The organism is Citrobacter sp. C348, from assembly GCF_047467975.1.
GTDB classification, from domain to species: Bacteria; Pseudomonadota; Gammaproteobacteria; order Enterobacterales; family Enterobacteriaceae; genus Citrobacter; species Citrobacter gillenii.
This window is the reverse complement of sequence record NZ_JASJUJ010000014.1, coordinates 1-115343: the sequence shown is the minus strand read 5'-3', so window position 1 is coordinate 115343 and position 115343 is coordinate 1. Positions and strand designations below refer to the sequence as shown.

Below are 115343 nucleotides of genomic sequence, written 5' to 3'. Positions count from 1 at the left end.
TGACCTTGATGGCCCGCTGCAGATGCAAATCTCTCAGCTGGACTACAACAACTACGTGGGTGTTATCGGCATCGGTCGCATCAAGCGCGGTAAAGTTAAACCGAACCAGCAGATCACTATCATTGATAGCGAAGGCAAAACTCGCAACGGTAAAGTCGGTAAAGTTCTGACCCATCTGGGTCTTGAGCGTATCGAGAGCGACGTTGCAGAAGCGGGCGACATCATCGCGATCACTGGTCTGGGCGAACTGAACATCTCCGACACCATCTGCGATCCGCAGAATGTTGAAGCGCTGCCGGCGCTGTCTGTTGATGAGCCGACCGTGACCATGTTCTTCAACGTAAACACCTCTCCGTTCTGCGGTAAAGAAGGTAAGTACGTTACTTCTCGTCAGATCCTTGACCGCCTGAAAAAAGAACTGGTACACAACGTTGCACTGCGTGTTGAAGAGACTCCGGATGCAGACGCATTCCGCGTGTCTGGTCGTGGTGAACTGCACCTGTCCGTTCTGATTGAAAACATGCGTCGTGAAGGTTTCGAGATGGCGGTTTCCCGTCCGAAAGTTATCTTCCGCGAAATCGATGGCCGTAAACAAGAGCCATTCGAAAACGTAACGCTGGACGTCGAAGAGCAGCACCAGGGTTCTGTTATGCAGGCACTGGGCGAGCGTAAAGGCGACCTGAAAAACATGAATCCAGATGGTAAAGGCCGCGTACGTCTCGACTACGTGATCCCAAGCCGTGGTCTGATCGGCTTCCGTTCAGAATTCATGACCATGACCTCCGGTACCGGTCTGCTGTACTCCACCTTCAGCCATTACGACGATGTTCGTCCGGGCGAAGTGGGCCAGCGTCAGAACGGCGTGCTGATCTCCAACGGCCAGGGTAAAGCAGTTGCGTTTGCACTGTTCAGCCTGCAGGACCGCGGTAAGCTGTTCCTTGGTCACGGCGCAGAAGTTTACGAAGGCCAGATCATCGGTATTCACAGTCGTTCTAACGACCTGACTGTAAACTGCCTGACCGGTAAGAAACTGACCAACATGCGTGCTTCCGGTACTGATGAAGCTACCACCCTGGTTCCAGCTCAGAAAATGACTCTGGAACAGGCTCTGGAATTCATCGATGACGACGAACTGGTAGAAGTTACTCCGACCTCTATCCGTATCCGTAAACGTCACTTGACTGAAAACGATCGTAAACGTGCGATGCGTGGTCCGAAAGAAGACTAATTAACGCGCTTTAATGACAAGACCCTGCCTTAAGAGGTGGGGTTTTTTTTTGCCCGCAATCCCTGGTCCCCGGCGGGATTACGTTGATTCCCTGCCGCAAGAAATACTCTCCCCTCAAGATGTCTGGCTTAAGAGAGCTTGGTCACAAATTTTTCTAAAGCTCAACGCGGGTGTTTGCTTTCTTTTTCATCGTCAGCGTATGATTAAACCATCTGGTTTAAACCAAGTGAATTAAACAATGACGAGTAATCAGTCGACCGTTGAGAATGCGAAAGAGAAGTTAGATCGTTGGTTAAAAGATGGGATCACCACTCCAGGCGGAAAACTGCCCTCGGAAAGGGAGTTGGGAGAGTTGCTGGGGATCAAGCGCATGACGTTACGTCAGGCGCTATTAAACCTGGAGTCTGAATCCAAAATCTTTCGTAAGGATCGCAAAGGGTGGTTCGTTACCCAGGCACGCTTTAACTACAGCCCGGAATTGTCAGCAAGCTTTCAGCGCGCCGCGCTTGAGCAGGGTAGAGAGCCTTCCTGGGGATTTATCGAGAAAAGTCGGGTTTCTCAGTACCCGGACGTTGCCGCGCCGCTGGTGTCAGCAACACCGTCTGATGAACTGTATCGGATAACAGGCTGGGGAGCGCTGGAAGGGCATAAAGTTTTCTACCACGAAACGTTTATCAACCCGAAAGTCGCTCCGGGATTTATTGAACAACTTGAAAGCCAGTCATTTTCCTCCGTATGGGAAAATGAATATAAAAAAGAAACGGTAATCAAAAAACTGGCTTTTAAACCCGTCAGGATGGCCGGTGACATTAGCAAGTTTATTGGCGGTTCTACCGGAATGCCCGCCATTCTAATTGAAAAACACCGGGCTGACAGCGATGGCAACATCGTACAAATAGATATTGAGTATTGGCGATTTGAAGCAGTTGATCTCTTCATTAACTTGTAGGTACGTTTATGGTCACTAAAGATAATGCACATAAAATTCTGGCGCGGGTAGATAATCTTCCTCTTTATCTTCACGCTTATGCTTATCATTTGAATATGCGCGTTGAGCGCATATTACCGAATGATTTATTAGATATTGCCAGTGAAAATAATCTGCGTGGGGTGAAAATCCACGTCCTTGATGGCGAGCGTTATTCTCTTGAAAATATGAATGATGAAGCACTGTCAGCATTTGGCGACAAAGCGCGTCAGTTACAGCTTGATCTGCATATTGAGACCAGTTCTTCTGATAAAAAGGCCATTGACCAGGCCGTTGCTATCGCATTAAAAACAGGCGCCTCTTCGGTGAGGTTTTACCCGCGCTATGAAGGTCATCTTCAGGCGGTTCTTGCGATAATTGCACAGGATATCAAATATTTGCGCGATCACTATCAGGATAGCGGGCTGACCTTTACCTTAGAGCAGCATGAAGATTTAAAGAGCCATGAACTGGTATCGTTGATTCAGAACGGTGACATGGAATCGCTCTCTTTACTGTTTGATTTTGCCAATATGATCAATGCCAATGAGCATCCGTTAACGGCGTTAGACACAATGTCTCCGCATATTACCCAGGTGCACATTAAAGATGCATTAATTGTAAATGAGAACGCGGGACTGGGTCATAAAGCCTGTACTTCGGGTCAGGGGGATATGCCGTTTAAAGATCTGCTGACCAAACTTATTTGTTTAGGTGATGAGAAGCCGCAGGTAACGGCTTACGGGCTGGAAGAAGAAGTGGATTATTACGCCCCGGCATTTCGTTTCGACAATGAAGGGGATAATCCCTGGATCCCATGGCGCCAGATGAGCGAAACGCCGCTACCGGAGCCAGAACTTCTCGAAGAACGTTTGATTAAAGAAAAAAATGATGCCATCCAACAAATACAATTTGTGCGTAGCGTGCTACAACAAATTAAAAATGAGGCGCATCACATTCTAACTTATTAATAATCGCTAACGCCTTTTTTTACAAATCATAATCCATTCCAGGGGAATGGGCTGACTTTTATTTTTTAAATGAAATGATTTAATTAATCATTTAGGGGATGCTATGCTCACAAAAAAGAAATGGGCGCTTTTTAGCCTGTTAACACTGTGTGGCGGTACAATTTACAAATTACCCTCACTGAAAGATGCGTTCTATATTCCGATGCAGGAATATTTCCATTTGACTAACGGTCAGATTGGTAACGCAATGTCGGTGAACTCATTTGTAACTACCGTGGGTTTTTTCTTATCGATTTATTTTGCAGATAAACTTCCACGTAAATACACTATGTCTCTTTCCCTTATTGCCACGGGGCTGCTGGGGGTTTATTTGACCACCATGCCTGGCTATTGGGGGATCCTCTTTGTCTGGGCGTTGTTTGGTGTTACCTGCGACATGATGAACTGGCCGGTGTTATTAAAATCCGTTAGCCGACTCGGCAACAGCGAACAACAAGGGCGTCTGTTCGGCTTTTTTGAAACGGGTCGCGGTATTGTGGACACGATTGTCGCGTTTTCTGCACTGGCCGTCTTTGCCTGGTTTGGCAGTGGTCTGTTGGGATTCAAGGCCGGAATCTGGTTCTACTCTGCAATTGTCATTATGGTCGGGATCATCATCTTCTTTGTTCTGAACGATAAAGAAGAAATTCCCGCGGCAAAAATCCATGATGCTGAAGATGCGCCGAAAAATCCAAGTATGTCGTCGGTTCTGAAAGATAAGACTATTTGGTTAATCGCGTTTAACGTCTTCTTTGTTTATGCCGTGTATTGTGGATTGACGTTCTTTATCCCATTCCTGAAAAACATTTATATGCTGCCCGTCGCGCTGGTGGGGGCTTATGGGATTATTAACCAATATTGCCTGAAAATGGTTGGTGGCCCGATTGGTGGACTGATCTCAGATAAAATCCTGAAATCACCGAGTAAATATTTATGCTACACATTTATGCTCAGCACAGTGGCACTGTTGCTGCTGATCGTTCTGCCGCATGAAAGTATGCCCGTTTATTTAGGCATGGTGTGTACGCTGGGCTTCGGCGCCATCGTATTTACTCAGCGCGCTGTATTCTTTGCCCCGATTGGTGAGGCCAAAATCGCAGAGAATCAAACGGGTGCGGCAATGGCGCTGGGTAGCTTTATCGGTTATGCCCCGGCGATGTTCTGCTTCAGCATGTACGGATATATTCTGGATTTAAACCCAGGGCTCATCGGCTACAAAATTGTGTTTGGTATTATGGCCTGCTTCGCTTTCTGCGGTGCGATAGTGTCTGTGCTGCTGGTTAAGCGAATCAGTGAAAGAAAGAAAATGCTACAAGCGGAACAGGCGTGATGCGCGTTTACGTCAGGTAGTATGAAAAAGCCGCTGACTTGGACTGTCAGCGGCTTTTTTATCAAAAGAGGAGCTTAGAAGAAATACTTTGCCCCGACACGAATCTGATTTTGTTCCCGGTGGTAGGGTTCCACATTACGATCTAACCAGCGTAATTCAAGATAGGGCAGCCAGTGCTCGTTGATGCGATATTTAAAGGTATTGGTAATTTCCCAATGATGGTCTTTACCATTACTACTATTAAAATCATTGACTCGCATAAAGTAGTGTGGCTCAAACGTATAAGAAAACTTATCCGTAATACTGAAGTTCCAATAGTTGCCAATCTCATAGGTATCGTTGTTATCCAGATCGCCGTTTAAATCGGTTGAGCTGTAGTTGTTATGATTATATCGATTACGTACTGTAAGGTTAAACCAGGGCGTAAACTTATAATTCACATCCAGATATACTGCGCCGCCGGAGCCAATACTCTTATCGTTAATCAGTCCACCGGGTTGAATAGTCAGTTTATCTGTCGGCTTGAATAATGGATACCAGCCTTCTATTTCGTTATAGCCATGCTTTAACTCATCTTTGCGTTGCATGGTGTAGGTATTAGTGAGCATGATACCCGCACCCATATCGGAGTTATAGCCAACGCGCAGCATGACTTCCATCTGATCGGATGCCAGATTATATGCCTCGCGGTTTTCCACATAGGCACCGGCAAAAACAGAGGTGGAGACGACAGAGGATAAAAGAATTATTGTATTCAACTTTTTCATAATAAATCCATTTTATAAGCGTAGGGAAGCCGCCATCCATAGAGATGGAGAAAGCGGCAATCATTTTTATACGTTTACAGCAGAGGTATTATTTTTATGACTCTCAGTATCAGGTTTGAAATTGTTTTTCTTCCGTTGACTGATTTCCTCGATAATAAAAGCAAAGCGAGTTTCATTGAGTTTATAAAATAAACCCATGGTGAAGGCTGCAATGATGGCAAGCCCACATGGCCAGAGAAAAATAAGCTGGCGCAAACCGAGCAAAGTGGTCTCGCTCTGGGCTATGTTGGGGACATAGCCGATTTGCGTCAGCATAATTCCCGGCAAAAACCCAGCCAGCGCGGCAGAAATTTTTCGTGAAAAGGTATAACCAGTATAAACCGACCCCTCGGCGCGAATCCCGGTTTTCCATTCACCATAGTCAACGGTATCCGGGACCAGCGCCCAGTTCAGGCTGTTAACAAAAGCGGTACCGAAGAAGGCCATGCATGAGAAAGTGACAAACAAGAACGACGTCCCGCCCCAGAAAAAGTTCAGCACATCGCCGAGAGCCCACAATGCCAGGCCGCCGAGATAAACCTGTTTTTTACCGAAACGTTTCACGGTTGTAGGGACCAGCAGTACGCCAATCAGAATGCATCCCATACTGAAAAAACCCATCCATGACAGCAGATGGATATCGTTGAGCACGTACTGGGTGTAATAGACCTGAATCGCCAGTTTGATGTTAAACGCCGCCAGCGTACACAGGTTAGCAATACACAGCACCAGCAGAGGAGGATTGTGGAAAATCGCGCGGAACGATTTGAGAATACTGGGCTTATGATGGTCCGGCATGATTTCGATATAGCGCTCTTTCACCCCGCTAAAGCACCACCACATACTGAACAAACCGCAAACCGAGAAGATCAGCGCAGCAATCAGATAGCCAAGCGAAGGTGTGCTGGTAAACAGCGCCTGAATCGGCATAAAGCCCACGGTACACAGCAGCAGTCCGACCGTGGCGCCACCCTGACGCCAGGCGGCAAGCTGGGCGCGCTCATGAGGGTTTTTGGTGATGGCGGGAACCATCGCCCCGTAAGAGCAGTTCATCAGGCTATAGAACAGGCCAAACAGCATAAACAGCACCGTTGCCAGTCCCGTTTTTACCGTTAGCGTAAAATCGGTGGCTAAAAACTGCGCGCTGGCAACCAGGGCGACAGGAAACGACGCATATAAAATAAAGGGTCTGAATTTCCCTTTTACGCCAATATTACGCCGTGAGTCCAGTAATACGCCGGTCAGCATATCGGTAAAGGCGGTGAAGAACTTCGCCACCAGAAAGATTATCCCGCCGTAATATGCAGGCATCCCAAGCTCATCGGTATAAAATTTAAGCAGATACAGCGTGCCGATACACAGCATCAAATTTGAGCCGAAGTCACCCACTCCGTAGGCGAGTTTTTCACGCAGGCTCAGTTTTAACGTTAGCGGATCATGGTCAGACATAATCGCTCCTTAATAACGCCCCGTAGGGCGCTATTCATTATTATTATCAAACGGGTTGTTTACGCGCTTCTATCTCTTCAACGATACGGACATACATCTTCTCGTTAAGGTTGTAGAAGCAGCCCATTGCCACGATGGTGATGACTGCCAGGGCGCACGGATAAATAAAAATCAGCTGGCGTAAACCTTCGACGGTACCCGCCGATTGCACCACGTTAGGCACGTAGCCAATCTGCGTCAGCATCCAACCGGGGAAGAACCCCGCCAGCGCCTGCGAGACTTTACGGAAGAAGGTGAATCCGGTGTATACCGTCCCTTCAGAGCGCACGCCGGTGCGCCATTCGCCATATTCCACCGTGTCAGAGACCAGCGCCCAGTTCAGGCTGTTAACAAACGCCGAACCAAAGAAGGCCAGACAGGAGAAGGCGACAAAGCTCACCGACCCGCCGCCAAAGAAGTAGTTGAGCAGATCGCCCGCCACCCAAATCAGCAGGCCACCGATATAGACCTTCTTCTTACCAAAGCGTCGGACCATTCCCGGCATCAGGAAGACGCCGATGAAGATACAGCCCATGCTGAAAAAGCCCATCCAGGAGAGCAGGATCGGGTCGTTCAATACGTACTGGGTGTAATACACCTGAATTGCCAGCTTGACGTTAAACGCACCGAGCGTGCACAGGTTGGCAATGCACAGAATAAACAGTGGGCGGTTGCCGGCGATGGCGCGGAAGGATTGCAGTAGTCCCGGTTTTTGCGTTGTATCTACCGGCTTTACTTCAACGTAGCGCTCTTTCACACCCGCATAGCACAGCCACATAAACAGCAGGCCGAACAGGGAGAACAGCGTGGCGGCGAAGATATAACCCAGCTGTGAGTTGCCTTCGATCAGGTTCATCACCGGCACGAAGCCGACGGTGCACAGCAGCAGGCCGAGCGTGGCACCGCCCTGGCGCCAGGCGGCAAGGGAAGCTCGTTCATCCGGGTTTTTCGTTATTGCGGGCACCATCGCGCCGTAAGAGCAGTTCATCATACTGAAGAACAGTCCGTACAGCATAAACAGCACCGTTGCCATCACCGTTTTTCCGGTGATTTCAAATGGCGTACCGACGAAGTTGGCGATAGCCAGGAGCGTAACTGGGAAGGCCGCGTAAAGCACGAACGGTCGGAATTTACCCTTCGGACCGATTTTGCGGCGTGAATCGAGCATAATCCCGGTGCCCATATCGGTAAATGCGGTAAAAAACTTGGCGATAAGGAAAATGATACCGCCATAAGTTCCTGGTAAACCAAGAACATCGGTATAAAACTTGAGTAAATAAAGCGTGCCAATATCCAGCAGGATATTGGAGCCTAAATCACCCATCCCATAGGCGAGTTTTTCTTTAAAAGGTAAGCGTAGGGTTGCCGGATTGGCTGTATTCTGACTCATGATTATCCCTCATTTGCCCGCGAGTTTCCGCGCGGGCGAGCCTGATTAGATGCTGCGTAAAGTGGCAAACAGTGATGCCCATTCACTCTTCGCGCGATAGAAGACCGGAGGCTTGCCAATAGGCGCATCGACGGTGACTTCTCCACCCTGATGCGTTTCGCCGGTCCAGACGTTGACCCAACTGTCTTCTGGCAGATACAGCGTCCAGTCGTGCTTACCCTGCTCGTGAACCGGCGCAACCAGCAGATCCTGACCCAGCAGATACTGGTATTTCAGGGTGTAGGTGGTGGCATCGTCTTCATAATGCAGGAACAGCGGGCGCATCACCGGCAGTCCGGTGGCGCTGTTTTGCGCGACGGCCTGCTTGAGATACGGTTTCAGGGTGGTGAACACGGTGGTCATGCGGGCAAAATGGGCGATGGTTTCTGCATCACCATCGAACTGCCAGTTATCGCCCGGGCGGTTGCCTTCGTGGGTGCGCATCATTGGCGTGAAGGCGCTGAAGTCGCACCAGCGCAGCAGCAGCTCTTTCGTGCGCTTCATCTCAAACAGGGTGGTGTAACCGCCGATATCGCTGTGGTGCAAGCCGTGGCCGGTCATTGCCAGTGAAAGTGCGGCAGGCACGACCGAAGCCAGGCCATCATCAAGACTCCAGTCCACGTTTTGGTCGCCTGCCCACATCATGGTGGAGTACTTCTGGCTGCCGGTGTAACCCGCACGCATAAAGAACAGGATCTCACCGAGCTTGCCGGTTTCCTGTAGCGCTTCGTAGTTACACTTCGCCCACAGTGCAGGCCAGGCGTTATGCATGATCTCGGCGCTGACGCCGTTGTGCAGATACGTATCGGTCGGCAGATATTCGCCAAAATCCGCCATCCAGCCTCCGCATCCCAGCTCAATCATGTTCTTTTTGATGACGTCTTTGAACCAGTCGTAGGCTTCCGGGTTGGTCAGATCGACCACGCCGCCGTAGAACTCGCCGAACTCAACCAGATAGTCACCGCCAGCGGCATCTTTTGCCAGATAGCCGCGAGCCGCCGCTTCCGCGCACAGGTCTTTATCGCTGGCAACGTACGGATTGATATACGAGAGGAACTGTACGCCTTCTTCTTTCCACTGTTTAATGCGGCTATCCAGCTGCGGATAGTTGTCGCTGTTCCACTTCCAGTTCCACATCACGCGTTTGCCAAAGGAGGTCATACGGATCCCGGACCAGTCCTGCGCCCAAATGCCGTTCACCTTCACGCCCGCATTACGCATGGTGTCCAGTTTGTTCTGGCAAACCTCGGTGCCGCCCTGAATACCCAGCGTAACGCCGTCGTAAATCCAGTCCGGCAGCTCTGGCTGGCGGCCTAACAGCGCGGTCAGTTTTTCCAGCAGGGAAATATAGGTGCCAGCGCACTCAAAGCGCAGGGTGGTTTTGTCTTCCCACAGCGCCAGCTCGTGATACTCCGGTGCGCTAAAGTCGAAATTCATGTAGCAGCTGTTATCAACGTGGCAGTAGTATTTTTGCGTGCTGACGAAGGTCGGCTGCGGGAAGAAAGTCCAGTAATAGTCGCCGCCCGCGTTCTCTTTGCAGTCTGCCTGCCAGGTCACATAGCTGTTTTTGTTGCGGCCCACCCCTTGTTCGCTGGTCCACAGCGGGAACGGCTTGCCGCGTAAATCAAAGTAAGAGAACTGTTCACCGCAGCCGTAGATATGGTCATCCACTCTGGCGGCCAGACGTAACCAGATGCGGTTATGGCTGAGATCCTCGTTATGCAGATCCAGCTTCAGGCGGCCCTGTTCATCAGTGGAGATATGCAGGGTTGCGTTAATGGTATTACCGCGGCTGAAATCTACCCGCCAGCCGTTCGGTGATTCGCTGACCGTGGCGTCGGTCAGGGCAATCTTCTCATTGAGCTTGTCTTTAATGCTGAAGTTGCCGCGGAACATGTCAATGTCGGCAACGCCTGCGCCGATCCACAGGCAAGGGGTTTGCGAGGTATGGCGCAGAATCAGGCGCTGCTGATACGTTAGCGTAAAGCCATCCTGTAACGCGGTGAGTTCTAATGCAGTTGACCGTTGTTGTAGCGAATTCATTATCGTCTCCGTAAACATAGGGTAATTCGGTAATTTGTCGGAAATCTGTTATTCACTGCCGATTAAAAAATTCAGTTGGTGTTTTTCTCCGGGCGCGAGATGAATCAGGCTAATCCCAGAATTGAAGGCGTCGGGCGGGCAGGTCATGGGTTCTACCGCCAGGCCACGCCTTGCTAACTTCTCGCCGGTATACACCTGCAGCCAGGGCTGGTGGCTACGTAAAAAGGTGGACATATTTTGCGAACGGCTGGTCATTCTGACTTCCCATCCCGCGTCGGGTGACAGGGTCCTGAACGTATGATCAATTACGGTTTGCGCGAGTAAATTCGGCGAAGTGAAATCCCGTTCATCATGCGTTTCTTCGCTCGCCGGCAGTGTTAATTCACAGCTGTCGATGTGTTGCAGATTGCAGGTCAAATAGGGGTGCGCCCCTGCACCATAAGGCGCCGTGTCCTCGCCCACGTTCTGCGTACAAATAGAAACGTGCAGCCCGTCGGCGGCATCCAGCCGGTAAATCACCTCTGATACCAGCGCAAACGGGTAGCCATATGAGGGCGGCAGAAAAATCGTCAGTGACACCTCGGATACCGACTGCTGATTAATCTGCCAATCCCGCCAGGCTAAAAGGCCATGAATTGCGCTCTGCGAAGCAGGGTCATTGACGGCAAGCTGCAATCTCTTGCCGTTATGCTGGTAGCAGCCGTTTGCTACGCGATTAGGCCAGGGAACCAGTATTTTCCCCAGATGCGCCAGCGGCATCTCTTCAGGTTTGTGTGGAATAACGACGTGACGCCCATGGTGCGTCAGTTCCGCCAGTCCCGCGCCAACCGTGACGATTTTTGCCTGATAGTGTCCGGCCTGAAGTTGAATGGTTTTTCCGCCGCTGTGCATGGCAGCTATCCTTATGACCTATTTTGCGTTGATATCCAGAAGACCAGCAGCAACCGCCGGAGCCAGCCCAGGTGCCAGGGGCAGGCGCGGGATCACCAGGCAGTGCAGCAGGTGGTAAATATCTTGCTTGCCGTCCCAGACTTTGGTCGTCACCTTGTTATCGGCATCCAGCTCCTGCCACCATGAACCGGTCTCGTAGTCCATCAGATAAGTGATGCAGTAATCCCACCACGTCTGGTACCAGGCTTCGTACTGGCTGTCGCCGGTGAGGGTATACAGGGCGTAGGCGGTGCCCATGGCTTCGACTATCGGCCAACGCACTCTTTCGCGGACGATCGGTTTGCCGTCCCAGTCCACTGAGTAAACAAAGCCGTCAGCGCCATCGGGAGCCCAGGCATCGCGGATGGTGGCGTGGAACAGACCTTTAGCATCTTCCAGCAGCCAGGCGGGTGGCGTTTCGAAGCGCGCTTCCAGCGCGGCATGCAGATGCAGCATCAGGCGGCCCCACTCAATCCAGTGGCCCGGTGTACCGCCGTAGGCGCGAAAGCGGTGAGCAGGGTTGTCTTTGTTGTAATCGCGAATCGGGTTCCACTGCGAATCGAAATGTTCGTTGACCCGATACTCGCCGCTGCGGGCCACGTCGTGAATAATCACCGACGCGATGCGCAGCGCCCGATCCAGCCATTTACGGTCGTGGGTGACGTCGTAAACGATAAGAAAGGCTTCAACTGCGTGCATGTTGGCGTTGCCGCCGCGATAATCTTCTGTCTGGCTGAAGGCTTCGTCCCAGGACTCCAGGCACATCTGCTCATCTTCACTCCAGAAGTATTTTTCAATCACTTCGATGGCGTCATCGAGCAGCTGTCGGGCCTGCGGATGACCGGTAGTGACGGCGCTTGCCGCGCCAAGCAACACAAAGAAATGCTGATAGCCCTGCTTGGAGGCATCCATCACGCCTTTGTCATTGACGCAGGCGTACCAGCCGCCGTAGCGTTTGTCGCGCAGTGCACCGTTCAGGGCGTTAATCCCGTGACTGACCAACTGATATGCGCCGGGACGACCCATGGACGCGGCAACAGAATAGACGTGCAGCATGCGGGCGGTGATCCACAAATGCGTTCCCATATCTGCTCTGACCTGGCCACTGTTTCCCAGCCAGCCAAATCCGGTCGGTACTGCCGCGTTCTTGCCAAAGTTAAAGATGCGGTCGGTTTCCTGCTCCAGCCAGCTGTTGTGGCTCAAGGTGTTAAACCATTTCATTCTTCTATCCTCGTATTAACGGCGGCGGGCCATCATTTCATCGACGATATCGCCAAGACGCTGCAATTTAGGCGCGGAAACATCGCGCAGCATCAGTTCGGTATCCGGTAATCCCACAACCGATGACCAGACCGCGCGCCCGGCCAGGAAGCCGGATGCGCCTGCGGTCATGGCCACGCTGACCGCGCGAGGGAACAGTTTTTCATCCACACCGGAGGAGAGAATGACCCACGGCATATTGATGTTTTCATTCAGGCGTTGGGAGGCGGTGAGTAGCTCTTGCGCAGAGCCCTTGCCGTACAGCGGCATTTCGACCTTGTAGAGATCGGCACCGCTGTCACCCAGTTCTTTAGCGGCATCGATAATGGCCTGCTCGCGATCGAACTTATCGCCGCGACGCGGTGGACGAACCACCGGTTCGATAATGCTCAGCAAGCCACTGGAGTGGCACATCTCATTAAATTCTTTCACCATATCCAGACGCTGCTGGGCATCTTCATCGCTACGCCACAGCACCAGCAGTTTTAACGCCTTGGCGCCGTCTTGCTTAACGGCCTGCGGATCGATACTTTTATCAATCACTACGCTATCAACAGGAATGCCGTTGCCCGGAATAAACGCATCGGCGGCAACAATCATGGCGCAGCTTTTGGCTACCGCGTTTTGCTCCACCACCTGGCGGTAACAGAATTGCTGATCGACCAGAATGGCCGAGGCATAAGGAGAAAGGATTTTTGCCGCATTCACTTTGAAATCGGTCAGCACGCTGTCGCTGACCGGGGATTTCGCACCCGCAGCGGCAAACATTAAGCGCATGGCTTCACGCTGATCGACTGCCAGCATGGCAAAACCGCCGGATGCACGCGTAATGTCTTTGATGGTGTAGTTGTTCATTCAATTTTCCTTTATACAGTCGTTACATTTTTACTTTGGCAGTCAGTCCGGCGCTGTTACGCACCTGCTCAAGAATGGCGGTCCAGTCTTCACGACCACGACCTGCGGCACGTGCCTGGTTATAAACCTCTCGAGAGGCGGCACCGAGCGGCATCGGTACATGCAACTGATTGGCAACATCCAGCGCGATGCCAAGATCTTTGTGGGCCAGATCGATCATGAAGGCCGGGGAAAGATCGCCTTTCAGCACTTTGTTAGGCCAGGAGGTGGTGAAGTGGCCTTTTCCGGCGGGGGTCCCGCTCATCACTTTCAAGGCCACATCGAAGGAGAGACCGAGTGCCTCGCACAGCACGGCGGCTTCGGCAGACAGCGCATTCAGCGCAATGCTCATATAGTTGTTGATAAGCTTCACGCGGATGCCCATGCCCGGCCCGCCTGCGTTAATCAGTTCGCTGCCCATCGCCATCAGCACTGGAGTGGCGCGTTCGACTTGTTCTGCCGTGCCACCCGCCAGCAGCAGCAATGTCCCCGCGACCGCGTGATCGGAAGTGCGTCCGACCGGACAATCCATCATGCACAAGCCCCTGGCACGCATATCGGTAATCAGCTTGTCGGTTTGCAGTGGATGAATGGTCGACATATCAATCACCAGCGCCTGCGGGGAAAGGCTTTCACAAACGCCTTGTTCACCGAATAAAACGCCGCGTACCAGATCGCCGTTTGGCAGCATGGTGATGACAAACTCTGCGTCTTTCGCCGCCTCAGCCGGACTGGTGGCAGAGCGAGCCCCTTTTTCAACCAGCTGCTGTACGGCATCTGGGTTAACGTCATAGACGCTGAGCTGATGGCCCTGCTTCAGCAGGTTGCCCGCCATGGGGGAACCCATCTGACCTAATCCGATAAATGCTATAACTGCCATAACCTTCTCCTGAGACGTGGATGTCATTTTTTGTCATTCAAAATCGGTCTTTTCTGTCTGTTTTTGATCGTATTTGTAATTTATGGTCAAAAAATTGACAGCCGTCACTTTTTAAACATTTTGTGAAATTAAAATGATCCCATCCAAAACATTTGAGGAATGACCATGATTCGTATTGCTTGTGTGGGTATTGCCGTGATGGATCGCATCTATTACGTAGAAGGCTTACCGACTGAAGGGGGGAAATATGTGGCGAAGCGCTATACGGAAGTGGGGGGAGGGCCTGCCGCAACGGCGGCAGTGGCTGCGGCGAAGTTGGGCGCGCAGGTGGACTTTATTGGCCGTGTGGGCGATGACGACACCGGAAATAGCCTGCTGGCGGAGCTTGAATCCCTGGGGGTAAATACCCGCTACACTCGGCGCTATACAGGAGCAAACTCTTCGCAATCGGCAATCATGGTTGATGCGAAAGGGGAGCGGATTATCGTCAACTACCCCAGCCCGGACTTACTGCCGAATGCCGACTGGTTGCATGCGATTGATTTTTCCCAGTGGGACGTGGTGCTGGCAGATGTTCGCTGGCACGAAGGCGCAAAGCAGGCATTTACTCTTGCGCGTCAGGCGGGCGTCATCACCGTTCTGGATGGTGACGTTACGCCTCAGGACATTAGCGAGTTGGTGGCGTTAAGCGATCATGCGGCATTCTCAGAACCGGGTCTGGCGCGTCTAACCGGGATAGAAGAACCTGAGGCTGGACTGAAAAAAGCACAAACGCTCACAAATGGACATGTCTATGTGACGCGAGGCGGGGAAGGCTGCGACTGGATAAAAAATAATGTGTTACAGCATCAGCCTGGATTCGCCGTGGATGTGGTTGATACTACCGGTGCTGGAGATGTTTTTCACGGCGCGCTGGCCTTCAGTCTGGCTTCCGGTAACGCTATGGAAGATGCCGTCAGGTTCGCCAGCGGAGTCGCAGCGCTGAAATGTACGCGCCCGGGTGGGCGTGCGGGTATTCCTGACTGTGATCAAACCCGATCTTTTCTGTCACTTTTTGTATAAAATGCCAGGGCAATGGTTTTTCGAGGAAATTTCATGAGTCTTACCGAACTGACCGGTAACCCGCGGCACGATCAGCTGCTGATGCTGATTAGCGAGCGCGGTTATATGAATATTGACGAGCTGGCCAGCCTGCTGGGTGTTTCCACGCAGACCGTGCGTCGCGATATTCGTAAACTCAGCGAACAGGGATTGATTACGCGTCACCACGGTGGGGCGGGCAGAGCGTCGAGCGTGGTTAATACGGCGTTCGAGCAGCGTGAAGTCTCCTGGACGGAAGAGAAAAAAGCCATCGCAGAAGCGGTGGCTGACTATATTCCAGATGGTTCAACGGTGTTTATTACCATCGGTACCACCGTTGAACAGGTGGCGCGGGCGCTGTTAAACCATAACCATTTGCGCATTATCACCAACAGTCTGCGGGTGGCGCATATTCTGTATAACAACCCGCGCTTCGAGGTGATGGTGCCCGGCGGGACGTTGCGCCCGCACAACAGCGGGATTATCGGCCCTTCCGCCACTGCGTTTGTGGCTGATTTTCGGGCAGATTATCTGGTGACCAGCGTCGGGGCGATAGAAAACGATGGCGCGCTGCTGGAATTTGATGTCAACGAAGCCAGCGTGGTGAAAACGATGATTGCCCATTCGCGGCATATTCTGCTGGCTGCCGATCATACGAAATACACGGCTTCCGCAGCGGTAGAGATTGGTAACGTGTCTCAGGTGACGGCGTTGTTTACCGATGAGTATCCCGGTCCGGCATTGCACAACCTGCTCCAGTCGCAGCAGGTGGAAATTGTACAGGTGAGTCCCTCCCAGGATGACGCTCTGGCAATGTAATCCCCTCTAGTGGTGACTCGGAAACGTCAAAGCCATCACGCACGCATAGTCAAACTTCTCCTTTCCCGCTACAGTTATTCATCCATGGCGAGTAAGGAGAAGGACATGCTCTATATCTTTGATTTGGGTAATGTGATTGTCGATATCGACTTCAATCGCGTGTTAGGCACATGGAGCGATCTGAGCCGTGTCCCGCTGGCTTCACTAAAGCAAAGTTTCACCATGGGGGAGGCTTTTCGCCAGCATGAGCGAGGTGAAATAACCGATGAAGCGTTTGCCGAGGCGCTATGCCACGACATGGCGCTGCCGTTGAGTTACGAACAGTTTTCCCATGGCTGGCAGGCCGTTTTTGTTGCGCTACGCCCCGACGTTATCGACATCATGCATAAACTGCGCGAGCAGGGGCATCGTGTCGTGGTGCTGTCGAATACCAACCGCCTGCATACGACATTCTGGCCGGACGAGTACCCAGAAGTTCGCCAGGCTGCGGACCATATCTATCTTTCTCAGGAACTCGGCATGCGTAAACCCGAAGCGCGGATTTACCAGCATGTTCTGCAGTCCGAAGGTTTTTCTGCCGCAGATACGGTCTTTTTTGATGATAACGCCGATAATATTGAAGGGGCTAACCAGTTAGGGATCACCAGCATCCTGGTCGTTGATAAAACGACCATACCTGACTATTTCGCGACGGTGTTATGCTAAAAAACGTGCATCAAAAAGCCAGGCACCATACGCGTCCTGTACGGGCCTGGCTGAAGTTACTATGGCAACGCATCGATGAGGACAATATGACGACGTTGGCGGGCAACCTGGCTTACGTCTCGTTGCTCTCGTTAGTGCCGCTTATTGCCGTTGTTTTTGCGCTTTTCGCTGCATTTCCCATGTTTTCTGACGTCAGCATCCAGCTGCGGCATTTCATTTTTGCTAATTTTATTCCGGCCACCGGCGACGTTATTCAGCGCTATATCGAACAGTTTGTCGCGAACTCGAACAAAATGACGGCGGTGGGCGCATGCGGGCTGATTGTGACGGCGCTTTTGCTGATGTATGCCATCGACAGCGCACTGAATACCATTTGGCGCAGCAAGCGCACCCGGCCCAAAGTATATTCGTTTGCGGTGTACTGGATGATTTTAACGCTGGGCCCGCTGTTGGCGGGTGCCAGTTTGGCGATCAGTTCTTATCTTTTGTCCCTGCGTTGGGCCAGCGATCTCAACACGGTTATTGATAACGTCCTGAGGGTCTTACCGCTGGTGCTCTCCTGGCTCTCGTTCTGGCTGCTGTACAGCATTGTACCCACCACGCGCGTACCCAATCGTGATGCGGTGATCGGCGCTTTTGTCGCCGCGGTGCTGTTCGAAGCCGGGAAGAAAGGATTTGCGCTCTATATCACGATGTTCCCGTCTTATCAGCTTATTTACGGCGTGCTGGCGGTGATCCCCATTTTATTCGTCTGGGTATACTGGACGTGGTGTATCGTCTTGCTAGGTGCGGAAATAACTGTCACTCTCGGGGAATACCGCAAACTCAAACAACTCGCAGAACAAGAAGAAGCAGAGCAACCATGATTGCATTAATTCAGCGCGTAACCCGTGCCAGCGTCACCGTGGAGGATGAGGTGACGGGTGAAATTGGCCCAGGACTTTTAGTCCTATTAGGTGTCGAAAGGGATGATGACGAACAGAAAGCGAACCGCCTGTGTGAACGCGTGCTTGGCTATCGAATTTTTAGCGATGCCGACGGTAAGATGAACCTGAACGTACAACAGGCTGGCGGCAGTGTGCTGGTGGTTTCACAGTTTACGCTGGCAGCGGATACCGAACGCGGTATGCGTCCGGGCTTTTCAAAAGGCGCTGCGCCTGAACGTGCTGAAGCGCTATATGAATACTTTGTTGAGCGTTGTCGCCAACAGGAAATGAATACGCAAACCGGACGATTTGCTGCGGATATGCAGGTTTCACTGGTTAACGATGGCCCCGTGACGTTCTGGTTGCAGGTATGAACCAACTTCCGGCGTGGCCGCGGGTAACAAGAGAGAATACAACTATGTATCACCTTCGAGTACCGCAAACAGAAGAAGAATTAGCGCGTTACTACCAGTTCCGCTGGGAGATGCTGCGTAAACCGCTGCATCAGCCAAAAGGCTCAGAGCGGGATGCCTGGGATGCGATGGCGCACCACCAGATGGTGGTGGATGAAGAGGGCAATCTGGTCGCGGTAGGGCGTTTGTATATCAATGCGGATAACGAAGCCTCTATACGCTTTATGGCCGTTGACCCGTCCGTGCAGGAGAAAGGCTTAGGAACGCTGATGGCGATGACCCTGGAATCTGTGGCGCGTCAGGAAGGGGTCAAGCGCGTAACCTGTAGCGCCCGTGAAGATGCGGTCGAATTTTTTGCCAAGCTGGGTTTTGTGAGCCAGGGTGAAATCACCACGCCGCAAACCACGCCGGTACGCCACTTTTTGATGATCAAGCCCATTGCTACGCTGGATGATATTCTTCATCGCGGCGACTGGTGTGGACAGCTCCAGCAGGCCTGGTACGAACATATTCCGCTGAGCGAGAAAATGGGCGTGCGTATTCAGCAGTATACCGGGCAAAAATTCATTACCACGATGCCCGAAACCGGCAATCAAAACCCGCACCACACCCTGTTTGCCGGGAGCCTGTTTTCACTGGCCACGTTAACCGGTTGGGGGCTTATCTGGTTAATGCTGCGCGAGCGCCATTTGGGCGGAACGATTATCCTCGCCGATGCGCATATCCGCTACAGCAGACCGATCACCGGGAAACCGACGGCCATTGCCGATCTGGGTTCGCTGAGTGGCGATCTTGACCGTCTGGCGAGAGGCCGTAAGGCGCGTGTCCAGATGCAGGTAGAGGTCTTTGGCGATGACACGGCGGGCGTGGTGTTTGAAGGCACCTACATTGTGCTACCTGCAAAGCCGTTTGGTGCCTACGAAGAAGGCGGGAACGAAGAGGAGTAGGGGCAAATCCCTGTTTTTCATTCTATCCCGTTCGCGTTTTATTCGCGTGTTGCAACACGCCAGGCCACGTCACGCATGGCGTTCCGTGCCGCCTGGCTCACACCTCCGAGCTGGAAAAATCCGTGAATAACGCCGAGGTAGCGCTGGCAGGAGCACGCCACGCTCTGCTCCTGCAGTCGTTGATATAACGCTTCACCCTCATCACACAGCGGGTCAAATTCAGCGGTAATAATATGGACCGGTGGTAAACCGGTGAAATCGTCCCGCCACAGCGGGCTGGCTTCCGGGTGCTGTGAGTCGGTGTGTGGCAAATACATCTCGTAGCCAGAAAGCAGCGTGTCGCGAGTGATAATGTAATCCTGACCATTGCTGGCGTAGCTGGCAAAACTGGCAGTGGCATCGAGCATGGGGTAAATCAGTATGAGCTGTGCAGGTTGCCACTGACGTGCCGTTTTCAGGCGTAGCGCAGTGACCAGTGCCAGGTGCCCCCCCGCACTGTCTCCAGCAAGGGTTATTCTGTTGCGGTCTACGCCCAGTTCCTCGGCATATTTCCAGATGATATTGGCCCCGCTTTCGGCATCGTCGTGAGCTGCCGGGAACGTATGCTCTGGCGCAAGACGGTACTGCACGGCAATCACCCGACAACCGCTGTAAAAGGCAAGCTGCCTTAACTGATTATCGTGTGTGGCAAACCCGCCGCTGACAAAGCAACCGCCGTGATAGTAAATAATACAGGGTAGATTTCCCGTGGCGTTAAGCGGCGAAACAACGCGAAATGTCATGGCATCAAGTTCAATGTCTTCAACCTGTACGCGGGTTTCTGTTTCTCCAGCCAGTACGGTACTGGCGATGTAGCCCGCTCTCCGATCATCAATACTCTGCTCGCGTGAAGAGGGGCGTCCTGCGGCGATAAATGCCTCAACCAGCTGTGTAATCCCGTTTTCCAGTGCCATTTATTATTCTCCTTATCTGTATATATATACAGGTTTATAACCTGGATACTCACGAATGAAAATGGGAAAAAAGGGGGCGTGTATGATTCTGGAAAGCGGCTCGCAGATTAAATACCGTCATTGGTTTCTGCGGTTTGAATTCGGTATTGTGAGAAAAATACACTATACGCCATTGACGTATAGTGTATTTCTATTAATATAGTCCAATGGCGTACTCAAAATGTTATTCATAGAAACGGAAATCTTTACTGAAGACGTCAAAAAATTACTGGATGATGATGAATACCGTAGACTACAGATATTCCTTACGATTCAGCCCGATTGTGGCGATCTGATACAAGATACAGGGGGCCTGAGAAAGGTTCGCTGGAGAGCGAGAGGGAAAGGAAAACGTGGCGGTGTAAGGATTATCTACTTTCATCAAATCAGGAAATCACAAATTCGTTTGTTGCTGATTTATCAGAAAGGGATCAAGGATGATCTGACTCCACAAGAAAAAGTACTGCTGCGTATGTTGAATGAGGGGTGGTAAATGGATAAGGCACTATTTGAGCGATTAACTCAAAGTATGATTCAGATGAATGAGATCGCTGAAGGAACGCGGCAGCCTTCTCGTACCTTTCATATTGACGCCATGAAAATAAAGGAAATCCGCCAGTCTTCAGGATTATCACAGACTCGTTTCGCAGATTTGATATCGGTAAGCGTGGATACGTTACGAAATTGGGAGCAGGGGCGTCGTTCACCGACCGGTCCAGCAAAAGCGTTGTTACGTGCCATTGCCAATGATCCAAAACATGTCATTCAGGCGCTAAGATAATCCCCGGCAGTCTGGTTCACTTGCCGGGGGAAGATCTTACAACTTACTCCCCTTCACCCGGGAACAGGAACGGGTTGATGGAGCTGCGGGCAAAGCCCTCTTGCTCCATGTGCGCGTCCAGCATCAGCGAGGCGAGGTCGTCGGCAACGGCTTCGACATTGGGGTCTTTTTCCTGATACAGAATCTTCAGGTAAGTCCCGCAGTCGCCGCAGCTTTCAGCTTTAATCGCAGACTGTTCGTTATCCAGTGACCAGTAGTTCAAATCACGGCTTTGCTCGCAGTTGCTGCACTTCACGCGCACCACGTGCCACTCGGTTTCACACAGGTTGCAGTGCAGATAGCGCAGCCCCTGAGTGGTACCGATTTGCACCATGCTGGAGACCGGCATCGAACCGCACACCGGGCAGAACTGGCGCTGTTCACCGTATTCCGCTCGGGCTTTGCCGGGGATCAGGCTTGCCATTTGTGCCCAGTAGAGCGACAGCGCGGCCCAGATGAACGGCGCTTTATCACTGCTGACGGACGCAAAATCAGAAGCGAACAGCGCGCTGGCCATCAGCTCCAGCTCTTGCTCGGAGGCTTTTTCCAGATTCTCGATCACCGCTAACGCAGGGCCGCTCATTTCCGGTTTCAGCTCAGCAATTAACGATTGCAGCAGTTTTTGCCAGTGCTTATCGCGCGGCAGAACGTGGATATCCAGCGGCGGTTTGCCCTGATCGTTCGCTTCTTTGATGCGTGCGGTCAGGTCCATCTGCAGCGGATGGTCGTACAACACCACTTCCTGCGCATGAGCGATCAGCGCAGCAAAGCGCAGATAATCACCCAGCGGGTTGTTTTCGGCCAGCTCGCGCAGACGCTCAGCACGGCGGTTATACAAATTTTTGAGTCTGGGGAACAATAACGGCGGAATCATATCCGCCGTGCGTTTCTCGCTCGAACCCAGCTCATCTTGCGGGATTATGCGAATACTCATTCAGATGACTTTTCCTGTTTCTGGCGGACTTCACGGTACCAGCGCGGGTGATGTTTCTTCGCCCATGAACTGGTTACCCATCCTTCCACCATCGCGGTAATGGTGCCTTTCACCCAAAGGGCGGCGTAAATGTGCACCATGATAACCACAATTAACGCTACTGCGGCAAATGAATGCAGCATTAACGCGAATCGGATCACCGGGATTGAGAAAGCAGGCGCAAAATACGGGCGCCAGATGATCACTCCGCTCACCAGCAACAGGACCAGGAAGATAATCGCCGCCCAGAATACGCATTTCTGGCCGAAGTTATAACGTCCCGTGTCACCTACTTCCTCGTTGACGACGATCTTACGAATATTCTTCGCCCAAAAGATATCATCCCGATTGATTAGATTGTGGTGCCAGTAACGGAAAAACATGATGATAAACGAGGCAAACATAATCACGCCGACAAACGGGTGCAGAATTCGCGCCAGCTGCGGGGTGCCCATGATTTGCATCAGCCAGTTGAAGGATGGGAAGAAAAAGCCCAGCCCGCTTATCGCCGCCAACATGAAGCAGAAGGCGGTGACCCAGTGGTTGATGCGTTCCGGCGCTGTATAGCGCACGATGGTGTCACGCCGTTTCATTTGCGCACCTCGTCTTTTTCTTCATGCAGATTGTCTTCTTCCTCTTCCGCACGGTTCGGACCTACGCCGACGTAGTGGAAGATGCTGGCCGCAAATGTCGCTGCAAAGCCGACCGCTGCGAGGGGTTTCCAGATGCCTTTCCAGAACTTCACGGTGGCGCTGATTTCCGGGTTTTCCGGCAGGCCATGGTACAGATTCGGCTTGTCGGCATGATGCAGTACGTACATAACGTGCGTACCGCCAACGCCTATCGGATCGTACAGTCCGGCGTTATCGTAGCCACGGGTTTTCAGCTCTGCCACGCGCTCGCCTGCCAGCGTTTTCATCGACTCTTTGGTGCCGAAATGAATCGCGCCGGTTGGGCAGGTTTTCACGCAGGCCGGTTCTTGTCCTACCACAACACGGTCAACGCACAGCGTACATTTATAGACGCGATTGTCTTCCGGGTTGAGGCGCGGCACGTCGAACGGACAGCCTGCAATGCAGTAGCCGCAGCCAATGCACTGCTCGGACTGGAAGTCGACAATGCCGTTGGCATACTGAATGATTGCCCCTTCCGCCGGACACGCCTTCAGGCAGCCCGGATCGGCACAGTGCATGCAGCCATCCTTGCGGATCAGCCACTCCAGTTTGTCGTCTTGTTCCACTTCCGAGAAGCGCATCACCGTCCAGGATTTGGCGGTCAAATCGGCGGGGTTGTCGTACACCCCAACGTTGCTGCCGATTTCATCGCGGATATCGTTCCACTCTGAGCAGGCCACCTGACAGGCTTTACAACCGATGCAGGTGGTGACGTCGATGAGCTTGGCCACTTCCTCCTGGTGATCCCGCGCCTGAGGCGCGGGGGTGAAACCGTTAGTGGCGGATCGACGAATGATGTCTTGCGATTGATAAGCCATAGGTCGTCTCCGTTACACCTTTTCCACGTTCACGAGGAAGGACTTAAATTCCGGCGTCTGCGTGTTCGCATCACCGACGAATGGTGTTAACGTGTTAGCGATAAAGCCTTTTTTCGCCACACCTTCGTAGCCCCAGTGGATCGGAATACCGATGGTGTCGATATCCTGACCGTTGGCCTTCAGCGTGCGAATACGTTTGGTCACCACCGCTTTGGCTTTGATGTAGCCGCGGTTAGAAGAGACCTTAACGGTATCGCCGTGGGAGATGCCGAGCTTGTTTGCCAGCTTCTCGCCAATTTCCACAAACTGTTCCGGCTGAGCGATGGCGTTTAGCAGCGCGTGCTTGGTCCAGTAGTGGAAGTGCTCGGTCAGACGGTAGGTCGTCCCGACGTACGGGAACTTATCCGCTTTGCCCAGTGCTTCTTCATCGCCTTTAAAGATACGGGCAGCCGGGTTAGAGATAACGTTTGGGTGCAGCGGGTTGGTGCCCAGCGGTGTTTCAAACGGCTCGTAGTGTTCCGGGAACGGCCCTTCCGCCATCTTATCGATAGCAAACAGGCGTCCCATCCCTTCGGGCTGCATGATAAACGGCCCGACGTTGCTGCCCGGTGCGGCGGCGCTGTAGTCCGGAATATCCATCCCGCTCCATTTCGCCCCATCCCATTTCAGGATCTGACGTTTTGGATCCCACGGATTCCCCTGCGGGTCAGCGGAGGCGCGGTTATACAGAATGCGACGGTTGAGCGGCCATGCCCATGCCCAGCCCAGCGTGTTGCCCAGGCCCGACGGGTCGGCGTTATCACGACGCGCCATCTGGTTGCCTTCCGGTGTCCAGCTACCGGCAAATATCCAGCAGCCGCTGGAGGTAGTGCCGTCATCGCGCAGTTGGGCAAATGAACTAAGCTGTTGGCCTTTCTTGACGATCACCGCACCGGTTGCCGGGTCGGTGATATCAGCCAGGGCTTTACCGTTGCTCTCCATCGCCACTTCTTCTGAAGCAGGTTCATGCGGCGTGGAGTAGTTCCAGGTCATGCTCAGCACCTGTTCCGGGTTCGCTCCCCCCTGTTCGGCGTACATCTTGCGCATGCGCAGGAAGATACCGGCGAGGATTTCACCGTCGGTGGCGGCAATCCCTGGGGCATCCGCGCCTTTCCAGTGCCACTGCAGCCAGCGTCCGGAGTTAACGATTGAGCCGTTTTCTTCGGCGAAGCAGGTGGACGGCAGACGGAACACTTCGGTCTGGATTTTTGACGGATCCACATCGTTCGACTCACCGTGGTTTTGCCAGAAGGTGGACGTTTCGGTGTTGAGTGGGTCGATAGTCACCAGGAACTTCAGTTTTGACAGTGAAGCCACGACCTTGTTTTTGTTCGGGAATGAGGCGACCGGGTTGAAGCCCTGGCAGATGTAGCCATTCACTTTGCCCTGGTTCATCATCTCGAAGTACTGCAGCACGTCGTACCCTTTATCCCACTTCGGCAGCCAGTCGAAGCCCCAGCTATTTTCCGCTGTCGCTTTATCACCAAAGAAGGCCTTCATCATCGAGACGAAGAATTTCGGGTAGTTGCCCCAGTAGTTTACCTGACCTTCCAGCAACGGTTTTGGCGTGTTGGCCGCAAGGTAAGTTTGCAGGTCGGTTTGCTTTTCGCTTGGCAGCGTCATGTAACCAGGCAGGCTCTGCGACAGCAGGCCTAAGTCAGTCAGACCCTGAATATTGGAGTGACCGCGCAGGGCGTTAACGCCACCGCCTGCCATCCCCATATTGCCGAGCAGAAGCTGGATCATCGCCATGGTGCGAATGTTCTGCGCGCCCACGGAGTGCTGCGTCCAGCCCAGCGCGTACAGGAACGACGCGGTTTTGTCTTTGGCGCTGGTTTCAGCGATGTATTCGCAGACTTTCAGGAAATCAGCCTTCGGCGTACCGCAAATGTTTTCGACAACATCCGGCGTGTAGCGGGAAACGTGCTGTTTCAGCAGATTCCACACGCAGCGCGGGTGTTGCAGCGTAACATCGCGTTTGGCGAAGCCTTTTTCATCCAGCTCGTAGTTCCAGCTGGTTTTATCGTACTTGCGTTTGTCCGCGTCATAGCCGGTGAAAAGGCCATCTTCGAAGCCATAATCTTCACGCACAATCAGACTGGCGTTGGTGTAGGCTTCGGTATATTCGCGGTTGAATTTTTCGTTATTCAGCAGGTACAGCAAGACGCCTGACAAGAAGGCAATGTCAGTACCGGAACGAATGGGTGCATAGAAATCTGCCACCGCTGCGGTTCGCGTAAAGCGAGGATCGACCACAATCAGCTTCGCGCCGTTGTGAATTTTGGCTTCCATCGCCCAGCGGAATCCGACCGGGTGAGCTTCAGCGGCGTTACCGCCCATCACCACAACGAGGTTGGCATTTTTAATGTCGACCCAGTGGTTGGTCATCGCACCGCGACCAAATGTTGGAGCAAGACTTGCTACCGTTGGTCCGTGTCAGACGCGCGCCTGGTTGTCGACCGCGAGCATACCCAGCGCGCGGGAGAATTTTTGCGTTAAATAGCCGGTTTCATTACTGGAGGCGGAAGCACACAGCATCCCGGTGGAAAGCCAGCGGTTAACGGTGACGCCTTCGGCGTTCTGCGCAACGTAGTTAGCGTCGCGGTCTTCTTTCATCAGCTTCGCGATGCGGTCAAATGCCTCATCCCAGCTAATTTGTTGCCACTTATCGGAGCCTGGTGCACGGTATTCCGGGAATTTCAGCCGGCTTTCGGAGTGGATGAAATCCACCAGACCAGCCCCTTTCGGGCACAGCGCGCCACGGTTCACCGGATGGTCCGGATCGCCCTCGATATGGAAGATGGATGCTTTGGCGTTTTTCGCACCGTCACCGAGACTGTACATTAACAGTCCACAGCCAACGGAACAGTAAGTGCAGGTGTTACGGGTTTCACGGGTACGCAGCAGTTTATATTGCCGTGTTTCCGCTAGCGCTACGCCGGGTGCAAAACCCAGTGCCGCTGCCGTGGTGCCTGCCATACCGCCAGCGCAGATCTTAAAGAACTGCCTTCTGCTGACCTGCATGGTTCGCTCCTTGTTTCGACATTGTCACGTTCCCTTCGCGTAGATGTATCGCGACCGCGAGGGAAGTGGTTGTTATTTTTCTTTGCGGACGGGACCGCAAAGGTCCAGAATTGGGTGAATTTCCCTCCGTCCAGGAGGGATTTGTAAAGAATACCACAATGTTGGTATGTGTGTTCCAATATGGTTAAAAGAAAGTGAATAAGATTATTCAAGAAAACATCGAAAATGTGACAACTTTGACGGGATCGCGCCAGTTGACCCTCTGGAAACGCGAGGATTTGCAACATCCTCAGCCGGATGTCGTCGCTGAAGAAGTGCCCGTGGCGCTGGTGTACAACGGGATTTCGCACGTGGTGATGATGGCGTCACCGAAAGATCTTGAGCATTTTGCGATGGGCTTTTCACTTTCTGAAGGCATTATTGAGTCCCCGCAGGATATCTACGGCATGGAAGTGGTACCTTCCTGTAACGGATTAGAAGTTCAGGTTGAACTGTCCAGCCGCCGTTTTATGGGGCTGAAAGAGCGTCGACGCGCGCTGGCCGGTCGTACCGGTTGTGGCGTTTGCGGCGTGGAACAGCTCAATGACATTGGCAAGCCGGTTCAGCCTTTGGCGTTTACTCAGACGTTTAACCTGGCGGACCTCGATCGCGCGTTAAAGCATCTGCACGACTTCCAGCCCGTGGGGCAACTGACGGGCTGTACGCACGCAGCGGCCTGGGTCCAGCCGTCGGGGAACCTGGCGGGAGGGCATGAAGATGTGGGCCGTCACGTGGCGCTGGATAAACTGCTCGGGCGGCGTGCAATTGAAGGCGAAACATGGCGGCAGGGAGCCGTTTTAGTCTCCAGTCGCGCCAGCTATGAGATGGTGCAAAAGTCGGCGATGTGCGGCGTGGAGATTCTGTTTGCTGTCTCTGCCGCGACGACACTGGCCGTAGAAGTAGCCGAACGCTGTAACCTGACGCTGGTGGGTTTTTGTAAACCGGGCAGGGCGACGATTTATACGCATCCGGAACGTCTGGTGGCGGAGTAACGCCACCAGGCTGCCACAATGCTGCCTGAGAATGCCAGCTCCATCATGACAGCAACGGGCGAGCCGACGATGGCATTGTTCAGTAGCCAGCACAGGCTGCCACACAATGTGTATCCACGTAATTTTCCACCCTGTGTCTGAAACGACGCATAGGTCATCAGCAGGCTTCCTGCGAGCGGCAGCAGGCCCCACATTCCCTGCCAGAGATAAGCACTACACAGCAGTGACCCAATCATAAATCCCCACATGGCCCAGCGGCGTTGCGTCACGATGGCTATCGCATAACGACAGGCGGCGATGAGCATTAATCCTGCGGCGGCGGGTTGATGCAAAAGATAAAAATGAATGGCCAGCAGGCTGGTTGAGCTGGTCAACAGCACTAACGTCATCGCCCGACGCCGGAAATGAAAGGCTGAAATATCCAGCACAAAGCTGATGCAGGCCAGCAGCTGAGAGAGAAAAAATGCGTTCATCATGCGCGCCATCTTGTGAAGAGTGGCGGGACAATAATCTATGCGAAAAGCGAATGCGTTAACCTTTGTTAAGGCGCTGGCGAATGCGGGACAGGCTAACGGGCGTAATGCCAATGTAGTGGGCGAGGTCCCGCTGAGTGAGCTGCAATTCCCAACTGGGAAAGTGTGTCTGAACATACTGGTAGCGTTGTTCTGGCGTATTAAGCAGCAGCATTTGTTCTTTTTTCTCTTTGTAGATCAACTGCTGGACTAGGAGCTGTGTGTTGATGTCCTGATGTTCCGGCGCATCCAGCAATGCCAGCGAGATTTCACTGATTTCGCCCGGGGTGATCATTTGCAGGCTGTAATCTGCCGAGGTGTGGGTTAGCCAGTTCAGGTACAGAAAACAATATTCACCCGGGAAGTAAAACTCTTTCACCCGTTCTGAACCGTTGTCTGCGTGATACACCGCACGGGCAACGCCATGATGTAAATAATAAATTTTGCTTTGCCTTTCACCTTGACGCAGTAACCAACTGCCCGCAGAGAGTGGTTTTTTTCGCGAGCCTGACAGCAATTTTTGATCGTATTCGGCTGACATATTATCTCTCAAATAATTTGAATAAGACTGGCAAATCCTTCCGCTTTTAGTTGTGCGGTGTGAGCGCTATTATTTATCACATCAAGGCACGGTGCCTTACTCAAACAACTAAATTAAAGGGTTTACATCATGAAAAGCATCAAAACTTTTGTCGCAGTTATCGCTCTTGCTACCTCTTTCGGTTCTTTCGCTGCTCAGTCTGTTACCGCTACCGGGTCAACTCTGGAAAGCACTGAAGCAAAAATTGCCGCTCAGGCGGAACGTGCTGGCGCAAGCGATTATAAAATCACTCAGGCCTACAGCGGTAACCGTGTGCATATGACCGCTGAATTGCTGAAATAAAATACCTCAGTACTGTCGAAAGAGCGCCCTTGAGGCGCTTTTTTAGTTTATTCCCGCCATCCTTAACAACGCCGTCACCACAGCAGCGGCGATAATCACCATAATCAACGGCACTTTGCGCCAGGCGAGGAACACTGCAAACCCCACGCCGAGAACGCGCGCCATACCAGCAAAGTGCTCACCTTCGTAAAAGGTGGTCGCCAGCGCGACGGAGAACAGTAATACCGTCGCGGCATCGGAAAGCAGCGCCTGCGAGCGCGTGGAAAATGCCAGACGGCTCCCCAACTTTGCTCCACCTAAACGCATTAAATAGGTTCCCAGAGAGAGTACGGCGATACCGACGATAAACAGCGTCATGTTGCCCATTATTTTTTCCTCGCCAGTAAGCCAAACAGTGAAAGCAGTACCGGCAGGCCCACCGGCGCAAACGGGACGGCGGCGAGCGACAGCGCAGCACCGCTGCAGGCGCGAACCAGCGTGGTACGGTTTTTAAATGCCGGGACCACTAAGGCCAGCAGAATGGCAGGGAAAACGGCATCCAGGCCGATGGTTTCTGGGGCGGGCAGTAGCTTGCCAACCATCGCCCCAAGCAGCGTGCCCAGCGGCCAGACAATGGCTACGCCCAGTCCGCACAGCCAGTAGGCGGCTTTGCGCTGCTCCGGCATTTTTTGCGACAGGCCAAACACCACGCTTTCATCGTTCATGATATGGCAGCCGAGGAAACTGGCGGCCCGCGTTCCCACCAGATCGCGTACCGTCACGCCAAACGGCACGTGGCGGGCATTCACCAGCAATCCTGCTGCTGCAGCAGCCAGAGGATTACCGCCGCTGGCGACAATCCCGATAAACATAAACTCAGACGCACCCGCCAGCACTGTAATCGAGAGCACAAACGGCACCCACAGCGGGAAGCCGTAAGCCATCGCCAGCGAGCCGTATGACATGCCGACTACGCCGACAGCCAGACAGACTAAAAATATTGCTTTTATCGTGTCGCCTTTGAGACTGGAAAAATAATGTTTCATCCTGCTTTAGCCATATCGAACGAATTTCCATTATAATGAACGCAACAAGTTTGCTTTACAAGTCGAACGATTCGTTCGATATAAAGAACATGGAGTCATGTATGACCCAACCCATCAGTATGATTGCGAAAAGCCTGGTGCGTGAACGTCAGCGTACCGGTCTGTCGCTGGCAGAAATCGCCCGCCGCGCGGGCATTGCGAAGTCGACGCTCTCGCAGCTGGAAGCGGGTAATGGCAATCCTAGCCTGGAAACGCTGTGGTCGCTGTGTGTGGCGCTGGATATCCCCTTTGCGCGACTGCTGGAGCCTGTGGTGCAAAAAACGCAGGTGATACGCCGGGGTGAAGGGACCAAAGTGGTAGCGGAGCAGGCCCATTATCAGGCTATTTTGCTGGCGGCCTGTCCACCGGGCGCACGGCGGGATATCTATCTGTTGTTGACGCAACCGGGTGCCGACCGCATCTCACACCCGCATCCGCCGGGGTCTGTTGAGCATATTATTGTGACGCAGGGGAAGGCGCTGGTGGGACTGACTGAAGCGCCGGAAGAGTTAGGCGAAGGGGATTACATTTGTTATCCCGCGGACCAGGCACATATCTTTAAAGCGCTGGAGCCGGATACCCAAGCGATTCTGGTTTCTGAGCAGAACTAACTGTTATGTTGCGTTGTGCCGGATGCGGCGCGTTAGCGCCTTATCCGGCCAACAATACTACTGCAGATAAAACACTTCTTTTAATTCCGCGCTCACCGGGCTGTTGTCCGGGTTGGTGGGCATCACGTCACGCATATGCTTCCACCAACGCTGACACACGTCGGTGCTGGCGACGGCATTCCAGCGCTCTTCGGATTCAATCTCAACGGTGGCAAACAACAGGCTGCGCTCCTGGTCGAGATAAATCGCGTAGTGATGCGCGCCGTGGGCTTTCAGTACGGCTTCCAGCTCTGGCCAGATGGGATTATGCCGACGCTGATACTCAACGTGCGCGTCGGCATTCACCTGCATCACAAAGGCTTTGCGGATCATAACGCCTCCAGATACAGCGAGCGGACGTCTTCGCGGCTGGCGGTGCGCGGATTGCATGGTGCGCACGGATCGGCGAGTGCTTTGTCCAGCCACCCCTCAATGTCCTCTTTGGTCACGCCTAGCTGGCTGAAGCCTGCCGGAATGCTCACGCGCTTGCTCAGGGCACGGATCGCGTTGATGGCTTCCATGCTTGCCACTTCATCGCTCATTTCACGGGTATCAACCCCCATCGCCTGCGCCACGCGAGCAAAGCGCGCCACGGCATTCGGGCGGTTAAAGTTTTCGATAATCGGCAGCAGGATGGCGTTGCAGACGCCGTGCGGCAGATTGTGCGTCGCACCCGGCTGGTGTGCCAGCGCATGTACCAGACCCAGGCCGGCGCTGTTGAACGCCATGCCCGCCAGATACTGACCAAACGCCATTTGCTCACGGGCTTCGAGGTTGTGACCCTCGTCGACCGCTTTGGGTAGCCACAGGTTGATCAGGCGAATCGCTTCTAACGCGTTGGCATCGGTCAATGGATGTGCACCGACGGAGACATAGGCTTCAATGGCGTGGGTCAGGGCATCCATACCGGTCGCGGCGGTCACGGAGGCCGGAATTTCCAGCATCACGCTGGCGTCATCGACGGCGATATCCGGAATAATGTTCGGATCGATGATGACTTCTTTCACCTTGCGTGCGGAATCAATGATCACCGCATTGCTGGTCATTTCTGCGGCCGTACCCGCGGTGGTGTTAATGGCAACCAGCGGAACACCGGCATTTTTCACTTTTCCCACCCCGGAGTACGCCGTGGAGGGGCCTGGGTTAGCGGTCAGGATCTTCACTGCCTTAGCGGTATCGATTGGGCTACCGCCGCCGAAAGCGATGATGTAATCGCATTCAGCGTCCTGGTATGCGGCAAAACCTTGCTGTACCAGTTCTTCCGTTGGGTTCGGGAATACGTCGTCGAACAGATGATACGACATTTTATGCGCATCAAGGGCAGTAAACAGGCTGTCCAGCAGGCCCAGTTTGACCAGTTGACCGTCGGTTACGATCAGCGCCTTACCCCATTGCTTGTTCGCCACGAGGTTGACCATATCACCAATCGCACCAGCGCCGTGCAGACTGATTTTTGGCAGTGCCAACATAAAGCTCATGAATATTCTCCTTAAAGGTAACGTCCTGTAGGCCGGATAAGGCGAAGCCGCATCCGGCGTTGAGTGAGGGAGGTATCAGTACAGCTCTAATGCGCTGGCCAGTGGGGTCACGCCAAAACGTTTACCGAGTGCAATCAGCTCTTCGCGCGTGATGGTTTGCTTCATACCGCCCATCGAATAAATTTTGACTAAAACTTCAGCAGATTTCTCTGCGGTATCTATCAAACCGAACGCTTCATCGAGTGTCGGGCCGCTGCCAAACACGCCGTGGAATGGCCACAAAACCAGAGAATGCTGCTGCATGGAAACTGCCGTTGCTTCGCCGATTTCGTCGGTTCCCGGCACCATCCACGGCAGAATGCCGACGCCGTCCGGGAACACCACCAGACATTCGGTGCTGCCTTCCCACAGCTTGCGGGTGATCAGCGCAGTGCTGTTTTCCAGCACGTAGGTCAGAGCAATCAGATTGGTGGCATGGCAGTGCATGATCACGCGGTCTTTGCCATCGGTGGCTTTCATGCGTTCGCAGTGGGAAAGGAAGTGTGCAGGCAGTTCGGAGGTCGGTACGGCTTCATGGGTCAGCCCCCAAAGAATGTGGTAGCCCGCACCGTCGCTGTCGATTTTCACTACGCCCAAATTGGCTGCCGGATCGAGCTGGACGTTGCGGAAGAACTTGCCGGAACCGGTGACGATAAACGGAGTATTGGCCAGCAGCGGCATCGGCTGACTCAGCGCGATATAGCGCGGTTTTTCATGGAAATCAGCGGTAAAGGGGGCGATATCGGCCTCATCCAGGCGCAGCGTCAGGTTGCCGCCGTTACGCTCATCCCAACCTTTCAGCCAGGCATCAGAAGTAGCTTTGATCATCCCCTGGACGAACCAGGAGGTAGTAATGTTTTGCATGGTCGGTGTTCCTGTTTATTGCCCGAACGTTATCGGGTCTTACGTAGGCCGGATAAGCGCAGCGCCATCCGGCAATCGTGTTTCATTCATTGCCGGATGGCGACGCAGGGCGTCTTATCCGGCCTACAAGGCAGATAACGCCTTTAGCTACGCTTGCTCAGCACGTCTTTTTCATACGCGCGGACGTTGTCCAGCCACTGGCTGCCGGTCGGGGCGTCGTGACGCTGGCAATACATCTCCCAGACCGCCTGCCATGGCAGTGATTTCTGTTCTTCCAGCAGGGCCAGGCGGGCGGTGTAGTCGCCGCTGGCTTCGAGTTGGCGCAGTTGCTCAGTGGGTTCTAACAGCGCACGCAGCAGGGCTTTCTTCATATTGCGGGTGCCGATCACCCACGCGGCAATGCGGTTGATGGAGGCGTCGAAGAAGTCGAGGCCAATGTGTACGCGGTCGAACAGGTTATGGCGTACGATCTCGCTGGCAATCGCCTGAGTTTCATCATCCAGCAATACCACGTGGTCGCTGTCCCAGCGCACCGGACGGCTGACGTGCAGCAGCAGGCGCGGCACGTACAGCATGGCGGCAGAGATCTTGTCGGAAATCACTTCAGTCGGATGGAAGTGACCTGCATCCAGGCACAGTGCGGTCTGGCGGCTGGTGGCGTAGCCCATGTAAAACTCGTTGGAGCCAACGGTGTAGCTTTCTGCGCCGATACCAAACAGTTTGCTCTCGACGGCATCAATATGATGCGCCGGGTCGAACTTCTCGCTGATGACGTCGTCCAGTGCTTCCAGCAGGCGCTGGCGTGGTGCCAGGCGGTCAATGGTGATGTCTTTCATGCCATCCGGGATCCAGATGTTCATCACCGACGGCGTACCCAGCTGTTCGCCAAAGTACGCGGAGACGCGACGGCTGGCTTTGCAGTGGTCAATCCAGAACTGGCGGATGCTGTCGTCAGCGTGTGCCAGCGTGAAACCGTCGGCACTCAACGGATGCGAGAAGCAGGACGGGTTGAAATCCAGCCCTAACTGGTTCGTTTTCGCCCATTCCACCCAGTTTTTAAAGTGTTCAGGTTTGATTTGGTCACGGGATACCGGGGTATCGGATTCCAGGTAGATAGCGTGCAGGTTCAGACGCTTAGGACCCGGGATCAGGCTCAGTGCCTGCTCCAGATCGGCGCGCAGTTCAACGGCGTTACGCGCTTTACCTGGATAATTACCGGTGGCCTGAATGCCGCCGGTGAGCGAACCTTCCGGGTTTTCGAATCCGGCGACATCATCGCCCTGCCAGCAGTGCATGGAGACCGGCAGACGATCGAGCTGGCGTAATGCCTCCTCGACATCGATACCTACCGCGGCGAAACGCAGTTTTGCCAGTTCCCAGGCTTGTTCAAGTTGAGTGGTCATGCGCAAAGCTCCTTTGTCTGTCGTGTTGATTGAAACTGCGCCTGGTAGCGGGCAATTTCACTGTCAGTATTTGGGATGAAGGTTGTCAGGTCGTAGTTAGCGGTCACCACCTGGCGGAAATCATCGACGTTGTTAAGTTCGTCCAGCGTCATCAGCTGAACGCCAATATTGCCGAGCGTAGAGGCCTCAACAGGCCCGGACATGACGCGGATACCGCATGCATCCGCGCACAGTTGGTTGAGCAGGGCGTTCTGGCAGCCGCCGCCAACAATGTGCAGTTGGTTGAAGGCGTGACCACGAAGGTGTGCCAGTTCCTGCAGGACGTCGGCATACAGCAGCGCCAGACTGTCGAAAATACAGCGCGCCAACTCAGCATCCTGAACCGGAACGGGTTGACCGGATTCGCGGCATGCGGCCTGAATTTCTGCGCTCATATCAACTGGGTTGATAAAGCGATCGTCGTTCGGGTTGACCAGGAATTGGCAGGCCGGTAGCGCTTCGGTTTTCGCGATAAGCGCAGGCAGGTCGGTAATCTGCCGCTCTTTTAATACGCGTTGCAGCAGCCACAATCCCATAATATTTTTCAGCACGCGGTAACGTCCTTCCGCGCCGCCTTCGTTGGTGATATTTGCCGCCAGCGCGGCCTCGTTGGCATACGGTGTTTTGCTCTCAAACCCCATCAGGGACCAGGTGCCGGAAGAGAGATAAGCGCTGTTGTTATCGGCCAGCGGTGAAGCGATGACCGCGCTGGCGGTGTCGTGGCTGGCGACGGCAACCACCGGGATCTGATTTTTCTGCGGGCAGATCCAGTGGCCAATTACGTTCCCCGGATGCGTTGGGCGGCCAAACCAGGCTTTGTCTGCGCCGGTCCATGCCAGCAGGGTGTCATCCCAGTCGTCGGTGTTGATATTGACCAACTGCGTAGTGGTGGCGTTGGTATATTCCCAGTTCATTTCGCCGGTCAGGCGGTAGCCGAAGTAGTCGGGGATCATCAGGGCATGCGCCACCTGCGGGACCAGCTCTGGCTGCTGTTCGACCAGCGCGCGGAGCTGATACAGGGTGTTAAAGGGCAGAAACTGAATGCCGCTCCGACGATAGATCTCGCTGTTACCCAGCTGCGCTAAAGCTTGCGACATCACGCCGGTAGTGCGGCTGTCGCGGTAAGAGACCGGCAGACCGACGCGCTGACCGTCTTTACCGATCAGGACGTAATCCACGCCCCAGGTATCAATCCCGATGCTGTCAATCAGGATGCCTTGATCGCAGACCTTCTTCAGCCCCAGGCGAATGTCGTTTTCCAGGCTGTCGATATCCCAGGTGTCAAAACCGTCTGTTTTTTGCAGACAGTTCACGAAGCGGTGGATTTCACGCAGCGTTAGGGTGCGGTGGTCACTGTCGTAACGTGCCAGCATTACGCGTCCGCTGGATGCGCCGAGATCGATAGCGACACAATGGCGAAGAGTCATAGCGAGGTCCTTCTGAGTTTTATTGCACTCAGTCTAAGAACCCCTGGAACGGCGTACCTTCTTGTTAGTGACAGTCACAATAAGCCGCTGGCAGCATGGCAAAGGTGAACGTGATGCTGTTCACAGTTTCGTGTAATGGGCGGGATTTTGTCTGATGTGACCCCTTCCGCATTTCCCGATCTTTCCTGCCGTTTCTTGAAGAATTAACCGTGTTTACGCACTTTGGCGTCAAAAATTTAAGGTGAGGGTCATAACCCTTAATTACTATGCAGCCATGTTCATTTGATCTGGAAGGAAGTCATCATGACCGTACTGCATTGCGTGGATTTTTTTCCGACAGGTAAAGCGCCTGTGGCGATCGAACCGCGACTGCCCCAGACTGCTTTTCCCGAGCATCATCATGATTTTCATGAAATTGTGATAGTTGAGCATGGGACAGGTATTCATGTTTTCAATGGACAGCCCTACACCATTAGCGGCGGGACGGTCTGTTTTGTCCGCGATCATGACAGACACTTATATGAACATACTGACAATCTGTGCCTGACAAATGTACTGTATCGTTCCCCTGATGCGTTTCAGTTTCTGGCCGGGTTAAACCAGTTGTTACCTCAGGAGCAGAACGGTCAGTATCCGTCCCACTGGCGCGTGAATCAGGGCGTATTGCAGCAGGTCCGTCACTTGGTGGGGCAAATAGAGCATCTTGGTGAGGAGATGGATACGCCGACGGCGGCCAATCGCGAGATCCTGTTTATGCAACTTCTGGTGCTGCTACGCAAAAGCAGTCTGATGGAAGCGGCAGCAGATAACGATGCGCGGCTAAACCGGCTGATGGCGTGGCTGGAAGATAATTTTGCCGACGAAGTCTGCTGGGACGCTGTGGCCGAGCAATTTTCGCTCTCTTTACGCACCTTGCACCGCCAGCTTAAGCAGCAAACCGGGCTGACGCCGCAGCGCTATCTCAATCGCCTGCGGTTGATCAAAGCACGGCACTTATTGCGCCATAGTGATGACAGCGTTACGGACATCGCTTACCGCTGCGGTTTTGGCGACAGTAACCACTTTTCGACGCTATTTCGCCGGGAATTTAACTGGTCGCCGCGCGATATTCGCCAGGGCCGCGACGTCGTGGCCAGAAGCAGCCTCCAGTAACGCGAAAGCTATCACCGTTTTTTACCGCCGAATCTCAGATAATTATGTTCCTTCACGCCGGATGGCGGCTACGCCTTATCCGGCCTACGAGTCACGTAATCTGTAGGCCGGATAAGGCGTAGCCGCCATCCGGCAGGGAATATTGTGGTGGTGAATCAGCTAATCCTTCTGAAATCAGACTTTTTTGCGAGCGAACAGCAGGCTGTTGCCGTCGCCGATCGCTATCCGCAGGATGTGTTTGCCGAGCATACTCATGAGTTTTGTGAACTGGTGATGGTCTGGCGCGGCAATGGCCTGCATGTCCTCAACGATCGACCGTACCGGATAACGCGTGGCGATCTGTTTTACATTCGCGCCGCAGACAAACATTCGTACACCTCCGTTAACGACCTCGTCCTGCAGAATATTATCTACTGCCCTGAGCGGTTGACGCTGAATCTGGGATGGGACGACGTGATCCCCGGTTTTAACGGCACACCGTGCCAGCCCCACTGGCGTCTGGGCAGTGCCGGTATGGCTCAGGCCCGACAGGTGATTAGCCAACTGGAACACGAAAGCCAGCAGCGTGATCCGTTATGTAATGATATGGCGGAGCTGTTGTTCGGACAGTTGGTGACGCTTCTCAAGCGCCATCGTTATGCCACGGATAGGCTCCCGGCAACCACCAGTGAGACACTGCTGGATAAGCTGATCACCGCGCTGGCCGGCAGCCATGAGCATACCTTTGAACTGGATAAATTTTGTCAACGGGAGCAGTGCAGCGAGCGCGTGCTGCGTCAGCAGTTTCGCAGCCAGACTGGAATGACCATCAACCAGTATCTTCGACAGGTGCGGGTCTGCCACGCTCAGTATTTGCTGCAACATAGCAAGTTGATGATTGGTGAGATTTCTATGCGTTGTGGCTTTGAGGACAGTAACTACTTTTCGGTGGTGTTTACGCGAGAAACCGGGATGACGCCGAGCCAGTGGCGTCATCTCAGTAATCCGCAGGACTAGCTGGCCATTCCCAGACCGACAATGTTTGCGGCAAGGATAATCACCACGCAGCCGAGGCTCAGCACACCCACGGGACGACGGCCCGCGTTCTTCCACTCTTTCAGCATCAGACCGACAATGCCGCCGCACAGGACGTAGAAACTCATGTGCAGCATCCAGCTGACGTAGTCATATTGCGCCGGAATACTGGCGTGGCCCCAGGCGTAGAAGAAAAATTGCAGATACCACATCAGGCCACCGAGCGCGGATAGCAGCACGTTGGTGATGATCAGCGATTTGGCGAGTGAGAAGTCAGCTTTGATCGACAAGTTTTTGACTTTTGCCAGGCGAATAAAGCAGAAGCCGAGGTTAACTAACGCGCCGCCGCCCATGATGACCACATAGCTTGGCAAGGCAACATACAGCGGGTCGACGCCCAACGCGGCAGCGGCGTCGTGCATCGGTTTAGCGGCGTTCATGGCAAAGGACATACCGGCAGAGAAAATGCCGCACATCACCGCCAGAACCAACCCTTTTTTCAGGTTGAACTCTTCAGCCTTGATGCCCATTTTGCGTTCTTTTAACTGTCCCGCTCGGGTAACAATGCCGACGCCAATCAGGGCGACCAGCACGCCGAGCAGGGTCATGCGGCCGCCATTAGTGTTGATCAACACATCAAAGTTACCGTTGATGATCGGGGTCATCAGCGTGCCGACAATCAACGTTATGCCAATTGCGATGCCGATCCCCATCGACATGCCGAGATAGCGCATGGTCAGACCATAGTTGATATTACCGATCCCCCACATGGCACCGAACAGGAATATCGGCAGCAGCGTGGAGAAGCTAAAAGAGCCGAAGTAAGCCCAGAAATCCGGGAGCAACATGGCGCTGATGGTCCACGGCAGGATAAGCCAGGAGACAATCCCGCCAACTGACCACATTGTTTCCCATGACCAATGTTTGACTTGTTTAAACGGGGCATAGAAACAGGCTGCACTGGCTGCGCCTATCAAATGCCAAAAGATACCCATCGTAATCGCGTTACTCATGACTTAATCCTCGTTATTTTTTATCGTCGGTGATGAACCCTCCGACACAACGAGTTTAAAAATTATGCAGGTGATTAACCTTTTGACGATTGCCGTCATTTGACGCTTGTTGGCAGCTATCACGTTAAGTGGGTGATTTGGCTCACATCTTCAACATGGGTGATGAATTATTAAGACCCTGTAAAAAGTACGGCATTGATAATCATTTTCAATATCATTTAATTAACTATAATGACCCAACTGCTTACGCGGCGTTAACACTGGCCGCCCGACAATACTGGAGATGATTATGAGTTATACACTGCCATCCCTGCCGTACGCTTATGATGCCCTTGAACCGCACTTCGATAAGCAGACGATGGAAATCCACCATACCAAGCACCACCAGGCCTATGTAAACAACGCGAACGCTGCGCTGGAAAGCCTGCCTGAATTCGCTAGCCTGCCTGTTGAAGAGCTGATCACTAAACTGGATCAGCTGCCAGCGGATAAGAAAACCGTACTGCGTAACAACGCAGGCGGCCACGCTAACCACAGCCTGTTCTGGAAAGGTCTGAAAACCGGTACTACGCTGCAGGGTGACCTGAAAGCGGCTATCGAACGCGACTTTGGCTCTGTTGATAACTTCAAAGCTGAATTTGAAAAAGCAGCGGCAACCCGTTTCGGTTCTGGCTGGGCATGGCTGGTACTGAAAGGTGACAAACTGGCTGTGGTTTCTACTGCCAACCAGGATTCCCCGCTGATGGGTGAGGCTATCTCTGGCGCTTCCGGCTTCCCGATCGTGGGCCTGGACGTTTGGGAACACGCTTACTACCTGAAATTCCAGAACCGTCGCCCGGACTACATCAAAGCATTCTGGGACGTGGTTAACTGGGACGAAGCTGCGGCGCGTTTCGCGGCGAAAAAATAAGCCCCTTACAGCCTGATGGCGTAGAGCGGTAACGCTGTATTGCCTGATGCACTTACCCGGCCCACATCATGATGCGGGCCGGGTAATATTAACGCCCAAACACCTCATCAATTATTCGGCATTGGTCCTCGTTTAACTTCCCACCTGCATTACGCGAAACGCCGGTGCAATAGCCAAACTTACGCGACACCACGGTTTTAATGGTGGTGACAAAATCCTCGCCAATAGCGTAGATGGACATGTACGTGCCAATCTTATCCTGAATATCACGCAACGCCGCCAGGTCGCCCTGTTTAAACGCCTCGCGTGCGTGGACAAACAGCTCAGGCATCACGTTATTTAGGCCAGAAATAATCCCCGCGCCGCCTGCCAGCAGGTTGGGGATGTAATATTCGTCGTAACCGGAGAGTACGGCAAAATCTTTGCGTACAGCGCGGGTGGTCTGAATCATACTGCGGGTATGGGACTGGCAGTCCACGGTGTCTTTGATACCGGCGAAGTTCGGGAATTCCCCGGCCAGGGTAGCAACCAGCTCAGGTGTTAAATCACAGCCGGTACGCGCCGGGAAGTTATAGGCAAACCATTGACCGCTGAGTTTCTGCCCTAACTGGCGGAAGTAGCTCAGCAACTGTGTTGCCGTTTGTCCGTAATAGTAAGGTGGCAGGATCATGACGGCATCGTATCCCGCGTGATACGCTTCCTGCGCCATCAGTAGCACATCACTCTGGCAGGTGGATGAGACGTTGGCGACCATCTTCAGCGAGCTCATGGCACGGGCCTCACGGATTAGCTGCAGCCTTTCGTCGAGCGTAAAGGAGGCAAATTCCCCAATGCTGCCCATCAACAAAATAACGTCGATCTGTGCCTCGGTAAGGCGTTTGAGATGCTGGCTCAGACCGTTGAAATCGATCTTGCCGTCATTGTCCATTGGCGTAATGGAAGGACACCAGACGCCAGCAAATTGCGATTGACCCGTCACGTTGTCGACTCCTTAATTGAAATGTTGTTTCAAAACCAACTTACATTGATAGCATGTGTCCCTACGTTTCACACCAACCGTGCTCTCATTTTGAGCGAATAGGGTAGAATAAATAGGGTGTAATGGGGAAAAGTTATCGGGAGAGGGAACAGATGCGATATCCGGTTGATGTATTTGCAGGCAAGATTCGGGATTACACGGGAAGCCGCCCCAGTGCGATTGCGAAAGTTCAGGTCGATGGCGAGCTGATGCTGACCGAATTAGGGTTGGCAGGGGATGAACAGGCAGAAACGAAAATTCACGGTGGGCCGGACCGCGCGCTGTGCCACTATCCGCGTGAACACTACCTATACTGGCAACAGGCTTTTCCTGAACAGGCAGAGTTGTTTGTTGCGCCCGCTTTTGGCGAGAATCTGTCAACGCAGGGCATGACGGAAGAGAATGTTTTTATTGGTGATATCTTCCAGTGGGGTGAGGCGCTGATTCAGGTCACACAGCCACGCTCGCCGTGCTTTAAGCTGAATTTTCATTTTGCTATTAGCGACATGGCAAGTCAGATGCAGGATGCGGGTAAGACCGGCTGGCTGTGCAGCGTTATCGCACCAGGCATGGTATCAGCAGATGCGCCGTTGGTGCTGGCGTCTCGCGTGAGCGACGTCAGCGTACAGGAGGCCATCGCCATAGCCTGGCATATGCCGTTTGACGACGACCAGTATCATCGTTTGCTGTCGGCGGCGGGACTGTCAAAGAGCTGGACCAGAACCATGCAAAAACGCCGCTTAAGCGGCAAGATCGAAGATAATTCGCGAAGATTGTGGGGAAAATAAGGCGATTATTGAACCTGTAGGCCGGATAAGATGCGTTAGCATCGTCATCCGGCGCAACAGGCACAATTACGCACGTTTATACAGCGGCAGCCAGAGCACCAGGCGCAGACCACCCAATGGGCTGTCTTCGGCCTTGACCCAGCCACGATGCTGCTGAATAGCGGTTTCAACAATTGCCAGACCCAGACCAGTACCGCCAGATTCGCGATCGCGCGCTTCATCGGTACGATAGAATGGACGGAAAATCTGTTCTCTGTCTTCGGGGCTCACGCCCGGACCATCATCGTCCACGGTGATGGTAATCCCGTCTTTATCTACCGCGAAGCCCACTTCAATCCTGGTGTGTGAGTAGCGCAGGGCGTTGCGAACAATGTTCTCCAGCGCACTTTCCAGCGTATTCGGGTTACCGTACAGCGGCCACGGCCCTGGCGGGAAGTTAACTGTGAACGATTTGCCCATCTGCTCGGCTTCAAAGGCGGCGTTATCCAGCACGTCACCCCACAGGTGATTCGCCTTCACGGTTTCACTGACCAGCGCGTTTTTCTGCTGATTGCGCGACATGACCAGCAGATCGTTGATCATGCTGTCCAGTCGATGCGCTTCCATTTCAATACGCTCCAGCTCTTTGCTCTCGCCGCTACGACGGCGCAGCAGAGCGGTCCCCAGTTGCAGACGCGTTAACGGCGTTCTCAACTCGTGAGAGATGTCCGACAGCAGGCGTTGCTGTGAGGTCATCATGCGTTCCAGCGCCGTCACCATCTGGTTAAAGCTGGCGCCTGCCGCCAGGAATTCTTGCGGACCGGCTTCCAGTTCAGGATGCTGACGCAGGTTACCCTGTGCCACTTCATCCGCCGCATTTTTCAGCTTACGTGCCGGTTTTGCCAGACTCCAGGCCAGCCAAAGCAGCAACGGAGAGCTGACTAACATGGTTACGATCAGCAGTAACAGCGGTCGGTCAAACAGCAGGTTGATGAAGTCAGATTGTGAACTGCTGGCAGGCCGAATGAGGTACAGCTGGTAGTTATCTTCGCCATCTCTGACGGAGAAAGGCCCAACCATTTCAACACGACCGTATTTTTTCTTTTGCGGATGATCGGCGTTATCGGCCTGACCAATAAAGTTACGAATGATCTGCATTTCGTTGCGTTCTGCGCCGATCACGCGTCCTTCCGTAGTAACAAGTAATAGCCGCTGTCCCGGCGGCGCCCACTTGTCTATCGCACGAAACAAGCGACGCCACCACATCAAATCGTTGGGCGGATCGTTCGCCAGTTCAGCTTCAACGTGCTGCTCAATCATCAACCCCTGGCGCTGTTCGCTATCCAGTAGCTCGGTCATCTGGCGTGAGTCGAGCTTGGGTAACATCAGCACCAGCATCAGTACCAGTGCCAGCGTTAACCAGAAGATGGCAAAGATGCGTGCGGTTAAACTTCCTATCATGAAGCGGAGACCATCAGATAGCCGCGACCGCGCAGGGTTTTAAACCACGGGTGCCCGTCTTTACGCTCCGGCAGCTTACGACGCAGGTTCGAGATATGCATGTCGATAGCACGATCGAACGGTGTCAGGCGTTTGCCCAGCACTTCCTGGCTTAAATGTTCACGAGAAACCACCTGGCCGAGATGCTGCGCCAGCAAATACAGCAGGGTGAATTCGGTACCGGTTAACTCCAGGGTTTGCCCGTCAAAGCTGGCTTCCTGGCGACCCGGATTGAGGCTTAACGCATCCACCTCCAGCGTCGGCGAGCCGTTATCGCTGTTCTGCTGCTGTTCGCTCCAGTGGGAGCGGCGCAGAATCGCGCGGATACGCGCGACCAGTTCGCGGTCGTTAAACGGTTTGGGTAAATAATCGTCCGCGCCCAGCTCAAGGCCGAGTACGCGATCCAGTTCGCTGCCGCGGGCGGTCAGCATGATTACGGGTGTCTGGTGTGTCTGGCGAAGTGCTTTCAGTGTATCAATGCCGTTTTTCTTCGGCATCATGACGTCGAGCAAAAGTAAATCGATGCTGTCATCCAGAAGCTCCAGTGCCTGCTCCCCATCATGGGCAACCAGCACATCGAAACCTTCCATTTCGAGCAGCTCCTTTAACAGGGATGTCAGCTCTCGGTCATCATCAACTAGCAGTATTTTATTCATTTTTTACGTACCTCCGAGGCAGAAATTACGACATCAGGCGGCGCTAATCTATGACTTTACGTTGTTTTACACCCCCTGACGCATGTTTGCAGCCCGAATCGTAAACTGTCTCTCGTTGAATCGCGACAGAAAAGATTTTGGGAGCAAGTGATGGGCAAAGTTACCGCTGCCGTCATGGCCTCAACGCTGGCACTCAGTACGTTTAGCCATGCAGCTGAAGTCGTCACAGGCGATCACTGGCACCTGGGTGAAAGCTCTTCGCAACGTAATGCGCAGAGCCACATGTTTGACGGTATCAGTTTAACCGAACATCAACGTCAACAGATGCGAGATTTAATGCAGCAGGCCAGACATGAGCAGCCTCCTGTTAATGTTAGCGAAATGGAGACAATGCATCGTCTTGTCACCGCAGAGAATTTTGATGAAAGCGCTGTGCGCGCTCAGGCAGAAAAGATGGCACAACAGCAGGTTGCCCGCCAGGTTGAAATAGCCAAGGTCCGCAACCAGATGTATCGCCTGTTAACGCCCGAGCAGCAAGCGGTTTTAAATGAGAAACATGAACAACGAATGGAGCAGCTGCGTGATGTAGCGCAATGGCAAAAAAGCTCATCGTTGAATTTATTGAGTAGTAGCAACTCACGTTCCCAGTAGTAACCCTGTTTTCCTTGCCATAGACACCATCCCTGTCTTCCCCCACATGATGTGGGGGTTTTTTTTGCCCAAAATTCCAGTGAACTACCAAAGATAAACAGCGACTTGCAGAAGGTATTTAGCGCTTATAAAAGCTTTTGTTATGTGTGGCTGACCTCAATGTAACTCACTGCCTTGATGTAGAACCATGTAAATTTATAATAATGCTCAGCTTTTTCCTAAATCCAACACAGTACCATCATGGGTAGTGATAAATGTGTAGTAGTGATTTTTTCCATTTAAGGTATAGCTTGCACCATACACAACCCCTTTCTCTAAATTGACCGTGAAGCAGGTACCGGGGTAGGAGAGATGTTTAAAATCGCCGACTAATAATTTTTTATACTCTCTACCATTAGTTGACAGAATATATCTGTTTAACACATCTTTTTTATCTATGGTAAAGCAAACACGATTGCCATCTACGTGGATCGCCCGTCGTTCACCGGACTCTGCACCCTCTCTGCCTTTCCCTGGGCATCCGGCCAGAAATAAAAGTAAAGGGAGAAAAAAGAGCGATTTCTTCATATCGGAAAGCTCCCGAGTACCTTTTCATATTTCTGCATTAACTTCAGCTCCGGTTCTTCTGGGTCATAATCACGGTAAACATACAGATCGCTATGCCCATCAAACCCATAATGCTTTAACAACCAGTAATCGCTGACTAAGGATGCTTGCTGCTCCAGTCCGTAATCAAGTAGATTTTTTTCATTAAGGCTGTATGTATAATCAGCTGCCCATGAGAACGCCCCGCGCGTCCGTACCCACATTCCAGATTGGTGCTGCCAAACATGCATCATTTCATGCAAAAAAAGATGCTGGGCATTTGGCGTTGGCTGTTTTGTTGGCATCGAGAAATCATCTTCGTATTTTATTGTTCTAAACCACATTTCGCCGTCAGGCGTCATCGCCTGACCTGGGTTTTGAGTATCAAAAGGAAGATAACTTTCCAGATGAACCCAAACCTGATGGTAAAGAATGCTGAAGCCAAAGAGCGAGTTTGCAAGATTTATCTCGCCAAGCCTTAACCTACGCAGACCTCCTTCTTGGATCGGTTTCCAGTCAATAGAATTAGGGTAATACGGCATCTTAATCCCTCAAGATATGTTGATTGAGTGTTTATCGTACACCTAAAGTAAATGAGGATTAGAAGTGTTACAGAGAGGCCTTAAAAATTCAGAATAAAACGTATTCAGGTGACGTATTGCTGCAACATTCCATCCCTGTCTTCCCCCACATGATGTGGTTTTTTTTTGCCCAAAATTTGACACTTTCTTATTGCCTGACTGTTTTAGTTCATCCGTTATACTAGCGGCATATCCTGACGGGAGTGTTTATGAATCAAACTTATGGGCGGCTGGTGAGCCGGGCGGCTATCGCGGCAACCGTGATGGCTTCGCTGTTACTTTTGATCAAAATTTTTGCGTGGTGGTACACCGGGTCGGTGAGTATTCTGGCGGCACTGGTGGACTCTTTGGTCGATATCGCCGCGTCGTTAACCAATTTGCTGGTGGTGCGCTATTCCTTACAGCCAGCCGATGATGAACATACGTTCGGGCACGGGAAAGCAGAATCGCTGGCGGCGCTGGCGCAAAGCATGTTTATTTCTGGCTCGGCGCTATTTTTATTCTTGACTGGTATTCAGCATCTCGTCCAACCGACGCCGATGAAAGATCCGGGCGTCGGGGTGATCGTCACCGTCATTGCGTTAATTTGTACTATCATACTGGTCACGTTTCAGCGCTGGGTGGTAAAGCGTACGCAAAGTCAGGCTGTCCGGGCAGATATGCTTCATTATCAGTCTGATGTTATGATGAACGGCGCTATTCTCGTCGCGCTTGGTCTGGCATGGTACGGTTGGCATCGTGCGGATGCCTTGTTTGCGCTCGGGATTGGCATCTATATTCTATATAGCGCATTGCGTATGGGCTACGAGGCGGTGCAATCCTTGCTGGATCGCGCCTTGCCCGATGAAGAACGTCAGGAAATTATTGATATAGTGACGTCATGGCCAGGAGTTAGCGGCGCTCACGATCTTCGCACGCGGCAGTCAGGGCCGACCCGCTTTATTCAGATTCATTTGGAAATGGAAGATAATCTGCCGCTGGTTCAGGCGCATTTAGTGGCTGAACAGGTTGAGCAGGCGATTTTGCGGCGTTTCCCGGGATCGGATGTGATTATTCATCAGGATCCCTGTTCAGTCGTACCCAAGGAAGGCAAGATGTTTGAGCTTTCATAATTCGTTGTAAAAAAGTGAGCAGGGCCAGCATTTTGTGTATAAATTACCACCGTTTGGCCTGACCTGAATCAATTCAGCAGGAAGTGATTGTTATACTATCTGCATATTCGTTGGATCGTTTCGATATGCGGAATCGACTTCCGGCAGCAGATTTCATTTTGCATTCCAAAGTTCAGAGGTAGTCATGATTAAGAAAATCGGTGTGTTGACAAGCGGCGGTGATGCGCCGGGCATGAACGCAGCAATCCGTGGTGTTGTACGTGCAGCGTTGACGGAAGGACTGGAAGTCATGGGGATCCATGATGGCTACCTGGGTTTGTATGAAGACCGTATGGTTCAGCTCGACCGTTATAGCGTGTCCGACATGATCAACCGTGGCGGTACTTTCCTCGGTTCTGCTCGCTTCCCGGAATTCCGCGACGAAAACGTGCGCGCTGTGGCTATCGAAAACCTGAAGAAGCGTGGGATTGACGCCCTGGTTGTTATCGGTGGTGACGGTTCCTACTTGGGTGCAAAACGTCTGACTGAAATGGGTTTCCCGTGCATTGGCCTGCCGGGTACTATCGACAACGATATTAAAGGCACCGACTACACTATCGGCTACTTCACCGCACTGGGTACCGTGGTAGAAGCGATTGACCGTCTGCGTGACACCTCTTCTTCTCACCAGCGTATCTCCATCGTTGAAGTGATGGGGCGCTACTGTGGTGACCTGACTCTGGCGGCAGCAATTGCCGGTGGCTGCGAATTCGTCGTCGTTCCGGAAGTTGAATTCAGCCGTGACGATCTGGTCGCTGAAATCAAAGCTGGCATCGCCAAAGGTAAGAAACACGCGATTGTGGCGATCACCGAGCACATGTGTGACGTTGATGAACTGGCGCATTACATCGAGAAAGAAACCGGCCGTGAAACGCGCTCAACCGTACTGGGTCACATCCAGCGTGGTGGTTCCCCGGTGCCTTACGACCGTATTCTGGCATCCCGTATGGGGGCGTATGCTATTGATCTGCTGCTTGAAGGTCATGGCGGTCGCTGCGTCGGTATTCAGAACGAACAGTTGGTTCACCACGACATCATCGATGCTATCGAGAATATGAAGCGTCCGTTCAAAGGTGACTGGCTGGACTGCGCGAAAAAACTGTACTGATTGCAATTGCCGGATGGCGGCTTGCGCCTTATCCGGCCTACATGATGCAAATCGTAGGCCTGATAAGCGTAGCGCCATCAGGCAAAAACCCGACTCCATATATTCCCCCTCGTTATAGCAAATCTTTTTTTATTCTTTAAAGTTTGGATCGCTTTCTGGCACGCTCTGCTCATCACAACATTAAATAAGAGAGCTGGGCGATGAACAAATGGGGCGTAGGGTTAACATTATTGCTGGCATCGACCAGCGTTTTGGCAAAAGATATTCAGTTACTTAACGTATCGTACGATCCAACGCGTGAGCTGTACGAACAGTACAACAAAGCCTTCGCGGCGCACTGGAAACAGGAAACGGGCGATAACGTCGTTATCCGCCAGTCACACGGTGGCTCCGGTAAACAGGCCACCTCGGTCATCAACGGTATCGAAGCCGATGTGGTTACCCTGGCGTTGGCCTATGACGTGGACGCCATTGCTGAGCGTGGCCGTATCGATAAAAACTGGATTAAACGCCTGCCGGACAACTCTGCACCTTACACCTCCACCATCGTCTTCCTGGTACGCAAAGGCAATCCAAAGCAGATTCATGACTGGAACGATCTGGTTAAACCGGGTGTGTCAGTCATTACGCCAAACCCGAAAAGCTCCGGCGGGGCACGCTGGAACTATCTGGCGGCATGGGGTTATGCCCTGCACCACAATAACAACGATCAGGCTAAAGCTCAGGACTTCGTCAAAGCTCTGTTTAAAAACGTGGAAGTGCTGGATTCCGGCGCGCGCGGCTCTACCAATACCTTTGTTGAACGCGGAATTGGCGATGTGCTGATCGCATGGGAAAACGAAGCGCTGCTGGCGACGAATGAACTGGGTAAAGACAAGTTTGAGATCGTCACGCCAAGCGAATCCATTCTCGCAGAACCGACCGTGTCTATTGTCGACAAAGTGGTAGAAAAGAAAGACAGCAAAGTGGTGGCCGAAGCCTACCTGAAGTATCTCTATTCTCCGCAAGGTCAGGAAATTGCGGCGAAAAACTATTACCGCCCGCGTGATGCTGACGTGGCGAAGAAATACGAAAATGCCTTTCCGAAGCTGAAGTTGTTCACCATCGACGACGAGTTTGGTGGCTGGACCAAAGCGCAGAAAGAGCACTTCTCTAACGGCGGTACGTTTGACCAAATCAGTAAACGCTAACACAGATGTGTTTGCAGGCCTGGTGGCATAACGCGACCGGGCTTTTTTATTTGTCATCATTTTACGTTACGCTTACCCCTCAATGGGATACAGGAAACGCGTAATGAAAAAAGCAGGCTATTTTTTACTGGTGGTGATGATTATCGCTGCCGCTGCGGGCATAGGTTACTGGAAACTCAACGGTAACCCGGATGCGTTACGCCAGATTGTTCTTGAGCAATGCCTGCCGAACCAGCTGCAACGGCATAACCCTGCGCCGTGTGCGGAGGTGAAACCGGATGCCGGGTATGTGGTGTTCAAAGACCGTAACGGCCCTCTGCAATACTTATTGATGCCCACTTACCGCATTAACGGCACGGAAAGCCCGCTGCTGTTGCAATCAGGCACGCCGAATTTTTTCTGGCTCGCCTGGCAAGCGCGCGGTTTTATGAGCCAAAAATACGGTCAGGAAATTCCCGATAAAGCGGTATCGCTAACCATCAACTCGCCGTCTGGCCGCACGCAAAACCATTTCCACATTCATATCTCTTGCCTGCGTCCTGACGTTAGAACGCGACTGGATGACAATCTGGCGAAAATCAGCACCCGCTGGTTGCCTTTGCCGGGCGGATTGCGCGGGCATGAGTATCTGGCGCGCCGCGTGACGGAAAATGAACTGGCGCAACGCAGCCCGTTTATGATGCTGGCGGAAGAGGTACCGGATGCGCGTGACCATATGGGCCGCTATGCGCTGGCGATGGTACGCCAGAGCGATGAATCCTTTGTCCTGCTGGCGACCCAGCGCGATTTGCTGGCGCTGAATCTCGCCTCCGCCGAGGAAATTCAGGATCATCAGTGCCAGATCCTGCGGTAACCCCACCTAATCTGGCGTTTACTCTCTGTGCCTGTCCCCGTATTCTTGTTGAAAAAAACAACAGGAGACAGGCATGTCGCTCTGGCTTACGCACCCTCTGTTTATCCCTTCATTGGTGGTTGGCATCACCATTCTGCTCTGGGCTACGTCGCTGTTACCGGAGTTCATTACGGCGCTGATATTCTTCTCTGTCGCAATGGTGGCGAAAATCGCCCCACCGGAGGTGATTTTTGGCGGCTTTGCTTCGTCGGCGTTCTGGCTGGTTTTCAGCGGTTTCGTGTTGGGCATCGCGATACGTAAAACGGGACTGGCGGACAGGGCGGCGCGGGCGTTGTCGTCCCGGCTGACCGATTCCTGGCTGTTAATGGTCGCAAGCGTGGTGCTGCTGAGCTACGCGCTGGCGTTTGTGATGCCGTCCAACATGGGGCGTATTGCGCTGCTGATGCCGATTGTCGCGGCGATGGCGAAACGCGCCGGTATTCTCGACGGCACCCGCGCCTGGTACGGTCTGGCGTTAGCCGTGGGTTTTGGGACGTTCCAGCTTTCCGCCACCATTCTGCCTGCCAACGTACCAAACCTGGTGATGAGCGGCGCAACGGAAGGTTCGTACGGTATCCATCTGAATTATCTACCTTATTTACTGCTGCATACGCCGGTTCTCGGCTGGCTAAAAGGCGCGCTGCTGGTTGGACTGATCTGCTGGCTGTTCCCCGGCAAGCCCCATGCCCCTAATGATGTGACGCCGCCTGCGCCGATGAGCCGCGATGAAAAACGGCTGGCCTGGATGTTAGCGGTGGTGTTGCTGATGTGGGTCAGTGAAAGCTGGCACGGTATTGGTCCGGCCTGGACCGGGCTGGTGGCGGCAATCATTACGCTGTTGCCACGGGTAGGTTTTATTAACGGGGACGAGTTTTCCAGCGGGGTGAACATCCGCACCTGTATTTACGTGGCGGGGATCCTGGGGCTGGCGATCACCGTGACGCAAACCGGCATCGGTAGCGCGGTGGGGGAGGCGTTGCTACAGGTGATGCCGCTGGACGCGGATAAACCCTTTACCAGCTTTCTGGCGTTAACCGGTATTACCACGGCGCTCAATTTTATTATGACCGCCAACGGCGTTCCGGCGCTGTATACCACGCTGGCACAGAGCTTTGCCGATGCGACCGGGTTTCCGCTGCTGTCGGTGATTATGATTCAGGTGCTGGGCTATTCCACGCCGTTGCTGCCGTATCAGGCATCGCCAATTGTGGTGGCGATGGCGCTAGGCAAAGTGCCTGCACGGGCAGGAATGCTGCTGTGCATTACGCTGGCTATGGCAACGTACCTGGTTCTGCTGCCGCTGGATTATCTGTGGTTTAGCGTACTGGGGAAACTATAACGTCTTGTAATCGTAAAAATTTATGTATTGAGAAGGTGAATCGCATTCTGCATGTCGATACCGGGTAATATCGATGTGCATACTTGCGTGCTGGAAACTCAAGGATTGACTCATGGACAGATTGACCCCTATACGCTGTTGGCCTGCCATTATCTCGATCGTGATTACCCTGACTATCTGGTTTGTTATCCCTTGCCCTCCTGACGTTACTCCCGAAGCGTGGCATCTGCTGGCGCTGTTTATTGGCACTATCGCGGCCATCATTGGCAAAGCCATGCCTATTGGCGCTATCGCGATTGTCGCGATTATGCTGGTGGCAATGACCGGCGTCACTCACCCTGGTAAACCGACTGCGGCGCTGAGTGATGCGCTGAGCGGTTTCTCTAACCAACTGATCTGGTTGATCGGTATCTCCATCATGCTGTCGCAAAGCCTGTTGAAAACGGGGCTGGGCGCGCGCATTGGCTATGGATTTATTGCCCTGTTTGGCAAACGGACGCTGGGTATTGCCTGGGCGTTAACCCTGGCGGAAACGCTGATAGCCCCTGTAACCCCAAGCAATACCGCGCGCGGTGGTGGGATTATTCACCCGGTCATGCGGGCGATTGCCGAAAGCCTCGGGTCTCAGCCGGGAGATAAGGAAAACGGCTCTACCGGCCGCTATCTGGCGCTGGTGAACTACAACATTAACCCGATTACCTCGGCGATGTTTATTACTGCGACCGCGCCTAACCCATTGATTGTCAGCTTTTTGACCAAAGGGACGGATGGGGTACTGAATATGACCTGGGGAATGTGGGCCATCGCTGCGCTTCTGCCTGCGGTCGTCTCACTGATCGTGATGCCCATTATTATCTGGTGGCTCTACCCGCCGGCCATTACCCGCACGCCGAACGCGCCGCAGTTCGCCCGGCAAAAGCTCGATGCGCTTGGCCCGCTTGCGCTGGCAGAGAAAATCACCCTCGCGGTTTTCGTTTTGCTGCTCTGCCTGTGGGCGGGTGTTCCTGCGATGATCATGGGCAGTGCCTGGACCGTCAACCCCACCAGCGCGGCGTTAATCGGCTTATCAATTTTGTTAGTGACCGGGGTACTCAGCTGGGATGATATTCTCAAATGCCGTGGGGCATGGGATACGATAGTCTGGTTTGCTGCGCTGGTAATGATGGCGGACTTCCTGAGCAAACTGGGCCTGGTCGGCTGGCTGGCGACCAGCGTCGGAAGTGCCATCGATCATCTCGGCGTTCACTGGAGTATCGCCACGCTGCTGCTGGTGCTGCTTTACGTCTATTCGCACTACTTTTTTGCCAGCACTACCGCGCATATTACGGCGATGTTCGCGGCGTTCTTCGCGGCGGGATTAGGTCTCGGTGCGCCTCCGGCGCTGCTTGGCCTGATGCTGGGATTCTCATCCTCGTTGATGATGTCGCTCACGCACTACGGCACAGGCACCGCGCCCATCATTTTTGGCTCGGGTTACGTTACGCTGGCTGAGTGGTGGAAAACAGGGCTGGTGATGAGTGTGGCCAACCTGACTATCTGGGGGGTAACGGGTGCCTTCTGGTGGCACTGGCTGGGATATTGGTAACGCGGAGATGACAAGGGGGGCAATGCCCCCCTTGCAACAACTTAAGCCTGTTTAGCGGCTTCAGCTGCCTTAACGATTACGGCGAAGGCGTCAGCTTTCAGAGAAGCACCACCCACCAGCGCGCCGTCGATGTCCGGCTGCGCGAACAGTTCTGCTGCGTTAGCTGCGTTTACGGAACCGCCGTACTGGATGATAACTTGCTGCGCGATTTTCGCGTCAGCTTTAGCAATGTGATCACGGATGAATTTGTGAACAGCCTGAGCCTGTGCCGGAGTTGCAGATTTGCCGGTACCGATAGCCCATACAGGTTCGTAAGCGATAACCACGCCTTCGAATGCTTCTGCGCCCTGAGTCTTCAGTACCGCGTCGATCTGACGTGCGCACACTTCTTCAGTTTTGCCCGCTTCGTTTTCTGCTTCGGTTTCACCGATGCACAGAACCGGCGTCAGGCCCTGTTCTTTCAACACGGCGAATTTTTTCGCGATCAGTTCATCAGACTCTTTGTGGTAAGTACGACGCTCAGAGTGACCGATAATGATGTATTTCGCGCCGATATCTTTCAGCATTTCAGCGCTGGTTTCACCGGTGAATGCGCCAGACAGGTTCAGGTCAACGTTCTGCGCGCCCAGGATGATGTGGCTACCGGCAGCGGCGTGGTTAGCCAGGTCGATATACATTTCCGGTGGAGCGATTGCTACTGCGCAGCCAGCAACGCCAGCCAGTTCTTTACGCAGGTTAGCAACCAGTTCGTTTACCATGTGGCGGCTGCCGTTGAGTTTCCAGTTACCCATCACTAAAGGATATCGCATTTCATTTCTCCACGCTTGTCAGCGAATTAAGGAAGATGGCCGCCCGTCAGGGCAGCATGGTCTGTGAAACAGTATAGAGATTGATCATCATGAAGGCTTTGCTTTTTGTCATTTATTCGACCCTTCGAGATTTTCAGATAGCGCCAGCTTAATCGGTTCAACAGCGAAGGTCAGCCCTTTTTCGCCGTTATCTGCCACGACATAGCGAATTGCACCCTCGGTTTCTGCGTAGTAGTGCTTACTTTTGCCTGCGGTGAGCAATTTTTGCAGTTTTTTCTGGCTTTGTTCTTTGGTCAGTAAGGGCGCTACGGTGCGGATGACGGCGCTCATGTACTCCAGCGCTTTCGCTTTGGCGGCCTTTTGTTCCGGCCCCTGGATCGGCAGCCAGGTTATCTGCATGCTTTTAATTTTCAATGTCCCGCGCTCCAGGGCCGATGACGCATACAGGTTTTCATTGATCTTACTGGCCGCGCGGGTGAGATTTACCTTATCGCGGCTGCTGTCGATGGCGCGGAATTCATTTAATGCAAGCTTCGGATTCTGCGTATTAAAGTTTTCACGAAACTGGCTGATCGACAGATCAAACGTCGGCGCGCCCGCCAGCAGATAGGGGGCCGTGGTTGCCGTCGAGGGCTCTTCCGCCAGTGCCGCAGGGCTTGCGGACAGGGCTGAAAACAATAATAAAAACAGAGTAAATCCTTGCTTCATCAATCGTACCTTTCATTATGACTGACCACGATTAAAACGATATACTCGTCGTCTTTCAAGTGGCAGGTGCGTTAGCTGTGTTCATTCACCCGAATCACTTACCTGAGTAAGCTCATCGGAACTCACTCACTTGCCGCCTTCCCACCAGTCGAAATCCATAGAGCAAAACTGTCGGGCTTGTCAAAAGGGTAAACTGTTCTTGAAGGCAATAATAAAGGAACTTACATGACCATACAGCAGTGGTTATTCTCAATTAAAGGGCGTATTGGACGCCGTGATTTCTGGATTTGGGTCGGCCTCTGGATTGTCGGTATGCTGGTTCTGTTCTCGCTGGCGAGTAAAAAACTTCTCGATATTCAGACAGCGGCTTTTTGCCTGGTGTGCTTGTTATGGCCGACAGCGGCGGTGACGGTAAAACGCCTGCATGACCGGGGACGCTCTGGCGCATGGGCGCTATTGATGATTCTGGCGTGGATGCTGCTGGCAGGAAATTGGACGATGTTACCCAGCGTCTTGCCGTGGGTCGTCGGACGCTTTGTCCCCACGTTGATTCTGGTCGGCATGCTGATTGACCTGGGCGCGTTTGTTGGCACCCAGGGCGAGAATAAGTTTGGTAAGGATACGCAGGACGTGAAGTACAAAGCGTGAATACAATGCCAGATGGCGAAAGTGTCACCCGTAGGCCGGATAAGGCGAAGCCACCATCCGGCAAAAGTGACTTCAGGCAAACACCCTTACCAGTAATGCTCAGCGGTCATATGGCCCGGTCGGCGACGCAGGTGTTTGGTCATCTGCCGGGTATCTTTCAGCAACTGCTGGGTATCGCGTACCATCTGTGGGTTCCCACAGAGCATCACATGGCTGGTGGCGGTATCCATCGGCAGACCGACTGCTTTTTCCAGCTCACCGCTTTCAATCAGTGCGGGAACGCGGCCAGTAAGCGAACCTGCAGCTGTTTCACGGCTGACGACGGTCTGAATACGTAATTTCCCTTCGTAACGCTTTTCCAGCGCCTGCATCAGCGGCAGGTAGCTTAAATCGGCGGCATAACGGGCAGCATGGACCAGCACCAGATTTTTAAAGCGATCGACATCTTTGCCCAGTTGCAGAATGGATAAGTACGGGCCGATCGCCGTGCCGGTTGCCAGCATCCACAGCGTATCGCAATCGGGGACTTCATCCAGCACAAAGAAACCCGCGGCTTCACTGACCACCTGTACGTCATCGCCAGGTTGTAGCGCGGCCAGACGTGGACTCAGCTTTCCGTCAGGCACTGTCACCAGATAAAACTCTAAATCGGGATTATCAGGGGCATTCACATAGGAATAGGCGCGCTGGACGCGTTCGCCGTCAATCTCCAGGCCAAGCTTGGTGAACTGACCCGCAGTGAAGGGGAGAACCGGCGCGCGCACGGTCAAACTAAACAGGGCGTCGGTCCAGTTCTGTACCTTAGTGACTTTGCCTGTTACCCAATCTGCCATGGTGTCCTCCTGTCTGCTTTGATTGCCTTATCTTCGTTCGTTGCACGAAAGATTTCCAGCCCCGAAGGGCTGGAAGGCTCAATCAAACAAATTTGTTACAGGATATGCGCCTGCACATCAGGATCTTTGCGATCGAGATAGTGAATGGACTGAATACGACGGATCGTGCGTGACTTACCGCGGATCAGCAGCGTTTCGGTGGTGGCGATATTGCCTTTACGGCTGATCCCATCCAACAGATCGCCTTTGGTGATCCCGGTCGCGGAGAAGATAACGTTATCGCTACGTGCCATTTCGTCCAGACGCAGCGCTTTACCGGCTTCAATACCCATCGCCTGGCAGCGGGCCAGTTCCTGTTCGCCGATACGGCGGTTTTCTTCGCTGTCGCCTTTGACGTCATGACGTGCCAGCAAACGGCCCTGCATGTCGCCGTCCAGCGCGCGGATGACGGCGGCAGAAACGACACCTTCCGGCGCGCCGCCAATGCCGTACAGCACGTCAACTTCGCTGTCTGGCATACAGGTCAGAATGGAGGCCGCGACATCGCCGTCGGGAATGGCAAACACACGTACGCCCAGTTTCGCCATCTCTGCGATCACCTCATCGTGGCGAGGTTTGGCCAGAATCGTCACGGTCAGATCGCCGAGCGGCTTGTTGAGTGCGGCGGCGACATTACGTAGGTTTGTTTCCAGCGGCAGGTTCAGGTCGATAGCCCCTTTGGCGCCAGGGCCGACAATCAACTTCTCCATGTACATATCTGGCGCGTTGAGGAAACAGCCTTTGTCACCAACTGCGAGGACCGCCAGCGCATTCGCCTGGCCCATTGCCGTCATGCGCGTACCTTCGATAGGGTCGACCGCAATGTCTACGGCATCGCCGTGACCGGTACCGACTTTCTCACCGATAAACAGCATCGGCGCTTCATCAATTTCACCTTCGCCAATCACGATGGTGCCGTCAATATTGACCTGGTTGAGCATAATACGCATGGCGTGTACCGCTGCGCCGTCGGCGGTATTTTTATCGCCGCGTCCCAGCCATTTATAGCCAGCCAGCGCCGCCGCTTCGGTTACGCGTGAAAATTCAATGGCAAGTTCTCGTCTCATTGCAAACTCGTAGCAGAAAGGAATGGCGCGAAGTGTAGCACAGGGGAGAGGGCGGGATTATTGATGTGCGTGCGGGATTGCCCCGCACGAAGATATTGCCGAATGGCGACGCTAACGCGTCTTATCCGGCCTACGTCAGATTCGTATCAGTAGGCCGTGCCATCCGGCAATGACGGGTTACTCTTCGTGGTCTTCCCACGCCAGGGCGCGTTTAACCGCTTTTTTCCAGCCGCTGTAACGGAAGTTACGTTCGGTGGTTTCGATGCCTGGGCGGAATTCACGCTCGATGACCGCTTTTTCCTGCAGTTCATCCAGGTTTTGCCAGAAGCCAACGGCCAGACCTGCCAGGTATGCGGCACCCAGTGCAGTCACTTCACGTACTTCCGGGCGCTCAACGCGGGTGCCAAGAATGTCGGACTGGAACTGCATCAGGAAGTTGTTGGCGACCGCGCCACCGTCGACACGCAGCGCGTGCAGACGAATACCGGAGTCGGCCTGCATTGCTTCCAGCACGTCACGGGTCTGATAAGCGATAGACTCAAGCGTTGCACGGATGATGTGGTTGGAGTTAACGCCACGGGTCAGGCCAAAGATGGCACCACGCGCATACGGGTCCCAGTATGGCGCACCCAGACCGGTGAATGCCGGAACGACGTACACACCGTTGGTGTCCTTCACTTTGGTGGCGAAGTATTCGGAGTCGAACGCATCGCTGATGAGTTTCATTTCATCACGCAGCCACTGAATGGATGCGCCGGCCATAAACACCGCGCCTTCCAGCGCATAGTTTACTTCCCCGGTCGGACCGCAGGCGATGGTGGTCAGCAGCCCGTTTTCAGACTTCACGGCTTTCTCGCCGGTATTCATCAGCATGAAGCAGCCGGTGCCGTAGGTGTTTTTCGCCATCCCTTCTTTCACGCACAGCTGACCGAACAGTGCGGCCTGCTGGTCACCCGCGATACCCGAGATAGGAATACGCGTGCCGCCTTTACCGCCAATGTTGGTCTGACCGTAGACTTCAGAAGAACGACGCACTTCCGGCAGCATGGCACGCGGGACGTCCAGTGCGTCCAGCATTTTGTCGTCCCAGTCCAGGGTATGGATGTTGAACAGCATGGTACGTGAGGCGTTGGTGTAATCCGTTACGTGTACGCGCCCCTGAGTCATTTTCCAGATAAGCCAGGTGTCCACGGTACCAAACAACAGTTCGCCGCGACGAGCGCGCTCACGCGAGCCCTCTACGTGGTCGAGGATCCACTTCACTTTGGTGCCAGAGAAGTACGGGTCAATGACCAGCCCGGTGTTGTTACGGACATAGTCTTCCATACCGTCGCGCTTAAGTTTCTCGCAAATATCCGCGGTACGACGACACTGCCAGACAATGGCGTTATAGATAGGTTTACCGGTTTCACGCTCCCAGACGATGGTGGTTTCGCGCTGGTTGGTAATCCCGATCGCGGCAATTTCGTCGGAACTGATATCGGCTTTCGCCAGCACTTCTACCAGCGTAGAGCTTTGAGTCGCCCAAATTTCCATCGGGTCGTGTTCTACCCAACCGGCTTTCGGGTAGATTTGCTCGAATTCGCGTTGTGAAACGCTAACAATATTTGCATCGTGGTCCATTACGACCGCGCGGGAGCTGGTAGTGCCCTGGTCGAGCGCAACGATATATTTTTTTTCAGTCATGATTTTTGTCCCGTAGTCACATTACTGCGAAGCTTTTTGTTGAGTGTTGGCCGCGACGTCTTTCTCTTCAATCGCGCAGACATCGCACGGCAAATGGCGACCAATCAGTTTGCGATATGCCCATGCGCCCAAAATCGCGCCGGTAATCGGGCCAAACACCGGTACCAGGAAGTAAGGAATATCGCGACCGCCCGTGAAGGCAATCTCACCCCATCCAGCCATCCAGGCGAAGAGTTTCGGTCCGAAGTCACGTGCCGGGTTCATTGCAAAACCGGTCAGTGGTCCCATAGAGGCACCAATAACTGCGATCAATAAACCGATCAGCAGTGGCGCCAGTGGTCCACGTGGCACACCGTTACCATCGTCGGTCAGTGCCAAAATCAGCCCCATCAGAATAGCGGTAATGACCATTTCAACTGCGAAGGCCTGCACAAAATTGATATGCGGGTTTGGATATGTTGAGAATGTCCCTGCCAGATTGAGGCTTTCAGCGCTACCGCGCACGATATGGTTGGTTTGTTCGAAATCGATGAAAAGATTGTAATAAAGCCCGTAAACCAAAGCTGCTGCGCAAAAGGCGCCGGCAATTTGTGAAATGATAAAAGGTACGACTTTACGCTTATCAAAGCAGGCAAACAGCCAAAGTGCGATTGTGACCGCCGGATTCAGGTGTGCACCAGAAACGCCTGCTGTCAGATAGATAGCCATCGCTACCCCCAGACCCCAGATGATACTGATTTCCCACTGCCCAAAAGTCGCCCCAGCGACTTTGAGTGCAGCGACACAGCCCACACCGAAGAAAATCAACAACCCGGTACCGAGGAATTCAGCAATGCACTGGCCTTTCAAGGTTGATGTTTGACTCATAATCGGATCCTGAAGAGAGATTAATGTTTATTGTGTGCGAGAAGGTCACTGACATCCCCGGAGCCCGGTAGGCACACTGTTAATTTATCGTTAACGAGCAAAAACGAGAAATATCGAAATTGAAATGTGTGTACTGCATCAACAAAATGAGCGTTTTCGCGCCATAACGAGGCATTTGTAATACATAATTAGTGTGAGCTGAATCATTTCATTAACCAATATGTTAACACTTTTGAGCTATAGGGTGTTTGTCGCCAGGACAAGGATTAAAAGTGTTGCAAACCGCAATCTACGCGGGATGCTGCTGGACAGGGATGGCGCGGCTTCATACAATCGGTGCTAAGTAGAGAACGCGCGTTTTTATTAAGGCGTCACCGTTATCGGGACGAGGATTTATATCCATCAACGCCTTGCAATTCAGGAGAGGTATGACGATGTCATTAGAAGTGTTTGAGAAACTGGAAGCAAAAGTACAGCAGGCGATTGATACCATCACGCTGTTGCAGATGGAAATCGAAGAGCTGAAAGAAAAAAACAACTCACTGTCGCAGGAAGTTCAGTCTGCACAGCAGCAGCGTGAAGAGCTGGAGCGTGAGAACAACAGCCTGAAAGAACAGCAGAGCGGCTGGCAGGATCGTCTGCATGCCCTTTTAGGTCGTATGGAAGAAGTCTAATTCTGATTTCTTGAAAAAGGCATCCATTATGGATGCCTTTTTACTATGTAGACTATAGGATATCGTGATTCTCAAATCTCAAAGAATACGATATGACAAAAAGAAACGATATTATTGATAATTCGGATCGATTTATCACCAGAGATATTAGATATGGTCTTATCTATACAGAGAATCTAGGATGGATTGATTTAGGTCATGCCAATCCGACTGGAGCTGAAAAGCTATGGTTTGAAATGACAAGGGTTCGTGGTGGTGATAGCGAATATTATGAAGTAAATTACCATCAAAGTATGTCCAAAAGTATTCATAGCCTAAATATTAATACCGGCATATACCGTAGATTTATGGTGCGACGAGGATTGCAGGAACGAACTCTGCAAGGTATTGCTTTATCGATTTTCTTAAGTACGTCACATCGTTTTGAATCCTTACAGGATTTTTGGCCTTACGTTTATTTAACCGATAGTGGCTATAGTGCCGAAGATTTGGTATCGAATTTATTTGGTTTTTACCAAGCAGTAAATTATGCAGATTACACCTCTTATCTTCAGATATGTTCGAAAGAAAAGGCTTATCGTATATGGGACTTCTATGGTCCGGTTGGTGAATTTAAGAATAAAAGCGTCATTCCGTTACTGTTTCCCGATCCCTTAGATAAGGGGACGAAACATGAACCCTATTCAGGGGAGTTACCTTTATTTATGGATGTAATAAAACCTGTTGCAAATCCTGATTATGTTTGGGAACTCCGCATATGATGTCTCGTATATCAGGTGTTATTATTGGCTTTATAATTTTCTTTGCGCTGTTGTATTGTTATTTCATGATGAGCATCTTTACAAAAAAAACTATGTGCAGAAGGATTTATTAATTTATCAGCTGTTAACGCCAGAACCTCTTAAACAGGTTCCAAGGGTATCCAGCGACTGGTTTTTTGTAAGCCATGCAGATGAAGGTAGCCATCTTCAACGCAGTGAAATAGTTTTTACGGGGATACCAAAGAGTGATGTTCAGAGAGCACAGGAAAAATTAAACGCATACGTTGAATCTTATCCTGCAAGTCGCGAGATGATGAGTGTCGTTGTTGAAGATAGAGCTGGGAATTATGATGTGAAAGTCATCCACTACAAATCGGATGAATGAAAATAAAAGGCCATCAAATTTGCTGATGGCCTTTTTCGATTACTCGATATCGAGCGGGTCTTCGGAGAGGATCATCCCGGTATTGTCGGCGTACAGGTGGTCGCCGGAGAAGAACGTCACGCCACCGAAGTTGACGCGCACATCGCTTTCTCCAATGCCTTCACCTGCGGCACCCACCGGAATAGCGGCAATTGCCTGGATACCGATGTCCAGTTCTTCCAGATCGTCTACCTGGCGTACTGAACCGTAGATGACCAGACCTTCCCATTCATTCTGTACCGCCAGGCGCGCCAGTTCGGCATCAACCAGCGCACGACGGACAGAGCCGCCGCCATCGACCAGCAGAATGCGACCACGGCCATTTTGTTCGAGCAGATCGTACAGCAACCCGTTGTCCTCGAAACATTTTACCGTAATGATTTGTCCGCCAAACGACGACCGCCCCCCAAAGTTAGAGAACAGTGGTTCCACGACGTTGACATCTTCCTGGTAGATGTCACAAAGCTCGGATGTATCGTATTTCATAGGCTCAACGTTCAGTTGCTGCGAGAATTTTTAGTATATCGCGCTATGTGTACTGTTGGCAAAATCATCAATTGTTAATTAGTGTCCAGATCAATAACTATTCGCATTTTTCATTGAAAAACAGTTAGTTAATGATTTTTAAAACAGCCGATACTGACCTGCAATTACCCGTATTTCCATCTGTAAAGTATCCCCGAGGTATCTCCGGAAGATTGCTGGAGCATAAAAGAAAGCCCTATGAGAACGATCAGATTCACCAAAGTCGTGCTGATGGAACTCCCCGTTCCCTGATGCCGGCAAACGCCTTGAATATGCTGATAGTGTCGTTAATGGGTTGCGACTAACTGTAAAGCGGACAACATGCGCGGGGCATATTTCCGTAATGTGCTGTATTTCTCAGTAATATTATGCTGCGGGTCAAAATTATTTTTTCTGGCGAGATGGCGTGTTTCCTCCAGACTGGCGACAAATTCAGGCCACGGGAGTATGTTTTCTATTGCGAGCCATGGATCGCCACCGGAGTCGCGGGCATCAGACAGCGCCTGACCAACATCGATGTACTGCCTCAGTTTGGACTGGATCAGCTTTCCGGTCTGCTGAAGGCGCTCAGCCTGTGTTCTTTTGGTTTTGTTGAAAAGGCTGTTCAGCATTCGCTCATGCAGCTCAATCACTTCGTCTGTCAGTGTGGCCCTGGCTTCTTCCAGCACGCAGACCAGGATCGCATGACGGCGGGCTGCTGAAAATCGGGTCAAATCCCGGCTGCTCATCTTTCGGCCTTCACGCGCCAGTTTCAGCAACCGGTTCTGGTGAATGGTACGATCTATACCTTCAGGTAATGCCAGCGATTCAATGCTGCTGAGCCGATCAAGATGTTGCAGCACGTTCTTACCATTGATTTTACCCGGCGGTTGCAGAAGCCATGTCAGCTTGGAAGGCTGATTATCTGATGACTCAAGTAAACGATCCAGGGCATTCCTGTGCGCCGGAGTTAACGGGGCATTCAGAGTCTGAAATACGATTTTATCTCCGCCAGCCATGGCCTCCGCACAGGTACGCTCCACGACATCAATCGCGGGAATTATCACGTTGTTCTGCCGGAGCCAGACCAGTAACTCTTCGGCCAGGAGAATACCTTTATCGGTGCGCGTCGCCATCGACAACAGGTGCGTAATACAGTCCTGCTGTATTTTGCCGGTGAACGCCTTAACGCCAAGATAGCGGTACAGTTCGGTTAAACGCTCACGCCGGGTCGTATCCCTGCCGGAAAGGTAAGCAGGCCAGAGTTCCTCGGTAAGCTTTAGCCTGCTGGCGATATGTTTCAGCAGCGCATCAGAGGGTGGGATTTTTTTATCCGGAGCAAAGCCGACATTTTTCAGGTAGCAAAGAAGGACGGCAAAACCAAAATGGCTGGCAGGTTTACGGTGAGCACTGATAAGTGCCAGATCATGCTCACTGAAATAGGCCATTCGGGTCAGCGTTAACTCATCATCTGGCAATGCCAGTATTGATTCTCTTTCCGACAGAGAAAGAATCTACCTCCTTGCCATATAGTTTCCCTCATAAATTATTCGGTTCGGAATTTTTAACAAAAATGCTTATCGCATAAGGGTACGCCCTGACGCCATAACCAAAATGTGACGGTGCACGTCAAATGACATAACCTATATGCGATAGAATAAATGCAATAACCTAAATGCGATAATGTGGTGAAAAAATGTTCATCAGAGCTTACTTGAGGGCATCGACGGAAGATCAGTTCGTCGATCGGGCAAAAGAGATGCTGGAGCAGTTCGTTCAGGAGCGGGGACATAAAATAGCCAGTTACTACCGGGAGAATATCAGCGGTACAAAACTTGACCGCCCGGAACTGGGACGCTTGCTGATGGACAGTCACCACAATGATATTTTGCTGGTCGAGCAGATAGACCGCCTGACCCGTCTGAGCAACAGTGACTGGATGACGCTGAAAAAGCAGATAGAACAACACGAGCTTCGGATTGTCAGCCTGGATGTGCCCACCTCATGGCTGGCGTTGTCGGATGAAGACCCCTCGCAGGCTGACCCGATCACACGCGCCGTTATAACCGCCATCAATAATATGCTTATCGATCTGATGGCCGCAATGTCGCATAAGGACTGGCTGAGTCGCCGTCAGCGGCAAAAACAGGGGATTGAGAGGGCCCATACGCAGGGAAAATACCGGGGTAAGCAGGCCGATCAAGAACGGCATCAAAAAGTCCTGTACTGCCGCCAGATTAAGAAGCTGAGTATCCGGGAAACGGCAGACGCGACAGGGTACAGTCCCTCACAGATATGCCGTATTCAGGCTCTTTATAGAGAAGTGACCACTGATTAAAAAGCAGCCTCAATATACAATAATTTCTGTTTCTAAAACGGAGTCCATCAGGACGTCGGGAATAAGACCCGGCAGATGCAAGCCGGGCCTTCATTGCTTACGGTCTTGAGGCCGTACCGTCTGGTGTGCGCGCCATTGTCCAGGACGGGATCCCCCCCTCGCACGGATATTTCGCCGCTTTGGCTTCATCAATGTCAATACCCAGACCCGGCTTATCGTTCAGATAGGCATAACCGTGGTCAATCTCAGGGCAGCCCGGGAAGACATCACGCAGCGCGTCGTTCATTGGCGTATATTCCTGAATGCCAAAGTTCGGTGAACTCAAATCCAGATGCATATTGGCGCAGACCCCGACCGGAGAAATGTCGCCCGGCCCGTGCCATGCGGTGCGCACACCGTTCAGTTCGCTGTAGACAGCAAGTTTCTTCGCCGGCGTAATGCCGCCGATGGTGCTCACGTGGCAGCGAATGTAGTCGATGAGCTTGTTGTCGATGAGCGGCTTCCACTCATTCACATTCACAAACAGCTCACCCATGGATATCGGAGTGGAAGACTGCTGGCGCAGCATTTTCAGCCAGTCGATGTTTTCCGGTGCCACCGGATCTTCAAGATAAAACAGCTGATACTGTTCGAGCGTTTTGGACAAGTTAATGGCGGTCACCGGGGTGACGCGCTCGTGCACATCATGAATAAATTCGATGCCAAAGCCGAGCTTGTTACGCAGGTGGTCGAACAGACGTGGGACGCTTTTGGCGTAGGCGTCCGGGTCAAAGTAGATGCCGGGCGTTTTGCTGCGCGGTGAACGCTTCGGCTGAACGTTCTTCGCCCGCGCCAGCTGCGTGGCGATCAGTTTGAGGTCATCGGTCCCCGCGCCGCCGTACATCCCCATCTGGCAGCGAACGTACTGGTAGCCCTCTTCCATTCTGGCGCGGATGTTATCTTCCACTTCCACTTCATCACCGCCGTCGGTGTGGCAGTACAGTGGGATCCCATCACGGCATTTGCCGCCCAGCAGGTCATAAACCGGCATCCCCGCCAGCTTACCTTTGATATCCCACAGCGCCATGTCCACGCCGGACAACGCATTGTTCATGATCGGGCCATTGCGCCAGTAGCCGCTCACCACGCCCGACTGCCAGATGTCCTCAATACGCGTCGGATCTTTGCCAATCAGAAAAGGCGCCATATACTCATCGATCGCGCTTTTTACCGCGAAGATACGCTGGGTAAATGTCGCGCATCCCAGCCCATACAGCCCCGGCTCGTTGGTCTCTATCTTAACGACCGCCAAATCAATGCCGCCCGGCGCCGTCAGAATCGTTTTCACGTTGGTAATTTTCAGGTTACTCACTTTCACTCCTCAACTCAGCGAATTTACCGCATGTCATACCGTTGTGGATGACATGACGCATATTTGTAAGTTGTCCTACAACTTAACACTGTTATATCACGCTTCTTTTGCAGAGGAACGCTGCGAGCGCCATTCTGTGACAGTGATCAAATTGCATTCAATTTAAATTCAATATATATTTATAATTCAATTAATTAATTGAATTAAAGCGCTCGCCACGTGGAGCTGTTTGTGATCCTTGTTGCAAATTAATGGGTGAACTGTTGATTTTATCAGGGCGAAAATTCAACCTTAAATAAGACAGTCGTCATACAAATTAAACGAATGAGGAAACAACATGACCGCTTTATTTGATTTAACCGGGAAAACGGCGCTGGTAACGGGTTCTGCACGTGGACTGGGCTTTGCCTACGCAGAGGGCCTTGCCGCTGCGGGCGCACGGGTCATCCTGAATGATATTCGCGACACGCTGCTGGCCGAATCCGTGGATACGCTGACAAGCAAAGGCTACGACGCACATGGTGTGGCGTTCGACGTCACCGATGAACAGGCGATTGAGGCGGCTTTTAGCAAACTTGATGCTGAGGGGATCAGTGTTGATATCCTGATCAATAACGCCGGTATTCAGTACCGCAAACCGATGGTCGAACTGGAGCTGGAAAACTGGCAGAAGGTGATCGATACCAACCTGACCAGCGCGTTTTTGGTCTCCCGCACGGCGGCGAAACGGATGATTGCCCGCAACAGCGGCGGCAAAATCATTAATATCGGCTCGCTCACCAGCCAGGCGGCCCGCCCGACAGTGGCCCCGTACACGGCGGCAAAAGGCGGCATCAAAATGCTCACCTGTTCGATGGCCGCAGAATGGGCGCAGTTTAATATCCAGACCAACGCCATTGGGCCGGGTTACATCCTGACCGACATGAACACCGCGCTTATCGAAGACAAGCAGTTCGACGCTTGGGTGAAAAGCAGCAACCCTTCCCAGCGTTGGGGTCGTCCGGAAGAGCTCATCGGCACCGCCGTCTTCTTATCATCCAAAGCATCAGATTATATCAACGGGCAAATTATTTACGTCGATGGCGGCTGGCTCGCAGTGTTATAAACCGCCCGTACTCTACCTACTCGCCTTTAAAATTGATGGCATGTGTTCTCCTCGATGCATGCCGATATAACACAGGTATTATTATGAAGGCTTCAAGACAACGACTCTTTATTCTCACATTGCTGTTTATTGTGACTGCAATTAATTATATGGATCGCGCCAATCTTGCCGTTGCTGGTTCGAATATCCAGAATGATTTCAGTCTGACGCCAACACAACTGGGTTTGCTTTTCTCCATGTTTACCTGGGCCTACGCTGCCAGCCAAATCCCTGTCGGCTATGTCCTTGATCGCATTGGATCACGTATTCTTTACGGTGGTGCGATTATTCTGTGGAGTATTTTTACCTTTATGATGGGGTTCGCTTCACATCATTTATTCGCGACGGCAACCGCTTCATTTGCAATGCTTCTGGCCTGCCGCGCATTAATTGGTGTTGCCGAAGCGCCGTCCTTCCCGTCTAACACAAAAATAATCGCCACCTGGTTCCCGGACCATGAACGTGCCCGTGCAACCGCGATTTATTCCAGTGCGCAATATCTTGGTCTCGCGCTGCTGACTCCTGCCCTCGCCTTTATTGTGGCTAACTACGGTTGGGAAATGTCATTCTATCTGTCCGGTGGTGCTGGGATTCTGTTTGGCATCTACTGGCTTATGTATTACCGCGATCCACAACACAGCACCGCTGTGAACCAGGCCGAGCTGGATTACATCAAAGCGGGCGGCGGCTATGGCTCGGTGAACCAATCCTCCGTGAGTGCAAAAATCAGCTGGCAAGATATAAAATTCTTCCTCAGTAAAAAAACGATTTGGGGTCTGTTCATCACCCAATTTGCCTGCTCGTCTACGCTCTATTTCTTCCTGACATGGTTTATTGTTTACCTGGAAAAAGGGCTGCATCTCTCTATTTCCAAAGCCGGGATGGGTGCCATGCTGCCCTATATTATGGCGATGCTTGGGGTGCTCTGTGGCGGCACGTTAAGCGACATGCTGCTGAAAAAAGGCAAATCCCGAACGCTGGCCCGAAAATTACCCGTTATGGCAGGCCTGTGCGTCACCATGATTATTGGCCTGGTGAACTTCTTTGAAAACCAGCCGGTTATTGCGATTGTTATTTTGTCTGTTGCGTTCTTTGCTAACGCCTTTTCAAACCTGGGTTGGGTGGTCTGGAGCGATGTGATCCCCCGTAATTTCCTCGGCACCATGGGCGGCTTTTTAAATATTTGCGGCAACCTTTCGGGGATCGTTAGCCCAATTGTTATTGGGGTTATTCTTCAGCGCACGCAAAATTTCCAGTATGCCATGTGGTATATCGCAGGCGTCGCCGGACTGGGCTTATTAGCCTACATATTCCTGGTGGGTAAAATTGAAGTGATCCTGCCTGAAAAAAAGAATGCCGACACCGCGGATAAGAATGCCATTAATCCGGCAACTGCCAACAAATAATGAGGTCATTATCAAAATGGAAAAAATAACCTGTAACGCTTGTCTGGCCCATGCGGAAAAAGACGTACGTTTTGAATCACGTGAAATCGAGCACGGTGAACATGACGTCGTTGTGAAAGTCGCCTGCGGCGGCATCTGTGGCTCTGATATTCACTACTATCAGCATGGCCGCGCGGGGATGTCTGTCCTCAAACATCCGATGGTGATTGGCCATGAGTTTGTTGGCGTGATCAGCAAAGTGCCCGCAGGCAGCGAGCTGAAAGTAGGTCAGACGGTTGCGGTAAACCCGTCTTGCCCCTGCAATCAGTGCGAGATGTGCCTTTCCGGCCATCAAAATCTGTGCGGCTCCATGCGCTTTATGGGCAGCGCGCAGTTCAATCCACATGTGAATGGCGGCTTTTCTGAGTATGTGGTGGTAAAACCGGAGCAATGCATCCCTTACGATAGCCGCGTACCTGCAAACGTGATGGCTTTTTCGGAGCCGCTGGCGGTCGCCATTCATGCGGTAAAAAAGGCGGGCCAGTTGACCGGCAAACGCGTTCTGGTGATTGGCGCAGGCCCCATTGGCTGCCTGATCCTCGCGGCGGCGCGCAGTGCCGGGGCATCTGAACTGGTGGCGTCCGATCTCAGCCCACGCTGTCTGGAACTGGCACGCCAGATGGGGGCCACGGCGGTGATGGATCCGCGCGATGAAGAACAGGTCGCCCATTATCAGCAGCATAAAGGCTACTTTGATGTCGTGTTTGAGGCCTCCGGCGCGCCGATTGCCGTGGCATCCACCGTCGATTTCACCCGACCTGCCGGCACCATTGTCCAGGTGGGTATGGGCGCCAGCCCGGTAAGCTGGCCGGTGTCGCCGATGCTGGTTAAAGAACTCAACTGGGTCGGCTCATTTCGCTTTATCGGTGAGTTCATCACCGCGGTACGCTGGCTGGAAGATGGGCGCGTCGATCCTCGCCCGCTTATCAGCGCCGAGTTCCCGCCACAGCAAATTGAAGACGCGTTGATTATCGCCACAGACAAAAATGTCTCTGCTAAGGTACTCATTCGTTTCGATTAACGGTGAAAAGCGCCCGATCGGGCGCTTTGTTCTTAAAAGTGAATTGTTATACAATAACTCACTTCAGCGACATTTTACCGGGTATCCATCTTGAGCATAAAATCCATTCAAAAACAGAATGTTGTAAATGAAATTTATGATCAGATAAGCGGCAAACTGCTGGACGGCAGTTGGGCGCCGGGTAGCCGTTTGCCCTCAGAAGCGGAGCTGACCACCTCATTTAACGTCAGCCGGGTCAGCGTTCGCAGCGCAGTACAGCGTTTTCGTGACCTGGGGATTGTGGTGACGCGCCAGGGCAGCGGCAGCTATGTGAGCGAAAACTTCACCCCGCAGATGTTGAGTAACGATCCCCGCCCTATCATGCACCTTAGCCGCGAAGAGTTTCACGATATGATGATTTTCCGTCAGACCGTGGAGTTCAAATGCGTGGAGCTCGCGGTCACGCACGCCACCGATGACGATATTCGCCAGCTCGAAGACGCGCTGAACAATATGCTGATAAACAAGGGTGACTACAAAAAGTACTCGGAAGCGGACTACGAGTTCCATCTGGCGATTGTCAGGGCATCGCACAATAGCGTGTTCTACAACGTGATGCACTCGATTAAAGACATCTATTACTACTATCTTGAAGAACTTAACCGTGCGCTCGGTATCACCCTCGAAAGCGTGGAAGCCCATATCAAGGTCTATATGTCGATCAAGAATCGAGATGCCAGCACGGCAGTTGAAGTGCTCAATGAAGCGATGTCAGGCAATATTATTGCGATCGAAAAAATCAAATCTACAGAGACATCAGGGACAAAATAACAGTTGGTTACAGGCTCAACACTAGCAGAACAATTTAACATAGCTGAATCCGAAAGAGTTGCCATCAACGGAGTAAAGTGATCCATCAACTATTTATTACTATGTCAGTGTGACATAGTCCCACTTTAAAATCTTGGCAGTGCGGCGTGAAATCAGCGGATCTTCAAAAGGCCAAGCAAACCCCCTTAACGTACAATAATTTTCGATATCCAAACTGACCCCGCCAAGTACGCTCGTATTGCAAGTAAGCGTGTTCGGGAATAGCGACGAGTATTGCAGACAGTCTGCTAAGTGGTCTTTATTTTCAGCACATCTGCCTGCCAATTCGATTTACCTCTGCTGCTGGTTGTAACCAACCGGGCGGCTCCAGTCATCGTCGTATTTGATATTCCCTTCGATATAAAACCACTCAATGCCTGAGTAGGTGATGGCGATATTTTCCATCATGCCCGGAGTGTGGGAACCCGGCATATAAGCATGAGCAGCATTGACGGACATGATTACGATGTTGTTAAGCGTAATTCGGTAAATCTCGTATTCGACACCCGCCTCGTTGATGTCGTAATAGTGGATTACTGCCTTTTGCAGCCGCTTACTTTGGCAGACTGCAACCGCAAAATATGGCGAGGTCTTATCAATCTCTTTGTGCAGGGTAAAAGCGTTGTGTTCGCGCGAACCCATCAGCTTACCAGTGTTGCGGCATGTGTTTTGGTACGCACCGTAACTGCTGTTCATGATTTCAATTGCACCCTCACGGCCCAGCGCCATGCAACTGCCTTTGATCAGCTGTCCATTTTCATCATAAATATACATATAAGCTGGTAATGACATTTATAGATCTCCTTATTTTGTGCTTAATATTTTCCCGTTTCTGTCGATGAAAAAGTTGTAACGGTAATTCTTTCCGTTCAACGTGTATGAAGCCGCATAGATATAGCCCGGCGTTATCGGTATTTTTAAGCACGTTTCAGGATAGGAGAGAGCTACATGCGAATTTTCCGCCAATGTCTTGTATTCATTCCCCTGCTCAGAATAAACGCCGTATCGGCTCAGAACGTCCGATTTATTAACAGAGAAGCAAAGTGAATTATTTATAATGGGGAAACTACGCCATGGGGGAACGCTATCGCCAGCGCCACACCCAGCCAGCGCAAAAAAGGCAGGAATGAGAAAGTAGTGTTTCAATGCGGGAACCTCCCTAACACTTTCTCATAGCGGGATATGAGGCTAAGGACAGGCTCAGATGGATCGTAATCCTTGAGGCGATACAAATCAGAGCGGTTGCCGAATCCATACGTTTTAAGCAGCCAATAATCAACCACCATTGCAGCCTGCTGCTCTAAGCCGTAATCCAAGAGTATGGCCTTATCCAACGTGTAATAGTAATCAACTGCCCAAGAGAACAGGCCCCGCATCCTTACCATCATCCCGCGCTGATGCTGCCAGACGTGCATCATTTCATGTAAAAAAAGATGCTGTCCACCAACGCGATCGTTATTAACATGCGGCTGTGAAAAGTCAGGCTCATAAGTACCTTCCTGAAAGTACAATTCGCCGTTGGGCGTCATGGCGTAGTTGTTCTTTTGGAGGTTGAAAGGTAGATAGCTGCTGCGGTGGATCCAGACTTCGTTATAGCGGATGGTGAAAGCGTAGAGGGTACGGGCCAAGTTAATCTCACCAAGCGTTAACAGCCGTAACCCGCCCCGGTCTATATCGTTCATTTCCCTTATCATTGGAGGCATCATCCATTGGTAAAAACACCTTAATACGCCTTAAAGTAAATTTTTTCCTGTTAAAAAATGCGGGAAATATCCGAAATTGTCACAAACTGCGGCTACGCCGCTTCTAGCGTTAAGCCCCCTGGTTTGGGGAGCAACCGTACGAGATCGTACAGTTGGGCTTCAGACCCTGTGATCGGTTAAGTAAGCTGGGAAACGCAGATTTTAGTACTTATAGGTCACGGTGTTTACCGTTCGTTGGTATCCCCTAGGTATCCCCGGAAAATACAAAAAACATGGAAAAACCTCGCGACCCTCTATTTGTAAGGGTTGCGAGGCGTTATGCGATTCTAAAAATTGAAACTGTTAATTGATATTTGTCAGTTAAACAGACCATTGGCTTAGGAAAATCCCAACCACAAACAGCAGGTTAGTTAACAGTGCCGCTTTTACGGTGCGTTCCAGCATCGGACGCATTGCTGCCGGATCCCTTTCACGCATTACGTAGCGCGCCTGCTTAATCAGCAGCGGAGCGGCCAGGATGAACAGCCATCCCCACAGACTTTGCAGCGAAAACAGATTAAACAGCGCCAGGCAAACCAGCGTCCCCATCAGCAGGCAGGCATGGTAACGACGTGCATTCACGGCGCCCAGACGCACCACCAGGGTGTTTTTACCGTTCTCCCTGTCGCTGTTGATATCGCGCAGGTTATTGACGTTGAGCACGGCGGTAGCCAGCAGACCGCAGGCGGTGGCGGGCAGGATCAGCGCGGGGATCAGCGTATGGGCCTGCAGATACCAACTGCCCATCACGCTCAGCCAGCCGAAGAAAACCAGCACGGAAATATCACCGAGGCCGATGTAGCCATAGGGGCGATTACCGACGGTATAGGTGATAGCCGCGATAATCGACAGGCCACCGAGCACCAGGAAGCCGACAAAATCAGCCATCGTGTGACAGGCCACCGCCACCAGTGCCAGGCCGGACAGACAGATTAAGGCCACAGTGACTATCAATGCGCGCTTCATCTGCTGTTGGGTGATCACCCCTTTTTGCATGCCGCGCAGCGGTCCAATGCGGTCAGGCTTGTCGCTGCCTTTGACGGCATCGCCATAGTCGTTCGCGAGATTGGACAAGATTTGCAGCAGTCCTGCCGTTATCAATGCCAGCACAGCCACCAGCGGATCGAAATACCCTTGCCACCATGCTAATGCCGTACCGACGATGATCGCCGCGAAGGCGAGCGGTAAGGTCTTAGGTCGTAAACTTTCCAGCCAGGCTTGTGAGCGGCTAATTTGTTGTTGTTCAGTCATATTTAGCGCCAATAAAAATGGGGCTTTATCAGCCCCATCAACAGTGATGAAAATGCATTGAACGCGATTATAGGATAAAACGGCTCAGATCTTCATCTGCGACCAGCGCATCCAGATGTTTGCTCACATATTCGGCATCAATTGTGATGCTTTGGCCGTTTAAATCGCTCGCATCATAGGAAATATCTTCCATCAGACGCTCAAGCACGGTGTGCAGACGACGGGCACCGATGTTCTCGGTGGTTTCGTTGACCTGCCAGGCGGCCTGAGCGATGCGCTTAATGCCATCTTCCGTGAACTCAATATTAACGCCTTCAGTTGCCATCAGCGCTTTGTACTGGACGGTGATGGAGGCGTTAGGCTCAGTCAGGATACGCTCGAAATCGCTGGTGGTCAGTGCCTGCAATTCTACACGAATTGGCAGACGACCCTGCAGTTCCGGGATCAGGTCGGACGGTTTCGCCACCTGGAACGCGCCGGAAGCGATAAACAGGATGTGATCGGTTTTCACCATGCCGTGCTTGGTCGAGACGGTGCAGCCTTCAACCAGCGGTAGCAGGTCGCGCTGTACGCCTTCACGGGACACGTCCGGGCCGGAGGATTCACCGCGCTTACAGATTTTGTCGATTTCGTCGATAAACACGATCCCGTGCTGCTCAACGGCGTCGATAGCGTCTTGCTTCAGTTCTTCCGGGTTCACCAGCTTTGCCGCTTCTTCTTCAATCAGCAGCTTCATGGCTTCTTTGATTTTCAGCTTACGCGGTTTTTGTTTCTGGCCGCCCAGGTTCTGGAACATGGACTGCAGCTGGCTGGTCATCTCTTCCATGCCTGGAGGTGCCATGATTTCTACACCCATCGGCGCAGCGGCGAGATCAATTTCAATCTCTTTGTCATCCAACTGGCCTTCACGCAGTTTTTTACGGAATGCCTGGCGCGCAGCGGAAGGTTCCTGAGGCTGTTCAGACTGCCCCCAGTTATTTTTAGCCGGTGGGATCAGCACGTCGAGGATACGTTCTTCTGCCATTTCTTCGGCGCGGAAGCGGTTTTTCTCGATCGCCTGGACGCGGACCATTTTAATGGCAGCATCAGTCAGATCGCGGATGATGGAGTCAACTTCCTTACCCACATAGCCGACTTCGGTGAATTTCGTGGCTTCAACTTTGATGAACGGTGCGTTGGCCAGTTTTGCCAGACGACGGGCGATTTCGGTTTTACCGACGCCGGTTGGGCCAATCATCAGAATGTTTTTTGGCGTAACTTCATGGCGCAGCTCTTCGTCGAGCTGCATGCGGCGCCAGCGGTTACGCAGAGCAATCGCCACGGAACGCTTGGCGTTATCCTGGCCGATGATGTGTTTGTTCAGTTCGCTGACAATTTCGCGTGGGGTCATTTCAGACATGGGGGATCCTTACGCTTTGGAGTTCAATTCTTCGATGGTATGGAAGTGGTTGGTATAAATGCAGATATCCCCTGCAATATCCAACGCTTTTTCAGCAATCTCACGGGCGCCAAGCTCGGTGTTTTCCAGCAGAGCGCGTGCCGCCGCCTGGGCGTAGGGACCGCCTGAGCCGATGGCAATCAGATCGTTTTCTGGCTGAATGACATCGCCATTACCGGTGATGATAAGTGATGCGGTTTCATCGGCAACGGCCAGCAGCGCTTCGAGTTTGCGCAGCATACGGTCGGTACGCCAGTCTTTCGCCAGCTCAACGGCAGCTTTCACCAGGTGACCCTGATGCATTTCCAGTTTGCGTTCAAACAGTTCAAACAGCGTGAATGCATCCGCAGTGCCGCCCGCAAAGCCCGCGATGACTTTGTCGTTGTACAGACGGCGTACTTTTTTCACGTTGCCTTTCATTACGGTGTTACCCAGTGTGGCCTGACCATCACCGGCGATTACCACATGGCCGTTACGGCGTACGCTTACTATTGTTGTCACGAGCAGACCCCTTGGTTACAAATACGGAATTCAGGCCCCGCACAGATGTACGGGGCGTAATGCAAGTATAGATGGGGGGGATTTTGGGGGTTTCAACCCCCGGCAGACAGTCGAATACAGTTTGTGTGACCCGCTACTTTCAAACGGCTGATGGTGTTGTCAGCGTTTTCTTTGCCTTTGAGTGGGCCAATAACCACGCGATTCCAGCCGTTGTTGGTGGTAATGCGGGAGTTAAAGCCCTCAAAAGCCAGCTGTGCACGCACGGTTTCCGCCTGTTCAGCCCCTTTAAACGACCCACACTGCACCATCCAGCGGCGCTCATCTTTTTTCTCAGCAGTCTGCTTCGGCACTTCGGTAATCGGTGCGGCTGGCGGCGTCTTCGGCTGAGCGGCAGCGGTATGTGCAGGTGTCTGCAGCAGATCCTGGTACGGCTGTTGGGCCGCTGGTTTGGGCTGCGTCTGACGTGGTTGCTGCACCGGTGCGGCTTGTGCGGTACGCGTTTGCAGCTGCTGCTGAGGCTGCTCCGTTGCCCGAGGACGTGGCTGCTGGGCCTGCTGCTGTGCGTTAGTCCACTGCTGTTGCTGCACCTGACGTTGACGCTGCAGCGTTTGCTGGCGTTGCGCAGGCGTTTGTTCGTTCCACGGGACTTCGTTGAGCTGAGTGGGCTGCTGACGCATATCAGCCTGCATTTGCGCCAGCAACTGACGCTGCTCATTGGTCAGCTGATCGGCATTCAGTACTTCACCGCCCGCAGAGGGTTCGGTTGGCGCACGTACGCCCGGCTGGCGACTTTCCAGCTCTTTGATGTATCGCCAGCGTTCTTCCGGCTTCGGCGGAATGCCATTGCCGGTCACTTTCTGGTTTTGCAGCGTCTCGGACTCTTCTTTCTTGTGATGCGTAATGAAGTACAGACCACCGATAAAGGTCACGAGTACGGCTGCTGCAATAGCGACCATCGCGGGTGAAACCGCAGGCGTATTGCGTTGCTTATTCCGTGAGGTGCTCTTTTTGCGCCGCGAAGGTGCCGGTTGGCCGCGACGTACATAATCTCGTTGTGCCACTATCGTTTCGCTGTATTTATTCGTTCGTCAGCCCGCCATGTTACTTAAGCGGCGGGCCTTTGACCAGACAGGGGAGTCCGAAAGCACTTTACTTTACGTCAGTGCCCGGGTGGTGCCCCGAATAATGAGTTCACAGTCCAGTAAACGTGACCCGCTGCTGACATTTTGCCCCTGGAGTTGATCGAGCAGTAACAGCATAGCTTCACGTCCGATATCGAAACGCGGCTGTGCGACGGTTGTCAGCGGTGGATCACAAAATTCCGTCAGTGAAATGTTATCAAAGCCAATAATCGACAGATCGTCAGGCACTTTCAGTCCCTGGCGTTTGGCGTAGGAGAGTGCGCCCAGCGCCATGACGTCGCTGTGGCAAAAGACGGCCGTCGGTGGTTGAGGCTGTTCAAGCAGTTGTTTTAGCGCGTTAGCTCCCGCTTCGTAGGTAAAATCACCGCGCGCAATAAAATGCGGATCGACGGTAATCCCGCTGCGGCGTAACGCCTGAACGTAACCCTGCAGACGATAGTGGCACAGCGGCATATCTTCTGGTCCGGCGATACAGCCGATGCGTTTATGCCCCAGTTCCAGCAGATAGTTCATCGCGTTAAAGGCGGCGGTGAGGTTATCAATGTGAACGGTGGGCAGTTCCAGCTCAGGCGCGAATTCGTTGGACATCACCATCGGCGGTAAATTGCGCTGTTCTTCTACGCTGGCATCAAATGGCAGACGTGAGCTGAGCAGCACCATGCCGTCAATTTGCTTGGTAATAATGAGGTTAAGAAAGGTCTTTTCCTGCTGGTTCTGATGCGCGCAATCGCCGATCAGCACCAGATAACCCTGCTCGGCGGCGGTGACTTCTATGCCGCGAATGACTTCGCTGAAAAAGGGATCGCAAATATCCGGGACGATGACCAGGATGGTACGTGATTCATTACGCTTAACGTTGCGGCCCATTGACTGCGGTAAATATCCAACTTCCAGGGCGGCCTGCTCAACCTTGTTACGGGTTGACTGAGAGACTTTGTCTGGATTCATCAATGCACGGGAAACCGTTGCCGTGGAGACCTTCGCCTTCAGGGCAACATCTTTCATTGTTGCGGCAGTGACCTGCTTGTTCGGTTTCACTCTTTCTCCTCGCCAGGGCGCTGCTGGTGCAGATCTATCCCTGGGTAACCTTCATCTGAAACATTTTTATCAGATAGTGAATCGAAGCAGTTACAGAATTTTCATAAAAAGTGTGATGGATATTTAATTTTACGATCCGCCTCGCATCATGAGGGGTTATCCCTCAATGGGATCGACATCCAGCACCCATTTGACCTTGCGTGCTTCGGGCAGGGTATTGATCAACGCCAGCGTGCCGCTGACGATATGCTGCAGTCGAATTCGTGACGGATGTTGCAACAAAATTTGCCAGCGATAGCGACCGCCGCGTTTGGGCGCCAGCGCGGGAACCGGGCCCAATACCCACAGCTTATCGTCGGCCAGCGGGCTGGCCTGAATCAGATTACGTAACTGTTGTAAAAACAGCGGTGCCTGCTGGTTGTTGTGATCTTCTGCCCGCACGATGACGTGGCTGGTCCACGGTGGGAGCTGCAACGTTTGTCGCTCGGCCAGCGCCTGTTCGGCAAAGGCGTCATAGCCTTTATGCAATAAGGTTTGCAGCAACGGATGTTCGGGGTGATGCGTCTGCAATACCACTTCGCCCTGTTTCCCTGCGCGTCCTGCGCGCCCGGATACTTGGGTATAGAGCTGGGCAAAGCGCTCAGCGGAGCGGAAGTCAGCGGAGAATAATGCCCCGTCCACATCCAGCAGCGCCACCAGCGTGACGTCCGGGAAGTGGTGGCCTTTCGCCAGCATTTGCGTACCGATAAGAATGCGTGCGCCGCCGCGATGGACCTCCGCCAGATGCTGCTCAAGTGCCCCTTTACGGCTGGTGGTATCGCGATCGATACGTGAAATCGGCACGCCGGGAAAGAACGGCGCTAAGGCCTGTTCGAGCTGCTCGGTGCCGAGTCCAACCGGTACCATATGCGTAGAGCCGCAGGACGGGCACTGGCGCGGTATCGGGCGCTGGCTGTCGCAGTGGTGGCAGCGCAGATGATGTTGCGCCTGATGCAGCGTGTAGTAGTGATCGCAGCGTGGACATTCGGCAATCCAGCCGCAGTCATGGCACAACAGCGCAGGGGCAAAACCCCGGCGATTAAGAAACAAGATGACCTGATTATCGGCCTGCAGATGCTGACGCATGCGGGCGATCAGCGCCGGGGCTAGTCCGGCTTGTACCTGCTGACCTTTCAGATCCAGCACGTGCTGCGTCGCCGGGCGCGCGTTTCCGGCACGGCGCGTCAGGCGCAGCATGCGGTATTTTTTTTGCCGCACGTTGCACAGAGTTTCCAGCGCCGGTGTTGCCGAACCCAGAATAATCGGGATTTGCTCGCTGTGCGCACGGTAAACCGCCAGGTCGCGGGCGTGATAGCGCCAGCCTTCCTGCTGTTTATAGGAGCTGTCGTGCTCTTCGTCGATGACAATCACGCCAAGGTTTTTAAACGGGGTAAACAACGATGAGCGCGTCCCGATGACAATCGCCGCTTCGCCATTCTTCGCTTTCAGCCATGCCGAAAGGCGCTCGCTGTCATTTAAGCCTGAGTGCAGGACTTCGACCGGGGCATTGAAACGTTCGCGAAAGCGGGCGATGGTTTGCGGCGTCAGGCCGATCTCCGGCACCATTACCAGCGCCTGCCTGCCCTGGGCAAGGACATTTTCCAGCACGCTTAGATAGACTTCCGTCTTGCCGGAACCCGTCACGCCCGCTAACAGCCAGGCGCTAAAGCTGTCCGACGCACTGTGAATCGCCCCAACAGCAGTGGCCTGTTCGGTATTCAGTCTTAAACGCTCGCCAGAGACGGCGTAGTGCGTGCGCCAGTCGCTGAAACCGGGGGTTTCGCTCGCCAGGTCGCACAGGCCTTTTTTACGTAGCGCCTGTAATGCGGCGTCGTTAAATTCGAGGTCAGTCACCTGGTCACGCCAGATTTTTCCCTGTCGCAGCGCCGCCAGCGCCTGCTGCTGTTTTGGCGAGCGTTTCAGGCTGTTCAGGTCGGTGGCCTGACCTTCTTCGGTGGCAAACCAGTACCATACTGGCGCGTTGGTGGCGGGACGCCCCTGGCGCAGCAGCATCGGCAGGGCATGAAACAGCACGTCGCCAATGGGGTGATGGTAGTAATCAGCCGCCCACAGCAGCAAGCGCCAGACGGAGGTCGAATAGACTGGTTCGCTGTCCAGCACCTCAATGACCGCTTTTAATTCGTTCCGCGGCAGTTCGCTGTGCTCACTGACCGACAGGACAATGCCAATGCGTTCCTGCTGCTTGCCAAAGGGTACACGTACACGACACCCGGCTTTGGCGCTCATACCTTCCGGTAAGAGGTAGTCAAAGGTACGGGGCAGCGGAACGGGTAAGGCAACGTGCGCAACGGGCATTGAATCATCCTGACTTGAAATCTGGCGGGTTAGTATACACATTAGTGAGGAGCGGAATGCGGATCAGTTTGCATGAGCAGGCTAATTTCTGTATGATTCGCCGCCTTTGATACGAATTTGTATCACTGACCTATACTATTAACATCGCGTGGTGTCTGGCGTTAGGGCTGGAAGAGCGACGCGGCCTTAACTGAGGTTCTCCCCATGAAAAAAGATATTCATCCGAAATACGAAGAAATTACTGCAAACTGCTCTTGCGGTAACGTCATGAAAATCCGCTCTACCGTTGGTCACGATCTGAACCTCGACGTGTGCGGTAAATGCCACCCGTTCTATACTGGCAAACAGCGTGATGTTGCAACCGGTGGCCGTGTTGACCGCTTCAACAAGCGTTTCAGCGTACCGGGTACCAGCAAATAAGTTTTTTGCTGTCAGAAAAAAGCGCCTTACGGCGCTTTTTTTGTATCTGTGAATCAGTGCTGAAGTATGTATTCTTTCGATGAATGTAATCATCAGTTAGTAAATAAAACACTGTTTTTATTTTATCGATAAAATGTTTCTATTGGTGATCTTTGTCATTTTTATCTTTACATCTTTGCCATTAATTTTAATTTTTGGCAAAATTTAAAAGGTTTTGTCCCTCCAGCTTAAATACAATTTTTGGGAAATCTAAAATTATTCATAGATCCAATTTGATTATCCTGCTTAGGAAATCACATGGATTCATTCCTTAATTGTTTTATGGGAAGGGGCGTTTATGAAATTAAACACCGTGTTATTACTTATTCCATTATTCTCTGCAGCTGCGCAAGCGGGTTATGTTGATTATCGACATGAATATTACGACGATGGCCGTAACTATGACCGTGTTTATATGTCTAACCGTTTTGCCTCAGGTTTTGGCGTGGCCGTTGAAGCTATTTCACGTTCCGATGATTCGCAATCGAATGATGCGTGGAACAATATGGAAAGTAACGGTAACGAGTATACGGCAAGCTACCAATTTACCGCGCAGGGGCTTACCTGGCAGCCAGGTATTGCAATTGAGACAGGCGATAACATCACGATTTATAAGCCTTATATTCGCGTGCAGTATAACATCAATGACAACTGGTGGACCGCGTTCCGCTATCGCCAGGAGTACATGCGCAGAAACACGGAGGGTAAAGATGACCGTATGGTTTATCGCCCTGAAGCCTGGGTTGGCTATAACATCAATAATTGGATGTTTGAACTGAATGGCATTTATAAAATTGCCGATAGTGAAGATTTATATAACAACAAAAGTGAGGATTATGAGTATAACTTCCGGGTTGCTTATAACATAGGTTCCTGGGTGCCTTTTGTTGAAATCGGTAATGTTTCATCAGGTTATAACACAACAACGACAGACGATCGTCAGACCCGTTATCGTGTCGGTCTCGGTTATAACTTCTGATCGCTAATACCCTTCGCATCGGTTTATTACGCCGAGTATCAGGATATATGCATAATTTGCGTGAATAGTGTATCTAAGGAGTTGACATCATGTCCAATGATGGAACTATGATTGGAAGCAATAGCAGTATTGCCGTCAGACCTTTCGGATTCAGAGATAAAATTGGTTATTTATGTGGTGACCTGGGAACTTGTTTTATCCTTGGGTTAGTGAATAGTTTTTTAATGATTTATTACACCAACGTACTTGGTGTTTCCGGCGTTATTGTTGGTTCACTTTATTTTGTGACCAAACTTTTTGATGCGTTCGTTGATGTTGGCGTAGGACGCTTGTGCGATACATCTAAACTGACAGCGCATGGGCGTTTTAACCCCTGGGTACGCCGCATGAAGTATCCATTCTGTATCATTGCAGTCGTCCTGTTTCTGCCGTTTGTACAAGATTTTTCTTATACGGCGAAAATTATCTACATCTGTGTTTCCTATTTCATTTACGGCTCACTGCTATCGACTGTGAGTATTCCTTATGGTGCCATGTCTGCGGCGATTAGCTCTAACCCGGAAGATCGTGTATCGCTTTCTACCTACCGCAGCGTTGGGTCAGCAATCGGCGGCGGGGCAACCGGCTTTTTTATTCCTATCCTGATGTACACCACCCTGGTGGACGGAAGCCAGGTGATTTCCGGGCAGCACTTCTTCTGGATCGCCATTGGTTGCGCAATGCTGGGCTTTATCTTTTTAACCTTGACCTGTCATTTAACGACGGAACGTGTACGGGTGGAGAGAAAAGAGAGTATGCCTGTGTCGGTGCTTCTGAAGGGGTTGATACGCAATAAAGCACTGATTGTTTTAGTTGTTGTGGATCTGCTTATTGTGATTAATCAGGGGCTTTCCGGCACCAACATGACTTACCTGTTTAATGACTATTTCCACAATAAAGAGGCGATGTCTGTCGCGCTGCTGTTTACCTTTGGCTCCCTGATTTTACTGGCTCCCTCGGCATCCTGGCTCACGAAGCGGTTTGGTAAGAAAGAAGCCAGCGTAGGTGCGCTGCTCTTTTCGGTGGTCATGTACGTGATCATGTACTTCACCCATATCACCGACGCGAAAGTCTATTTGGTTTTCCTGTTCCTGGCGACGCTGGGGGCTGGGTTATTCAACCTGATGATTTGGGCGTTTATGACCGATGTTTGCGACTACCACCAGTATGTCACTGGCGATCGTGAGGATGGCACTGTCTATGGTGTGAACTTCTTTGCCCGCAAGGTGGGTCAGGCGTGTGCAGGGGCTATTGGCGGTTTTATGCTGGCGATCATTGGTTATCAATCGTCATCAACGGGCGGCGCGATGCAAACCAGCATTGTGCAGGAAAATATTTATACGATGGCGAATCTCTTGCCGGCTTTATGCCTGTTTTTGGCGGCGGTCGTGCTGATTTATTTCTATCCGTTGAACCGTAAAGAAACGCTCAAAATGGAAGAAACATTGAATAAACTCAATGGTATTAGTAAGTAACGTTATACGCCAGGACGAACGGGACAAGAAGAGGCGGGAGGAATCCCGCTTCTTCTCATCTTTCACCACGTCAGCCGCTGTTTTAACTATTTAGTACTCCCACGTCTCCGGGTTGATCCCCAGTTCACGCATAATTACCTTGGCTTCTTCCGGGATTTCATCACTGCGCTCTTTACGCAGATCGTCATCGTTGGGTAACGGTTGCCCGGTAAAGGCATGCAGAAACGCTTCACACAGCAGCTCGCTGTTGGTGGCGTGGCGCAGGTTGTTTACCTGACGACGCGTGCGTTCATCGGTAAGGATCTTTAACACCTTCAGAGGAATGGAAACCGTAATCTTTTTGACTTGCTCACTCTTCTTACCGTGCTCAGCGTATGGGCTGATATATTCGCCGCTCCATTCAGCCATGAGATACTTAATCCTCTTTGTCATTAAATTTGAGGCCAGAACCTGAGCCCGGACCATAACTGTGCGTAGTTTATCGTAGTGGCGCGGCCCTGACACGAAGTTAGCCGACGCAGATGTACGCTAATGCATATAATTTTAACGGCTATTTCGAGTTTGCTCAATCTATACGCAAAGAAGTTTAGATGTCCAGATGTATTGACGGCTATTGTAACAATGATTACTCTGGAGTCTGACTCTTCACCGGCTCAGCCAGGAACTCCTCAATATGACGCGTAAACAGGCCACCATCGCAGTGCGTAGCGGATTAAATGACGACGAGCAGTACGGTTGCGTTGTCCCGCCGATTCACCTTTCCAGTACCTATAATTTCACCGGTTTCAACGAGCCTCGGGCCCATGACTATTCACGCCGCGGTAACCCGACGCGTGATGTTGTCCAGCGCGCGCTGGCGGAGCTGGAAGGTGGCGCGGGTGCGGTGCTGACCAGTACCGGTATGTCGGCGATTCACCTGGTGACGACGGTGTTCCTGAAGCCGGGCGATCTGCTGGTGGCGCCGCACGACTGTTACGGCGGCAGCTACCGCCTGTTTGACAGTCTGGCGAAGCGTGGGTGTTATCGCGTGCTGTTTGTCGATCAGGGCAATGAAGCAGCGCTGAAAGCCGCGTTGGCAGAGAAACCGAAGTTGGTGCTGGTAGAAAGCCCAAGCAACCCGCTGTTACGCGTGGTCGATATTGCGAAAATCTGCCAGTTGGCGCGTGAGGCTGGTGCGGTAAGCGTTGTCGACAACACGTTTTTAAGTCCGGCGCTGCAAAATCCACTGGCATTGGGCGCCGATCTGGTGTTGCATTCATGCACGAAATATTTAAATGGTCACTCAGACGTGGTGGCTGGCGTGGTGATTGCAAAAGATCCGGAAACGGTCACTGAGCTGGCTTGGTGGGCGAATAATATTGGCGTCACCGGCGGCGCATTTGATAGTTATCTGCTGTTGCGCGGCCTGCGTACGCTGTCACCTCGTATGGAAGTGGCACAGCGCAACGCCCAGGCGATTGTCGACTATTTGCAAACCCAGCCGCTGGTGAAAAAACTGTATCACCCGTCACTGCCGGAAAATCAGGGGCACGAGATTGCCGCGCGCCAGCAAAAAGGCTTTGGCGCGATGTTAAGTTTTGAACTGGATGGTGATGAGCAAACGCTGCGTGACTTCCTTAGCGGGTTATCATTGTTTACGCTGGCAGAATCACTGGGGGGCGTAGAAAGTTTGATCTCCCATGCCGCGACCATGACACACGCGGGGATGGCGCCAGAAGCGCGTGCTGCTGCCGGCATTTCTGAGACGCTGCTGCGTATCTCCACCGGTATTGAAGATGGCGAAGATTTAATTGCCGATCTGGAAAATGGCTTCCGGGCTGCAAACAAGGGGTAAACATGAGTGTGATTGCGCAGGCAGGGGCGAAGGGTCGTCAACTGCACAAATTTGGTGGTAGTAGTCTGGCTGACGTGAAATGTTATTTACGTGTCGCAGGCATTATGGCTGAGTACTCGCAGCCTGACGACATGATGGTTGTTTCCGCGGCGGGCAGTACCACTAACCAGTTGATTAGCTGGCTGAAGTTAAGCCAGACCGATCGCCTTTCTGCGCATCAGGTTCAGCAGGCGTTACGCCGCTATCAGAGCGAGCTTATTAGCGGTCTGTTACCACCAGACGTGGCCGATGGGCTGATTGGCGAGTTTATTCACGATCTGGAGCGCCTGGCCGGTTTACTCGACGGCGGCGTCAACGATACGGTCTACGCTGAAGTGGTGGGGCATGGTGAAGTGTGGTCAGCGCGTCTGATGTCTGCCGTACTTAACCAGCAGGGGCTGGAATCTGCCTGGCTGGATGCGCGCGAGTTTTTGCGCGCGGAACGCGGCGCTCAACCGCAGGTGGATGAAGGCCTTTCGTATCCCTTACTGCAACAGCTGCTGGCGCAGCACCCGGGTAAACGCCTGGTGGTGACCGGGTTTATCAGTCGCAGTAATGCGGGTGAAACGGTGCTGCTGGGGCGTAACGGCTCTGACTATTCCGCGACTCAGGTGGGCGCACTGGCGGGCGTTTCCCGCGTGACCATCTGGAGCGATGTCGCCGGGGTGTACAGCGCGGATCCGCGCAAAGTAAAAGATGCGTGTCTGCTGCCGTTGCTGCGCCTTGATGAAGCCAGCGAACTGGCGCGTCTGGCGGCACCGGTTCTCCATGCCCGTACCTTACAGCCGGTTTCCGGCAGCGATATTGATCTCCAGTTGCGCTGTAGCTATACGCCGGAGCAAGGATCGACGCGCATTGAACGCGTGCTGGCTTCCGGTACCGGGGCGCGTATTGTCACCAGCCATGACGACGTTTGCCTGATTGAGTTCCAGGTTCCTGCAGGCCAGGACTTTAAGCTGGCTTACAAAGATATCGACCAGATTTTAAAACGTGCGCAGGTGCGTCCGCTGGCGGTGGGCGTGCATCCTGATCGCCAACTGCTGCAATTTTGCTATACCTCCGAAGTCGCTGACGGCGCACTGAAAATTCTTGATGAAGCAGGCTTGCCGGGCGAGCTGCGTTTACGTCAGGGCCTGGCACTGGTGGCGATGGTGGGCGCTGGGGTGACGCGTAATCCGCTGCACTGCCACCGTTTCTGGCAACAACTGAAGGGCCAGCCGGTTGAGTTTACCTGGCAGTCCGAAGAGGGCATCAGCCTGGTCGCCGTGCTGCGTACCGGCCCGACAGAAAGCTTGATCCAGGGTCTGCATCAGTCAATTTTCCGCGCTGAAAAACGTATTGGCCTGGTGCTGTTTGGCAAAGGGAATATCGGTTCACGCTGGCTGGAGCTGTTTGCTCGTGAGCAGAGCACGCTGTCTGCGCGTACCGGTTTTGAATTTGTACTGGCAGGCGTGGTGGATAGCCGCCGTAGCCTGTTGAACTACGAAGGGCTGGATGCCAGCCGTGCATTGGCCTTCTTTGATGACGAGGCGGTGGAGCAGGATGAAGAGTCCCTCTTTTTGTGGATGCGCGCCCACCCGTATGATGATTTAGTGGTGCTGGACGTTACTGCCAGCGAGCAGCTGGCGGATCAGTATCTGGATTTCGCCAGCCACGGTTTTCACGTGATTAGCGCCAATAAACTGGCGGGCGCAAGCACCAGTAATAAGTATCGCCAAATTCATGATGCGTTTGAAAAAACCGGGCGTCACTGGCTGTATAACGCCACCGTGGGCGCAGGTTTACCGATCAACCATACCGTGCGCGATCTGATTGATAGCGGAGATACCATTCTGTCGATCAGCGGGATCTTCTCCGGAACGCTGTCGTGGCTGTTCCTGCAATTTGACGGTTCTGTGCCGTTTACCGATCTGGTGGATCAGGCGTGGCAGCAGGGGCTGACTGAGCCGGACCCGCGCGTTGACCTTTCTGGTAAAGATGTGATGCGCAAGCTGGTGATCCTGGCGCGTGAAGCGGGTTACGACATCGAGCCGGACCAGGTTCGCGTGGAGTCGCTGGTACCTGCGCACTGTGAAGAAGGTTCTATTGACCATTTCTTTGAAAATGGCGATGAGCTGAACGAGCAGATGGTGCAGCGTCTGGAAGCGGCGCGTGAAATGGGGCTGGTGTTGCGCTATGTGGCGCGTTTTGACGCTAACGGTAAAGCACGTGTGGGTGTTGAAGCGGTACGTCCTGAGCACCCGCTGGCGGCATTGTTGCCGTGCGATAACGTGTTCGCCATCGAAAGCCGCTGGTACCGCGATAACCCGCTGGTGATCCGTGGGCCGGGGGCGGGCCGTGATGTGACCGCCGGAGCGATTCAGTCGGATATTAATCGTCTGGCGCAGCTGCTGTAGTTTGCGTTGCCGGATGGCGCTTACGCTTATCCGGCCTACATATGACACGAACCGTAGGCCCGGTAAGCGGCAGCGCCACCGGGCAAATCGCGCCGGGTGTTCAGGATGTTGTATTGCTCCGTCAGCGTCCTTATCGTCTGAAACACAGAATGGGCAGAGTAACGCGCGCTTTGCTGAAGTCCCGTTTGTTGCTGCAACCAGGCGAGAAAATGATGACTTGCCGTCAGTGTTATTGACGCCCTTTCTTCAACCTGCCCCTCTGTTAACAGACACACCATTTTACGGTTAGTGCCTTGTTGCCAAATCTGCCACTGGTTTCGCCACCATCCCTGATACGTTTTACCCCGCAGCTGCCAGGGGAGTGGACACGTATTGTCATCGATCTCTTCATCAATAAACCACAGCGAGGCGCGGTGCTCGCGAAACTGTTCCGCCCATGCGGTAATTGCGGCGCCGCGTAGAAAACATTCGTGGGTGATAATGTGCGTTTTTACCTGCGGCCAGAGATGGCTCAGTACCCGAAAATGGCCGTGCGCGGCAATGACCGGGCGCAAAATAGCGCCGCTGACGTTGCGTTTGAGTTCGGCGCTGCCGTACTGGATTTCATCAAATTGGCTGCGGCGTAAAAACTGACTTTCTCGTTGGCTTACTCTCTCAACAATATCGTCATGCGTTGCAGTTGCCTCGCCGATGCCGCGCCAGCGGTAACGCAATGTGTCACCAATGGGATAGGGGGTATAATTGCTGGAAACATGCAGAATATTGCCACGAATAGCATCAAAGCTGAGCAATATATAAAGTTTCTGGTCGGCGCTGGCGCCTTGAAAAGGCACGATCAACGGAACCGTCGCGATTTGTTCTGGCGGCTCAATAGATGTGAGCGGCTGTCGTTTGGGCGTCCAGACCTTTTTACACGCCCGACACTGAACGCGCTGACTGCCCTGAGGATTCCGGCCATAGCGGATTGGGTCCCGTTGGTAACAACTTGGGCAAAAATGACCGCTATTAGCTGCAGAGTCCGCTAAATAGGTCGACAGCCAGAGTCGGAACTGTTCCTCGTTAAACAGCGGCGGATAACTCCCGCATGCCCGGCAGTGCAGCGCGGCATACCCCAGCCGATAATCTGGCCGATCGTAATCTGGTGAGCTTGGCAGCCCCAGATTGCGACAGCCAAATGACTTGCAGCAATTGATGGTGAACAAAGAAGACATCTTATTACCAACGATTTTTAATGGTCGTTGATTTTGACCTGCAACTATCACCAGTAGATGTGAGTTTTCTCACATAAAAAAACCTTTCAGAACGTAACGTAGCGAATCTTTATATGACTGAAAGGGATTGATTATGAAGTTAAAAATGCTTGCTGTTGGTGTGCTGGTATCACTGCCATTATGGGCGTCGGCGAAAGATGTGACGATCATCTACACCAACGATCTCCATGCCCACGTTGAACCTTATAAGGTGCCGTGGATTGCCAATGGCGCACGTGATATTGGCGGTTGGGCGAATATCACGACGATGGTTAAACAGGAAAAGGCCAGCAATAAAGCGACCTGGTTTTTTGATGCGGGTGATTACTTTACGGGGCCTTACATCAGCAGTATGACCAAGGGTAAAGCCATTATCGATATTATGAACACCATGGACTTTGATGCCGTTACGATGGGCAATCATGAGTTCGATCATGGCTGGGACAACACGCTGCTGCAACTCAGCCAGGCAAAATTCCCGATTGTTCAGGGCAATATCTTTTACCAGAACAGCAGCAAAATGTTCTGGGATAAGCCGTATACCATCATCGAAAAAGAGGGCGTGAAGATTGGCGTGATTGGTATACACGGCGTGTTTGCTTTTGATGATACGGTTGCCGCAACAAGGCGGGTAGGCATTGAAGCGCGTGATGAAGTGAAGTGGCTGCAACGCTATATTGATGAGCTGAAAGGCAAAGTGGATCTGACCGTGGCACTGATCCATGAAGGCACGCCTGCGCGTCAGTCCAGCCAGGGGAGTACCGATGTGCGCCGTGCGTTGGATAAAGACATCCAGACCGCGGGTCAGGTGCATGGGTTGGATATCCTGATTACCGGGCATGCGCATGTCGGGACGCCGGAGCCGATTAAAGTGGGCAATACGCTGATCCTGTCTACCGACAGCGGCGGCATTGATGTCGGTAAACTGGTGCTGGATTATCAGGATAAACCGCACCAGTTTACCGTGAAAAACTTCGAGCTGAAGACCATTTTTGCCGATGAATGGCAGCCCGACCCGCGGACGAAGCAGGTGATTGATGGCTGGAATAAAAAGCTCGATCAGGTTGTTAAGCAAACCATTGCTCAGACGCCGGTTGAGTTAACCCGCGCTTACGGCGAGTCGTCCCCGCTGGGAAATCTGGCGGCGGATGCGCTGCTGGTGGCGGCAGGTAAAGATTCCCAGTTAGCGCTAACTAACTCAGGTGGCATCCGCAGTGAAATTCCGGCCGGTGCGATCAGCCTGGGGGCGATTATCAGCGCATTCCCGTTCTCTAATGAACTCGTCACGATGGAGTTAACCGGCAAGCAATTACGTATCTTGATGGAGCACGGTGCGGGCTTAAGCAACGGCGTGTTGCAGGTATCCAAAGGGCTGGAGATGAAATACGACAGCAGCAAGCCTGTCGGTCAGCGGGTCACTGTATTAACGTTAAACGGCAAACCGATTGAGGATGCTACGGTTTACCATATTGCGACCAGTAGCTTCCTGGCTGATGGTGGCGATGGTTTTAGCGCATTTACTGAAGGTAATGAGCGTAAGACATCGGGGGGCTACGATATTTCAAATGCGATTGTTGATTACTTCAAAGCGGGTAATACCCTGACGGATGAACAACTGAAAGGCATGCGTGTGGAGGATGTGAAACCGTAACGAGTTCAGGCCAGCAGAGTATCCGCTGGCCTGTTATTTTAACCTTTGTGCGAGGCAAACACCTCTTTTGCGGCGAACAGCCCGTTCAGCGCAGCGGGAAAGCCCGCATATACTGCCATCTGCATCATCACTTCAGTAATCTCCTCTTGCGTTAACCCCACGTGCAGCGCGGCGGCAATGTGCACTTTCAGCTGCGGTGCGGCATTTCCCAGCGCCGTGAGCGCGGCGACGGTGGCTATTTCCCGACTGCGTAAATCCAGCCCTGGGCGGGAGTAGATGTCGCCAAAAGAAAACTCGATCAGGTAGCGGGCGAAGTCCGGCGCAATCTCTTTCAGGCTCTCAACGACGGCGTCGCCGCCTTTACCATCAACCTGTTGCAACATGTTCTGTCCGGTAATAAAGCGTTCTGAATGCATGATAATTCCCTCGGTAGTTACAGTATGACGAGAGAATAGGGCGCGCAGAATGATTTGGATAATACCGATTCCGTGATACCTTTTCGGTATGACTGCTTCCCCGCTTCACTCTCTGGATATCCGCCTGCTGCACTACTTTGCGGTGGTGGCACAAGAGAACAATATGAGCCGCGCGGCGCAGCGCTTGTTTATGTCGCAACCGCCGCTCAGCCGCCATATTCGCCAGCTTGAAGATCGGCTGGGAGTGACGCTTTTTATCCGTCATACCAAAGGTCTGACGCTCACGGATGAAGGCGCGCGCGTACTGGAGATTGTCCGCCCGTTGTTGGCACAACAAGATGAAACGTATGCGCAATTGAGCAAGCTTGGACAAACCGGTACACAGTCGCTACGCTTTGGATTGACTACCGCATTTGAGCAGGGGATTTTCGCCTCGCTGGAAAGCCAACTCGCGACGCGCGTTGAGGCGTTGAATATTGTGCGTCATGGCTCGCCGGAGTTAGTGCGTCAGGTACGGCGTGGAAAACTGGATGCGGCCCTGGTGGCGTTGCCGCTGGAGATCGCCGGACTCACCGTGATCCCGCTGGCCTGGCAGGAACCGTTAATTGCCGCCCTACCTGCCCACTGGCCGGAAGCTGATGCCGATTTGCTGGCGCTCCGCGCGCTTAATTCTCGACCTTTGTTTTGGTTTAAGCGTGAGCGAAACCCGACGTTCTTCGACTACACGCGCGCTATTTTCCGCCACGCAGGCTACTCGCCTGTTTGTATTGAAGAGCCGCTGGAGCATGATGTTCTGCTCGCGCGTATTGCGCGTGGCGAGGGTGTGAGCCTGTTTCCGGCATCGTTTGCAGCTATCCAGCGGCAGGGGGTGGTTTTTCGTCCGCTATGCGACACGGAATTGTGCATCACTGTCGGACTGATATTACCGCCTGAACAAGAATCTCGCCTGCAATGGCTTCCCTCGTTACTATCGGAATCCCTTCTGTCAGCACGCTAAAGTGAATTATTTTCATCTTCACTGAGTATTCCTCACCTTTAACGATGATTTTTATGTTGACGTTACTGTGCTTTTCCGTCATTTTTACATCTAGACGTCTAAACGTATAGCAGTTCACAACACAACATATAACGACAAAAGATTGATGAGGTAAGGTATGAGCTTTTTTCACGCCAACCAGCGGGAAGCCCTGAATCAGAGCCTGGCTGAAGTCCAGGGTCAGATTAACGTTTCGTTTGAGTTTTTCCCGCCGCGCACCAGTGAAATGGAGCAAACACTGTGGAACTCAATCGATCGCCTGAGCAGTCTGAAGCCTAAGTTTGTCTCCGTAACCTACGGCGCAAACTCCGGTGAGCGTGACCGCACGCACAGCATCATTAAAGGGATTAAGGATCGTACCGGCCTTGAAGCTGCTCCGCATCTGACCTGTATTGATGCCACTCGCGATGAGCTGCGTACCATTGCTCAGGATTACTGGAACAACGGTATTCGCCATATTGTTGCCCTGCGCGGTGACCTGCCGCCAGGCGGCGGTAAGCCGGATATGTATGCAACCGATCTGGTTGGGTTACTCAAAGAGGTGGCTGACTTTGATATCTCTGTTGCGGCCTACCCGGAAGTACACCCGGAAGCGAAAAGCGCCCAGGCCGATCTGCTCAACCTAAAACGTAAAGTCGATGCCGGGGCGAACCGCGCGATCACCCAGTTCTTCTTCGACGTGGAAAGTTATCTGCGTTTTCGTGACCGCTGTGTGACGGCGGGTATCGATGTGGAAATTATCCCGGGTATCCTGCCTGTCTCTAACTTTAAGCAGGCGAAAAAATTCGCTGACATGACCAATGTGCGCATCCCTTCCTGGATGTCGACGATGTTTGACGGTCTGGATGATGATGCGGAAACCCGCAAGCTGGTGGGCGCTAACATTGCCATGGACATGGTGAAGATTTTAAGCCGTGAAGGGGTGAAAGATTTCCATTTCTATACGCTCAATCGCGCCGAGATGAGCTACGCGATATGCCATACGCTGGGCGTCAGGCCTGCTTAATTGTAACATCAGCCCTCTACGGAGGGCTTTTTGTTGATCATTTTGATCTACATCTCTGTAACTAAAAATATAAAAGGATTTAGCTATCGAATCTGTGGGTTTTTTCGACTATATCTTATCTCTGGTGGTGTATATCGTAGCTAGAACACTGTAAAGGGAGCATATAGATGAGCATGTCCGACGATAGCCAAAACGCATCAACTGCCGGTAAGTGTCCTTTCCATCAAGGAGGTCACGATCCCAGCGCGGGAGCAGGAAGAAATAACCGCGACTGGTGGCCGAATCAACTCCGCGTAGACCTTTTGAACCAACACTCCAACCGTTCGAACCCATTGGGTGAAGATTTCAATTACCGCAAAGAATTTAGCAAACTCGACTATTCTGCCCTGAAAGGGGATCTCAGAGCCCTCCTGTCCGAATCTCAACCGTGGTGGCCCGCTGACTGGGGCACGTATGCCGGTTTGTTTATCCGTATGGCATGGCACGGCGCAGGGACCTATCGCTCCATTGATGGACGCGGTGGCGCAGGTCGCGGACAGCAGCGTTTTGCACCACTGAACTCCTGGCCGGACAACGTGAGCCTGGATAAAGCCCGTCGTCTGTTGTGGCCTGTTAAGCAAAAGTATGGTCAGAAAATTTCCTGGGCCGACCTGTTTATCCTCGCGGGTAACGTGGCGCTGGAAAACTCCGGCTTCCGTACCTTTGGCTTTGGTGCCGGTCGTGAAGACGTATGGGAGCCGGATCTGGATGTGAACTGGGGTGACGAAAAAGCCTGGTTGACGCACCGCCATCCGGAAGAGCTGGCGAAAGCCCCGCTGGGTGCGACTGAGATGGGACTTATCTACGTGAACCCGGAAGGGCCGGATCACAGCGGTGAACCGCTTTCCGCGGCAGCAGCGATTCGTGCCACCTTCGGCAATATGGGGATGAATGACGAAGAAACCGTGGCGCTGATTGGCGGTGGTCATACGTTGGGTAAAACCCACGGTGCAGGTCCTGCATCGCACGTCGGCCCCGATCCAGAATCGGCACCGATTGAGGCCCAGGGCTTAGGTTGGGCCAGCAGCTACGGTAGCGGTGTGGGCGCAGACAACATCACCTCCGGTCTGGAAGTGGTCTGGACGCAAACGCCGACCCAGTGGAGCAACTATTTCTTCGAGAACCTGTTCAAATACGAATGGGTACAGACCCGCAGCCCGGCCGGTGCTATCCAGTTTGAAGCGGTCGATGCTCCTGAAATTATTCCGGATCCGTTTGATCCGTCGAAAAAACGTAAGCCGACGATGCTGGTTACCGATCTGACGCTGCGTTTTGATCCGGAATTCGAGAAGATCTCCCGTCGTTTCCTCAACGATCCGCAGGCGTTTAACGAAGCCTTTGCTCGCGCGTGGTTTAAACTGACGCACCGGGATATAGGGCCAAAATCACGTTACATTGGACCTGAAGTCCCGCAGGAAGATCTGATTTGGCAGGATCCGCTGCCGCACGCGTTCTTCAACCCAAGCGAAGAAGATATCCTAAACCTGAAGGCGACGATTGCGGCTTCCGGGCTTTCCGTGGGCGAGTTGGTGTCGGTGGCATGGGCTTCTGCGTCAACGTTCCGCGGGGGTGACAAACGCGGTGGGGCTAACGGGGCGCGCCTGGCGCTGAATCCGCAGCGCGGCTGGGATGTGAATGCGACGGCAGCCCGCGTTCTGCCGGTGCTGGAAGGTATTTATAAATCCGCGCATACCGCCTCATTGGCCGATATCATCGTGCTGGCCGGTGTTGTAGGTGTAGAGCAGGCGGCAAGCGCGGCGGGTGTCAGCATCAATGTACCTTTTGCGCCGGGCCGTGTGGATGCGCGTCAGGATCAGACCGACATTGAGATGTTTGAACTGCTCAAGCCGATTGCCGATGGTTTCCGTAATTATCGTTCCCGCCCTGAGGTGTCGACCACCGAGTCGCTGCTGATCGATAAAGCGCAGCAGCTGACGTTAACCCCGCCGGAAATGACCGTACTGGTGGGCGGTATGCGCGTGCTGGGAACCAACTTCGATGGCAGCCAGCATGGCGTCTTTACCGATCGTCCTGGCGTACTCAGCACTGACTTCTTTGTCAATCTGCTGGATATGCGTCACGAATGGAAGGCGGTTGATGCGTCACAGGAGCTGTTTGAAGGTCGCGACCGTCTGAGCGGCGAAGTGAAGTACACCGCAACCCGCGCTGACCTGGTGTTTGGCTCTAACTCGGTCCTGCGTGCTGTGGCTGAAGTGTATGCCTGCAGTGATGCCCACGAGAAGTTTGTGAAAGACTTTGTCGCGGCATGGGTGAAAGTAATGAATCTGGACCGTTTCGACCTGCAGTAAAGAAAAAGGCCGGAGGGTGTTCACGCTTCCCCGGCCAGGCATACAAAAAATCCCCGCAATCGCGGGGATTTTTATTGGTCGCTTATTCCCACTCTTGCAGGAATCGCTGACCGTACTGATCTGCCACCAGCAGCGCGGCGTAAACCTGATCCGGCGTGGCACCGCCAGGCATGTTGTGAATGGTTTCGCCTTCGGCACAGGCCGCTTCGGCCACGATGCGCATTTTGGCCGGAATATCCTGCTTGATATCCAGTTGGGCAAGGGTGATTGGCAGACCAACGGAGTGGCACAGTGCCGCCACGGTTTCAATTTCTTCTACCGGCGCATTTTCCAGCACTAATTGCGTTAACGTACCGAACGCCACTTTTTCACCGTGATAATAGTGATGTGCATCCGGGATGGCCGTCAGGCCGTTGTGAATAGCATGCGCTGCGGCCAGCCCACCGCTTTCAAAACCGACGCCGCTCAGGTAGGTGTTGGCTTCAATCACGCGCTCCAGCGCCGGGGTCACTACATGCTGCTCGGCGGCCAGCATCGCTTTTTCGCCTTCTTCGATCAGCGTGTTGTAGCACAATTCGGCCAGCGCCAGTGCCGCCTGAGTACACTGACCACCGGCCATGGTGGTGGCGCCGCTGCGTGAACAGGCGCGGGCTTCAAACCAGGTTGCCAGCGCATCGCCAATGCCGGCGGCAAGTAAACGAGCCGGTGCTCCCGCGACAATTTTGGTATCCACAATGACCCGGTCCGGGTTGTTCGGCAGCAGCAGATAGCGATCGAATTCACCGGCATCGGTGTAAATCACCGATAATGCGCTGCACGGTGCATCGGTTGAGGCAATCGTCGGCGCAATGGCGACCGGCACGCCCATAAAGTGGGCCAGCGCTTTGGCGGTATCCAGCGTTTTACCGCCGCCAATGCCGAGTACCGCGCCACACTGCGCTTGTTCCGCGACGCCGCGCAGGCGATTGATTTCGTGTTGTGAACATTCGCCGCCAAACGGGGCGATTTCCAGCGCCAGACCGGCATCCTGGAAGCTTTTTTCCAGGGCGGGTTGGGCAAAGCCTAAGACAAATTTGTCTCCAACAACCAGCCAGCGTTCCGCCAGCGGTTTGAGGTAGCTGCCAAGACGAGTAATAACATCGGCACCCTGGATGTATTTACCCGGTGATTGAATAATGCGATCCATACGTTATCTCCTTAAAGAGTGATCCGACCAAATGCGTTGTTCCAGTCCTGCTCAAACTTCTCTATTGCTGACTCTACCGCAGGGGTATTGAGCATTTGTTGCGCTACATCTAATGGCAGGGTGATTGCTTCACATCCTGCCAGTAAGCAATCCAGTGCCTGGCGTGGCGTTTTAAAACTGGCCGCCAGCACCATGCTGTCTGGCGCATGTAAACCCAGCAATGTTTGCAGCTCCTGTACCGTGCGGATACCGTCCCCGCCCTGGGCGTCAACACGGTTTACATAAGGCGCGACATATTTTGCCCCCGCCAGCGCAGCCAGTAGCCCTTGCGCTGCGCTGTACACGGCGGTGCCCAGCGTAGTGATGCCTTCTTTTTTCAACATCTTGATCGCGGCCAGACCTTCGGCGGTGACCGGGATTTTCACCACGATCCCCGGCACGGCGTGGCTCAGGCGCTTAGCTTCTTCCACCATACCCTGCGCATCCCGGCTCATGGTCTGAGCAAACAAAATGCCGTCCTTGCCGATAGCATTTTTCAGGCGCGGCAACACATCCCAGATGGGCTCTTTACTTGCCGCTACGATGCTCGGGTTGGTGGTGACGCCAGCAATCGGGAAGATGCGTGCCAGACGTTCGACTTCCGCCACGTTGGCGGTATCCAGGTACAGTTCCATACAAAACACCCTCTTAATATTCGGTTAGCCGCCCGTTGCCGGAATGCTGTTCTGCGTACAGGATAAGAGCGTTTTACAGTCGTGCGCTATCTGACAAATCTGCCAAAAACTGGATAAATGTAATGTATCTGTCAAAGTGAGAGATACATCACATGTTAATTAGCTATGGGTTTATTCTGGGGTATAGAGAGTTTTGAGGGTTCTTGTATATTACAAAAATCCAGTAAATGATGGATTTGTGCTCAGTCTGTGTCGCTACGCAACGGCTTCACTGCCGATGTGCCTCTTTCTCCGTTAACTGGCTGTGATATTGCCGACGATACTCTGACGGTGAACGTTCTGTATTTTTACGAAACAGGCGACAGAAGTAGTTACTGTCGACAAACCCACAGGTGTGCGCCACTTCTTTCACCTTCAGGTCGTAACCCTTCAGCAGTGCCTTGGCGTGTTCCAGTCGCGTATGGTTCAGGTACTCGTTAAAACCGATAGCACCCGTTTTCTGAAACAGGTGTGAGAGGTAATTCGGTGAAATGTAGAACGCCTGGGCGACGGATTCACGGGTCAGTGGCGAGGCGTAGCGTTCGTCGATATAGTCGCGAATAGCGTCGAAAAGCGCCTGACTGCGCGACGCGGTCTGGATCTGGCTGCCCAGCAGATCGCGACAGTGGCTTAACAGACTGGCGACGATCAGCCTGGCCGTTTGTTGCTCCTGTGGCTGCATCTGCATCTCATGCAGCGTTTGCAGCAGGAAGGAGCCAATACGCGGTCCGCGCCGCGCAACGTGTTGTTTGGCGAGGTTTTGAAATTGTTTTCCATCCCACTGAACGATGCTGAAACCTAACTGCTGTTTGCCGAACAGGATGCTGAGTGTGGTGACCGGCGTGTGCCACTGCGGGAGATTCCAGCCACCTGCCGGGACGTACAGCACATCACCAGAGGTAAGTTTGTTTCCGATGCTGACATCAGCAAACTCGCCTTCCAGTACAATTTCCAGCCGGGGAAAATCAACCTGATAGGCTAATTCCGGCATTGAGACGTTGGTGCTGGCGAAACACACCTGCCGCAGCGGGAGGGGACCGTTAATCAGGCGGGAGAGAAGGTGGCTGACGTCGTGATACATGTTGATCCCTTGCAGGCAGCAGACAAGGTCACAGTAACGTTGAAAGCAACCGCCCTCAAGTGATTATTGCCGGATGGCGGCTAATGCCTTATCCGGCCTACAAGTCATTGCGAGCTGTAGGTCGGATAAGCGTAGCGCATCCGGCAGACTGTTATTGATTACCGATTTGATCGCCGTAAGGCAGAGTATCGTAATCAATCAGGGCGTTTTTCTTGTATGGATTACCAATCCAGCGGGTTGTCTCTTTGAACTGCGGGTTGGTAATGGCACGCGTCGGGTCGAATCCATCGTAGGTCAAGCCAGCTAAATCAGACCAGGTATGAATAAGTTCAGAGCTGCTGTACTTACGATCAACGCCTTGCGAGAAGTCACGCGGATGTACGGCCTGCCATTTTTCAGAGGTCCATAGCAGGAACGGTACCGTATACATATGGCGCGTTGGGTTGTCTTCATTACGCCCCTGCGTTTTATGCGGCGGCGTGTCATACACCTCTTCGCCATGGTCGGAGAAGTAGAGCAGGAAGCCGTTTGGATCGGTGGCTTTGTAGTCGTTAATCAGGCTGGCAATGATGTGGTCGTTATACACATTGGCGCTGTCGTAATCGTTATAGGCTTCCAGCTCATCGCTGTTCAGTCCTGCAGGAACGTGGTCGATATTGTTGTCGAATTTCCCCTGGCCATCCGGATAGCGGAATTTGTACTTAATATGCGTTCCCAGCAGATGAACAATGATAAATTTTTTCGGCGCCGGATCGGCCAGTACCTCTTTAAACGGCGCCAGCACGTTGCTGTCGTATTCACGCGCACTTTGGGTGCGCTGTTGGTTCATATAGAACTGCTTATCCGTCTGTTTGGAAAACACGGTCAACATGGTGTTACGGGCGGTCATGGTTTGCTGGTTGGTGATCCAGAAGGTCTTATACCCCGCCTGTTTCATCATGTTCATCAGCGACGGCTGTGTCAGATATAAATCCGGGTTCTTCTCGTTAGCAAAGGTCAGCGCCTGCTGCAGGATTTCAATGGTGTACGGACGTGAGGTCACGACATTATTGAATACGGTCAGGTTAGGATCGGATTTGTGCAGCGCGTCCAGTTCCGGCGTGGTTTCGCGCGGGTAACCGTACAGACTCATGCGTCCACGCTGAGTCGACTCACCAATTACCAGCACCAGCGTGCGCGGGGCATCGCCAGAGTTGTCTTTAAAGTGTGCTAGCGGCGGCAGCGCATTATTCTCATTCAGCAGACTGTTCAATGAGGTCAGCTGTTGACGATATTGATAATAGCCAGAAATAAACTGCCACGGCGCAGCGGGTTCCATACGTGAGGCAAGACCGTTCAGTGTTCGCTCAAAAGGTTTATGCTTAATAAACGTATTGACGGCCATCGGGTGCAGAATCAAACCGTATAACAGCGCAAACGACACCAGATAACGCCAGGGGGAGGGAATATAAACCGGGCGCAGGCGCGTCCACAGCAGAATCGCCACGGCGGTATAGGCCAGCGCGATGAAGACAATCTTGAGGCTGAAATACTGGCTTAAATATTCACTGGCTTCGTTGGCATTGGTCTCAAACATCACGTACAGCACGCTCTGTGAGAACTCCTGCCCGTAAATGACGTAATAGCTTAGTGCGGCGAGTGACGCTGCCCACAGCACGACGCCAATGATGGCGGCAATAATACGGATACGATTGGGAAATAAAAATACCGGGATCAACCATAGCGAACTGAATAATATCGAGTCGCGTAATCCATTCGTGCCGCTGTAACCACTAAAATAGATAATGGCCTGCAGTAATGAAGAAAAAAACCAAAAATAGAGAAGTGCCCAACCCAGGGCCTTCCAGCTAAACGGGGGTTTAGACTGGGATGATAAGGAGTGCATAGTGTGAGCCTGTCATTAATCGTGTCGCCAAGAGTAGCGGCTAAATCTTAAGGGGATCTGAAGCATTGTGATATTAAAAACGCTTCTTGTTGATGATTCATTTATGAAGTGAAGAATGAATCAAAGAAGAAATATATTTGAAATGAAGTGGTTATGACAAGCGATTTTGAGGTCACCCTCGCGCAATAGCACGAGGGTGACAGAGGACTCACTTAACCGGTATTACGCATTCCCGCAGCGACACCGGCGATGGTGACCATCAGCGCTTGTTCAACGCGCGGATCGGGAGCTTCACCGTGTTCTTCTGCCAGACGCGAACGGTGTAACAGTTCAGCCTGTAGCACGTTCAGCGGATCGGTATAAATATTCCTTAACTGAATCGACTCGGCAATCCACGGCAGGTCGGCCATCAAATGTGAGTCGTTGGCGATGGCCAGCACCACGTTGATGTCGGCCTCCAGACGGTGGCGCAGTTCTTCACCCAACGGCCATAGCTCTTTTTTGACCAGACGCTGATCGTAGTATTCCGCCAGCCACAGGTCCGCTTTCGAGAACACCATTTCCAGCATGCCAAGGCGCGTGGAGAAGAATGGCCAGTCGCGGCACATCGCTTCAAGTTCGCTCTGTTTACCGTCTTCAACCACTTTTTGCAGTGCGGTACCTGCGCCCAGCCAGGCCGGGAGCATCAGGCGGTTTTGTGTCCAGGCGAAGATCCACGGAATGGCACGCAAAGACTCTACCCCACCGGTCGGACGGCGCTTAGCTGGACGTGAGCCGAGCGGTAATTTACCCAGTTCCTGCTCGGGAGTTGCTGAGCGGAAGTAAGGTACAAAGTCTTTGTTCTCACGCACGTAACCACGGTACAGCTTGCAGGAGATATCTGACAGCTCATCCATAATATGGCACCAGCTGTCTTTCGGTTCCGGCGGTGGTAGCAGGTTGGCTTCCAGGATCGCGGCGGTGTACAGAGACAGGCTGCTGATGGTCACTTCTGGCAGACCGTATTTGAAGCGGATCATCTCACCCTGCTCAGTGACGCGCAGTCCGCCTTTCAGGCTGCCGGGTGGTTGGGAGAGCAGTGCCGCATGGGCCGGAGCGCCGCCGCGGCCGATAGATCCCCCCCGGCCGTGGAACAACGTCAGTTCAATGCCGGCTTTTTCGCAGGTTTTGATCAACGCATCCTGCGCCTGATATTGCGCCCAGGACGCCGCCATCACGCCAGCGTCTTTTGCGGAATCAGAGTAGCCAATCATGACCATCTGCTTGCCCTGAATCAGACCGCGGTACCAGTCGATATTCAACAACTGAGTCATTACATCGTCAGCATTGTTGAGGTCGTCCAGCGTTTCAAACAGCGGCGCTACCGGCATGGTAAAACCGATGCCAGCTTCTTTCAGTAACAGGTGAACGGCCAGCACATCCGACGGTGTTTTTGCCATCGAGATCACGTAGGCAGCAATAGAACCATGAGGTGCTTCGGCAATCACCCGACAGGTATCGAGGACTTCGCGGGTATCGTTACTCGGTTCCCAGCTGCGCGGCAGCAGTGGACGTTTGGAGTTCAGTTCGCGGATCAGGAAGGCCTGTTTGTCTGCTTCTGACCAGCTTTCGTAGTCGCCAATGCCCAGGTAACGGGTCAGTTCGCCCAGCGCTTCGGTATGACGGGTACTTTCCTGACGAATATCGATACGCACCAGCGGGACGCCAAAACATTTCACCCGGCGCAGGGTATCGAGCAGTTCGCCATTGGCGATGATGCCCATACCGCAGGCTTGCAGCGACTGATAACACGCGTACAGCGGTTCCCATAGCTGTTCGTTTTGTGTCAGCAGACCTGCAGGTTTCGGCAATTTTTCGCCTTTCAGACGCGCTTCCAGCCAGGCCTGGGTCGTCATCAGACGCGAACGGAGCATTTTCATCAGATGGCGATAGGGTTCTGCCGCGCCTTCTTCACCCACCAGCGCTAATAGCTCAGGTGTGGCTTCGACCATCGACAGTTCAGAAACCAGAAACTGGATGTCTTTCAGGAACAGATCGGTCGCTTTCCAGCGGCTGAGCAGCAGCACGTGGCGGGTGATATCTGCCGTTACGTTCGGGTTACCGTCACGGTCACCGCCCATCCACGAGGTGAATCGGACCGGGACAAAATCGACGGGCAGCTTGTAGTTCAGATGCGCTTCCAGCTGTTCATTCAGTTCACGCAGATAGTTCGGTACACCTTCCCACAGGCTATTTTCAACCACGGCGAAGCCCCATTTGGCTTCATCAACCGGGCTGGGACGCAGTTTACGGATTTCATCCGTGTGCCATGATTGGGCGATTAGCTGGCGCAGGCGGCGCATCAACTGGTGGCGTTCGTAATCGACGATGTCTTTGTTATCAAGCTGCTTGAGGCATGCGTTAACCTCACCCATTTTATGAATCAACGTACGGCGGGTGATTTCGGTTGGGTGTGCGGTCAGGACCAGCTCCAGAGAGAGCGATTCCACGGCTTTTTTGATTGTCGCTTCATCGAGGTTGGGCTGGTCTTTCAGTTTACGCAGGGTACGGGCAATCACTTCCGGGTTGCTGGCAGCTTCGCCTTTTGGCGAAATGCTGTGGTACTGTTCGGCGGTATTGGCCAGGTTCAGGAACTGACTAAACGCACGGGCAACTGGCAACAGCTCGTCGTTAGACAGATTCTGCAGCGTAGTGAGCAGTTCCTGACGGTTCGCTTCATTGCCAGCGCGGGATGATTTAGACAGCTTACGGATTGTTTCTACGCGATCGAGAATGTTCTCTCCCAGCGCATCCTTGATGGTTTCTCCCAGCACTTTGCCGAGCATACTGACATTACTACGCAACGCGGAATATTGTTCGTTCATTAACCCAGACACCCCATCTTTAATTTATGCGTCCTAATATCCCACGCTGAAGCAAAGTGAAATTTTTCGGACTTAACTTTTTAGCCGTCTTTTATAAAGCCACGTAAAACACCTGACGTCAATTGCTGCGAAATCGGTTCAGCAAACGAAAAAATGGCGGGAATTTATTAAAGTTAATTCGCATCGTGCCAAATAAGAAATGCTTATGAACATGTGACATAGAGATGCCGGATGGCGCTGCGCTTATCCGGCCTACAAGACGGGGTAGACCCGGTAAGCGTAGCGCCACTGGGCAAGATTCATTAATGCCAGCAAAAATGATGCACAACCTGGGTAATTAATTCGCGGGTAGGCTTAATGAAGCGTGTTTCCAGATATTCATCTGGTTGATGTGCCTGATTAATGGAACCCGGTCCCAGTACTAGCGTCGGGCACAGCGTCTGGATAAACGGCGCTTCGGTGCAGTAGTTCACCACGTCGGTTTTCTCGCCGAGCAGTTTTTCCACCACCTCGACCAGTTGGTGATCCGGCGGGCATTCGTAACCCGGGATCGGCGGATGCAGCTCGGAAACCGTCAGTCGGCCAGGCCAGCGTTCGCTCACCGGGGCCAGCGCGTCCGTCAGTAAGCCATTCAGGTCGCTTAACGTCATTCCCGGCAACGGGCGGATATCCATGTGCAGTTCGCAGCAGGCGCAAATACGGTTGGAGGCATCGCCCCCGTGCAAACTACCGAGGTTCAGCGTCGGGTAAGGCACGGTGAATGAATCGTGGTGATAGCGTGCTTTCAGCGAGTCGCGTAACTGCATAATGTGGCCGATGGCATCGTGCATCAGTTCAATGGCGTTCACGCCGCGCGCTGGATCGCTGGAATGGCCAGACTGGCCGAGCACGCGCACCGCCGTGGATATATGGCCTTTGTGCGCGCGAATTGGCTGCAGGGATGTTGGCTCACCGATGATCGCGCAATCCGGGCGAATCGCCGTATTTTCAGAGAAGTAGCGTGCGCCCGCCATGCTGGTTTCTTCATCGGCGGTGGCCAGAATGTAGAGCGGTTTTTTCAGCTGTTTCACATCGACATCACGCAGTGCATCGAGAATAAACGCGAAGAAACCTTTCATATCTGCCGTACCCAGTCCGTAGAGCTTGTTGTCATGTTCGGTCAGGGTGAACGGATCGCGCGTCCAACGTCCGTCATCAAACGGTACGGTGTCGGTATGACCGGCGAGCAGCAGGCCGCCTGCACCGGTGCCTGTACTTGCCAGCATATTGAATTTATTACGGGTGCCGGGAACCGGTTGTACCTCAACGCTGAAGCCTAAATCTTTGAACCAATCCGCCAGCAGAGTGATTAAACCTGCATTACTTTGATCGAGCGCTTCTTCGGTGGCGCTGATCGATGGTGTGGCAATCAGAGCGCGGTAAATCTCGATAAATGGCGGTAAATTGTTTTTCATTGTTGACACACCTCGGGTCATGATAGTATCAATATTCATGCAGTATTTGTGAATAAAAATACAATGATGTTGAGCGAAATAAAACCCACCAAGTGTAAGGTGAGGTGATAAAGGCTTATACCTGGCAACCGAATATAAGAAGGTGAACAGCCCCGATGTTGAATACGCTGATTGTGGGCGCCAGTGGCTATGCTGGTGCAGAGCTTGTGACCTATGTAAATCGCCATCCTGATATGAACATAACCGCTTTGACTGTCTCAGCGCAAAGCAATGATGCAGGAAAATTAATCTCTGATTTACATCCGCAGTTAAAGGGCATTGTTGATTTGCCGTTGCAACCCATGTCGGATATCCGCGAGTTTAGCGCAGGGGTAGACGTTGTGTTTCTGGCGACGGCCCATGAGGTTAGTCATGACCTGGCGCCACAGTTTCTGGAAGCGGGCTGCGTGGTGTTTGACCTCTCTGGTGCATTCCGTGTTAACGACGGCGCCTTCTATGAAAAGTATTATGGCTTTACTCATCAGCATCCTGAGCTGCTGGAGCAAGCGGTCTACGGGCTGGCGGAGTGGAGTGCAAGCAAACTAAAAGACGCGAATCTGATTGCTGTACCGGGTTGCTATCCCACGGCGGCGCAGTTGTCGCTTAAGCCTCTGATTGATGCCAACCTGCTTGATCTCAGCCAGTGGCCGGTAATTAACGCCACCAGTGGTGTGAGCGGAGCAGGACGTAAAGCTGCCATCTCGAACAGCTTCTGTGAAGTGAGCCTGCAACCGTATGGTGTATTTACCCACCGCCATCAGCCGGAGATCGCCACACATTTGGGGGCGAACGTGATTTTCACTCCGCATCTGGGAAACTTCCCGCGCGGTATTTTGGAAACCATCACCTGTCGTTTGAAGCCGGGCGTGACCCATGCGCAGGTGGCGCAAGCACTGCAGCAGGCCTATGGTGATAAACCGCTGGTTCGTCTGTATGACAACGGTGTCCCGGCCCTGAAAAATGTGGTGGGCTTACCGTTCTGCGATATCGGTTTTGCTGTTCAGGGCGAGCACCTGATTGTGGTGGCAACCGAAGACAATTTATTGAAAGGCGCTGCCGCCCAGGCGATGCAGTGCGCAAATATCCGTTTCGGCTTTGCTGAAACGCAGTCTCTTCTTTAAGGGTGCAATGATGAATCCATTAATTATCAAGCTGGGCGGCGTTTTACTGGATAGCGAAGAGGCGCTGGAGCGTTTGTTTACCGCTCTGGTCAATTATCGCGAGTCGCACCAGCGTCCGCTGGTCATTGTGCACGGTGGCGGCTGCGTGGTTGACGAGCTGATGAAAGGGCTCAACTTGCCGGTGACAAAGAAAAATGGTCTGCGCGTGACGCCAGCCGACCAGATCGACATCATTACCGGTGCCCTGGCCGGAACGGCGAATAAAACGTTGCTGGCGTGGGCGAAGAAACACCATATTGACGCTGTTGGTCTGTACCTTGGCGATGGCAACAGCGTAAAAGTGACCCAGCTCGATGTAGCGTTAGGTCATGTTGGACTGGCACAGCCTGGTTCTCCTAAGCTGATTAACACGCTACTGGAAAACGGTTTTCTACCGGTCGTCAGCTCGATAGGCGTCACGGAAGAAGGGCAACTGATGAACGTCAATGCCGATCAGGCTGCGACGGCGCTGGCGGCAACGCTGGGTGCGGATCTGATCCTGTTGTCTGACGTCAGCGGTATTCTGGATGGTAAAGGCCAGCGGATTGCCGAAATGACCGCTGCCAAAGCGGAACAGTTGATTGAGCAGGGTATTATTACCGATGGCATGATTGTGAAGGTGAACGCAGCGTTGGATGCGGCACGTACGCTGGGGCGTCCGGTGGATATCGCCTCCTGGCGTCATGCCGAACAACTCCCGGCGCTGTTTAACGGCACGCCGATCGGTACGCGTATTCTGGCTTAACTATTAATGTGCCGGGTAGCGGCAGCGCTTTATCCGGCCTGGATGGGTTTTGTAGGCCCGGTAAGCGTAGCGCCACCGGGCAAAATATCATATTAAGGAAATTCGTTATGGCACTTTGGGGTGGGCGTTTTACACAGGCAGCGGATCAGCGGTTCAAACAGTTCAACGACTCTTTGCGCTTCGATTACCGCCTGGCCGAGCAGGATATTGTTGGTTCTGTGGCCTGGTCCAAAGCGCTGGTCACGGTCGGTGTGTTGACTGCTGATGAACAACGTCAGTTGGAAGAGGCGCTGAACACTCTGCTGGAAGAGGTGCGTCTCGACCCACAGCAGATCCTGCAAAGCGATGCAGAAGATATTCACAGCTGGGTAGAAGGTAAGCTCATCGATAAAGTCGGGGCGCTGGGTAAAAAACTGCATACCGGGCGTAGCCGTAATGATCAGGTGGCAACCGATCTTAAACTGTGGTGCAAAGACACGGTGCTCGAATTGCTGTCCGCTAACCGTCAGTTGCAAAGCGCGCTGGTGGTGACGGCGGAGAATAACCAGGATGCCGTTATGCCGGGGTACACCCACCTGCAGCGCGCGCAGCCGGTGACGTTTGCTCACTGGTGTCTGGCCTATGTTGAAATGCTGGTGCGTGATGAGAGCCGCCTGCAGGATGCGCTCAAGCGTCTTGATGTCAGCCCGTTAGGCTGTGGCGCGCTGGCCGGTACCGCCTATGAAATCGATCGTGAACAACTGGCTGGCTGGTTGGGCTTCGCCTCGGCGACCCGCAACAGTCTGGACAGCGTATCCGATCGTGACCACGTGCTGGAGCTTCTCTCAGATGCCTCTATCGGTATGGTTCACCTGTCGCGCTTTGCTGAAGATCTGATTTTCTTTAATACCGGGGAAGCCGGTTTTGTGGAACTGTCTGATCGCGTAACCTCCGGTTCATCATTAATGCCGCAGAAGAAAAACCCGGACGCATTAGAGCTGATTCGTGGCAAATGTGGCCGCGTGCAAGGTGCGTTGACTGGCATGATGATGACGCTGAAAGGACTGCCGCTGGCGTATAACAAGGATATGCAGGAAGATAAAGAAGGGCTGTTCGATGCACTCGATACCTGGCTGGACTGCCTGCATATGGCGGCGCTGGTGCTGGACGGTATTCAGGTAAAACGCCCACGTTGCCAGGAAGCCGCGCAGCAGGGCTATGCCAACGCGACAGAACTTGCTGATTACCTGGTGGCGAAAGGCGTCCCGTTCCGTGAAGCGCACCATATCGTGGGTGAAACGGTGGTCGAGGCGATTCGTCAGGGCAAACCGCTGGAAGGACTATCACTGGCTGATTTGCAAAAATTCAGCGCGGTGATTAGCGATGATGTGTACCCGATCCTCGCGCTGCAGTCGTGCCTTGATAAGCGTGCGGCGAAAGGGGGCGTTTCACCACAGCAGGTCGCACAGGCGATTGACTACGCGAAGGCGCGCCTGTAGGCCGGATAAGGCGAAGCCGTCATCCGGCACTGTGCGCCGTTTTGCCTGATGGCGCTACGCTTATCAGTCCTACCAAACCATAACCCGGCCGAGCTTTGCGACGCCGGGCTTTTTTATGCAAAAAAAATGCGGACTCAAGGTCCGCAAACGTTCACGTTGGCTTTAGTTATTTCGAGTATGAGAGAAACTCTCTAAACGGACAGTAGCTTCAAGGGTTAAAGGGGTACCGTTCCGTTTCTGTGGTGCATTATTAAACAGAATGCTTGATAGGGATAATCGTTCGTTGCTATTCTACCTATCGCTGCGAACTATCGTGGCAATGGAGGATGAATAATGAATATTCGTGATCTTGAATACCTGGTAGCACTTGCCGAACATCGTCACTTCCGACGCGCGGCAGACTCCTGTCACGTCAGCCAGCCAACGCTGAGTGGGCAAATCCGCAAACTCGAAGATGAGCTTGGCGTTATGCTGCTGGAGCGTACGAGTCGTAAAGTGCTGTTCACTCAAGCGGGTTTGCTGCTGGTGGATCAGGCGCGCACCGTGTTGCGCGAGGTCAAAGTGCTCAAGGAGATGGCAAGCCAACAGGGTGAGACAATGTCCGGCCCGCTGCATATTGGTTTGATCCCAACGGTAGGACCTTACCTGCTGCCGCATATTATTCCTATGTTGCACCAGACCTTCCCAAAACTGGAAATGTACCTGCATGAGGCGCAAACGCATCAGCTGTTGGCGCAACTGGACAGCGGTAAACTCGACTGTGTGATCCTGGCGCTGGTGAAAGAGAGTGAAGCGTTTATCGAGGTTCCGTTGTTTGATGAGCCGATGATGCTGGCGATCTATGAAGATCACCCATGGGCAAACCGCGACCGCGTACCGATGTCCGATCTGGCAGGTGAAAAACTGTTGATGCTCGAAGATGGTCACTGTTTGCGTGACCAGGCGATGGGCTTTTGTTTTGAAGCCGGGGCCGATGAAGACACCCATTTCCGGGCAACCAGTCTGGAAACGCTGCGCAATATGGTGGCAGCAGGTAGCGGGATTACCTTACTGCCCGCACTGGCCGTTCCACCGGAGCGTAAACGTGATGGTGTGGTCTATGTGCCGTGTATTAAACCTGAACCGCGTCGTACCATTGGGCTGGTGTACCGTCCGGGGTCGCCGCTGCGTAGCCGTTATGAACAGCTGGCAGAGGCCATCCGTGGTGCAATGGATGGCCATTTCGACAACACGTTAAAACAGGCGGTTTAGGCCGTTCAGTGCAGCTACCCGATAGGCTTCCGCCATGGTTGGGTAGTTAAAGGTGGTGTTAACGAAGTACTCGATGGTGTTACCACCACCTTTTTGCTCCATTATTGCCTGACCGATATGAATAATTTCGGCAGCGCGTTCGCCAAAGCAGTGGATGCCTAAAATCTCTTTGGTCTCCCGATGGAACAGAATCTTCAATGTTCCGACACTCATCCCGACGATTTGTGCGCGTGCCAGATGTTTAAACTGCGCGCGGCCAACCTCGTAAGGGACTTTCATTGACGTCAGTTGCTGTTCAGTTTTACCGACGGAGCTGATTTCGGGAATGGTGTAAATGCCTGTCGGAATATCTTCGATCAGGTGCGCGGTGGCTTCACCCTTCACCAGCGCCTGGGCGGCGATACGGCCTTGATCGTAGGCTGCGGAAGCAAGGCTCGGATAACCGATCACATCCCCTACGGCATACACATGCGGCAGCGCCGTCTGGTACATGCTGTTCACTTTTAGCTGGCCGCGGCTGTCCGTCTTCAGGCCAATATTCTCCAGCGCTAAGGAATCGGTGTTACCGGTACGGCCGTTGGCGTACAGCAGGCAGTCGGCTTTCAGTTTCTTCCCGGATTTCAGGTGCATGATGACGCCATCATCGCAGCCTTCAATTTTCTCGTATTCTTCGTTATGGCGAATCACCACGCCGCTGTTCCAGAAGTGATAAGACAGCGAGTCGGACATCTCTTGATCAAGAAACGCCAGCAGACGGTCACGGGTATTAATCAGATCAACTTTGACGTCCATTCCCCGGAAGATCGACGCATATTCACAGCCAATGACCCCCGCGCCATAGATCAGAACGTGGCGAGGTTCATGGTGCAGACTGAGAATGGAATCGCTGTCGTAAACGCGCGGATGTGAAAAATCGACATCGTTTGGGTGGTAGGGGCGCGAACCGCAGGCAATAACAAATTTATCTGCCGTGAGCGTTTCCACCGTACCGTCGTGGCATTCCAGAGCGAGGGTGTGTTCGTCAACAAAACGGGCATTCCCCTGCAAAATTTCACAGTGGTTACGCTCGTAAAATCCTTGCCGCATACGCGTTTGCTGATTAATGACGTTATCGGCATGGTTAAGAATATCGGCAAAAGAAGAGCGAAGAAGCCGGGAATGGTCGCTGTAGAGTGGGTTCTGATTGAATTCAATGATACGGCTGACGGCGTGGCGGAGTGCTTTAGACGGGATGGTGCCCCAGTGGGTACAACCTCCGCCGACGTTATGATAGCGCTCAATAACGGCGACGCGCGCGCCTTGCTTAACCAGACCCATTGCAGCGCCTTCGCCGCCGGGGCCGGAACCTATTACTATTGCATCGTAATCGTAGGAATGTGACATGGTCAGGCTTACCTGTTCTTATACATAAAAGCAACAGAATAGTAACATCGTTGTCAGGATAACCCAATTATCGTTGTGCTTTTTTGCGAAGTCGAAGCACAAACTGCGCGTAAACAATCATTCACAAAGCCATGCCAACCGCTTAATCTCTGGTATAGTGCCAGCAAGGTATAAGGAAGGATTCAGACATCGTGATGGGCGTTAGAGCGCAACAAAAAGAAAAAACCCGGCGTTCGCTGGTTGAGGCTGCATTTAGTCAATTGAGTGCAGAGCGCAGTTTTGCCAGCCTCAGTTTACGTGAAGTTGCTCGTGAAGCGGGCATTGCGCCAACCTCATTTTATCGCCATTTTCGCGATGTGGATGAGCTCGGCCTGACGATGGTGGACGAGAGTGGCCTGATGCTCCGCCAGTTGATGCGCCAGGCGCGTCAGCGTATCGCCAAGGGCGGCAGTGTGATCCGCACCTCGGTCTCAACATTTATGGAGTTCATCGGCAACAATCCCAACGCCTTCCGTTTATTATTGCGCGAGCGGTCTGGTACCTCTGCGGCGTTTCGTGCCGCCGTAGCTCGCGAAATTCAGCATTTCATTGCGGAACTTGCGGACTATCTGGAACTCGAAAACCATATGCCTCGTGCGTTTACTGAAGCACAAGCCGAAGCCATGGTGACGATTGTTTTCAGTGCGGGGGCAGAAGCGCTGGATGTTGGCGCCGAACAGCGTCGACAACTGGAAGAGCGGCTGGTATTGCAACTGCGCATGATCGCCAAAGGCGCATTTTACTGGTATCGCCGTGAACAAGAGAAGATGACGCATCACTCCGAGTAACGAGAAGGACGAGCAATGAAACAGTCAGGTCAAGATAAAGGTACGCTGCTGCTGGCGCTGGTTGCTGGCTTATCGATCAATGGTACATTTGCGGCGCTGTTTAGCTCCATTGTACCATTCTCTGTATTCCCGATTATTTCGCTGGTGCTGACGGTTTACTGCCTGCATCAACGTTACCAGAATCGCACGATGCCTGTGGGGCTGCCAGGTCTGGCTGCGGCCTGTTTTATTCTCGGTGTTTTGTTGTACAGCACCGTGGTGCGCGCGGAATACCCGGATATCGGCTCTAACTTCTTCCCGGCGGTCCTGTCGGTGATTCTGGTGTTCTGGATCGGCTTTAAGGTGCGTAACCGTAAGCAGGAAATCGCGGAGTAACAGTTGTAGCTGTAGGCCGGATAAGGCAAAGCCGCCATCCGGCAATTTGAACCGGTAGTGCTTATCTGGCCTACGTTCAGTCTTACTTCTTCGTTAACAGTACGCCGCACTCCATGTGGTGCGTATACGGGAACTGATCGAACAGCGCCAGACGTGACACATTGTGCGTCTGGCTCAACGTTTCCAGGTTCTTACACAGCGTCTCCGGGTTGCAGGAGATGTACAGAATTCGCGGATACGCCTGCACCATCTTCTCCGTCTCACTGTCCAGACCGCTGCGCGGCGGATCAACGAAAATGGTCTCACACTGGTAACTTTTCAGATCGATGCCCTGTAAACGGTTGAACTCGCGCACCCCGTTCATCGCCTGAGTAAACTCTTCCGCAGACATACGAATAATTTGCACGTTATCAATATGGTTAGCCGCAATATTGTACTGCGCGGCAGCCACGGACGGTTTGGCGATTTCGGTGGCCAGTACACGATTGAAGTTCTGCGCCAGCGCTAACGAGAAGTTGCCATTACCGCAGTACAATTCAAGCAGGTCGCCCTGCGAATCTTTGGTGACATCAATCGCCCATTCCAGCATCTGAATGTTCATGGCGGCATTCGGCTGCGTGAAGCTGTTCTCAACCTGGCGGTAGATAATCTCTTTACCCGCAACCGGCAAACGTTCATCGATGTAATCTTGATCCAACGCGATTTTGGTTTTGGTCGCCCGGCCAATCAGATGCACATTCAGGTTTTTCGTGCGTAGCGCATCCCGCAGTGCTTCGGCTTCCTGACGCCATTCGTCATCTAACTTTTTATGGTACAGCATGGATACCACCGCCTGATTGCTCATGGTGGTGAGGTAATCAATCTGGAACAATTTATGACGCAGGACGTGATTGTGACGAACGCCTTCAATCATGGCCCTCATCAGTGTGTTGATGAGTTCGCTGGCTGCCGGAAAGCTGTCGACGCGAATACGGTTTTTTGTCTGGCTTTCAAACATGATGTGGTACAGGTCGTCAGCGTCATGCCACAGGCGGAATTCAGCGCGCATGCGGTAATGACTGACCGGCGAGCGAAACACTTCCGGAGCCTGATCAGTAAATGGCGTCATTAAGCTCTGTAAACGAGCCACTTTATCGGCTAGCTGCGCGTCATACTGTTCTGTCGGGAGGTGTTCTGGGGTCATGATGCGTCCTGAAAAATAAAAGTACGCGGGGATTGTAGGGATTGCTCAGTAGATGTCCAGTTATTGATGATTTCTAATATTGTGATACACAGTCTGGACAGTCGGTTACAACAAACTGTAGCATCCGCGTTCCGGTCCTGTGAGTTAAAAGGGAATCCAGTGTAAATCTGGAGCTGACGCGCAGCGGTAAGGAAAGGTGAGATGAGAGCGTAAGCAGACACTGCCTTTGGGTGGGAAGTCTTCATTTCTTTTTATTCGCTATATTGAATAACCTTCCAAGCCCGAAGACCTGCCGGCTAACGTCGCATCTGGTTTTCATCATCGCGTACTATCGGTGGGACCTGCGGCATCCTTCTTATATTGTGGATGCTTTACAATGATTAAAAAATCATTGCTGCTGACGGCACTTTCCGTCGCGGCATTTTCTGGTTGGGCGCAGGATGCTAGCCCAGACACTCTCGTCGTTACGGCTAACCGTTTTCAGCAACCCCTTAGTGCAGTGCTTGCTCCCATCACCGTTGTTACGCGCCAGGAAATCGATCGCTGGCAATCTACCTCTGTGAATGACGTTCTTCGCCGCCTGCCGGGTGTCGATATCGCGCAAAGCGGCGGCATGGGGCAGAATTCATCTATTTTTATTCGTGGGACCAACGCCAGTCATGTTCTGGTGCTGATTGACGGCGTGCGCCTGAATTTGGCGGGCGTGAGCGGCTCAGCCGATCTCAGCCAGTTCCCGGTATCACTGGTGCAACGTATTGAATACATTCGCGGGCCGCGTTCCGCTGTTTACGGTTCTGATGCGATCGGCGGTGTGGTGAATATTATTACCACGCGAGAAAAACCGGGGACGGAATTGACCGCCGGTGTGGGCAGTAATGGTTATCAGAATTACGACATCTCGACGCAGCAACAGCTTGGTGAGAATACGCGCGTGACGCTGATGGGAGATTACGCCTATACCAAAGGGTTTGACGTTGTCGCCTACGGCAGCACAGGCGCACAGGCGCAGCCCGACAAGGACGGTTTCTTAAGTAAGACGCTGTATGGTGCGCTGGAACATAATTTCTCCGACACCTGGAGCGGGTTTGTGCGCGGCTATGGCTATGATAACCGCACCAATTATGACTCCTATTATTCCCCGGGGTCGGCGCTTCTCGATACCCGCAAGCTCTACAGCCAAAGCTGGGATGCCGGACTGCGCTTTAATGGCGAGCAAATCCAGTCACAGCTGGTTTCCAGCTACAGCCACAGCAAAGACTACAACTATGATCCAGATTATGGCCGCTATGACTCGTCGGCGACCCTGGATGAGATGAAGCAATATAACGTGCAGTGGTCAAACAGTATGGTGGTTGGCCACGGCAACGTCGGTGCAGGTGTCGACTGGCAAAAGCAAACCACAGAGCCAGGCACCGGGTATGTTACGGACGGTTACGATCAGCGTAACACAGGCCTTTATCTGACCGGATTGCAACAGCTCGGCGATTTCACCTTAGAAGGCGCGGCGCGCAGCGACGACAACTCCCAGTTTGGTCGGCATGGCACATGGCAAACCAGCGCCGGATGGGCGTTTATTGACGGTTATCGTTTCATTGCTTCTTATGGTACCTCCTATAAAGCACCTAATCTGGGACAGTTGCATGGCTATTACGGCAACTCGAATCTGAATCCAGAGGAGAGTAAGCAGTGGGAAGGGGCGTTTGAAGGACTAACGGCAGGGGTGACCTGGCGTGTGTCAGGGTATCGTAACGATATCGATAACATGATCGATTACAACACCCATACGGAAAAATACTATAACGAAGGGAAAGTGCGGATTAAAGGTGTTGAGGCAACGGCGAACTTCGATACGGGTCCGCTGGCGCATACGCTGAGCTATGACTACGTCGATTCGCGCAATGCGATTACGGACAAGCCGCTGGCCCGGCGTTCCAAACAGCAGGTGAAGTATCAGCTCGACTGGCAGGTCTATGATTTTGACTGGGGTCTGACGTATCAATATCTGGGAACCCGCTATGACACGGACTATGTTACCTACCAGCCGGTGAAAATGGGTGGAGTGAGTTTGTGGGATCTGGCGGTGTCATATCCGATCACCTCACAGCTGACAGTTCGTGGTAAAATCGCCAACCTGTTCGATAAAGATTACGAGACAGTTTATGGCTACCCAACTGCAGGACGGGAATACACCTTGTCTGGCAGCTACACCTTCTGATCCACGTCCCACCGTGCTGGTGTTTGATTCCGGCGTCGGTGGGTTGTCGGTCTACAATGAGATCCGCAACCTCTTGCCGGATCTCCACTATATATACGCTTTCGATAACGTTGCCTTTCCTTATGGAGAGAAGAGCGAGGAATTTATTGTCGAGCGTGTTGTTGAGATTGTGACTGCCGTTCAGCAGCGCTACCCCCTTTCACTGGCTGTTATCGCCTGCAATACCGCCAGCACGGTGTCACTCCCTGCGTTACGCGAAAAGTTCGCTTTCCCGGTCGTCGGCGTGGTACCTGCGATTAAACCGGCGGCGCGCCTTACGGCTAACGGTGTAGTGGGGCTGTTGGCGACGCGAGCGACGGTGAAGCGTTCATATACGCATGAGTTGATTGCGCGTTTTGCGAACGAGTGTCAGATCGCGATGTTGGGTTCCGCTGAGCTGGTGGAACTGGCGGAAGCGAAGCTGCACGGAGAAGCGGTTCCTCTGGATGAGTTGCGCCGCATTCTGCGACCATGGTTGCGGATGTCGGAACCGCCGGATACGGTTGTTCTCGGATGTACGCATTTCCCTCTATTACAGGAAGAACTTTTACAGGTTCTACCTGAAGGGACGCGACTGGTGGATTCCGGTGCCGCGATTGCGCGTCGCACGGCTTGGTTGTTAGAACATGAAGCGCCTGACGCAAAATCAGCTGACGAGAATATTGCCTTTTGTATGGCAATGACGCCTGAAGCTGAACAATTACTGCCAGTCCTCCAGCGTTATGGCTTCAAAACGCTCGAAAAACTGGCAGTTTAATCAGTTTTGGTGAAATATTACGCACTCGGAAAATTATTTTAAATTTCCCCTTGTCAGCCTGAAATAACTCCCTATAATGCGCCTCCACTGACACGGAACAACGGATTACACGCCGCCGGGTCAGCGGGGTTCCACTGAGAATCCCACA

General features: G+C 52.8%; 108 protein-coding genes, 1 pseudogene and 1 riboswitch (1 of these 110 running past the window's edge). Of the genes and pseudogenes, 52 read left to right on the top strand and 57 right to left on the bottom strand.

Annotation, left to right across the window (positions count from 1 at the left end; translation table 11 throughout):
• The 4 genes from typA to QNN86_RS21660 all read left to right on the top strand — a co-directional run.
• Positions 1-1228 carry the 3' portion of a ribosome-dependent GTPase TypA gene (typA, locus tag QNN86_RS21675; protein ID WP_181498745.1) on the top strand. The gene continues 596 nt to the left of window position 1, outside the view, so 1228 of the gene's 1824 nt are visible here — the last part of the coding sequence; the start codon falls outside the window, past its left edge; its stop codon occupies positions 1226-1228.
• A 238-nt stretch (positions 1229-1466) separates the two neighbouring features.
• On the top strand, positions 1467-2177 hold the full coding sequence (locus tag QNN86_RS21670; RefSeq protein WP_096758881.1) for a GntR family transcriptional regulator: 711 nt from the start codon (positions 1467-1469) through the stop codon (positions 2175-2177).
• Between the two features lie 8 nt (positions 2178-2185).
• Positions 2186-3166 (top strand): sugar phosphate isomerase/epimerase family protein, encoded by a 981-nt coding sequence (locus QNN86_RS21665; RefSeq protein ID WP_414212314.1) that lies wholly within the window; start codon positions 2186-2188, stop codon positions 3164-3166.
• A 103-nt stretch (positions 3167-3269) separates the two neighbouring features.
• Positions 3270-4535: an MFS transporter gene (locus tag QNN86_RS21660; RefSeq protein WP_182270656.1), complete on the top strand. Its 1266-nt coding sequence runs from the start codon at positions 3270-3272 to the stop codon at positions 4533-4535.
• A 74-nt stretch (positions 4536-4609) separates the two neighbouring features.
• Here QNN86_RS21660 and ompL read toward each other — a convergent pair whose 3' ends face one another.
• From ompL to yihU, 8 genes are all read right to left on the bottom strand, one after another.
• Positions 4610-5302, bottom strand: coding sequence for a porin OmpL (gene ompL / locus QNN86_RS21655; protein WP_174361459.1), 693 nt, complete (start codon positions 5300-5302; stop codon positions 4610-4612).
• 66 nt (positions 5303-5368) lie between these two features.
• Positions 5369-6790, bottom strand: coding sequence for an MFS transporter (locus QNN86_RS21650; protein WP_181618162.1), 1422 nt, complete (start codon positions 6788-6790; stop codon positions 5369-5371).
• A gap of 46 nt (positions 6791-6836) precedes the next feature.
• Positions 6837-8219, bottom strand: a complete 1383-nt coding sequence (locus tag QNN86_RS21645) for an MFS transporter (protein ID WP_182270655.1) — start codon at positions 8217-8219, stop codon at positions 6837-6839.
• Positions 8220-8264: 45 nt separating this feature from the next.
• Positions 8265-10301, bottom strand: coding sequence for an alpha-glucosidase (locus tag QNN86_RS21640; RefSeq protein WP_414212313.1), 2037 nt, complete (start codon positions 10299-10301; stop codon positions 8265-8267).
• 48 nt (positions 10302-10349) lie between these two features.
• On the bottom strand, positions 10350-11207 hold the full coding sequence (locus tag QNN86_RS21635) for an aldose-1-epimerase (RefSeq protein ID WP_414212321.1): 858 nt from the start codon (positions 11205-11207) through the stop codon (positions 10350-10352).
• A gap of 3 nt (positions 11208-11210) precedes the next feature.
• A complete protein-coding gene (gene yihS / locus QNN86_RS21630; protein WP_414212312.1) occupies positions 11211-12452 on the bottom strand; it encodes a sulfoquinovose isomerase in 1242 nt (413 codons plus the stop codon).
• Positions 12453-12467: 15 nt separating this feature from the next.
• Positions 12468-13346, bottom strand: coding sequence for a sulfofructosephosphate aldolase (gene yihT, locus QNN86_RS21625; protein WP_279277431.1), 879 nt, complete (start codon positions 13344-13346; stop codon positions 12468-12470).
• A gap of 22 nt (positions 13347-13368) precedes the next feature.
• Positions 13369-14265, bottom strand: coding sequence for a sulfolactaldehyde 3-reductase (gene yihU / locus QNN86_RS21620; RefSeq protein ID WP_181498739.1), 897 nt, complete (start codon positions 14263-14265; stop codon positions 13369-13371).
• Between the two features lie 165 nt (positions 14266-14430).
• On the opposite strand from yihU, the gene QNN86_RS21615 reads away from it, so the two are divergent.
• The 6 genes from QNN86_RS21615 to fabY all read left to right on the top strand — a co-directional run bounded on the left by QNN86_RS21615 (position 14431) and on the right by fabY (position 19155).
• Complete coding sequence (locus QNN86_RS21615) at positions 14431-15327, top strand: sugar kinase (protein ID WP_279277430.1); 897 nt, start codon at positions 14431-14433, stop codon at positions 15325-15327.
• A gap of 33 nt (positions 15328-15360) precedes the next feature.
• A complete protein-coding gene (locus tag QNN86_RS21610; protein WP_279277429.1) occupies positions 15361-16164 on the top strand; it encodes a DeoR/GlpR family DNA-binding transcription regulator in 804 nt (267 codons plus the stop codon).
• Between the two features lie 105 nt (positions 16165-16269).
• Positions 16270-16869: a glucose-1-phosphatase gene (gene yihX, locus QNN86_RS21605; protein ID WP_096758866.1), complete on the top strand. Its 600-nt coding sequence runs from the start codon at positions 16270-16272 to the stop codon at positions 16867-16869.
• Complete coding sequence (locus QNN86_RS21600; protein WP_181618153.1) at positions 16863-17735, top strand: virulence factor BrkB family protein; 873 nt, start codon at positions 16863-16865, stop codon at positions 17733-17735. The genes yihX and QNN86_RS21600 overlap by 7 nt, the downstream gene beginning before the upstream one ends.
• On the top strand, positions 17732-18169 hold the full coding sequence (dtd, locus tag QNN86_RS21595; RefSeq protein WP_181618152.1) for a D-aminoacyl-tRNA deacylase: 438 nt from the start codon (positions 17732-17734) through the stop codon (positions 18167-18169). Before QNN86_RS21600 ends, dtd begins: the two co-directional genes overlap by 4 nt.
• 44 nt (positions 18170-18213) lie before the next feature.
• The gene (gene fabY, locus QNN86_RS21590) at positions 18214-19155 is read left to right on the top strand and encodes a fatty acid biosynthesis protein FabY (protein ID WP_181618151.1); all 942 of its coding nucleotides are present in this window, start codon (positions 18214-18216) and stop codon (positions 19153-19155) included.
• Between the two features lie 38 nt (positions 19156-19193).
• Here fabY and QNN86_RS21585 read toward each other — a convergent pair whose 3' ends face one another.
• On the bottom strand, positions 19194-20108 hold the full coding sequence (locus tag QNN86_RS21585) for an alpha/beta hydrolase (protein WP_279277428.1): 915 nt from the start codon (positions 20106-20108) through the stop codon (positions 19194-19196).
• 220 nt (positions 20109-20328) lie between these two features.
• On the opposite strand from QNN86_RS21585, the gene QNN86_RS21580 reads away from it, so the two are divergent.
• Together QNN86_RS21580 and nadS are read left to right on the top strand one after the other, a co-directional pair.
• Positions 20329-20640 carry a toxin HigB-2 gene (locus QNN86_RS21580; RefSeq protein ID WP_100193804.1) on the top strand — a complete coding sequence of 104 codons (312 nt, stop codon included), beginning with the start codon at positions 20329-20331 and terminating at the stop codon, positions 20638-20640.
• A complete protein-coding gene (gene nadS, locus QNN86_RS21575; protein ID WP_079939299.1) occupies positions 20641-20928 on the top strand; it encodes a NadS family protein in 288 nt (95 codons plus the stop codon).
• A gap of 43 nt (positions 20929-20971) precedes the next feature.
• Here nadS and fdhE read toward each other — a convergent pair whose 3' ends face one another.
• The 4 genes from fdhE to fdnG are packed head-to-tail and all read right to left on the bottom strand — an operon-like array spanning position 20972 to position 26495.
• Entirely contained in the window at positions 20972-21901 is a 930-nt protein-coding gene (gene fdhE, locus QNN86_RS21570; protein ID WP_096758859.1) for a formate dehydrogenase accessory protein FdhE, read from the bottom strand.
• The gene (gene fdoI, locus QNN86_RS21565) at positions 21898-22533 is read right to left on the bottom strand and encodes a formate dehydrogenase cytochrome b556 subunit (protein WP_096758858.1); all 636 of its coding nucleotides are present in this window, start codon (positions 22531-22533) and stop codon (positions 21898-21900) included. Before fdoI ends, fdhE begins: the two co-directional genes overlap by 4 nt.
• Positions 22530-23432, bottom strand: a complete 903-nt coding sequence (fdoH, locus tag QNN86_RS21560) for a formate dehydrogenase O subunit beta (RefSeq protein ID WP_115259809.1) — start codon at positions 23430-23432, stop codon at positions 22530-22532. The genes fdoI and fdoH overlap by 4 nt, the downstream gene beginning before the upstream one ends.
• A gap of 12 nt (positions 23433-23444) precedes the next feature.
• The gene (fdnG, locus tag QNN86_RS21555; protein WP_117343643.1) at positions 23445-26495 is read right to left on the bottom strand and encodes a formate dehydrogenase-N subunit alpha; all 3051 of its coding nucleotides are present in this window, start codon (positions 26493-26495) and stop codon (positions 23445-23447) included.
• Positions 26496-26689: 194 nt separating this feature from the next.
• On the opposite strand from fdnG, the gene fdhD reads away from it, so the two are divergent.
• Entirely contained in the window at positions 26690-27526 is an 837-nt protein-coding gene (fdhD, locus tag QNN86_RS21550; RefSeq protein WP_117343644.1) for a formate dehydrogenase accessory sulfurtransferase FdhD, read from the top strand.
• Here the strand turns inward: fdhD and QNN86_RS21545 are convergent.
• Positions 27493-28002 (bottom strand): YgjV family protein, encoded by a 510-nt coding sequence (locus QNN86_RS21545; protein WP_249414508.1) that lies wholly within the window; start codon positions 28000-28002, stop codon positions 27493-27495. The genes fdhD and QNN86_RS21545 overlap by 34 nt on opposite strands.
• Positions 28003-28057: 55 nt before the next feature.
• Positions 28058-28579, bottom strand: a complete 522-nt coding sequence (locus QNN86_RS21540; protein WP_414212311.1) for a Crp/Fnr family transcriptional regulator — start codon at positions 28577-28579, stop codon at positions 28058-28060.
• 129 nt (positions 28580-28708) lie between these two features.
• Between QNN86_RS21540 and QNN86_RS21535 the strand changes: the two genes are divergently transcribed.
• Entirely contained in the window at positions 28709-28921 is a 213-nt protein-coding gene (locus QNN86_RS21535) for a YdgH/BhsA/McbA-like domain containing protein (RefSeq protein ID WP_135912774.1), read from the top strand.
• A gap of 42 nt (positions 28922-28963) precedes the next feature.
• Here the strand turns inward: QNN86_RS21535 and QNN86_RS21530 are convergent, their stop codons facing one another.
• Positions 28964-29287, bottom strand: coding sequence for an AzlD domain-containing protein (locus tag QNN86_RS21530; RefSeq protein WP_115259804.1), 324 nt, complete (start codon positions 29285-29287; stop codon positions 28964-28966).
• On the bottom strand, positions 29287-29946 hold the full coding sequence (locus QNN86_RS21525; protein ID WP_146717405.1) for an AzlC family ABC transporter permease: 660 nt from the start codon (positions 29944-29946) through the stop codon (positions 29287-29289). The genes QNN86_RS21530 and QNN86_RS21525 overlap by 1 nt, the downstream gene beginning before the upstream one ends.
• A gap of 101 nt (positions 29947-30047) precedes the next feature.
• On the opposite strand from QNN86_RS21525, the gene QNN86_RS21520 reads away from it, so the two are divergent.
• Positions 30048-30596, top strand: a complete 549-nt coding sequence (locus tag QNN86_RS21520; protein ID WP_096758847.1) for a helix-turn-helix domain-containing protein — start codon at positions 30048-30050, stop codon at positions 30594-30596.
• 57 nt (positions 30597-30653) lie between these two features.
• On the opposite strand, the gene rhaM is transcribed toward QNN86_RS21520, so the two are convergent.
• The 5 genes from rhaM to rhaB all read right to left on the bottom strand — a co-directional run bounded on the left by rhaM (position 30654) and on the right by rhaB (position 35885).
• The gene (gene rhaM / locus QNN86_RS21515; RefSeq protein ID WP_096758846.1) at positions 30654-30968 is read right to left on the bottom strand and encodes an L-rhamnose mutarotase; all 315 of its coding nucleotides are present in this window, start codon (positions 30966-30968) and stop codon (positions 30654-30656) included.
• Positions 30965-32113, bottom strand: a complete 1149-nt coding sequence (fucO, locus tag QNN86_RS21510) for a lactaldehyde reductase (protein ID WP_414212310.1) — start codon at positions 32111-32113, stop codon at positions 30965-30967. The genes rhaM and fucO overlap by 4 nt, the downstream gene beginning before the upstream one ends.
• Before the next feature lie 75 nt (positions 32114-32188).
• Entirely contained in the window at positions 32189-33016 is an 828-nt protein-coding gene (rhaD, locus tag QNN86_RS21505) for a rhamnulose-1-phosphate aldolase (RefSeq protein WP_181618143.1), read from the bottom strand.
• A gap of 143 nt (positions 33017-33159) precedes the next feature.
• Positions 33160-34419: an L-rhamnose isomerase gene (rhaA, locus tag QNN86_RS21500; protein ID WP_279277422.1), complete on the bottom strand. Its 1260-nt coding sequence runs from the start codon at positions 34417-34419 to the stop codon at positions 33160-33162.
• The gene (rhaB, locus tag QNN86_RS21495) at positions 34416-35885 is read right to left on the bottom strand and encodes a rhamnulokinase (protein ID WP_414212309.1); all 1470 of its coding nucleotides are present in this window, start codon (positions 35883-35885) and stop codon (positions 34416-34418) included. The genes rhaA and rhaB overlap by 4 nt, the downstream gene beginning before the upstream one ends.
• Positions 35886-36188: 303 nt before the next feature.
• On the opposite strand from rhaB, the gene rhaS reads away from it, so the two are divergent.
• Both rhaS and rhaR read left to right on the top strand, forming a co-directional pair.
• The gene (gene rhaS, locus QNN86_RS21490) at positions 36189-37037 is read left to right on the top strand and encodes an HTH-type transcriptional activator RhaS (protein ID WP_182270644.1); all 849 of its coding nucleotides are present in this window, start codon (positions 36189-36191) and stop codon (positions 37035-37037) included.
• Between the two features lie 147 nt (positions 37038-37184).
• Positions 37185-38033, top strand: a complete 849-nt coding sequence (gene rhaR / locus QNN86_RS21485; protein WP_279277421.1) for an HTH-type transcriptional activator RhaR — start codon at positions 37185-37187, stop codon at positions 38031-38033.
• On the opposite strand, the gene rhaT is transcribed toward rhaR, so the two are convergent.
• Positions 38030-39064, bottom strand: coding sequence for an L-rhamnose/proton symporter RhaT (gene rhaT / locus QNN86_RS21480; protein WP_181695126.1), 1035 nt, complete (start codon positions 39062-39064; stop codon positions 38030-38032). The genes rhaR and rhaT overlap by 4 nt on opposite strands.
• 289 nt (positions 39065-39353) lie before the next feature.
• Between rhaT and sodA the strand changes: the two genes are divergently transcribed.
• Positions 39354-39974 (top strand): superoxide dismutase [Mn], encoded by a 621-nt coding sequence (gene sodA / locus QNN86_RS21475; protein WP_096758838.1) that lies wholly within the window; start codon positions 39354-39356, stop codon positions 39972-39974.
• Between the two features lie 88 nt (positions 39975-40062).
• Here sodA and QNN86_RS21470 read toward each other — a convergent pair whose 3' ends face one another.
• On the bottom strand, positions 40063-40953 hold the full coding sequence (locus tag QNN86_RS21470) for a dihydrodipicolinate synthase family protein (RefSeq protein ID WP_181618141.1): 891 nt from the start codon (positions 40951-40953) through the stop codon (positions 40063-40065).
• A gap of 152 nt (positions 40954-41105) precedes the next feature.
• Between QNN86_RS21470 and yiiM the strand changes: the two genes are divergently transcribed.
• The gene (gene yiiM, locus QNN86_RS21465) at positions 41106-41780 is read left to right on the top strand and encodes a 6-hydroxyaminopurine reductase (protein ID WP_182270642.1); all 675 of its coding nucleotides are present in this window, start codon (positions 41106-41108) and stop codon (positions 41778-41780) included.
• Between the two features lie 66 nt (positions 41781-41846).
• On the opposite strand, the gene cpxA is transcribed toward yiiM, so the two are convergent.
• Both cpxA and cpxR read right to left on the bottom strand, forming a co-directional pair.
• The gene (gene cpxA / locus QNN86_RS21460) at positions 41847-43220 is read right to left on the bottom strand and encodes an envelope stress sensor histidine kinase CpxA (protein WP_096758834.1); all 1374 of its coding nucleotides are present in this window, start codon (positions 43218-43220) and stop codon (positions 41847-41849) included.
• Positions 43217-43915 carry an envelope stress response regulator transcription factor CpxR gene (cpxR, locus tag QNN86_RS21455; RefSeq protein WP_005121756.1) on the bottom strand — a complete coding sequence of 233 codons (699 nt, stop codon included), beginning with the start codon at positions 43913-43915 and terminating at the stop codon, positions 43217-43219. Before cpxR ends, cpxA begins: the two co-directional genes overlap by 4 nt.
• Before the next feature lie 150 nt (positions 43916-44065).
• Here cpxR and cpxP point away from each other — a divergent pair, with 150 nt between their 5' ends.
• Positions 44066-44566: a cell-envelope stress modulator CpxP gene (cpxP, locus tag QNN86_RS21450; RefSeq protein ID WP_117343652.1), complete on the top strand. Its 501-nt coding sequence runs from the start codon at positions 44066-44068 to the stop codon at positions 44564-44566.
• Positions 44567-44773: 207 nt separating this feature from the next.
• On the opposite strand, the gene QNN86_RS21445 is transcribed toward cpxP, so the two are convergent.
• Together QNN86_RS21445 and QNN86_RS21440 are read right to left on the bottom strand one after the other, a co-directional pair.
• Positions 44774-45133, bottom strand: coding sequence for a putative T6SS immunity periplasmic lipoprotein (locus tag QNN86_RS21445; RefSeq protein ID WP_181618139.1), 360 nt, complete (start codon positions 45131-45133; stop codon positions 44774-44776).
• A complete protein-coding gene (locus tag QNN86_RS21440) occupies positions 45130-45693 on the bottom strand; it encodes a type IV secretion protein Rhs (protein ID WP_181618138.1) in 564 nt (187 codons plus the stop codon). The genes QNN86_RS21445 and QNN86_RS21440 overlap by 4 nt, the downstream gene beginning before the upstream one ends.
• 248 nt (positions 45694-45941) lie before the next feature.
• Here QNN86_RS21440 and fieF point away from each other — a divergent pair, with 248 nt between their 5' ends.
• From fieF to QNN86_RS21410, 6 genes are all read left to right on the top strand, one after another.
• Complete coding sequence (gene fieF / locus QNN86_RS21435) at positions 45942-46844, top strand: CDF family cation-efflux transporter FieF (RefSeq protein WP_096758832.1); 903 nt, start codon at positions 45942-45944, stop codon at positions 46842-46844.
• Between the two features lie 184 nt (positions 46845-47028).
• Positions 47029-47991: a 6-phosphofructokinase gene (gene pfkA / locus QNN86_RS21430; RefSeq protein WP_117343655.1), complete on the top strand. Its 963-nt coding sequence runs from the start codon at positions 47029-47031 to the stop codon at positions 47989-47991.
• Between the two features lie 200 nt (positions 47992-48191).
• Positions 48192-49181 (top strand): sulfate/thiosulfate ABC transporter substrate-binding protein Sbp, encoded by a 990-nt coding sequence (gene sbp / locus QNN86_RS21425; protein ID WP_096758830.1) that lies wholly within the window; start codon positions 48192-48194, stop codon positions 49179-49181.
• A 103-nt stretch (positions 49182-49284) separates the two neighbouring features.
• On the top strand, positions 49285-50034 hold the full coding sequence (locus QNN86_RS21420) for a CDP-diacylglycerol diphosphatase (protein WP_182270641.1): 750 nt from the start codon (positions 49285-49287) through the stop codon (positions 50032-50034).
• A gap of 73 nt (positions 50035-50107) precedes the next feature.
• Positions 50108-51412, top strand: coding sequence for an SLC13 family permease (locus QNN86_RS21415; protein WP_182270640.1), 1305 nt, complete (start codon positions 50108-50110; stop codon positions 51410-51412).
• A 112-nt stretch (positions 51413-51524) separates the two neighbouring features.
• Complete coding sequence (locus QNN86_RS21410; protein WP_096758827.1) at positions 51525-52997, top strand: DASS family sodium-coupled anion symporter; 1473 nt, start codon at positions 51525-51527, stop codon at positions 52995-52997.
• A gap of 41 nt (positions 52998-53038) precedes the next feature.
• On the opposite strand, the gene tpiA is transcribed toward QNN86_RS21410, so the two are convergent.
• Together tpiA and QNN86_RS21400 are read right to left on the bottom strand one after the other, a co-directional pair.
• The gene (tpiA, locus tag QNN86_RS21405; protein WP_414212308.1) at positions 53039-53806 is read right to left on the bottom strand and encodes a triose-phosphate isomerase; all 768 of its coding nucleotides are present in this window, start codon (positions 53804-53806) and stop codon (positions 53039-53041) included.
• A gap of 108 nt (positions 53807-53914) precedes the next feature.
• On the bottom strand, positions 53915-54514 hold the full coding sequence (locus QNN86_RS21400; RefSeq protein WP_414212307.1) for a YiiQ family protein: 600 nt from the start codon (positions 54512-54514) through the stop codon (positions 53915-53917).
• A gap of 225 nt (positions 54515-54739) precedes the next feature.
• Between QNN86_RS21400 and QNN86_RS21395 the strand changes: the two genes are divergently transcribed.
• Entirely contained in the window at positions 54740-55162 is a 423-nt protein-coding gene (locus tag QNN86_RS21395) for a DUF805 domain-containing protein (RefSeq protein ID WP_096758824.1), read from the top strand.
• Positions 55163-55248: 86 nt separating this feature from the next.
• On the opposite strand, the gene fpr is transcribed toward QNN86_RS21395, so the two are convergent.
• From fpr to QNN86_RS21375, 4 genes are all read right to left on the bottom strand, one after another.
• Positions 55249-55995, bottom strand: a complete 747-nt coding sequence (gene fpr / locus QNN86_RS21390; protein WP_414212306.1) for a ferredoxin--NADP(+) reductase — start codon at positions 55993-55995, stop codon at positions 55249-55251.
• A gap of 95 nt (positions 55996-56090) precedes the next feature.
• A complete protein-coding gene (glpX, locus tag QNN86_RS21385; protein WP_096758822.1) occupies positions 56091-57101 on the bottom strand; it encodes a class II fructose-bisphosphatase in 1011 nt (336 codons plus the stop codon).
• Positions 57102-57278: 177 nt separating this feature from the next.
• Positions 57279-58787: a glycerol kinase GlpK gene (glpK, locus tag QNN86_RS21380; protein WP_096758821.1), complete on the bottom strand. Its 1509-nt coding sequence runs from the start codon at positions 58785-58787 to the stop codon at positions 57279-57281.
• A gap of 21 nt (positions 58788-58808) precedes the next feature.
• Positions 58809-59654 carry an MIP/aquaporin family protein gene (locus tag QNN86_RS21375; RefSeq protein WP_096758820.1) on the bottom strand — a complete coding sequence of 282 codons (846 nt, stop codon included), beginning with the start codon at positions 59652-59654 and terminating at the stop codon, positions 58809-58811.
• 428 nt (positions 59655-60082) lie between these two features.
• Here QNN86_RS21375 and zapB point away from each other — a divergent pair, with 428 nt between their 5' ends.
• The 3 genes from zapB (at position 60083) to QNN86_RS21360 (ending at position 61474) form a co-directional block, all read left to right on the top strand.
• Positions 60083-60328 carry a septal ring assembly protein ZapB gene (gene zapB, locus QNN86_RS21370; protein WP_115259761.1) on the top strand — a complete coding sequence of 82 codons (246 nt, stop codon included), beginning with the start codon at positions 60083-60085 and terminating at the stop codon, positions 60326-60328.
• 92 nt (positions 60329-60420) lie between these two features.
• Complete coding sequence (locus tag QNN86_RS21365) at positions 60421-61089, top strand: hypothetical protein (protein WP_414212305.1); 669 nt, start codon at positions 60421-60423, stop codon at positions 61087-61089.
• Positions 61090-61183: 94 nt separating this feature from the next.
• The gene (locus tag QNN86_RS21360; RefSeq protein WP_414212304.1) at positions 61184-61474 is read left to right on the top strand and encodes a hypothetical protein; all 291 of its coding nucleotides are present in this window, start codon (positions 61184-61186) and stop codon (positions 61472-61474) included.
• 39 nt (positions 61475-61513) lie between these two features.
• Here QNN86_RS21360 and rraA read toward each other — a convergent pair whose 3' ends face one another.
• Positions 61514-61999, bottom strand: a complete 486-nt coding sequence (gene rraA / locus QNN86_RS21355) for a ribonuclease E activity regulator RraA (protein WP_096758819.1) — start codon at positions 61997-61999, stop codon at positions 61514-61516.
• A 332-nt stretch (positions 62000-62331) separates the two neighbouring features.
• A pseudogene (locus QNN86_RS21350) lies at positions 62332-63531 on the bottom strand (DUF4158 domain-containing protein); the annotation flags it as partial.
• A 182-nt stretch (positions 63532-63713) separates the two neighbouring features.
• Here QNN86_RS21350 and QNN86_RS21345 point away from each other — a divergent pair.
• The gene (locus tag QNN86_RS21345) at positions 63714-64355 is read left to right on the top strand and encodes a recombinase family protein (protein WP_181618130.1); all 642 of its coding nucleotides are present in this window, start codon (positions 63714-63716) and stop codon (positions 64353-64355) included.
• Between the two features lie 97 nt (positions 64356-64452).
• Here QNN86_RS21345 and QNN86_RS21340 read toward each other — a convergent pair whose 3' ends face one another.
• Positions 64453-65706: an enolase C-terminal domain-like protein gene (locus QNN86_RS21340; RefSeq protein WP_181618129.1), complete on the bottom strand. Its 1254-nt coding sequence runs from the start codon at positions 65704-65706 to the stop codon at positions 64453-64455.
• Between the two features lie 337 nt (positions 65707-66043).
• On the opposite strand from QNN86_RS21340, the gene QNN86_RS21335 reads away from it, so the two are divergent.
• From QNN86_RS21335 to QNN86_RS21320, 4 genes are all read left to right on the top strand, one after another.
• Positions 66044-66811, top strand: coding sequence for an SDR family oxidoreductase (locus QNN86_RS21335; RefSeq protein ID WP_181618128.1), 768 nt, complete (start codon positions 66044-66046; stop codon positions 66809-66811).
• Positions 66812-66894: 83 nt separating this feature from the next.
• Positions 66895-68256: an MFS transporter gene (locus QNN86_RS21330; RefSeq protein ID WP_181618127.1), complete on the top strand. Its 1362-nt coding sequence runs from the start codon at positions 66895-66897 to the stop codon at positions 68254-68256.
• Entirely contained in the window at positions 68225-69316 is a 1092-nt protein-coding gene (gene idnD / locus QNN86_RS21325; protein ID WP_181618126.1) for an L-idonate 5-dehydrogenase, read from the top strand. The genes QNN86_RS21330 and idnD overlap by 32 nt, the downstream gene beginning before the upstream one ends.
• Before the next feature lie 90 nt (positions 69317-69406).
• Positions 69407-70126 (top strand): FadR/GntR family transcriptional regulator, encoded by a 720-nt coding sequence (locus tag QNN86_RS21320; protein ID WP_181618125.1) that lies wholly within the window; start codon positions 69407-69409, stop codon positions 70124-70126.
• A 330-nt stretch (positions 70127-70456) separates the two neighbouring features.
• Here the strand turns inward: QNN86_RS21320 and QNN86_RS21315 are convergent, their stop codons facing one another.
• The 9 genes from QNN86_RS21315 to priA all read right to left on the bottom strand — a co-directional run bounded on the left by QNN86_RS21315 (position 70457) and on the right by priA (position 79632).
• Entirely contained in the window at positions 70457-70957 is a 501-nt protein-coding gene (locus tag QNN86_RS21315) for an Hcp family type VI secretion system effector (protein WP_414212303.1), read from the bottom strand.
• A 12-nt stretch (positions 70958-70969) separates the two neighbouring features.
• Positions 70970-71311: a putative T6SS immunity periplasmic lipoprotein gene (locus QNN86_RS21310; protein ID WP_414212302.1), complete on the bottom strand. Its 342-nt coding sequence runs from the start codon at positions 71309-71311 to the stop codon at positions 70970-70972.
• Positions 71308-71859, bottom strand: a complete 552-nt coding sequence (locus tag QNN86_RS21305; protein ID WP_096758817.1) for a type IV secretion protein Rhs — start codon at positions 71857-71859, stop codon at positions 71308-71310. The genes QNN86_RS21310 and QNN86_RS21305 overlap by 4 nt, the downstream gene beginning before the upstream one ends.
• A 369-nt stretch (positions 71860-72228) precedes the next feature.
• Positions 72229-73158 (bottom strand): 1,4-dihydroxy-2-naphthoate polyprenyltransferase, encoded by a 930-nt coding sequence (gene menA / locus QNN86_RS21300; RefSeq protein WP_181618124.1) that lies wholly within the window; start codon positions 73156-73158, stop codon positions 72229-72231.
• A gap of 67 nt (positions 73159-73225) precedes the next feature.
• Positions 73226-74557, bottom strand: coding sequence for an HslU--HslV peptidase ATPase subunit (gene hslU, locus QNN86_RS21295; protein WP_096758815.1), 1332 nt, complete (start codon positions 74555-74557; stop codon positions 73226-73228).
• A 9-nt stretch (positions 74558-74566) separates the two neighbouring features.
• Positions 74567-75097 (bottom strand): ATP-dependent protease subunit HslV, encoded by a 531-nt coding sequence (hslV, locus tag QNN86_RS21290; RefSeq protein ID WP_003028805.1) that lies wholly within the window; start codon positions 75095-75097, stop codon positions 74567-74569.
• Positions 75098-75189: 92 nt separating this feature from the next.
• Positions 75190-76158 carry a cell division protein FtsN gene (gene ftsN, locus QNN86_RS21285; RefSeq protein WP_279277413.1) on the bottom strand — a complete coding sequence of 323 codons (969 nt, stop codon included), beginning with the start codon at positions 76156-76158 and terminating at the stop codon, positions 75190-75192.
• Between the two features lie 93 nt (positions 76159-76251).
• Positions 76252-77277 (bottom strand): DNA-binding transcriptional regulator CytR, encoded by a 1026-nt coding sequence (cytR, locus tag QNN86_RS21280; RefSeq protein ID WP_181618122.1) that lies wholly within the window; start codon positions 77275-77277, stop codon positions 76252-76254.
• Positions 77278-77433: 156 nt separating this feature from the next.
• Entirely contained in the window at positions 77434-79632 is a 2199-nt protein-coding gene (gene priA / locus QNN86_RS21275; RefSeq protein WP_414212301.1) for a primosomal protein N', read from the bottom strand.
• Positions 79633-79836: 204 nt separating this feature from the next.
• Here priA and rpmE point away from each other — a divergent pair, with 204 nt between their 5' ends.
• From rpmE to QNN86_RS21260, 3 genes are all read left to right on the top strand, one after another.
• The gene (gene rpmE, locus QNN86_RS21270; RefSeq protein WP_096758811.1) at positions 79837-80052 is read left to right on the top strand and encodes a 50S ribosomal protein L31; all 216 of its coding nucleotides are present in this window, start codon (positions 79837-79839) and stop codon (positions 80050-80052) included.
• A 337-nt stretch (positions 80053-80389) separates the two neighbouring features.
• Positions 80390-81070, top strand: coding sequence for an oligogalacturonate-specific porin KdgM family protein (locus QNN86_RS21265; RefSeq protein ID WP_181618120.1), 681 nt, complete (start codon positions 80390-80392; stop codon positions 81068-81070).
• Between the two features lie 89 nt (positions 81071-81159).
• Entirely contained in the window at positions 81160-82584 is a 1425-nt protein-coding gene (locus QNN86_RS21260; RefSeq protein WP_414212300.1) for an MFS transporter, read from the top strand.
• Between the two features lie 90 nt (positions 82585-82674).
• On the opposite strand, the gene metJ is transcribed toward QNN86_RS21260, so the two are convergent.
• On the bottom strand, positions 82675-82992 hold the full coding sequence (gene metJ / locus QNN86_RS21255; RefSeq protein ID WP_003825168.1) for a met regulon transcriptional regulator MetJ: 318 nt from the start codon (positions 82990-82992) through the stop codon (positions 82675-82677).
• Positions 82993-83257: 265 nt separating this feature from the next.
• On the opposite strand from metJ, the gene metB reads away from it, so the two are divergent.
• Positions 83258-84418 carry a cystathionine gamma-synthase gene (gene metB / locus QNN86_RS21250; protein ID WP_181618118.1) on the top strand — a complete coding sequence of 387 codons (1161 nt, stop codon included), beginning with the start codon at positions 83258-83260 and terminating at the stop codon, positions 84416-84418.
• Positions 84419-84420: 2 nt separating this feature from the next.
• Positions 84421-86853, top strand: a complete 2433-nt coding sequence (gene metL / locus QNN86_RS21245; protein ID WP_414212299.1) for a bifunctional aspartate kinase/homoserine dehydrogenase II — start codon at positions 84421-84423, stop codon at positions 86851-86853.
• Positions 86854-86888: 35 nt separating this feature from the next.
• On the opposite strand, the gene QNN86_RS21240 is transcribed toward metL, so the two are convergent.
• Positions 86889-88064, bottom strand: coding sequence for a cytoplasmic protein (locus QNN86_RS21240; RefSeq protein WP_414212298.1), 1176 nt, complete (start codon positions 88062-88064; stop codon positions 86889-86891).
• 133 nt (positions 88065-88197) lie between these two features.
• On the opposite strand from QNN86_RS21240, the gene QNN86_RS21235 reads away from it, so the two are divergent.
• On the top strand, positions 88198-89754 hold the full coding sequence (locus QNN86_RS21235; RefSeq protein WP_181618115.1) for a bifunctional metallophosphatase/5'-nucleotidase: 1557 nt from the start codon (positions 88198-88200) through the stop codon (positions 89752-89754).
• A gap of 38 nt (positions 89755-89792) precedes the next feature.
• On the opposite strand, the gene QNN86_RS21230 is transcribed toward QNN86_RS21235, so the two are convergent.
• Complete coding sequence (locus tag QNN86_RS21230) at positions 89793-90170, bottom strand: carboxymuconolactone decarboxylase family protein (protein WP_181618114.1); 378 nt, start codon at positions 90168-90170, stop codon at positions 89793-89795.
• An 88-nt stretch (positions 90171-90258) separates the two neighbouring features.
• On the opposite strand from QNN86_RS21230, the gene QNN86_RS21225 reads away from it, so the two are divergent.
• The 3 genes from QNN86_RS21225 (at position 90259) to katG (ending at position 94560) form a co-directional block, all read left to right on the top strand.
• On the top strand, positions 90259-91167 hold the full coding sequence (locus tag QNN86_RS21225; protein WP_181618113.1) for a LysR family transcriptional regulator: 909 nt from the start codon (positions 90259-90261) through the stop codon (positions 91165-91167).
• A gap of 157 nt (positions 91168-91324) precedes the next feature.
• On the top strand, positions 91325-92212 hold the full coding sequence (metF, locus tag QNN86_RS21220) for a methylenetetrahydrofolate reductase (protein WP_181618112.1): 888 nt from the start codon (positions 91325-91327) through the stop codon (positions 92210-92212).
• 167 nt (positions 92213-92379) lie between these two features.
• A complete protein-coding gene (gene katG, locus QNN86_RS21215) occupies positions 92380-94560 on the top strand; it encodes a catalase/peroxidase HPI (RefSeq protein WP_181618111.1) in 2181 nt (726 codons plus the stop codon).
• Between the two features lie 82 nt (positions 94561-94642).
• Here katG and gldA read toward each other — a convergent pair whose 3' ends face one another.
• The 6 genes from gldA to argE all read right to left on the bottom strand — a co-directional run bounded on the left by gldA (position 94643) and on the right by argE (position 103743).
• Positions 94643-95746 (bottom strand): bifunctional L-1,2-propanediol dehydrogenase/glycerol dehydrogenase, encoded by a 1104-nt coding sequence (gldA, locus tag QNN86_RS21210; protein WP_181618110.1) that lies wholly within the window; start codon positions 95744-95746, stop codon positions 94643-94645.
• Positions 95747-95757: 11 nt separating this feature from the next.
• The gene (gene fsa, locus QNN86_RS21205; RefSeq protein ID WP_414212297.1) at positions 95758-96420 is read right to left on the bottom strand and encodes a fructose-6-phosphate aldolase; all 663 of its coding nucleotides are present in this window, start codon (positions 96418-96420) and stop codon (positions 95758-95760) included.
• A 268-nt stretch (positions 96421-96688) separates the two neighbouring features.
• A complete protein-coding gene (locus tag QNN86_RS21200; RefSeq protein ID WP_181618108.1) occupies positions 96689-97540 on the bottom strand; it encodes a helix-turn-helix transcriptional regulator in 852 nt (283 codons plus the stop codon).
• Between the two features lie 151 nt (positions 97541-97691).
• The gene (locus tag QNN86_RS21195) at positions 97692-99425 is read right to left on the bottom strand and encodes a phosphoethanolamine transferase CptA (protein ID WP_182270629.1); all 1734 of its coding nucleotides are present in this window, start codon (positions 99423-99425) and stop codon (positions 97692-97694) included.
• Between the two features lie 212 nt (positions 99426-99637).
• The gene (gene ppc / locus QNN86_RS21190) at positions 99638-102289 is read right to left on the bottom strand and encodes a phosphoenolpyruvate carboxylase (RefSeq protein WP_181618106.1); all 2652 of its coding nucleotides are present in this window, start codon (positions 102287-102289) and stop codon (positions 99638-99640) included.
• A gap of 302 nt (positions 102290-102591) precedes the next feature.
• On the bottom strand, positions 102592-103743 hold the full coding sequence (gene argE, locus QNN86_RS21185) for an acetylornithine deacetylase (RefSeq protein ID WP_096758795.1): 1152 nt from the start codon (positions 103741-103743) through the stop codon (positions 102592-102594).
• A 155-nt stretch (positions 103744-103898) separates the two neighbouring features.
• Here argE and argC point away from each other — a divergent pair, with 155 nt between their 5' ends.
• The 4 genes from argC to oxyR all read left to right on the top strand — a co-directional run bounded on the left by argC (position 103899) and on the right by oxyR (position 108416).
• The gene (gene argC, locus QNN86_RS21180) at positions 103899-104903 is read left to right on the top strand and encodes an N-acetyl-gamma-glutamyl-phosphate reductase (protein ID WP_181618104.1); all 1005 of its coding nucleotides are present in this window, start codon (positions 103899-103901) and stop codon (positions 104901-104903) included.
• Between the two features lie 7 nt (positions 104904-104910).
• Positions 104911-105687, top strand: coding sequence for an acetylglutamate kinase (gene argB / locus QNN86_RS21175; RefSeq protein ID WP_414212296.1), 777 nt, complete (start codon positions 104911-104913; stop codon positions 105685-105687).
• A gap of 107 nt (positions 105688-105794) precedes the next feature.
• Complete coding sequence (gene argH, locus QNN86_RS21170) at positions 105795-107165, top strand: argininosuccinate lyase (protein WP_181618103.1); 1371 nt, start codon at positions 105795-105797, stop codon at positions 107163-107165.
• A 333-nt stretch (positions 107166-107498) separates the two neighbouring features.
• Entirely contained in the window at positions 107499-108416 is a 918-nt protein-coding gene (oxyR, locus tag QNN86_RS21165; protein WP_115259743.1) for a DNA-binding transcriptional regulator OxyR, read from the top strand.
• On the opposite strand, the gene sthA is transcribed toward oxyR, so the two are convergent.
• Positions 108399-109799, bottom strand: a complete 1401-nt coding sequence (sthA, locus tag QNN86_RS21160; RefSeq protein WP_096758790.1) for a Si-specific NAD(P)(+) transhydrogenase — start codon at positions 109797-109799, stop codon at positions 108399-108401. The genes oxyR and sthA overlap by 18 nt on opposite strands.
• A gap of 191 nt (positions 109800-109990) precedes the next feature.
• Between sthA and fabR the strand changes: the two genes are divergently transcribed.
• A complete protein-coding gene (fabR, locus tag QNN86_RS21155) occupies positions 109991-110626 on the top strand; it encodes an HTH-type transcriptional repressor FabR (RefSeq protein ID WP_003028862.1) in 636 nt (211 codons plus the stop codon).
• Between the two features lie 15 nt (positions 110627-110641).
• A complete protein-coding gene (locus QNN86_RS21150; protein ID WP_003825114.1) occupies positions 110642-111001 on the top strand; it encodes a YijD family membrane protein in 360 nt (119 codons plus the stop codon).
• 82 nt (positions 111002-111083) lie between these two features.
• On the opposite strand, the gene trmA is transcribed toward QNN86_RS21150, so the two are convergent.
• Complete coding sequence (gene trmA, locus QNN86_RS21145) at positions 111084-112184, bottom strand: tRNA (uridine(54)-C5)-methyltransferase TrmA (RefSeq protein WP_181618102.1); 1101 nt, start codon at positions 112182-112184, stop codon at positions 111084-111086.
• 115 nt (positions 112185-112299) lie between these two features.
• A riboswitch (cobalamin riboswitch) is annotated at positions 112300-112496 on the top strand.
• A 64-nt stretch (positions 112497-112560) separates the two neighbouring features.
• On the opposite strand from trmA, the gene btuB reads away from it, so the two are divergent.
• On the top strand, positions 112561-114399 hold the full coding sequence (gene btuB, locus QNN86_RS21140; protein ID WP_181618101.1) for a TonB-dependent vitamin B12 receptor BtuB: 1839 nt from the start codon (positions 112561-112563) through the stop codon (positions 114397-114399).
• Positions 114344-115195, top strand: a complete 852-nt coding sequence (gene murI / locus QNN86_RS21135; protein WP_096758786.1) for a glutamate racemase — start codon at positions 114344-114346, stop codon at positions 115193-115195. Before btuB ends, murI begins: the two co-directional genes overlap by 56 nt.
• The last annotated feature ends 148 nt before the right edge of the window (positions 115196-115343 follow it).

What these genes read in the sequence shown, in the direction of transcription:
- QNN86_RS21345 (WP_181618130.1), top strand. Translation starts at nt 63,714, where the DNA reads ATGTTCATCAGAGCTTACTTGAGGGCATCGACGGAAGATCAGTTCGTC.
- QNN86_RS21150 (WP_003825114.1), top strand. Translation starts at nt 110,642, where the DNA reads ATGAAACAGTCAGGTCAAGATAAAGGTACGCTGCTGCTGGCGCTGGTT.
- QNN86_RS21650 (WP_181618162.1), bottom strand. Translation starts at nt 6,790, where the DNA reads ATGTCTGACCATGATCCGCTAACGTTAAAACTGAGCCTGCGTGAAAAA.
- QNN86_RS21640 (WP_414212313.1), bottom strand. Translation starts at nt 10,301, where the DNA reads ATGAATTCGCTACAACAACGGTCAACTGCATTAGAACTCACCGCGTTA.
- cpxR (WP_005121756.1), bottom strand. Translation starts at nt 43,915, where the DNA reads ATGAATAAAATACTGCTAGTTGATGATGACCGAGAGCTGACATCCCTG.
- QNN86_RS21520 (WP_096758847.1), top strand. Translation starts at nt 30,048, where the DNA reads ATGACCCAACCCATCAGTATGATTGCGAAAAGCCTGGTGCGTGAACGT.
- sthA (WP_096758790.1), bottom strand. Translation starts at nt 109,799, where the DNA reads ATGTCACATTCCTACGATTACGATGCAATAGTAATAGGTTCCGGCCCC.
- QNN86_RS21615 (WP_279277430.1), top strand. Translation starts at nt 14,431, where the DNA reads ATGATTCGTATTGCTTGTGTGGGTATTGCCGTGATGGATCGCATCTAT.
- glpK (WP_096758821.1), bottom strand. Translation starts at nt 58,787, where the DNA reads ATGACTGAAAAAAAATATATCGTTGCGCTCGACCAGGGCACTACCAGC.
- priA (WP_414212301.1), bottom strand. Translation starts at nt 79,632, where the DNA reads ATGCCCGTTGCGCACGTTGCCTTACCCGTTCCGCTGCCCCGTACCTTT.
- fpr (WP_414212306.1), bottom strand. Translation starts at nt 55,995, where the DNA reads ATGGCAGATTGGGTAACAGGCAAAGTCACTAAGGTACAGAACTGGACC.
- QNN86_RS21525 (WP_146717405.1), bottom strand. Translation starts at nt 29,946, where the DNA reads ATGAAACATTATTTTTCCAGTCTCAAAGGCGACACGATAAAAGCAATA.
- sbp (WP_096758830.1), top strand. Translation starts at nt 48,192, where the DNA reads ATGAACAAATGGGGCGTAGGGTTAACATTATTGCTGGCATCGACCAGC.
- fsa (WP_414212297.1), bottom strand. Translation starts at nt 96,420, where the DNA reads ATGGAACTGTACCTGGATACCGCCAACGTGGCGGAAGTCGAACGTCTG.
- QNN86_RS21200 (WP_181618108.1), bottom strand. Translation starts at nt 97,540, where the DNA reads ATGTATCACGACGTCAGCCACCTTCTCTCCCGCCTGATTAACGGTCCC.
- QNN86_RS21365 (WP_414212305.1), top strand. Translation starts at nt 60,421, where the DNA reads ATGACAAAAAGAAACGATATTATTGATAATTCGGATCGATTTATCACC.
- cpxA (WP_096758834.1), bottom strand. Translation starts at nt 43,220, where the DNA reads ATGATAGGAAGTTTAACCGCACGCATCTTTGCCATCTTCTGGTTAACG.
- idnD (WP_181618126.1), top strand. Translation starts at nt 68,225, where the DNA reads ATGCCATTAATCCGGCAACTGCCAACAAATAATGAGGTCATTATCAAA.
- QNN86_RS21545 (WP_249414508.1), bottom strand. Translation starts at nt 28,002, where the DNA reads ATGATGAACGCATTTTTTCTCTCTCAGCTGCTGGCCTGCATCAGCTTT.
- rraA (WP_096758819.1), bottom strand. Translation starts at nt 61,999, where the DNA reads ATGAAATACGATACATCCGAGCTTTGTGACATCTACCAGGAAGATGTC.
- menA (WP_181618124.1), bottom strand. Translation starts at nt 73,158, where the DNA reads ATGACTGAACAACAACAAATTAGCCGCTCACAAGCCTGGCTGGAAAGT.
- QNN86_RS21540 (WP_414212311.1), bottom strand. Translation starts at nt 28,579, where the DNA reads ATGTCAGCCGAATACGATCAAAAATTGCTGTCAGGCTCGCGAAAAAAA.
- QNN86_RS21305 (WP_096758817.1), bottom strand. Translation starts at nt 71,859, where the DNA reads ATGATAAGGGAAATGAACGATATAGACCGGGGCGGGTTACGGCTGTTA.
- btuB (WP_181618101.1), top strand. Translation starts at nt 112,561, where the DNA reads ATGATTAAAAAATCATTGCTGCTGACGGCACTTTCCGTCGCGGCATTT.
- QNN86_RS21530 (WP_115259804.1), bottom strand. Translation starts at nt 29,287, where the DNA reads ATGGGCAACATGACGCTGTTTATCGTCGGTATCGCCGTACTCTCTCTG.
- yihS (WP_414212312.1), bottom strand. Translation starts at nt 12,452, where the DNA reads ATGAAATGGTTTAACACCTTGAGCCACAACAGCTGGCTGGAGCAGGAA.
- nadS (WP_079939299.1), top strand. Translation starts at nt 20,641, where the DNA reads ATGGATAAGGCACTATTTGAGCGATTAACTCAAAGTATGATTCAGATG.
- fieF (WP_096758832.1), top strand. Translation starts at nt 45,942, where the DNA reads ATGAATCAAACTTATGGGCGGCTGGTGAGCCGGGCGGCTATCGCGGCA.
- QNN86_RS21235 (WP_181618115.1), top strand. Translation starts at nt 88,198, where the DNA reads ATGAAGTTAAAAATGCTTGCTGTTGGTGTGCTGGTATCACTGCCATTA.
- yihT (WP_279277431.1), bottom strand. Translation starts at nt 13,346, where the DNA reads ATGAACAACTACACCATCAAAGACATTACGCGTGCATCCGGCGGTTTT.
- QNN86_RS21420 (WP_182270641.1), top strand. Translation starts at nt 49,285, where the DNA reads ATGAAAAAAGCAGGCTATTTTTTACTGGTGGTGATGATTATCGCTGCC.
- fdoH (WP_115259809.1), bottom strand. Translation starts at nt 23,432, where the DNA reads ATGGCTTATCAATCGCAAGACATCATTCGTCGATCCGCCACTAACGGT.
- QNN86_RS21395 (WP_096758824.1), top strand. Translation starts at nt 54,740, where the DNA reads ATGACCATACAGCAGTGGTTATTCTCAATTAAAGGGCGTATTGGACGC.
- argH (WP_181618103.1), top strand. Translation starts at nt 105,795, where the DNA reads ATGGCACTTTGGGGTGGGCGTTTTACACAGGCAGCGGATCAGCGGTTC.
- murI (WP_096758786.1), top strand. Translation starts at nt 114,344, where the DNA reads ATGGCTACCCAACTGCAGGACGGGAATACACCTTGTCTGGCAGCTACA.
- QNN86_RS21670 (WP_096758881.1), top strand. Translation starts at nt 1,467, where the DNA reads ATGACGAGTAATCAGTCGACCGTTGAGAATGCGAAAGAGAAGTTAGAT.
- rhaT (WP_181695126.1), bottom strand. Translation starts at nt 39,064, where the DNA reads ATGAGTAACGCGATTACGATGGGTATCTTTTGGCATTTGATAGGCGCA.
- QNN86_RS21400 (WP_414212307.1), bottom strand. Translation starts at nt 54,514, where the DNA reads ATGAAGCAAGGATTTACTCTGTTTTTATTATTGTTTTCAGCCCTGTCC.
- fucO (WP_414212310.1), bottom strand. Translation starts at nt 32,113, where the DNA reads ATGAGCTTTATGTTGGCACTGCCAAAAATCAGTCTGCACGGCGCTGGT.
- rhaM (WP_096758846.1), bottom strand. Translation starts at nt 30,968, where the DNA reads ATGATCCGCAAAGCCTTTGTGATGCAGGTGAATGCCGACGCGCACGTT.
- hslU (WP_096758815.1), bottom strand. Translation starts at nt 74,557, where the DNA reads ATGTCTGAAATGACCCCACGCGAAATTGTCAGCGAACTGAACAAACAC.
- fabY (WP_181618151.1), top strand. Translation starts at nt 18,214, where the DNA reads ATGTATCACCTTCGAGTACCGCAAACAGAAGAAGAATTAGCGCGTTAC.
- gldA (WP_181618110.1), bottom strand. Translation starts at nt 95,746, where the DNA reads ATGGATCGCATTATTCAATCACCGGGTAAATACATCCAGGGTGCCGAT.
- metF (WP_181618112.1), top strand. Translation starts at nt 91,325, where the DNA reads ATGAGCTTTTTTCACGCCAACCAGCGGGAAGCCCTGAATCAGAGCCTG.
- rhaB (WP_414212309.1), bottom strand. Translation starts at nt 35,885, where the DNA reads ATGACTCTTCGCCATTGTGTCGCTATCGATCTCGGCGCATCCAGCGGA.
- glpX (WP_096758822.1), bottom strand. Translation starts at nt 57,101, where the DNA reads ATGAGACGAGAACTTGCCATTGAATTTTCACGCGTAACCGAAGCGGCG.
- QNN86_RS21375 (WP_096758820.1), bottom strand. Translation starts at nt 59,654, where the DNA reads ATGAGTCAAACATCAACCTTGAAAGGCCAGTGCATTGCTGAATTCCTC.
- QNN86_RS21535 (WP_135912774.1), top strand. Translation starts at nt 28,709, where the DNA reads ATGAAAAGCATCAAAACTTTTGTCGCAGTTATCGCTCTTGCTACCTCT.
- QNN86_RS21610 (WP_279277429.1), top strand. Translation starts at nt 15,361, where the DNA reads ATGAGTCTTACCGAACTGACCGGTAACCCGCGGCACGATCAGCTGCTG.
- QNN86_RS21230 (WP_181618114.1), bottom strand. Translation starts at nt 90,170, where the DNA reads ATGCATTCAGAACGCTTTATTACCGGACAGAACATGTTGCAACAGGTT.
- cpxP (WP_117343652.1), top strand. Translation starts at nt 44,066, where the DNA reads ATGGGCAAAGTTACCGCTGCCGTCATGGCCTCAACGCTGGCACTCAGT.
- argC (WP_181618104.1), top strand. Translation starts at nt 103,899, where the DNA reads ATGTTGAATACGCTGATTGTGGGCGCCAGTGGCTATGCTGGTGCAGAG.
- rhaS (WP_182270644.1), top strand. Translation starts at nt 36,189, where the DNA reads ATGACCGTACTGCATTGCGTGGATTTTTTTCCGACAGGTAAAGCGCCT.
- metJ (WP_003825168.1), bottom strand. Translation starts at nt 82,992, where the DNA reads ATGGCTGAATGGAGCGGCGAATATATCAGCCCATACGCTGAGCACGGT.
- QNN86_RS21335 (WP_181618128.1), top strand. Translation starts at nt 66,044, where the DNA reads ATGACCGCTTTATTTGATTTAACCGGGAAAACGGCGCTGGTAACGGGT.
- QNN86_RS21445 (WP_181618139.1), bottom strand. Translation starts at nt 45,133, where the DNA reads ATGAAGAAATCGCTCTTTTTTCTCCCTTTACTTTTATTTCTGGCCGGA.
- QNN86_RS21580 (WP_100193804.1), top strand. Translation starts at nt 20,329, where the DNA reads ATGTTATTCATAGAAACGGAAATCTTTACTGAAGACGTCAAAAAATTA.
- QNN86_RS21440 (WP_181618138.1), bottom strand. Translation starts at nt 45,693, where the DNA reads ATGCCGTATTACCCTAATTCTATTGACTGGAAACCGATCCAAGAAGGA.
- QNN86_RS21665 (WP_414212314.1), top strand. Translation starts at nt 2,186, where the DNA reads ATGGTCACTAAAGATAATGCACATAAAATTCTGGCGCGGGTAGATAAT.
- tpiA (WP_414212308.1), bottom strand. Translation starts at nt 53,806, where the DNA reads ATGCGATATCCTTTAGTGATGGGTAACTGGAAACTCAACGGCAGCCGC.
- rhaA (WP_279277422.1), bottom strand. Translation starts at nt 34,419, where the DNA reads ATGACCACTCAACTTGAACAAGCCTGGGAACTGGCAAAACTGCGTTTC.
- yihX (WP_096758866.1), top strand. Translation starts at nt 16,270, where the DNA reads ATGCTCTATATCTTTGATTTGGGTAATGTGATTGTCGATATCGACTTC.
- pfkA (WP_117343655.1), top strand. Translation starts at nt 47,029, where the DNA reads ATGATTAAGAAAATCGGTGTGTTGACAAGCGGCGGTGATGCGCCGGGC.
- QNN86_RS21660 (WP_182270656.1), top strand. Translation starts at nt 3,270, where the DNA reads ATGCTCACAAAAAAGAAATGGGCGCTTTTTAGCCTGTTAACACTGTGT.
- QNN86_RS21225 (WP_181618113.1), top strand. Translation starts at nt 90,259, where the DNA reads ATGACTGCTTCCCCGCTTCACTCTCTGGATATCCGCCTGCTGCACTAC.
- QNN86_RS21410 (WP_096758827.1), top strand. Translation starts at nt 51,525, where the DNA reads ATGGACAGATTGACCCCTATACGCTGTTGGCCTGCCATTATCTCGATC.
- katG (WP_181618111.1), top strand. Translation starts at nt 92,380, where the DNA reads ATGAGCATGTCCGACGATAGCCAAAACGCATCAACTGCCGGTAAGTGT.
- QNN86_RS21645 (WP_182270655.1), bottom strand. Translation starts at nt 8,219, where the DNA reads ATGAGTCAGAATACAGCCAATCCGGCAACCCTACGCTTACCTTTTAAA.
- argB (WP_414212296.1), top strand. Translation starts at nt 104,911, where the DNA reads ATGATGAATCCATTAATTATCAAGCTGGGCGGCGTTTTACTGGATAGC.
- trmA (WP_181618102.1), bottom strand. Translation starts at nt 112,184, where the DNA reads ATGACCCCAGAACACCTCCCGACAGAACAGTATGACGCGCAGCTAGCC.
- metB (WP_181618118.1), top strand. Translation starts at nt 83,258, where the DNA reads ATGACGCGTAAACAGGCCACCATCGCAGTGCGTAGCGGATTAAATGAC.
- metL (WP_414212299.1), top strand. Translation starts at nt 84,421, where the DNA reads ATGAGTGTGATTGCGCAGGCAGGGGCGAAGGGTCGTCAACTGCACAAA.
- argE (WP_096758795.1), bottom strand. Translation starts at nt 103,743, where the DNA reads ATGAAAAACAATTTACCGCCATTTATCGAGATTTACCGCGCTCTGATT.
- rhaD (WP_181618143.1), bottom strand. Translation starts at nt 33,016, where the DNA reads ATGCAAAACATTACTACCTCCTGGTTCGTCCAGGGGATGATCAAAGCT.
- yihU (WP_181498739.1), bottom strand. Translation starts at nt 14,265, where the DNA reads ATGGCAGTTATAGCATTTATCGGATTAGGTCAGATGGGTTCCCCCATG.
- QNN86_RS21195 (WP_182270629.1), bottom strand. Translation starts at nt 99,425, where the DNA reads ATGCACTCCTTATCATCCCAGTCTAAACCCCCGTTTAGCTGGAAGGCC.
- QNN86_RS21585 (WP_279277428.1), bottom strand. Translation starts at nt 20,108, where the DNA reads ATGGCACTGGAAAACGGGATTACACAGCTGGTTGAGGCATTTATCGCC.
- ppc (WP_181618106.1), bottom strand. Translation starts at nt 102,289, where the DNA reads ATGAACGAACAATATTCCGCGTTGCGTAGTAATGTCAGTATGCTCGGC.
- sodA (WP_096758838.1), top strand. Translation starts at nt 39,354, where the DNA reads ATGAGTTATACACTGCCATCCCTGCCGTACGCTTATGATGCCCTTGAA.
- QNN86_RS21330 (WP_181618127.1), top strand. Translation starts at nt 66,895, where the DNA reads ATGAAGGCTTCAAGACAACGACTCTTTATTCTCACATTGCTGTTTATT.
- oxyR (WP_115259743.1), top strand. Translation starts at nt 107,499, where the DNA reads ATGAATATTCGTGATCTTGAATACCTGGTAGCACTTGCCGAACATCGT.
- zapB (WP_115259761.1), top strand. Translation starts at nt 60,083, where the DNA reads ATGACGATGTCATTAGAAGTGTTTGAGAAACTGGAAGCAAAAGTACAG.
- QNN86_RS21260 (WP_414212300.1), top strand. Translation starts at nt 81,160, where the DNA reads ATGTCCAATGATGGAACTATGATTGGAAGCAATAGCAGTATTGCCGTC.
- fdhE (WP_096758859.1), bottom strand. Translation starts at nt 21,901, where the DNA reads ATGAGTATTCGCATAATCCCGCAAGATGAGCTGGGTTCGAGCGAGAAA.
- QNN86_RS21315 (WP_414212303.1), bottom strand. Translation starts at nt 70,957, where the DNA reads ATGTCATTACCAGCTTATATGTATATTTATGATGAAAATGGACAGCTG.
- QNN86_RS21240 (WP_414212298.1), bottom strand. Translation starts at nt 88,064, where the DNA reads ATGTCTTCTTTGTTCACCATCAATTGCTGCAAGTCATTTGGCTGTCGC.
- rpmE (WP_096758811.1), top strand. Translation starts at nt 79,837, where the DNA reads ATGAAAAAAGATATTCATCCGAAATACGAAGAAATTACTGCAAACTGC.
- dtd (WP_181618152.1), top strand. Translation starts at nt 17,732, where the DNA reads ATGATTGCATTAATTCAGCGCGTAACCCGTGCCAGCGTCACCGTGGAG.
- QNN86_RS21600 (WP_181618153.1), top strand. Translation starts at nt 16,863, where the DNA reads ATGCTAAAAAACGTGCATCAAAAAGCCAGGCACCATACGCGTCCTGTA.
- yiiM (WP_182270642.1), top strand. Translation starts at nt 41,106, where the DNA reads ATGCGATATCCGGTTGATGTATTTGCAGGCAAGATTCGGGATTACACG.
- QNN86_RS21415 (WP_182270640.1), top strand. Translation starts at nt 50,108, where the DNA reads ATGTCGCTCTGGCTTACGCACCCTCTGTTTATCCCTTCATTGGTGGTT.
- fdoI (WP_096758858.1), bottom strand. Translation starts at nt 22,533, where the DNA reads ATGAAACGGCGTGACACCATCGTGCGCTATACAGCGCCGGAACGCATC.
- QNN86_RS21265 (WP_181618120.1), top strand. Translation starts at nt 80,390, where the DNA reads ATGAAATTAAACACCGTGTTATTACTTATTCCATTATTCTCTGCAGCT.
- ompL (WP_174361459.1), bottom strand. Translation starts at nt 5,302, where the DNA reads ATGAAAAAGTTGAATACAATAATTCTTTTATCCTCTGTCGTCTCCACC.